This is a genomic window from Mesorhizobium sp. WSM4809, assembly GCF_055811655.1.
The window spans coordinates 285041-398740 of sequence record NZ_JBVVQW010000004.1 but is presented as its reverse complement, the minus strand read 5'-3'; the positions used below and the strand labels follow the sequence as shown (position 1 = coordinate 398740).

At 62.8% G+C, this 113700-nt stretch carries 107 protein-coding genes, 1 tRNA gene, 1 other RNA gene and 2 pseudogenes (2 of these 111 only partly in view); 40 read left to right on the top strand and 71 right to left on the bottom strand.

Going from position 1 to position 113700, the window contains the following annotated elements; translation table 11 throughout:
• On the bottom strand, positions 1 to 145 hold the 5' portion of the coding sequence (locus AC0L24_RS13150; protein WP_127397067.1) for a LysR family transcriptional regulator. 746 nt of this gene lie to the left of the window's left edge; the window shows 145 of its 891 coding nt (coding positions 1-145); it begins with the start codon at positions 143 to 145; the stop codon falls past the left edge of the window.
• Between the two features lie 278 nt (positions 146 to 423).
• Here AC0L24_RS13150 and AC0L24_RS13145 point away from each other — a divergent pair, with 278 nt between their 5' ends.
• The 3 genes from AC0L24_RS13145 to AC0L24_RS13135 are packed head-to-tail and all read left to right on the top strand — an operon-like array spanning position 424 to position 5024.
• On the top strand, positions 424 to 3354 hold the full coding sequence (locus AC0L24_RS13145) for a molybdopterin oxidoreductase family protein (RefSeq protein WP_473563779.1): 2931 nt from the start codon (positions 424 to 426) through the stop codon (positions 3352 to 3354).
• Complete coding sequence (locus AC0L24_RS13140) at positions 3351 to 4085, top strand: 4Fe-4S dicluster domain-containing protein (RefSeq protein WP_127807947.1); 735 nt, start codon at positions 3351 to 3353, stop codon at positions 4083 to 4085. Before AC0L24_RS13145 ends, AC0L24_RS13140 begins: the two co-directional genes overlap by 4 nt.
• A gap of 3 nt (positions 4086 to 4088) precedes the next feature.
• Positions 4089 to 5024, top strand: a complete 936-nt coding sequence (locus tag AC0L24_RS13135; protein ID WP_127807948.1) for a dimethyl sulfoxide reductase anchor subunit family protein — start codon at positions 4089 to 4091, stop codon at positions 5022 to 5024.
• Between the two features lie 6 nt (positions 5025 to 5030).
• Here AC0L24_RS13135 and pdeM read toward each other — a convergent pair whose 3' ends face one another.
• The 5 genes from pdeM to AC0L24_RS13110 form a co-directional block, all read right to left on the bottom strand.
• On the bottom strand, positions 5031 to 5747 hold the full coding sequence (pdeM, locus tag AC0L24_RS13130; RefSeq protein WP_127399107.1) for a ligase-associated DNA damage response endonuclease PdeM: 717 nt from the start codon (positions 5745 to 5747) through the stop codon (positions 5031 to 5033).
• A complete protein-coding gene (locus AC0L24_RS13125) occupies positions 5744 to 8293 on the bottom strand; it encodes a ligase-associated DNA damage response DEXH box helicase (RefSeq protein ID WP_127811262.1) in 2550 nt (849 codons plus the stop codon). The genes pdeM and AC0L24_RS13125 overlap by 4 nt, the downstream gene beginning before the upstream one ends.
• A gap of 201 nt (positions 8294 to 8494) precedes the next feature.
• Complete coding sequence (locus AC0L24_RS13120) at positions 8495 to 9355, bottom strand: C40 family peptidase (RefSeq protein WP_128363977.1); 861 nt, start codon at positions 9353 to 9355, stop codon at positions 8495 to 8497.
• A 30-nt stretch (positions 9356 to 9385) separates the two neighbouring features.
• Entirely contained in the window at positions 9386 to 9736 is a 351-nt protein-coding gene (locus AC0L24_RS13115) for a MarR family winged helix-turn-helix transcriptional regulator (RefSeq protein ID WP_013533675.1), read from the bottom strand.
• Between the two features lie 73 nt (positions 9737 to 9809).
• The gene (locus AC0L24_RS13110) at positions 9810 to 11174 is read right to left on the bottom strand and encodes a leucyl aminopeptidase family protein (protein WP_292693658.1); all 1365 of its coding nucleotides are present in this window, start codon (positions 11172 to 11174) and stop codon (positions 9810 to 9812) included.
• Between the two features lie 116 nt (positions 11175 to 11290).
• Between AC0L24_RS13110 and AC0L24_RS13105 the strand changes: the two genes are divergently transcribed.
• Complete coding sequence (locus tag AC0L24_RS13105; protein ID WP_127327785.1) at positions 11291 to 12112, top strand: tetratricopeptide repeat protein; 822 nt, start codon at positions 11291 to 11293, stop codon at positions 12110 to 12112.
• Between the two features lie 87 nt (positions 12113 to 12199).
• Here the strand turns inward: AC0L24_RS13105 and AC0L24_RS13100 are convergent, their stop codons facing one another.
• From AC0L24_RS13100 to AC0L24_RS13060, 9 genes are all read right to left on the bottom strand, one after another.
• Positions 12200 to 13222, bottom strand: coding sequence for a type II secretion system F family protein (locus tag AC0L24_RS13100; RefSeq protein WP_127807951.1), 1023 nt, complete (start codon positions 13220 to 13222; stop codon positions 12200 to 12202).
• A gap of 9 nt (positions 13223 to 13231) precedes the next feature.
• Positions 13232 to 14245: a type II secretion system F family protein gene (locus AC0L24_RS13095; RefSeq protein WP_127807952.1), complete on the bottom strand. Its 1014-nt coding sequence runs from the start codon at positions 14243 to 14245 to the stop codon at positions 13232 to 13234.
• Between the two features lie 29 nt (positions 14246 to 14274).
• Positions 14275 to 15777 carry a CpaF family protein gene (locus AC0L24_RS13090; protein ID WP_127327689.1) on the bottom strand — a complete coding sequence of 501 codons (1503 nt, stop codon included), beginning with the start codon at positions 15775 to 15777 and terminating at the stop codon, positions 14275 to 14277.
• A 29-nt stretch (positions 15778 to 15806) separates the two neighbouring features.
• Positions 15807 to 17090, bottom strand: a complete 1284-nt coding sequence (locus AC0L24_RS13085; RefSeq protein WP_128287812.1) for a CpaE/TadZ family protein — start codon at positions 17088 to 17090, stop codon at positions 15807 to 15809.
• A 25-nt stretch (positions 17091 to 17115) separates the two neighbouring features.
• On the bottom strand, positions 17116 to 17850 hold the full coding sequence (locus AC0L24_RS13080) for a CpaD family pilus assembly protein (RefSeq protein ID WP_256745944.1): 735 nt from the start codon (positions 17848 to 17850) through the stop codon (positions 17116 to 17118).
• 14 nt (positions 17851 to 17864) lie between these two features.
• A complete protein-coding gene (locus tag AC0L24_RS13075; RefSeq protein ID WP_292336156.1) occupies positions 17865 to 19385 on the bottom strand; it encodes a type II and III secretion system protein family protein in 1521 nt (506 codons plus the stop codon).
• Positions 19382 to 20194 carry a Flp pilus assembly protein CpaB gene (cpaB, locus tag AC0L24_RS13070; protein ID WP_292336155.1) on the bottom strand — a complete coding sequence of 271 codons (813 nt, stop codon included), beginning with the start codon at positions 20192 to 20194 and terminating at the stop codon, positions 19382 to 19384. Before cpaB ends, AC0L24_RS13075 begins: the two co-directional genes overlap by 4 nt.
• A gap of 218 nt (positions 20195 to 20412) precedes the next feature.
• A complete protein-coding gene (locus AC0L24_RS13065; RefSeq protein ID WP_256745943.1) occupies positions 20413 to 20931 on the bottom strand; it encodes an A24 family peptidase in 519 nt (172 codons plus the stop codon).
• A 170-nt stretch (positions 20932 to 21101) separates the two neighbouring features.
• The gene (locus AC0L24_RS13060) at positions 21102 to 21284 is read right to left on the bottom strand and encodes a Flp family type IVb pilin (RefSeq protein WP_063171181.1); all 183 of its coding nucleotides are present in this window, start codon (positions 21282 to 21284) and stop codon (positions 21102 to 21104) included.
• Between the two features lie 332 nt (positions 21285 to 21616).
• Between AC0L24_RS13060 and AC0L24_RS13055 the strand changes: the two genes are divergently transcribed.
• The 3 genes from AC0L24_RS13055 to AC0L24_RS13045 all read left to right on the top strand — a co-directional run bounded on the left by AC0L24_RS13055 (position 21617) and on the right by AC0L24_RS13045 (position 23414).
• Positions 21617 to 22039: a pilus assembly protein N-terminal domain-containing protein gene (locus tag AC0L24_RS13055; RefSeq protein WP_013533687.1), complete on the top strand. Its 423-nt coding sequence runs from the start codon at positions 21617 to 21619 to the stop codon at positions 22037 to 22039.
• Between the two features lie 137 nt (positions 22040 to 22176).
• On the top strand, positions 22177 to 22758 hold the full coding sequence (locus AC0L24_RS13050) for a TadE/TadG family type IV pilus assembly protein (protein WP_127268810.1): 582 nt from the start codon (positions 22177 to 22179) through the stop codon (positions 22756 to 22758).
• Positions 22759 to 22796: 38 nt separating this feature from the next.
• On the top strand, positions 22797 to 23414 hold the full coding sequence (locus AC0L24_RS13045; RefSeq protein WP_128287833.1) for a TadE/TadG family type IV pilus assembly protein: 618 nt from the start codon (positions 22797 to 22799) through the stop codon (positions 23412 to 23414).
• A gap of 37 nt (positions 23415 to 23451) precedes the next feature.
• Here the strand turns inward: AC0L24_RS13045 and AC0L24_RS13040 are convergent, their stop codons facing one another.
• Entirely contained in the window at positions 23452 to 24372 is a 921-nt protein-coding gene (locus AC0L24_RS13040) for a phosphate/phosphite/phosphonate ABC transporter substrate-binding protein (RefSeq protein ID WP_473563847.1), read from the bottom strand.
• A gap of 144 nt (positions 24373 to 24516) precedes the next feature.
• Between AC0L24_RS13040 and AC0L24_RS13035 the strand changes: the two genes are divergently transcribed.
• From AC0L24_RS13035 to AC0L24_RS12995, 9 genes are all read left to right on the top strand, one after another.
• On the top strand, positions 24517 to 25758 hold the full coding sequence (locus tag AC0L24_RS13035; protein ID WP_127397990.1) for a phosphopentomutase: 1242 nt from the start codon (positions 24517 to 24519) through the stop codon (positions 25756 to 25758).
• A complete protein-coding gene (gene mutM, locus AC0L24_RS13030; protein WP_127397988.1) occupies positions 25751 to 26638 on the top strand; it encodes a bifunctional DNA-formamidopyrimidine glycosylase/DNA-(apurinic or apyrimidinic site) lyase in 888 nt (295 codons plus the stop codon). Before AC0L24_RS13035 ends, mutM begins: the two co-directional genes overlap by 8 nt.
• 131 nt (positions 26639 to 26769) lie before the next feature.
• The gene (locus AC0L24_RS13025) at positions 26770 to 27543 is read left to right on the top strand and encodes an enoyl-CoA hydratase (protein ID WP_127807960.1); all 774 of its coding nucleotides are present in this window, start codon (positions 26770 to 26772) and stop codon (positions 27541 to 27543) included.
• A gap of 182 nt (positions 27544 to 27725) precedes the next feature.
• On the top strand, positions 27726 to 27992 hold the full coding sequence (rpsT, locus tag AC0L24_RS13020; protein ID WP_013533694.1) for a 30S ribosomal protein S20: 267 nt from the start codon (positions 27726 to 27728) through the stop codon (positions 27990 to 27992).
• A 919-nt stretch (positions 27993 to 28911) separates the two neighbouring features.
• Positions 28912 to 30387, top strand: coding sequence for a chromosomal replication initiator protein DnaA (gene dnaA / locus AC0L24_RS13015; protein ID WP_236383352.1), 1476 nt, complete (start codon positions 28912 to 28914; stop codon positions 30385 to 30387).
• Between the two features lie 304 nt (positions 30388 to 30691).
• Positions 30692 to 31810, top strand: a complete 1119-nt coding sequence (dnaN, locus tag AC0L24_RS13010) for a DNA polymerase III subunit beta (protein WP_023811387.1) — start codon at positions 30692 to 30694, stop codon at positions 31808 to 31810.
• 205 nt (positions 31811 to 32015) lie between these two features.
• The gene (recF, locus tag AC0L24_RS13005) at positions 32016 to 33155 is read left to right on the top strand and encodes a DNA replication/repair protein RecF (RefSeq protein ID WP_127268057.1); all 1140 of its coding nucleotides are present in this window, start codon (positions 32016 to 32018) and stop codon (positions 33153 to 33155) included.
• A gap of 83 nt (positions 33156 to 33238) precedes the next feature.
• Positions 33239 to 33994, top strand: coding sequence for a molybdopterin-synthase adenylyltransferase MoeB (locus AC0L24_RS13000; RefSeq protein ID WP_127807961.1), 756 nt, complete (start codon positions 33239 to 33241; stop codon positions 33992 to 33994).
• Between the two features lie 4 nt (positions 33995 to 33998).
• Positions 33999 to 34484 (top strand): GNAT family N-acetyltransferase, encoded by a 486-nt coding sequence (locus AC0L24_RS12995; RefSeq protein WP_127396806.1) that lies wholly within the window; start codon positions 33999 to 34001, stop codon positions 34482 to 34484.
• Between the two features lie 36 nt (positions 34485 to 34520).
• Here the strand turns inward: AC0L24_RS12995 and AC0L24_RS12990 are convergent, their stop codons facing one another.
• Entirely contained in the window at positions 34521 to 35522 is a 1002-nt protein-coding gene (locus tag AC0L24_RS12990; protein WP_127396805.1) for a 2-hydroxyacid dehydrogenase, read from the bottom strand.
• A 147-nt stretch (positions 35523 to 35669) separates the two neighbouring features.
• Here AC0L24_RS12990 and AC0L24_RS12985 point away from each other — a divergent pair, with 147 nt between their 5' ends.
• Positions 35670 to 36230, top strand: a complete 561-nt coding sequence (locus AC0L24_RS12985) for an SH3 domain-containing protein (protein WP_127267923.1) — start codon at positions 35670 to 35672, stop codon at positions 36228 to 36230.
• Positions 36231 to 36298: 68 nt separating this feature from the next.
• Here AC0L24_RS12985 and AC0L24_RS12980 read toward each other — a convergent pair whose 3' ends face one another.
• Positions 36299 to 36463 carry a DUF4260 family protein gene (locus AC0L24_RS12980; RefSeq protein ID WP_473563778.1) on the bottom strand — a complete coding sequence of 55 codons (165 nt, stop codon included), beginning with the start codon at positions 36461 to 36463 and terminating at the stop codon, positions 36299 to 36301.
• Between the two features lie 19 nt (positions 36464 to 36482).
• Positions 36483 to 36914, bottom strand: coding sequence for an iron response transcriptional regulator IrrA (gene irrA / locus AC0L24_RS12975; protein WP_024503471.1), 432 nt, complete (start codon positions 36912 to 36914; stop codon positions 36483 to 36485).
• A 243-nt stretch (positions 36915 to 37157) separates the two neighbouring features.
• Between irrA and fabA the strand changes: the two genes are divergently transcribed.
• From fabA to AC0L24_RS12955, 4 genes are all read left to right on the top strand, one after another.
• Complete coding sequence (gene fabA / locus AC0L24_RS12970; RefSeq protein WP_013527885.1) at positions 37158 to 37673, top strand: 3-hydroxyacyl-[acyl-carrier-protein] dehydratase FabA; 516 nt, start codon at positions 37158 to 37160, stop codon at positions 37671 to 37673.
• Positions 37674 to 37723: 50 nt separating this feature from the next.
• Positions 37724 to 38944, top strand: coding sequence for a beta-ketoacyl-ACP synthase I (gene fabB / locus AC0L24_RS12965; RefSeq protein WP_127318969.1), 1221 nt, complete (start codon positions 37724 to 37726; stop codon positions 38942 to 38944).
• Positions 38945 to 38957: 13 nt separating this feature from the next.
• Positions 38958 to 39770, top strand: coding sequence for an enoyl-ACP reductase FabI (gene fabI, locus AC0L24_RS12960; protein ID WP_127398611.1), 813 nt, complete (start codon positions 38958 to 38960; stop codon positions 39768 to 39770).
• A 206-nt stretch (positions 39771 to 39976) separates the two neighbouring features.
• Positions 39977 to 41521, top strand: coding sequence for a putative bifunctional diguanylate cyclase/phosphodiesterase (locus AC0L24_RS12955; RefSeq protein ID WP_127807962.1), 1545 nt, complete (start codon positions 39977 to 39979; stop codon positions 41519 to 41521).
• A 15-nt stretch (positions 41522 to 41536) separates the two neighbouring features.
• Here AC0L24_RS12955 and AC0L24_RS12950 read toward each other — a convergent pair whose 3' ends face one another.
• From AC0L24_RS12950 to rimP, 11 genes and pseudogenes are all read right to left on the bottom strand, one after another.
• Complete coding sequence (locus AC0L24_RS12950) at positions 41537 to 42556, bottom strand: class I SAM-dependent methyltransferase (protein ID WP_127398864.1); 1020 nt, start codon at positions 42554 to 42556, stop codon at positions 41537 to 41539.
• 106 nt (positions 42557 to 42662) lie between these two features.
• Positions 42663 to 44810, bottom strand: a complete 2148-nt coding sequence (gene pnp, locus AC0L24_RS12945; RefSeq protein WP_127318977.1) for a polyribonucleotide nucleotidyltransferase — start codon at positions 44808 to 44810, stop codon at positions 42663 to 42665.
• Between the two features lie 276 nt (positions 44811 to 45086).
• Positions 45087 to 45398, bottom strand: a complete 312-nt coding sequence (gene rpsO / locus AC0L24_RS12940; protein ID WP_269470859.1) for a 30S ribosomal protein S15 — start codon at positions 45396 to 45398, stop codon at positions 45087 to 45089.
• 140 nt (positions 45399 to 45538) lie between these two features.
• Positions 45539 to 46633 (bottom strand): magnesium/cobalt transporter CorA, encoded by a 1095-nt coding sequence (corA, locus tag AC0L24_RS12935; protein ID WP_127270701.1) that lies wholly within the window; start codon positions 46631 to 46633, stop codon positions 45539 to 45541.
• 44 nt (positions 46634 to 46677) lie between these two features.
• Positions 46678 to 46917: pseudogene (truB, locus tag AC0L24_RS12930) on the bottom strand (tRNA pseudouridine(55) synthase TruB); the annotation flags it as partial.
• A 101-nt stretch (positions 46918 to 47018) separates the two neighbouring features.
• Positions 47019 to 47688, bottom strand: a pseudogene (gene truB, locus AC0L24_RS12925) (tRNA pseudouridine(55) synthase TruB); the annotation flags it as partial.
• Positions 47688 to 48128: a 30S ribosome-binding factor RbfA gene (rbfA, locus tag AC0L24_RS12920; protein ID WP_127807964.1), complete on the bottom strand. Its 441-nt coding sequence runs from the start codon at positions 48126 to 48128 to the stop codon at positions 47688 to 47690. The gene rbfA and the pseudogene truB (AC0L24_RS12925), both read right to left, overlap by 1 nt.
• A 125-nt stretch (positions 48129 to 48253) precedes the next feature.
• Positions 48254 to 50824: a translation initiation factor IF-2 gene (infB, locus tag AC0L24_RS12915; protein WP_127294040.1), complete on the bottom strand. Its 2571-nt coding sequence runs from the start codon at positions 50822 to 50824 to the stop codon at positions 48254 to 48256.
• Complete coding sequence (locus AC0L24_RS12910) at positions 50821 to 51471, bottom strand: RNA-binding protein (RefSeq protein ID WP_023811407.1); 651 nt, start codon at positions 51469 to 51471, stop codon at positions 50821 to 50823. Before AC0L24_RS12910 ends, infB begins: the two co-directional genes overlap by 4 nt.
• Positions 51472 to 51509: 38 nt before the next feature.
• Positions 51510 to 53105 carry a transcription termination factor NusA gene (nusA, locus tag AC0L24_RS12905; protein ID WP_013527896.1) on the bottom strand — a complete coding sequence of 532 codons (1596 nt, stop codon included), beginning with the start codon at positions 53103 to 53105 and terminating at the stop codon, positions 51510 to 51512.
• Positions 53106 to 53154: 49 nt separating this feature from the next.
• Positions 53155 to 53799 (bottom strand): ribosome maturation factor RimP, encoded by a 645-nt coding sequence (gene rimP, locus AC0L24_RS12900; RefSeq protein ID WP_127270712.1) that lies wholly within the window; start codon positions 53797 to 53799, stop codon positions 53155 to 53157.
• A 299-nt stretch (positions 53800 to 54098) separates the two neighbouring features.
• On the opposite strand from rimP, the gene AC0L24_RS12895 reads away from it, so the two are divergent.
• Positions 54099 to 54266, top strand: coding sequence for a hypothetical protein (locus AC0L24_RS12895; RefSeq protein ID WP_013527898.1), 168 nt, complete (start codon positions 54099 to 54101; stop codon positions 54264 to 54266).
• A 65-nt stretch (positions 54267 to 54331) separates the two neighbouring features.
• Here the strand turns inward: AC0L24_RS12895 and trmB are convergent, their stop codons facing one another.
• The 18 genes from trmB to AC0L24_RS12805 all read right to left on the bottom strand — a co-directional run bounded on the left by trmB (position 54332) and on the right by AC0L24_RS12805 (position 71527).
• A complete protein-coding gene (gene trmB, locus AC0L24_RS12890; protein ID WP_127399232.1) occupies positions 54332 to 55033 on the bottom strand; it encodes a tRNA (guanine(46)-N(7))-methyltransferase TrmB in 702 nt (233 codons plus the stop codon).
• A gap of 23 nt (positions 55034 to 55056) precedes the next feature.
• Complete coding sequence (gene metK, locus AC0L24_RS12885) at positions 55057 to 56322, bottom strand: methionine adenosyltransferase (protein WP_127266944.1); 1266 nt, start codon at positions 56320 to 56322, stop codon at positions 55057 to 55059.
• Between the two features lie 169 nt (positions 56323 to 56491).
• Complete coding sequence (locus AC0L24_RS12880) at positions 56492 to 56911, bottom strand: helix-turn-helix domain-containing protein (RefSeq protein WP_013527901.1); 420 nt, start codon at positions 56909 to 56911, stop codon at positions 56492 to 56494.
• Positions 56912 to 57051: 140 nt separating this feature from the next.
• The gene (gene lnt / locus AC0L24_RS12875) at positions 57052 to 58644 is read right to left on the bottom strand and encodes an apolipoprotein N-acyltransferase (protein WP_127327720.1); all 1593 of its coding nucleotides are present in this window, start codon (positions 58642 to 58644) and stop codon (positions 57052 to 57054) included.
• Positions 58645 to 58746: 102 nt separating this feature from the next.
• Entirely contained in the window at positions 58747 to 59217 is a 471-nt protein-coding gene (locus AC0L24_RS12870; protein WP_292701104.1) for a VOC family protein, read from the bottom strand.
• A 16-nt stretch (positions 59218 to 59233) separates the two neighbouring features.
• Positions 59234 to 60364: a hemolysin family protein gene (locus AC0L24_RS12865; protein WP_127321192.1), complete on the bottom strand. Its 1131-nt coding sequence runs from the start codon at positions 60362 to 60364 to the stop codon at positions 59234 to 59236.
• A 28-nt stretch (positions 60365 to 60392) separates the two neighbouring features.
• Positions 60393 to 60893, bottom strand: a complete 501-nt coding sequence (ybeY, locus tag AC0L24_RS12860) for an rRNA maturation RNase YbeY (protein WP_127381321.1) — start codon at positions 60891 to 60893, stop codon at positions 60393 to 60395.
• 18 nt (positions 60894 to 60911) lie between these two features.
• Positions 60912 to 61904, bottom strand: coding sequence for a PhoH family protein (locus tag AC0L24_RS12855; protein ID WP_224699087.1), 993 nt, complete (start codon positions 61902 to 61904; stop codon positions 60912 to 60914).
• An 83-nt stretch (positions 61905 to 61987) separates the two neighbouring features.
• Positions 61988 to 63397 carry a tRNA (N6-isopentenyl adenosine(37)-C2)-methylthiotransferase MiaB gene (miaB, locus tag AC0L24_RS12850; protein WP_127395543.1) on the bottom strand — a complete coding sequence of 470 codons (1410 nt, stop codon included), beginning with the start codon at positions 63395 to 63397 and terminating at the stop codon, positions 61988 to 61990.
• Positions 63398 to 63471: 74 nt separating this feature from the next.
• The gene (olsA, locus tag AC0L24_RS12845; RefSeq protein WP_127266949.1) at positions 63472 to 64272 is read right to left on the bottom strand and encodes a lyso-ornithine lipid O-acyltransferase; all 801 of its coding nucleotides are present in this window, start codon (positions 64270 to 64272) and stop codon (positions 63472 to 63474) included.
• A 21-nt stretch (positions 64273 to 64293) separates the two neighbouring features.
• Entirely contained in the window at positions 64294 to 64788 is a 495-nt protein-coding gene (gene rimI, locus AC0L24_RS12840) for a ribosomal protein S18-alanine N-acetyltransferase (protein WP_024503455.1), read from the bottom strand.
• A complete protein-coding gene (tsaB, locus tag AC0L24_RS12835; protein WP_127408641.1) occupies positions 64789 to 65466 on the bottom strand; it encodes a tRNA (adenosine(37)-N6)-threonylcarbamoyltransferase complex dimerization subunit type 1 TsaB in 678 nt (225 codons plus the stop codon).
• Between the two features lie 94 nt (positions 65467 to 65560).
• Positions 65561 to 66667 carry a DUF1513 domain-containing protein gene (locus AC0L24_RS12830; protein WP_473563777.1) on the bottom strand — a complete coding sequence of 369 codons (1107 nt, stop codon included), beginning with the start codon at positions 66665 to 66667 and terminating at the stop codon, positions 65561 to 65563.
• Between the two features lies 1 nt (position 66668).
• Entirely contained in the window at positions 66669 to 67748 is a 1080-nt protein-coding gene (locus AC0L24_RS12825; protein ID WP_292701099.1) for an imelysin family protein, read from the bottom strand.
• The gene (locus AC0L24_RS12820; RefSeq protein ID WP_292680838.1) at positions 67748 to 69349 is read right to left on the bottom strand and encodes a di-heme oxidoreductase family protein; all 1602 of its coding nucleotides are present in this window, start codon (positions 69347 to 69349) and stop codon (positions 67748 to 67750) included. Before AC0L24_RS12820 ends, AC0L24_RS12825 begins: the two co-directional genes overlap by 1 nt.
• Before the next feature lie 12 nt (positions 69350 to 69361).
• Positions 69362 to 69847, bottom strand: a complete 486-nt coding sequence (bfr, locus tag AC0L24_RS12815; protein WP_013527914.1) for a bacterioferritin — start codon at positions 69845 to 69847, stop codon at positions 69362 to 69364.
• Positions 69813 to 70124: a (2Fe-2S)-binding protein gene (locus AC0L24_RS12810; protein WP_023811421.1), complete on the bottom strand. Its 312-nt coding sequence runs from the start codon at positions 70122 to 70124 to the stop codon at positions 69813 to 69815. The genes bfr and AC0L24_RS12810 overlap by 35 nt, the downstream gene beginning before the upstream one ends.
• Before the next feature lie 113 nt (positions 70125 to 70237).
• Complete coding sequence (locus AC0L24_RS12805; protein WP_292701096.1) at positions 70238 to 71527, bottom strand: imelysin family protein; 1290 nt, start codon at positions 71525 to 71527, stop codon at positions 70238 to 70240.
• Between the two features lie 432 nt (positions 71528 to 71959).
• On the opposite strand from AC0L24_RS12805, the gene AC0L24_RS12800 reads away from it, so the two are divergent.
• Positions 71960 to 73213, top strand: a complete 1254-nt coding sequence (locus AC0L24_RS12800) for an NAD(P)/FAD-dependent oxidoreductase (RefSeq protein ID WP_473563776.1) — start codon at positions 71960 to 71962, stop codon at positions 73211 to 73213.
• A 118-nt stretch (positions 73214 to 73331) separates the two neighbouring features.
• On the opposite strand, the gene AC0L24_RS12795 is transcribed toward AC0L24_RS12800, so the two are convergent.
• Positions 73332 to 74609, bottom strand: coding sequence for a 4-aminobutyrate--2-oxoglutarate transaminase (locus AC0L24_RS12795; protein WP_473563775.1), 1278 nt, complete (start codon positions 74607 to 74609; stop codon positions 73332 to 73334).
• Positions 74610 to 74853: 244 nt separating this feature from the next.
• On the opposite strand from AC0L24_RS12795, the gene AC0L24_RS12790 reads away from it, so the two are divergent.
• From AC0L24_RS12790 to AC0L24_RS12780, 3 genes are read left to right on the top strand one after another with little or no spacing between them, the layout of a single operon-like run.
• Positions 74854 to 75993, top strand: coding sequence for an efflux RND transporter periplasmic adaptor subunit (locus tag AC0L24_RS12790; RefSeq protein ID WP_127807973.1), 1140 nt, complete (start codon positions 74854 to 74856; stop codon positions 75991 to 75993).
• The gene (locus AC0L24_RS12785) at positions 75990 to 77069 is read left to right on the top strand and encodes an efflux RND transporter periplasmic adaptor subunit (RefSeq protein WP_127807974.1); all 1080 of its coding nucleotides are present in this window, start codon (positions 75990 to 75992) and stop codon (positions 77067 to 77069) included. Before AC0L24_RS12790 ends, AC0L24_RS12785 begins: the two co-directional genes overlap by 4 nt.
• Positions 77066 to 80161, top strand: coding sequence for an efflux RND transporter permease subunit (locus AC0L24_RS12780; protein ID WP_127807975.1), 3096 nt, complete (start codon positions 77066 to 77068; stop codon positions 80159 to 80161). The genes AC0L24_RS12785 and AC0L24_RS12780 overlap by 4 nt, the downstream gene beginning before the upstream one ends.
• A 12-nt stretch (positions 80162 to 80173) precedes the next feature.
• Here AC0L24_RS12780 and AC0L24_RS12775 read toward each other — a convergent pair whose 3' ends face one another.
• The 13 genes from AC0L24_RS12775 to ffs form a co-directional block, all read right to left on the bottom strand.
• The gene (locus tag AC0L24_RS12775; RefSeq protein WP_127807976.1) at positions 80174 to 80512 is read right to left on the bottom strand and encodes a hypothetical protein; all 339 of its coding nucleotides are present in this window, start codon (positions 80510 to 80512) and stop codon (positions 80174 to 80176) included.
• 45 nt (positions 80513 to 80557) lie between these two features.
• Entirely contained in the window at positions 80558 to 81307 is a 750-nt protein-coding gene (locus AC0L24_RS12770; RefSeq protein ID WP_027161778.1) for an ABC transporter ATP-binding protein, read from the bottom strand.
• The gene (locus AC0L24_RS12765; protein ID WP_127807977.1) at positions 81304 to 82149 is read right to left on the bottom strand and encodes an ABC transporter ATP-binding protein; all 846 of its coding nucleotides are present in this window, start codon (positions 82147 to 82149) and stop codon (positions 81304 to 81306) included. The genes AC0L24_RS12770 and AC0L24_RS12765 overlap by 4 nt, the downstream gene beginning before the upstream one ends.
• Complete coding sequence (nikC, locus tag AC0L24_RS12760; RefSeq protein WP_127326259.1) at positions 82146 to 83072, bottom strand: nickel transporter permease; 927 nt, start codon at positions 83070 to 83072, stop codon at positions 82146 to 82148. Before nikC ends, AC0L24_RS12765 begins: the two co-directional genes overlap by 4 nt.
• A gap of 292 nt (positions 83073 to 83364) precedes the next feature.
• On the bottom strand, positions 83365 to 84432 hold the full coding sequence (locus AC0L24_RS12755; RefSeq protein ID WP_127319783.1) for an ABC transporter permease: 1068 nt from the start codon (positions 84430 to 84432) through the stop codon (positions 83365 to 83367).
• 18 nt (positions 84433 to 84450) lie between these two features.
• Positions 84451 to 86094 carry an ABC transporter substrate-binding protein gene (locus AC0L24_RS12750; RefSeq protein ID WP_127807978.1) on the bottom strand — a complete coding sequence of 548 codons (1644 nt, stop codon included), beginning with the start codon at positions 86092 to 86094 and terminating at the stop codon, positions 84451 to 84453.
• Positions 86095 to 86354: 260 nt separating this feature from the next.
• On the bottom strand, positions 86355 to 87614 hold the full coding sequence (locus AC0L24_RS12745) for a lytic murein transglycosylase (protein ID WP_473563774.1): 1260 nt from the start codon (positions 87612 to 87614) through the stop codon (positions 86355 to 86357).
• Positions 87615 to 87640: 26 nt separating this feature from the next.
• A complete protein-coding gene (recR, locus tag AC0L24_RS12740; RefSeq protein ID WP_027039603.1) occupies positions 87641 to 88246 on the bottom strand; it encodes a recombination mediator RecR in 606 nt (201 codons plus the stop codon).
• A gap of 113 nt (positions 88247 to 88359) precedes the next feature.
• Positions 88360 to 89292 carry a cell wall hydrolase gene (locus tag AC0L24_RS12735; RefSeq protein WP_127319775.1) on the bottom strand — a complete coding sequence of 311 codons (933 nt, stop codon included), beginning with the start codon at positions 89290 to 89292 and terminating at the stop codon, positions 88360 to 88362.
• Positions 89293 to 89428: 136 nt separating this feature from the next.
• A complete protein-coding gene (locus tag AC0L24_RS12730; protein WP_128287557.1) occupies positions 89429 to 89836 on the bottom strand; it encodes a hypothetical protein in 408 nt (135 codons plus the stop codon).
• A gap of 27 nt (positions 89837 to 89863) precedes the next feature.
• Complete coding sequence (locus tag AC0L24_RS12725; protein ID WP_013527931.1) at positions 89864 to 90187, bottom strand: YbaB/EbfC family nucleoid-associated protein; 324 nt, start codon at positions 90185 to 90187, stop codon at positions 89864 to 89866.
• Between the two features lie 30 nt (positions 90188 to 90217).
• Positions 90218 to 92029 carry a DNA polymerase III subunit gamma/tau gene (locus AC0L24_RS12720; RefSeq protein WP_127807980.1) on the bottom strand — a complete coding sequence of 604 codons (1812 nt, stop codon included), beginning with the start codon at positions 92027 to 92029 and terminating at the stop codon, positions 90218 to 90220.
• A 105-nt stretch (positions 92030 to 92134) separates the two neighbouring features.
• Positions 92135 to 92231, bottom strand: an RNA gene (gene ffs, locus AC0L24_RS12715) — signal recognition particle sRNA small type.
• A 169-nt stretch (positions 92232 to 92400) separates the two neighbouring features.
• Between ffs and AC0L24_RS12710 the strand changes: the two genes are divergently transcribed.
• The 3 genes from AC0L24_RS12710 to AC0L24_RS12700 are packed head-to-tail and all read left to right on the top strand — an operon-like array spanning position 92401 to position 94149.
• The gene (locus AC0L24_RS12710; RefSeq protein WP_127807981.1) at positions 92401 to 92820 is read left to right on the top strand and encodes an HIT domain-containing protein; all 420 of its coding nucleotides are present in this window, start codon (positions 92401 to 92403) and stop codon (positions 92818 to 92820) included.
• A 41-nt stretch (positions 92821 to 92861) separates the two neighbouring features.
• Positions 92862 to 93806: an NAD(+) diphosphatase gene (gene nudC, locus AC0L24_RS12705; protein WP_128362713.1), complete on the top strand. Its 945-nt coding sequence runs from the start codon at positions 92862 to 92864 to the stop codon at positions 93804 to 93806.
• A 37-nt stretch (positions 93807 to 93843) separates the two neighbouring features.
• Positions 93844 to 94149 carry a Dabb family protein gene (locus AC0L24_RS12700; RefSeq protein WP_127268465.1) on the top strand — a complete coding sequence of 102 codons (306 nt, stop codon included), beginning with the start codon at positions 93844 to 93846 and terminating at the stop codon, positions 94147 to 94149.
• 76 nt (positions 94150 to 94225) lie between these two features.
• On the opposite strand, the gene AC0L24_RS12695 is transcribed toward AC0L24_RS12700, so the two are convergent.
• Together AC0L24_RS12695 and AC0L24_RS12690 are read right to left on the bottom strand one after the other, a co-directional pair.
• The gene (locus AC0L24_RS12695) at positions 94226 to 95089 is read right to left on the bottom strand and encodes a prephenate dehydratase (protein ID WP_127807983.1); all 864 of its coding nucleotides are present in this window, start codon (positions 95087 to 95089) and stop codon (positions 94226 to 94228) included.
• A gap of 9 nt (positions 95090 to 95098) precedes the next feature.
• Positions 95099 to 95827, bottom strand: a complete 729-nt coding sequence (locus AC0L24_RS12690) for a 3-deoxy-manno-octulosonate cytidylyltransferase (protein WP_127807984.1) — start codon at positions 95825 to 95827, stop codon at positions 95099 to 95101.
• A 193-nt stretch (positions 95828 to 96020) separates the two neighbouring features.
• On the opposite strand from AC0L24_RS12690, the gene AC0L24_RS12685 reads away from it, so the two are divergent.
• From AC0L24_RS12685 to AC0L24_RS12655, 7 genes are all read left to right on the top strand, one after another.
• On the top strand, positions 96021 to 96704 hold the full coding sequence (locus AC0L24_RS12685; protein ID WP_127807985.1) for a c-type cytochrome: 684 nt from the start codon (positions 96021 to 96023) through the stop codon (positions 96702 to 96704).
• Between the two features lie 155 nt (positions 96705 to 96859).
• Positions 96860 to 98737, top strand: coding sequence for an extracellular solute-binding protein (locus AC0L24_RS12680; RefSeq protein ID WP_473563773.1), 1878 nt, complete (start codon positions 96860 to 96862; stop codon positions 98735 to 98737).
• Positions 98737 to 100605, top strand: coding sequence for an extracellular solute-binding protein (locus AC0L24_RS12675; RefSeq protein WP_473563772.1), 1869 nt, complete (start codon positions 98737 to 98739; stop codon positions 100603 to 100605). The genes AC0L24_RS12680 and AC0L24_RS12675 overlap by 1 nt, the downstream gene beginning before the upstream one ends.
• 30 nt (positions 100606 to 100635) lie before the next feature.
• Positions 100636 to 101733 (top strand): microcin C ABC transporter permease YejB, encoded by a 1098-nt coding sequence (locus AC0L24_RS12670; protein WP_127807988.1) that lies wholly within the window; start codon positions 100636 to 100638, stop codon positions 101731 to 101733.
• Positions 101733 to 102878 (top strand): ABC transporter permease, encoded by a 1146-nt coding sequence (locus AC0L24_RS12665; protein ID WP_127807989.1) that lies wholly within the window; start codon positions 101733 to 101735, stop codon positions 102876 to 102878. Before AC0L24_RS12670 ends, AC0L24_RS12665 begins: the two co-directional genes overlap by 1 nt.
• Positions 102875 to 104506, top strand: coding sequence for an ABC transporter ATP-binding protein (locus tag AC0L24_RS12660; protein WP_127807990.1), 1632 nt, complete (start codon positions 102875 to 102877; stop codon positions 104504 to 104506). Before AC0L24_RS12665 ends, AC0L24_RS12660 begins: the two co-directional genes overlap by 4 nt.
• A gap of 29 nt (positions 104507 to 104535) precedes the next feature.
• The gene (locus AC0L24_RS12655) at positions 104536 to 105477 is read left to right on the top strand and encodes a 2-hydroxyacid dehydrogenase (protein WP_127321001.1); all 942 of its coding nucleotides are present in this window, start codon (positions 104536 to 104538) and stop codon (positions 105475 to 105477) included.
• On the opposite strand, the gene AC0L24_RS12650 is transcribed toward AC0L24_RS12655, so the two are convergent.
• The gene (locus AC0L24_RS12650) at positions 105474 to 105836 is read right to left on the bottom strand and encodes a hypothetical protein (protein WP_127271228.1); all 363 of its coding nucleotides are present in this window, start codon (positions 105834 to 105836) and stop codon (positions 105474 to 105476) included. The two genes, AC0L24_RS12655 and AC0L24_RS12650, sit on opposite strands and share 4 nt — an antisense overlap.
• Before the next feature lie 276 nt (positions 105837 to 106112).
• Positions 106113 to 107042, bottom strand: coding sequence for a class I SAM-dependent DNA methyltransferase (locus AC0L24_RS12645; protein WP_473563771.1), 930 nt, complete (start codon positions 107040 to 107042; stop codon positions 106113 to 106115).
• A 106-nt stretch (positions 107043 to 107148) separates the two neighbouring features.
• On the opposite strand from AC0L24_RS12645, the gene AC0L24_RS12640 reads away from it, so the two are divergent.
• Together AC0L24_RS12640 and AC0L24_RS12635 are read left to right on the top strand one after the other, a co-directional pair.
• Positions 107149 to 108159 (top strand): ligase-associated DNA damage response exonuclease, encoded by a 1011-nt coding sequence (locus AC0L24_RS12640; RefSeq protein ID WP_473563770.1) that lies wholly within the window; start codon positions 107149 to 107151, stop codon positions 108157 to 108159.
• A 4-nt stretch (positions 108160 to 108163) separates the two neighbouring features.
• Entirely contained in the window at positions 108164 to 109765 is a 1602-nt protein-coding gene (locus tag AC0L24_RS12635; RefSeq protein ID WP_127807993.1) for a cisplatin damage response ATP-dependent DNA ligase, read from the top strand.
• Positions 109766 to 109779: 14 nt separating this feature from the next.
• Here AC0L24_RS12635 and AC0L24_RS12630 read toward each other — a convergent pair whose 3' ends face one another.
• Entirely contained in the window at positions 109780 to 110919 is a 1140-nt protein-coding gene (locus AC0L24_RS12630) for a hypothetical protein (RefSeq protein ID WP_473563769.1), read from the bottom strand.
• Between the two features lie 331 nt (positions 110920 to 111250).
• On the opposite strand from AC0L24_RS12630, the gene AC0L24_RS12625 reads away from it, so the two are divergent.
• A tRNA-Thr gene (locus AC0L24_RS12625) sits at positions 111251 to 111326 on the top strand.
• Between the two features lie 109 nt (positions 111327 to 111435).
• On the opposite strand, the gene AC0L24_RS12620 is transcribed toward AC0L24_RS12625, so the two are convergent.
• Together AC0L24_RS12620 and AC0L24_RS12615 are read right to left on the bottom strand one after the other, a co-directional pair.
• Positions 111436 to 111702, bottom strand: coding sequence for a pyocin activator PrtN family protein (locus AC0L24_RS12620; protein ID WP_473563768.1), 267 nt, complete (start codon positions 111700 to 111702; stop codon positions 111436 to 111438).
• 123 nt (positions 111703 to 111825) lie between these two features.
• The gene (locus AC0L24_RS12615) at positions 111826 to 112131 is read right to left on the bottom strand and encodes a hypothetical protein (RefSeq protein WP_473563767.1); all 306 of its coding nucleotides are present in this window, start codon (positions 112129 to 112131) and stop codon (positions 111826 to 111828) included.
• A gap of 177 nt (positions 112132 to 112308) precedes the next feature.
• Here AC0L24_RS12615 and AC0L24_RS12610 point away from each other — a divergent pair, with 177 nt between their 5' ends.
• Entirely contained in the window at positions 112309 to 112458 is a 150-nt protein-coding gene (locus tag AC0L24_RS12610; RefSeq protein WP_473563766.1) for a hypothetical protein, read from the top strand.
• Positions 112459 to 112673: 215 nt separating this feature from the next.
• Here AC0L24_RS12610 and AC0L24_RS12605 read toward each other — a convergent pair whose 3' ends face one another.
• Complete coding sequence (locus AC0L24_RS12605) at positions 112674 to 113408, bottom strand: hypothetical protein (protein WP_473563765.1); 735 nt, start codon at positions 113406 to 113408, stop codon at positions 112674 to 112676.
• 137 nt (positions 113409 to 113545) lie between these two features.
• On the bottom strand, positions 113546 to 113700 hold the final stretch of the coding sequence (locus AC0L24_RS12600; RefSeq protein WP_473563764.1) for a GNAT family N-acetyltransferase. 622 nt of this gene lie beyond the right edge of the window; only the last 155 of its 777 coding nucleotides appear in the window; the start codon falls outside the window, past its right edge; its stop codon occupies positions 113546 to 113548.

Below are 113700 nucleotides of genomic sequence, written 5' to 3'. Positions count from 1 at the left end.
TGAACAGGTGGACGCCGTGCTGTTCTTCAAGCGCCCGGATGGCGGCCGATGCGGCCGACTGCGAAATGCCCAGCAATTCAGCCGCCTTGGTCATATGGCCGCGCTCGGCGACGGCGACGAAAATGCGCAACTGGTCCAGGGTCATGTCTGTATTAAGAATCAATATCGATCGAATTTACAAGAACAACTGATTAGACGGATCGATAGCTTTATTCTAAGTTTCCTCGTGAAGTTAGAAAAAATTCGCCGAGAGATCGCAGAGAGCAGAATGATCGGGCGGTTCAGATCCCTGCTTGCGCATTGGACCCGCGGCATAAGACGGCGGCTGGCCGGTGATCGCTACCACCCGGAAGAGCATTACATGCGCGGCCCCGGACCGAAGACGCGGGCCAAATCCATGGGCCGTACAGGCGCCACCGGATCATGATGCAGGGACCGCCGCGCGGCGCGAATTCGGCACCATCGCAACGCCCGCTTGCCGACACGCGGGCGCCTGACGAAGGCGACGGCGTCGACACCTCGCCTGATGTTTCCGACAGCATCGCCAAGACGACCTGCTACATGTGCGCCTGCCGCTGCGGCATCGACGTGCACATCAAGGATGGCAAGGTCCGCTACATCAACGGCAACAAGGACCATCCGGTCAATCGCGGCGTGATCTGCGGCAAAGGCAGCTCCGGCATCATGCAGCACTACAGTCCGGCAAGGCTGAAGAAGCCATTGCTGCGCACCGGCCCTCGCGGCTCCGGCGAATTCCGCGAGATCGAGTGGGAAGAGGCGTTTTCGATCGCCACCGAACGGCTCTCGGCCATCCGCCGGACCGACCCCAGGAAGCTGGCCTTCTTCACCGGCCGCGATCAATCCCAATCCTTGACCGGCTGGTGGGCGAGCCAGTTCGGCACGCCGAACTTTGCCGCCCATGGCGGCTTCTGTTCGGTCAACATGGCGGCCGGTGGTCTCTATACGATCGGCGGTTCGTTCTGGGAGTTCGGTGAGCCCGACTGGGACAACACCCGGTATTTCATGCTGTTCGGCGTCGCCGAGGATCACGATTCCAACCCGATCAAGATCGGCCTCGGCAAACTCAAGGCGCGCGGCGCCAAGGTCGTCTCGATCAACCCGTGCCGCACCGGCTACAATGCCATTGCAGACGACTGGATCAGCATTCGGCCCGGCACCGATGGGCTGTTCGTGTTCGCGCTCATCCACGAATTGCTCAAGGCGGGCCGCGTCGATCTCGATTATCTGCTGCGCTACACCAATGCCCATGTTCTCGTCGTGCAGGAGCCGGGTGCCGCCGATGACGGGCTGTTCGTGCGCGACGCCAACGGAAATCCGCTGGCGTGGGACAGGGTTGCGAAGACGCCTGTCGGCGCCACCGATGCCGGTGCGAAGCCGGCACTGACGGGCAGCTTCACGATCGGCGGGCGCCACAGCGTCCCGGTGTTCCAGCTCATCGCCGACCGCTACCTCGATGAGAGCTATGCGCCGGACGCGGTCGCCGAGCGCTGCGGCATTGCCGCCGATACGATCCGCAGGATCGCCGCCGAACTTGCGCATGTCGCCTTCGAACAGACGATCGAGTTGCCGATCGCGTGGACCGATTGGGCCGGGCGCCGGCACGAGACGATCAAGGGGCGGCCTGTCTCGATGCACGCCATGCGCGGCATCTCGGCCCATTCGAACGGCTTTCACACCTGCCGCGCCATCCATCTCCTCCAGGTGTTGCTGGGCACGGTGGATGTCCCTGGCGGCTTCCGTTTCAAGCCGCCCTACCCCCGCTCCGCTCCGCCCGGTCCCAAGCCAGCCGGCAAGACCGTCAAGCCGATGACGCCGCTTGACGGCATGCCGCTCGGTTTCGTCTGTGGGCCGGACGATCTTTTGGTCGATGAGGCCGGCACGCCGCTTCGCATCGACAAGGCCTATTCCTGGGACGCACCGCTGGCGGCACACGGCCTGATGCACACCGTCATCCGCAATGCCTGGGACGGCGACCCGTACCCGATCGATACACTGATGATGTATATGTCGAACATGGCGTGGAATTCCTCGATGAACACCGTCGAGACAATCGCCATGCTGACCGACCATGACGATGCGGGCAACTACAAGATCCCCTTCATCATCTATTCCGATGCCTATTATTCCGAGACCGTGCCGTTCGCCGACCTCGTGCTGCCCGACACCACCTATCTTGAGCGGCATGACTGCATCAGCCTGCTCGACCGGCCGATCAGCCATGCCGACGGACCCGGCGACGCCATCCGCCATCCCGTCGTCGAACCTGATCGCGACGTCCGGCCGTTCCAGTCGGTGCTGATCGAACTCGGCGCGCGGCTCGGCCTGCCCGGTTTCATCAATGAGGACGGCGCGGCCCAGTACCGCGATTATGCCGACTACATCGTCAACCATGAGCGCACGCCCGGCATCGGCCCGCTCGCCGGCTGGCGCGGCAAGGATGGGACCTCGACCGGCAGGGGCGAGGCCAACCCGGACCAGCTGCAGCGCTACATCGACAATGGCGGCTTCTGGCACCACGATTTCGCCGACGACCAGCGCTACTACAAGATGGCCAACCGCTCTTATCTCGATTTTGCGGTGCAGATGGGCTCTATCCCCAAGGCCGAGCCGATCGTCTTCCAGCTCTATTCCGAGCCGCTGCAGCGTTTCCGTCTGGCCGCGCGTGGGCACGGTCGCGTCTTGCCGCCGGCGGCTGATCGCCAGCGCATCGAGACCTTTATGGACCCGCTGCCGTTCTGGTACATGCCCTTCGAGGAAGCGGTCGTCGACCTTGGAAAATATCCGCTGCATGCGCTGACGCAGCGGCCGATGCATATGTACCATTCCTGGGGATCGCAGAATGCGTGGCTGCGGCAAATCACCAGCCAGAATCGGCTGTTCGTGCATCACCGGACGGCAGCTGGCCTCGGCCTGGTCGATGACGACTGGGTGTGGATCGAGAGCATCAACGGCAAAGTGAAGGGGCAGATCAAGCTGATCGACGGGGTGAACGAAAGCACGGTCTGGACCTGGAACGCCATCGGCAAAAGGCGCGGCAGCTGGGGGCTGAAGGACGATGCGGCGGAATCCAACCGCGGCTTCCTGCTCAACCACATCATCGGCGACCAGACCTCGGCCGACGCTCAGGGCAAACGCTATTCGAATTCCGATCCGGTCACCGGCCAGGCGGCGTGGTTCGATTTACGCGTGCGCATCGTCAAATGCGCAGCGGAAGAAGCCGGCTTCACCGAGCCGCAGTTCGAACGTTTCCAGCAGCCGCCGCATTTCGAACCCTCGCCCGACAGACTGACTTTCGGCGCTGAATTCCGCCGGGCAAGAGAGGCGGCAAAATGACATGTCTGCCAAGTCAAAGCGGCAAGAAGCTCGGCCTCGTCATCGATCTCGATACCTGCGTCGGCTGCCAGGCCTGTGTCACCGCCTGCAAGGAATGGAACACCGGCGGCCACATGGCGCCGCTGACCGACATCGACCCCTATGGCGGCCATGTCGACGGCGTCTGGTTCAACCGCGTGCACGCTTACGAGCACACCACCGAGATGGGCGGACGGACGGTGAACTTCCCGCGCTCCTGCCTGCATTGCGAGACGCCGGCCTGCGTCACCGTCTGCCCGACCGGCGCCTCCTACAAGCGGGCCTCGGACGGCATCGTGCTGATCGACGAGGACAAGTGCATCGGCTGCAAATTGTGCAGCTGGGCCTGTCCTTACGGTGCACGCGAATTCGACACCGATGTCAGGGTGATGAAGAAGTGCACGCTGTGCGTCGACCGCATCTACAATGACAATCTGGCCGAGGAAGACCGCGTGCCGGCCTGCGTCGCCGCTTGCCCGACCAGCGCCCGGCATTTCGGCGACCTAGGCGATCCCCTGTCGGCTGTCTCGCAACTGGTGGCGGAGCGTGGCGGCGTCGACCTGATGCCTGAGCTCGGCTATCGCCCAACCAACAAATATCTGCCGCCGCGCGCCCACAGCAAGCGCGCCGCATCGGTGGCCGCGCCGGCATTGGAACCGGTGCGGGCCGAAGGCGGTTTCCTCGGCTGGGTCGACCGCATGCTTTCGAACTAGCCCATGCATCCGGCCTTCTCCGTCGTGTTCTTCACCACCGCCACCGGTGCGGGCTACGGCCTGCTCGCGCTGCTGGGCGTGCTCGGAGGCTTCCAGTTCATCCCCCCCGATTTCTGGCTGGGCTTCATCGGCATGGGGCTGGCACTCGGCCTGATCGTGGCCGGCCTGTTGTCCTCAACGGGTCATCTCGGCCGCCCCGAACGCGCCTGGCGGGCGTTCTCGCAGTGGCGCAGCTCATGGCTGTCGCGCGAAGGCGTCGCCTCGGTCATCACTTTCATTCCGGCGGGACTGTTCGGCATCGGTTGGATATTCTTCGGCAAGACCGATGGCTGGGCCGGCATCGCCGGATCTCTGGCCGCCATCGGCGCAATCATCACCGTCTGCACCACCGGCATGATCTATGCGTCGCTGAAGCCGATCGCCCAATGGCACAGCCACTTCACCCTGCCCGGCTACCTCATCTTTTCGGCGATGACCGGCAGCGTGCTGCTGAACGCGCTGCTGCAGGGCTTTGCGCTTGGTTCGAAGGTGCAGCTGGCGGCTTGCCTGCTGCTGACCTTGTTCGGCTGGGGCTGGAAGCTGGCGACCTGGCGCCACAACGACCAACTGGAAATCCCGACCACCGCCAACACCGCGACGGGGCTGGTCGGCGGCACGGTGCGGTCGCTGGAATGGCCGCATACCGAGGAGAATTATCTGCTCAAGGAAATGGGCTTTCGCATCGCGCGCAAGCACGGCGCGCGGCTGCGCCAGATCACGCAGCTTCTGGCCTTCGCGTTGCCCTTGGGGGTGCTCGCCATTGCGTTCGCCCTGCCATGGCCGCTGGCAGCGTTGCTGTCGGTACTTGCTGCTGCAATCCAGTTCGCCGGCATGCTGGTCGAACGTTGGCTGTTCTTCGCCGAGGCGAAGCACACGGTTACGCTCTACTATGGCAGGTAAGGCTGTTTAGCCCGGCCGCAGCATCGAGCCGGAAATGGCAAAGATGCGTTGGGCGCCCAGCATATAAGCCATCAGCGTGTCCAGCCGGAACAGCCCGGCATAGGCGCGGTCGAGCACGTTGAGCGAACCGGTATAGGCGCCGAAGGCCGGCATGATCATGCGGCCGCCATCGCCGGCAAAGCAGCGCCGCCTCACCGAGCGTCCCTGCTGGACTATGCGGGCGCAGGGATGCAGATGGCCCGCTATTTCGCCTTCGACACGCTGCTTCGACGGCTCATGCCGGAACAGCAGCGAGCCTATAGCAAGTTCACGCACCGTTTCGCCGGGGAGATCGGCTGGCGCTTCCGGGTCATGGTTGCCGGCGACCCAGAACCAGTCTCGGCCTGATATCAGCGCTTCCAGCCGCTCGCGGAAGCTTGCATGCATACGCTGGGCGCCGCCGCCATCGTGAAAGCTGTCGCCCAGGCTGATGACGATCGACGGCTGGTAGTCTGATATCACGGCCTGAAGCCGCAACAAGGTCGCGCCGGTGTCGTAGGGCGGGATCAGCGTGCCGCGGCGTGCCAGCGACGAACCCTTTTCCAGATGCAGGTCGGACACGGCCAGAAGCCGCAGATCCGGAAAATAAAGCACGCCGCGCGGGTCGCAGACGGCGCGCTCGCCTGATATGCCGACAAGGTCGGCCTCGGCAATCAGCGATGTGCGCGCCAGCGAAAAATTCATTCCTCAGCCATTTCCGGCCCCATGGCCTCCTCGACCAAAGTCGCCGCATCCATCAAAAGCGTTTCATCGGCTTCGCCATGGACCGGCATCTTGCCGATCTCGAGCATGATCGGCACGGCGAGCGGCGATATCTGTTCGAGTGCCTTATGCACGATTCGACCCTGGATGCGCGAGAGCATGTCGGCAAGTCTGCTGACATCGAGCAGGCCGGTGGCCGCATCGGCACGTGTCGCCTGAAGCAGGATGTGGTCCGGTTCATGGCTGCGCAGCACGTCGTAGATCAGGTCGGTCGAGACCGTGACCTGGCGACCACTCTTTTCCTGGCCCGGATGGCGTTTCTCGATCAACCCCGAAATCAGCGCGCAATTGCGGAAGGTGCGTTTGAGAAGCCAGCTGTCGGCCAGCCAGGCTTCGAGGTCATCGCCCAGCATATCCTGGTCGAAAAGGGCGCCAAGCGAGGGCTTCCTTGCTTTGAACATCGCGCCCATGTCGCCCAATGACCATATCGCCAGCGCATAGTCGGTGGCGACAAAGCCGAGCGGCCTGGCTCCTGCCCTGTCGAGACGGCGGGTGAGCAGCATGCCGAGCGTCTGGTGCGCCAGCCTGCCCTCGAACGGATAAGCCACCAGATAATGGCGGTTGCCTCGTGGAAAGGTCTCGATCAGCAGGTCATCGCGTTTGGGCAGCACCGATTTGTCGGCCTGGAATCGCAGCCAGTCGGCGACCTGCTCGGGCAGCTTCTTCCATCGCTGCGGGTCGTCCAGCATGATGCGGACCTGTTCGGCGAGATAGGTCGAAAGCGGGAACTTGCCGCCACCATAGTAAGGCACCTTGGCATCGCTGCCGGGCGCGTTCGAGACGAAGCATTCATTCTCGCGGATGCCTTCGAAGCGGAGAACCTTGCCGGCGAACATGAAGGTGTCGCCATGCGTTAGCGTTTCGAGGAAGGCCTCCTCGATCTTGCCGAGAACCCTGCCGCCGCGCGACGCCGCGCCCTTGCTGCCCGCTTGCACATAGCGCACGTTAAGCGCCGGCACCTCGATGATGGTGCCGACATTCAGCCGGTATTGCTGGGCGATACGAGGATTGGACACCCGCCAGAACCCATCCTTGTTCAGGCGTATGCGGGCGTAGCGCTCGTAATTCTTGAGCGCATAGCCGCCGGTGGCGACGAAATCGATGACGCGGTCGAATGTCGTCCGGTCGAGGCTGACATAGGGCGCAGCCGTACGCACTTCCTCGAACAGGTCATCGGCACGGAATGGCGCGCCGCAGGCGCAGCCGAGCACATGCTGGGCCAGCACATCGAGCCCGCCATCGATCAAGGGAGGCGTGTCCTGCGCGCCGAGATAGTTGGCGTCGAGGGCGGCCCGGCATTCCAGCACCTCGAAGCGATTGGCGGGAATGAGGATCGCCTTGGACGGCTCGTCCATGCGGTGGTTGGCGCGGCCGATGCGCTGCGCCAGCCGGCTCGCCCCCTTCGGCGCACCGACATGCACAACCAGATCGACATCGCCCCAGTCGATGCCGAGGTCGAGCGTCGAGGTGGCGACGATGGCGCGCAGTGCGTTTTCCCCCATCGCCTTTTCGACGCGCCGGCGCTGGGCGACGTCGAGCGAACCGTGGTGCAGCGCGATCGGCAAAGTGTCCTCGTTGACCCGCCACAATTCCTGGAACAGCAACTCCGCCTGGCTGCGCGTGTTCACGAACAGCAGGGTCGTCTTGTGGCGCTTGATCTCGCGATAGATTTCCGGCGTGGCGTAGCGCGCGGAATGTCCCGCCCAAGGCACGCGCTCTTCGGAATCGAGGATGGAAATCTCCGGTTTAGCTCCCCCGGTGACGACGATCAGTTCGGCCATGCTATGGCCGGTCGGACCCTTGGGCGGATTCTGGCTGACCAGCCAGCGCCGCAACTCGTCCGGTTCGGCCACCGTCGCTGACAGGCCGATCGTCTGCAGGCCGGGGACAAAGCTGCGCAGCCGCGCCAGGCCGAGCGCCAGCAGATGCCCGCGTTTCGACGTCACCAGCGAGTGCAACTCGTCGAGCACGACGTAGCGCAGATCCTCGAAGAAGCGTCTTGCATCGCCTGCCGCAATCAGCAGCGCCAGTTGCTCGGGCGTGGTCAGCAGGATGTCGGGCGGCACCAGCTTCTGGCGCTGGCGCTTGTGGGCGGGAGTGTCGCCGGTGCGCGTCTCGATGGTGACGGGAAGGCCGATTTCCTCCACCGGCTTGCCGAGATTGCGCTCAATATCGACGGCAAGCGCCTTCAGCGGCGAGATGTAGAGCGTGTGGATACCGCGACGCGCCTGGCCCGGCTTTCTCTTGGGCCGGTTGGCCAGTTCAGTGAGCGAAGGCAGGAACCCGGCCAGCGTCTTGCCGGCACCGGTCGGCGCAATCAGCAGGACTGATTGCCCGGCCTGGGCTTTCGCCAGAAGTTCGATCTGATGGGCGCGCGGCGACCAGCCTTTCTCGCCAAACCATCTGAGGAATGGTTCGGGCAGGGCCACGGCGGCATTCTGTTCGGCAAGGCGCGGCTGCTCTGTCACCCGCCAGAGGTAGCGCGACGGCACGCGAACGCCAAGGAAAATCGGAACAAAAGGTGATCGAGGTGAGCTTTCCTCGCCCCGTTTACGGGGAGAGGATGCCGGCAGGCAGGTGAGGGGCAGCGCGAACCTTCAAATGCTGGCACTGCCCCTCATCCGCCCTTCGGGCACCTTCTCCCCGTGAACGGGGCGAAGGAAGAAAGGCTACGGCCTCCTGAACCCGGTCGGACCGCCGTAAAGATATCCGATGCGGGCGACGGCGTCCTTCAGTCCTTCGCGCGACACCAGCATGGTGTGGCCGTTGGCGTGGATCATCGTGTCGGCGTCGGTCATGACGGCGACATGGCCCTTCCAGAACACCAGATCGCCGCGTCGCAACCCGGAGAAATCAGGTCCCGGTTCGAGCGGCTCGCCAAGTGTCGCCGCCTGCATGTCGGAATCGCGCAGCACGTCTCTGCCGGCCATGCGCATCGCCAATTGCACCAGACCCGAACAGTCGATGCCGAAACCGGAAGTGCCACCCCAGAGATAGGGCGTGCCGAGAAACGCTTCGGCAACTGCGACATAGTCGGAGGCAGCTTCACTGAGCGGCCGCAGATGACCTGCAATCAGTGTCTCCCCGGAAGGCAGGACCGCATAGTGCGTACCGCGTGTCTCGGCGGCCTCCGTCACCGTCACCGTCGATCCCATCGACAATTGTCCGGCGATTGGAAAGCGCAGATCCGGCCCGGGGTAGAGGAAGGTGCGCGGCACGCAGACGATGTGCGTCGGCGCATGGTCCCGTTTGCCCAGCATCGTGTCGGCGACGTAGCCGACATAGCCGTCGCGTTCGGCCTGGACCCACGCCCAGCCCTCAGCGACATCGAAGACCAGGACATCGTCGCCGAACAGCGCTTGCGTGTTGACGCCGGCGTCCGGCCGCGGCGCCTTGCGCATATCGGCCACTGACGCGGTGACCCGCGCCGGCCGGCCGGCGACGAAGCGCTCGGCGGTGACCTCGCCCTTCAGCCTTGCATCGGCGAGGTCGGAGCGAAAAGCGTGAAGGCGGGCATCCCTGGCAGTCAAATCGAACACTCTGTTGAAAAGGTAATGCGCTCACATCGGCAGTTCGAGCGCCTTGGCGATGATACCATCGCCGAAGCGCTCGACAAAGAGCGCGCCCTCGACCGTGCGCCTGATCAGAACATTGCGCTTGTCGAGTTCGTCGCGATGGCGCGACACAAGTTTCAAAGCGCCCATCGTGTCGAGGGCGCGGGTGATCACCGGCTTGGTGACATTGAGGCGCGCGGCGAGCCCGCGCACGGTGTGTGGCGGCGGATCGAGATAGATGGTGAACAGGATTGCCGTCTGGCGCATGGTCAGATCGGGCGCGTCGTCGCGCACCTGTGACAGCATCACTTGCTGCCACAGTCGCAAGGCCTGGCTCGGGCGCATAGCAATCGACATCGCGCCAGCATGACGGCAAATTGTTTCGGTTCCGTTTCAGTCGAGGCAATTTTGCCGGCTCCGCCTGCAACCGTCAGCCGTAGCGTTTCGCGATGATCCGCTCTAGGGCGCGGATGCCTTGTGCCTCGCCGCCGGCGGGGCCATGCGGACGATCGGCCGGGTTCCAGGCGAAGATGTCGAAATGCGCCCAGCCCTCGGTCTTTTCGACGAAGCGTTTCAGGAACAGCGCCGCCGTGATCGAGCCGGCGAAACCGTCTGATGTGACATTGTTGATGTCGGCAATTTTCGACGACAGTTTTGCATCATAGGGCCGCCACAGCGGCATGCGCCACAGAGGGTCCTCGGCCGCGACGGAAGCCGCCGCAAGATCGGATGCCAGCGCTTCGTCACTTGTGTAGAACGGCGGCAGATCGGGGCCGAGCGCGACGCGGGCAGCCCCGGTCAGCGTCGCCATGTCGACCAGAAGCTGCGGCTCCTCCTCGTCGGCCAGCGCCAGCGCATCGGCCAGCACCAACCGCCCCTCGGCATCCGTATTGCCGATCTCGACAGTGATGCCCTTGCGGCTCGCAAGCACATCTCCGGGCCGGAAGGCGTTGCCGGCAATCGAATTCTCAACCGCGGGAATGAGCACGCGCAGCCGCACATTCAGCCCGGCATCCATGATCATCGAGGCAAGGCCAAGGACATTGGCAGCACCGCCCATGTCCTTTTTCATCAACAGCATGCCGGACGATGGCTTGATGTCGAGACCGCCCGTGTCGAAGCAGACGCCCTTGCCGATCAGGGTCACCTTCGGCGCCCCTTGCTGCCCCCATCGCATATCGATCAGGCGCGGCGCGCCGGCCGACGCACGGCCGACAGCATGGATCATCGGGAAATTCCGTTCGAGGAGATCGTCACCCTTGACCACCGAGACTTCGGCCTTGTGCCTGGCGGCCAGGGCCCGCACCGCCTGCTCCAAATCTTCCGGACCCATATCGCTGGTCGGCGTGTTGACCAGATCGCGTGTCAGGAAGACGCCATCCGCAATGCGGCGAACGCGCCCGGCATCGACGCCTGCCGGCAGGCCGAAGCGCAGCGCCCTGCCTGACTTCTTGCCGTAACGGGTGAAGACATAGCCGCCGAGCAGCAGCGCGGTCGCCGCGAGGTCCGGCTCGGCCGGCGCCGAGGCGAAATGCCAGTCGCCTTCCGGCAAGGCTTTCGACAGCGCGCCAAAGGCGAGCGCGCCTTCGCCATCGCCGATACCAAACAAGGCGCCGCCGAGCGCCCCGTTTTCGCCGGGCACGACCAGCGTCCTGCCTGCCTCGCCGGAAAAGCCGTTGGCCCTGGCCCAGACGACAGCGGCCGGCGCAAGGCCGGCCGCGTCCAGACCGTCCCTGGCGACCAGATGGACCGGCAGCGCGCCCGGCAATGTCTTCCCGACGAGTTCGACAGGCATGCGATGTTCTCCGTGTGAGTCGCCGTTCTTAACCGTCCGTTAGGGTTAACAGAATATTTCTGCGGGAGGGAAGACGGCCACGCAATGGCCGCGCATGAATGGAGGCTTAGGTGGCCATGCCGACCAACCGCAGGATCAACGCCAGGGGAAAACGGCTCATCACCACGGCCCTTGTGCTGGCGCTGGCGGCGGGCGTCGCCGGCTGCGGAACCGACAAGATCTCCACCGGCTCTATCGCACGCACCAGCGGCAAACCGCTGGAAAGCATGTCGGCCGGGGAACTGCACAATGCCACCGGCGCACTCGGCCAATCCTACGCGAAGAACCCCAACGACAAGCGGATCGCGACGAATTATGCGGCGGCATTGCAGATGGATGGCGACGCCGATCAGTCGCTGGCCGTGATGCGCAAGCTCGCCATCGCTTTGCCCAAGGATCGTGACGTTCTTGCCTCCTACGGCAAGGCGCTGGCCGCCAATGGCCAGTTCGAGGCGGCACTCGACGCCGTGCGCCGCGCTCAAACACCGGAATATCCCGACTGGAAGCTGGTGTCGGCCGAAGCGGCCATCCTCGACCAGACCGGCCAGAAGGACGATGCGCGCCAGCTTTACCGCAAGGCGCTCGACCTCAAGCCGAACGAGCCTTCCGTGCTCTCCAATCTTGGCATGTCGTATGTGCTGGAAGGTGACCTGCGCACCGCCGAAACCTATATGCGCTCGGCCGCGCAGCAGCCGAATGCGGACAGCCGCGTCCGCCAGAACCTGGCACTGGTCGTCGGCCTGCAAGGCCGTTTCGACGAGGCCGAGAAGATCGCCTCGCAGGAACTGTCGCCCGAACAGGCGCAGGCAAATGTCGCCTATCTCAGGCAGATGCTGGCCCAGCAGAATGCCTGGAGCCAGCTCAAGGACCAGGACAAGCCGAAATCCGCGACCAACTGAGACCACAATCCCACCAACCTCAAACGAAGAAGCCGCGCTGCATGCGCGGCTTCTTCGTTTGAGGGAATGCAGGAATTTGCCTTACCGCTACTGGGCGTTTGTTGCCGGCGCCGCATGATCGCCGAAGATACCGCGCTGGCTGACCTGAATGCCGGCGGGACCCAGGATGATGGCGAAGAGCACCGGCAGGAAAAACAGGATCATCGGCACTGTGAGCTTTGGCGGCAGGGCGGCCGCCTTCTTCTCGGCCGCATTCATGCGCATGTCGCGGCTTTCGGCGGCAAGCACGCGCAGTGCATGCGCCACCGGCGTGCCGTAACGCTCGGCCTGGACGAGCGCCTGCGACACCGACTTGACCGAATCCAGCCCGGTGCGGCTTGCCAGGTTCTCGTAGGCCTGCTTGCGCTCCGGCAGATAGGAAAGCTCGGCGTTGGTGAGGATGAACTCTTCCGCCAGCGCCACCGATTGCGCGCCGATCTCGTCGGCGACCTTGCGCAGTGCCGCTTCCACCGACATGCCCGATTCGACGCAGATCAGCATCAGATCGAGCCCATCCGGCCATGCCATCTGGATCGACTGCTTGCGCTTGGTGGCGCGGTTGTTGACGTAGATGACTGGCGCGTAGAAGCCGCCGTAAGCAACGAGGACGCAGACGAACAGCCTGATGACCAATGGCTTGTCGGGCAGTCCTCCGAGCGCGAAGATGTAGATTGCGGCCAGCGCGAAACCGACGAAAGGAAGTACGAGACGGAAGAAAAGAAACCGCGTCAGCGGATTCTGTCCACGAAAGCCGGCCACCTTGAGTTTCTGCAAGGTGCCTTCATCGGCGAGCGCGCGTCTCAGATCCAGCCGGTCGACAATGTTGCGCATGCCGACCGACTGTTCCTCGCGCAAGCCCTTGCGACGGCGGTCGGCCTCGACCGCAAGCCGGGCGCGCTGTTGCGCACGCAGTTCGTCGCGTTCCAGCGCAACGGATTTCATGCGTGATTTGAGCTGGTTTCCGCCAAACGCCGGAAGCAAGGTGAAGACGGTCGCAAACACCGCTATCGCGACCAGCATCGCGATCAGGAAGCTCGGATCCGTCAGGGTCTTGATGACTTGCTCGGTCATGCCAGCATCCTAGACTTCGAAGTTCATCATCTTGCGCATCACCAGGATGCCGATCGACATCCAGACCGCAGAGCAACCAAGGATCAGGTTTCCGACGCTGGTGTTGAAGAGCGGCATCAGGTAGGCCGGGCTCGACAGGTAGACGAGAAAGGCGACGATGAAGGGCAGCGCACCAATGATCGCGGCGGACGCCTTCGCTTCCATCGACAGCGCCGCGACCTTGGCTTTCATCTTCTTGCGATCGCGAAGCACGCGCGAAAGATTGCCCAGCGCCTCGGAGAGATTGCCGCCGGCCTGCGACTGTATCTGGATAACGATGCCGAAGAAGCTTGCCTCGGTGCAAGGCATGGTTTCAGGCATGCGCAAGGTCGCGTCGGGGATAGAGAGGCCCATCTGCTGTGAATCGACGATGCGGCGAAACTCGGTCTTCACGGGTTCGGGCGATTCGTTGGCGATCAGGCGCACGGCGTCGTTCAGCGGCAGGCCGGATTTGACCGCGCGCACGATGATGTCGAGCGCGTTTGGAAATTCGTTGAGGAATGCCTTGACCCGGCGGGCGCGACGAAACGTGACGAACCAGCGCGGCAGGCCCAGCCCCCCGGCCAACAGCACGCCCGGCAAGGCGATCAGCGGGGCTCCGGCCACAAAGGCGACAATCGTCAAAACGATGCCGCATACGGCGGAGTATATATAGAAACGCTCGATGGTGGTCTTGAGGCCGGCTTGGCGAAGCTGGGCTTTCAGCGGCGGTTTCTTGACGCGGCTGTCCTTGGTTTTCTGCTTGGCGTCGAGTTCGTTGAGCGAATCCTGAACCGATTTGCGCCGCTTGACGGCTTCCGCCACGCGGTCACGCGAGGCCTTGACGACGGAGCGATCCGTCTCGGCGGTCCTGATCGTTTCGAGCCGCTTGCCGACCTGTTTCTCGTTGCTGATCCGGGTGAACAGAAATGCATAGGCGACGGCGCCGGCGCTGAAGCCGGCGAGCACGACAAACGCCAGTACTGTGCCGTCAATTCCAAACATTGGCCCGAACCCTTACACCCCAGCATGCGTCAGTCAGCGCGTTTCTCCATCGCCTCAAGCGCAATGGCGAGACGCTGCTCCTCGCCGTAATAGCGTGCACGCTCCCAGAAATGCGGACGGCCGATGCCCGTCGATACGTGCTCACCCAACAGCCTGCCGTTGGCGTCCTCACCCTTGATGTTGTAAAGGACGATATCCTGCGTGATGATGACGTCGCCTTCCATCCCGATCACCTCGGTGATGTGGGTGATGCGGCGCGATCCGTCGCGCAGGCGCGCCGCCTGGATGATCACGTCGATGGAACCGACGACGATTTCGCGCACTGTCTTCTGCGGCAGCGAATAGCCGCCCATGGCAATCATGGATTCGATACGGTTCAGGCATTCGCGCGGGCTGTTCGAGTGGATCGTGCCCATCGAGCCGTCATGGCCGGTGTTCATCGCCTGCAGAAGATCGAACACCTCGGGTCCGCGCACTTCGCCGACGATGATGCGCTCTGGCCGCATGCGCAGACAGTTCTTGACCAGGTCGCGCATCGTCACCTCACCCTCGCCCTCCAGATTGGGCGGGCGGGTTTCGAGGCGCACCACATGCGGCTGCTGCAATTGCAGCTCGGCCGAGTCTTCGCAGGTGATGACGCGCTCCTCGCGGTCGATATAGTTGGTCAGGCAATTGAGCAGCGTGGTCTTGCCCGAACCGGTGCCGCCCGAGATCACGATGTTGCAGCGAACACGACTGATGATCTTGAGAACTTCGGCGCCCTGCGGCGAGATGGCGCCGAACTTGACCAGCTGATCGAGCGTCAGCTTGTCCTTCTTGAATTTGCGGATGGTGAGCGTGGCGCCATCGATGGAGAGTGGCGGCGCGATGACGTTGACGCGGGAGCCGTCGGGAAGGCGCGCGTCGCAGATCGGGCTGGATTCGTCGACGCGGCGGCCAACCTGGCTGACGATACGCTGGCAGATGTTGAGGAGCTGCTGATTGTCACGAAAGCGGATACCGGTCTGTTCGACCTTGCCGTTGACTTCGATGTAGACGTTCCTGGAGCCGTTGACCATGATGTCGGCGATGTCGTCACGGGCGAGCAGCGGCTCGAGCGGCCCATAGCCGAGCACGTCGTTGCAGATGTCCTCGAGCAGCTCTTCCTGCTCGGCGATCGTCATTGCGAAGTTCTTGATCGCGATGATGTCGTTGACGATATCGCGGATTTCCTCGCGCGCACTTTCAGGATCAAGCTTGGAAAGCTGCGACAGATCGATGGTGTCGATGAGCGCGGAGAAGACCTGACTCTTGGTATCGTAATAAGTTTCGCTCTTTTCGCGCTGTGCCCGCTTCGGCTCAGGCGCCAATGGCGGTGCCTCGACGGCACGGCGCGCCGGCGGCGCGACAGGCGCGCTTGGCGCCGCCGCGGGCCGGGTCAGAACCGCCGTGTCCATGGAACTTGCAGCCGGCGGCGCAACCGGCGCCGGTGCTGGCTGGCGAAATTCCGGCGTGAACCGGTTGCCGTCGTCGCTGCCTCTTTTACCAAACATGATCGACTACCGGTTCCACTGCTGAAGCGTCACTTCTTGTTGCGCGAGAGCTTGCCGAGCAGGCTGCCGAGCCCGGCCTTCTTCTTGGCCTTGATTTCGCTGCGCCCGGTCAGCACATGCGCCATTTCGTTGATCATCGCGACAACCGGGTTCTTCGCATCCATTTCGCCAAGCATGCGTCCGTTGTTGGCGGCATTGCCGAACAGCAACGGATCAAAAGCAATGACCGACATCGGCGACAGGCCGAGCGGCTCGGCGAAATCGGACGGCGAAATCTCCGGGCGCTTCGGCACGCCGGCCTGGTTGATGATCAGCTTGGGCGGCGGATCATTGGGACGAAGCCGCTTGAGCATATCGACGAGGTTCTTGGTGTTGCGCAGATTGGCGAGTTCCGGTGTCGCGGTGATGACGATCTCGTCGGCCTTGACCAGGGTGTTCTTGGTCCAGCCCGTCCAGGCATGCGGGACGTCGAGCACCAGAAGCGGCACGCTGCGCTGGGCGGTGTCGATGAGCTGCGCGAAGGCCTCGGGATCGAAATCATAGACCCGTTCGAGCGTCGAAGGCGCGGCGAGCAGCGACAGATGCTCGGCGCACTGGGTCAGCAGCCGGTCGAGATAGACTTCATCGATGCGTTCCGGTGAAAACACCGCCTCGGCGATGCCTTGCGCCGGATCCTGGTCGAAATTGATGTTGGCGGTGCCGAAAGCCAGATCGAGATCGGCGACGACCACTTCGGATTTGAACAGGGAGGACATCGCCCAAGCCACATTGTGGGCGATCGTCGAGGAGCCGACACCGCCCTTGGCGCCGACAAAGGCGATCGAGCGGCCGAGCGGCTCGGCTTCCGGATCGATGAAAATCGACGACACCACGCTGACGATGTCGGCCATCGAGACCGGAGCGATCACATATTCGGAAATGCCGTTGCGGATGAGCTCGCGGTAGAGGCCGACATCATTGTAGTGGCCGATCACCACCACCTTCGACGTCGGATCGCAATATTCCGAGAGCTGGGCGAGTTGTTCCAGCAATTGCTTGGGCTCGCTGCGCGATTCCAGCAGGATCAGGTTGGGCGTCGGCGCCGATTGGTAGAATTCGATGGCGGTGGGAACGCCGCCCATATGGACCTTGAGATGCGCCTTCGTCATGCGGCGGTCCTCGCCGGCGCGCTCGACCGGATTGGCAACACCCTCGGTCTCGCAGAATGCCTGGATCGAGATGCGCGGGATCGGGCGCAACGCCTGCATCGCGGCGATGTCCTGCTGCGAGGTATCGCTGCCGTCTACAGGAGTGTCATAGGCCAGATTGTTCATGTTCGTGTACTCCGAACTGCGATCGTTAGTAGCTAACTTCGCCTTCTGCTTCCCAATCAAAGAAGGGTTGATTTCGGTACCCATCGATGACTTTCCCACGCTGCTCGGCGTCGATAGGTGCCTGCTTGCGCGGTCCGAGCAGGTCGGCCGGATTGGCCATCTGGGCGGCGAGGTTGTTCTGATACGAGCAGCCGAAATCGGCGTAGTGCTTGTTTTCCGAGGTCTCCACCAGATCTTCGGGCCAACGCCCGCATTTGTCGGTCTGAGCTTTCACCGAGATATAGGCGACGCGAATCGGGGCCGAGGCTTCGGCGGAAGCGGACTGATAAGAGGTCATGACAATCCGGTTGCGCTTGATGCCGCTGGCAACCGCCAGCCTGACAAAATCGCGGCTGGCAGCGGCCGCCGCGATCTCGTTGGCCGAGCCGACAGGGATAGCGATCGTCACCGCCGGAGCGGCGCTCCTGTCGTAGCCGTCGAGAAAGCCCGAAAGCGTGTCACGCTGAGAGCCCGTCATGCCACGGTCACCGGCGCCCACCGGCAGGTCTATCTTCTGGTTCTTCTCCGCGATCACGATCGGATGGTTGGTGCGATAATCGTCCGGGATGGCGCCGACCGTGATGCTGTCGCGCTGGGCGCAGCCGGTGAGCAGCGCCGCCACCGCAACCGCCAGGACAGGAACGAACCGCCGGCAGACCTGCGAGCGGCCAAAGCGCATCGGTGCGGCGATGGTGCTTGCCTTCAATGCTGACTGAGACATGTCCGCTTCCCCGCTCACTTGTAGATGAAGCCGACGACGCCGTGGTAGCGGCCGTTGGGCTTGTCGGTCTGCATGGTGCCGTAGACGCGATTGACTCGGCCAAGGAACATGGCAGCGCCATCGCTGGCGGCGTTGAAATTGTCGTCCGGCTTGGCAAGGTCGTTGCGCGCCACCGGCTTCACCAGATAGGGCGTGATGATGATGACGAGTTCGGTCTCGTTGCGCACGAAATCTCTGCTGCGGAAGAGCGCGCCGAGCACCGGGATCTTTGTCAGCCCGGGCAACCCGTTGACGGCTTGCCTGACATCGTCGCGAACCAGGCCGGCGATCATCATGGAGCCGCCCGAGGGGAGTTCAACGGTCGTATCGGCAAGACGTTTGCGCAGCGACAGGGCATTCATGCCGGGGCTCGTCACGCCTGAGGAGAGCGATACGGACCCCTCGGTTGTCGGCTCGGAAACCGACGTCCTAACTTTCAGGCTTATGCGACCGGGAGACAACACCACCGGCTGGAATTCCAGGCCGATGCCGTACTCGATCTTTTCGATGGTGTAGGTCTTCAGGCCGGTCTGGTTGTCCTGCGATACGTTTGCTGAGACACCTGAAACCATATTGTATTCACCGCCGACCTTGAAGGTCGCCTTCTCCCCGGATACGGCGGTCAAGGTCGGCTCGGCCAGGGTTTTCATGACCCCGGACTGCTCCATGGCGTTGACATAGGCCTGCAGCGCCGACGAGCCGATCTGAAAGCCTGAATTCGACAGCTGCTTGCCGAGACCGGTGAAATTGTCGCTGAGCGCACCGTAGCTGATGCCGTTGCTGCCGCCGCTGCCGACCATGTTGACGCCGAGCTGCTTCATCACGGAGCGGCTGACTTCGGCGACCGTGACCTTCAGCGTGACCTGGTCGTCGCCAATGATCTGCAGCAGGTTGACGATCTTGCTGGTGCGGCGCTCCTGGTCCGGGTTGTCGATGTCGACACCGCTCTGGGCCGAACCGCCGGCTGCGGTCTGCGAATATTGTCCTGTCGTCGCTTCACCACCCGAAACGAAGATCGTCGCCAGGTCGACCGCGCGCTTTGCGTCCAGCGGCGTGTCGACCGTTCCAGTCAGGACGACGTTGTCATTCAGAAGTTCCACCTTGATGGCCGACGTCGGCAGGAAGCGTCTGATATAATCCTCAAGACCGGCAACGTCGCGTTCGACCGCCAGGTCCAGGCTGACGATCTGCTCGCCATTCGGGCCGAAGACAAAGATGTTCGTCTCGCCGACCGACTTGCCGAACAGATAGATGCGCCTTGCAGTGCGGGTCACCGCATCGGCAACCGCCGGGTTGGCCACGAGAATGTCGTAGGCATCGCTCGGCAGGTCGATGACCACCGACTTGTTGAGGCCGAGTTTGACACGCTGGGTGGCCGTCGATGCCGTGACCTGCGCGTTCTTTGCCTCGACAACGCTGCCTTGCACATTCGTTCCGACGAGCAGCAGGCCGAATGCCGCGGCTACGATTGCCGGCAGTTTGCCACCTAGCTTCATTTCCTTGCTCCCACTTCGGAAACTTCACCCGATTTGATCAGCCTCACCGTTCCTCTGCGGCCATTGCCGGAAACGAGATAGTCCGCCTCACCCAGATTTTTTTCCTGCGTGTCCGCGACCGCCCGCAACGCCAGGGTCAGGCGATCCGCCATCTGCTGGGCGACGGTGATGATCTCCGCCTGCTTGGGCGTCAGTTCCAGCGTGGCGGTCTGGCCTACCCTGGTCTTCTTGCCTTCCTCGTCCTCCTGAATGGTCTGGTCGATGGCCAGGACACGGATGTTCTTGAGGATGGTCTCGGTGTTGAAGCCGGCGGCGCCGCCGGCGGCATCGGCCCTGCGGGTCATGATGACGTCGACGAAATCGTTGGGAAGAATGAAGCCCCCGGCCGACGTATCGGCCGAGATGGCCGTGGCGACCGCCCGCATACCGGAAGGCAGGATCGACGACATGAAGCTCTGGCCCTCGCCGATCAGCTTGGACCGCCGCAGCGGTTCTCCGGCATACATCGCCACACGGGCAACGGAACTCTTCAGCTTGTCCAGTGCCTCGGGCTCGGCGGTGCGGGTGATGAAATTCGCGTTGACGCCGTCGGCGGGCCAGGATTGCCAGGCGATGTTGTTTTGGATCGGGCTGCCCATCGGAACGTCGCCTGAAAGCACAAGCACATCCTGGAGTGCCACCGCCGGGGCCTGGGGGCCGGAATCGACGACGACCTGGGGCGGCGGTGCCACCATGTTCTTCGCGACATATCCAGCGCCACCCGCCGCGGCCACCGCCACGCTCAGAATTATCAATCGCGATGCTGGCATTTGTCCGAACCCTTGCCCTGGCAAACCACGTAGCCAGGCCGGACTTTGCAGCGGCAATCGTCAAAACAAGGTTAATGTAATGCTTACGATCGTGATTAATTTAAGGTTTACATAAATTAGCCGGAATGTGGCCTGACCGGCCAAAATGGCCGGGCCAGCCCTGTTCAGAACGGGGTTTCGGCAATGCTGACAGACAATAAAATAAAATAAGATCGCGCTCAGGCCGCCAGCCTGGCAACCGCCCATGCCATCAAGGGCGAATCCGGATAGGTCAGCAAGCCGCCAAGGCCGAGCGCGACACCGTATGGAACACCTTTTGCCTCGTCGGCGAAATGGCGCAGAAACGGATTTTGGCCGGTAACGGCCGCAAGCAGCGACTTCCGGTAGAGGATGATCGCCAGCGTCAGCAGGCCGCCGATGATTGTCGAGGCAACAAGATACTCCACGAGATTGACATTGAGGCCCATCCACATCGCGGTGGCGGCCAGAAGCTTGGCGTCGCCGCCGCCCATGCCGCCCATCGCAAACAGGCCGAACGTCACGGCCAGGACCAGGGCGCCGGCGGCGAAATGTCCGCCATAGGCCGCCCAGTCCATGCCTGTCAGGGGCGCGACCAGCGCAAAAACGGCGACAAGCAGCACCGGCACGCGATTGGCGATCGTCATCGACAGCATGTCGGAGATCGCGGCAAACAGCATGCAGAACGGAAAAACGACGAAGATCAGGGCTTCAAGCATCGGCGCCACGCCTATTGTCCGATTTCATGGGGCTCAATCTAAGCATGTTCGATTAACGATTGATGAGGCTAGGAACGAAAGACGACCTATATCGCCAGCGGCATAGAAAAAGGGCCGCCACGCGGCGGCCCTTTTCCAGAACGCAATCTAAATGCTCGGCGATAAGCCGATCAGCTGCCGCTCGGCGTGCCGTTCAGGGTGCTGCCGATGTTGGTGAACTTGGCGTTCAGCGCATTGCCGAGCGTGCCGGCGCCAGTGATGATGGCGAGCGCGATGAGAGCGGCGATCAGACCATATTCGATCGCGGTCGCGCCGGATTCGTCCTTCACAAAACGTGCGATGAGATTAGACATTCGAGAGCTCCTACTCCACGTGTTACAGCACTTCCGTCAACTTCTGTGATGGTTGATCGGATGCTGCCAATCTAGGGAGAAGCTCTTTCGATCGGCTTAAGAAACAGCCTTACCGATTCCTTTCCCGGTTCGAACATATTGCGTGGTTAACCTCGGGCTAATGTATCGCTGAGCCTTCCAGACCGGATTTGGTAGGCTTGCGACCCGACCGGACCGCGCGTCGCGGGCGCCCTTGGCGGCCATTGCACGATTGGCAACATCGCATGCTTAACCGTTGGTTCACCAATCTCGTTCATGTTCCGTTGATCAGTCCGCCTGCGTGGAGCGCCTCAATGGCCCAGCCGAGATCGTCAATCCTGATTGCCGCGCTTCTTGCCGTCTCGAGCTTCGTCGCGCCCGCCATGGCCGGCGCCGGCATCGAGGTCACGATGAACCAGGCCAAGATCGTCAAACTGTCGCGTCCCGCAGACACCATCGTGGTCGGCAACCCGGCAATCGCCGACGCTTCGGTGCAGGACGCTTCGACGATCGTGCTCACCGGCAAAGGCTTCGGGGTCACCAATCTGGTCGTGCTCGATACGGACGGCAGCCCCATCGTGGACGAGCAGGTTACCGTGGTGCGGCAAGCCGCCTCGTCCGTGCGCATTTACCGGCGCGCCGAAATCCAGACGATGTCGTGCACACCCTATTGCGAAAGCTCATACAAGAGCGAGGCGGAAAAGTCTTCGGAAGCGGAGATGAGCGTCAGCCGATAGGTGGCGTTGCCGACTGCCGTTCCGGTTATTGTCTGGTTAAGAGGCCTGCGCCGACTTTAACGATCATCCAAACCGGACCTCAATCGGTTTGCGCTAGTGCTCCTTCCGAGACCGCATAGAGATCGGCAGGATCGGACATGAGCAAGGAATTCGGCCGCGCAGGCGACCACAGGGTGAGACGCCCAAGGTTTTTCGCCCGCTTCCTTCGTGACCGGCGCGGCGCCACGGCAATCGAATTCGCGATCCTTTCAGTCCCCTTCGCGCTGCTTGTCTTTGCCATTCTGGAAAGCTGCATCTCGTTTGCCGGCCAGGAGGTGATGGCCAACGTCACCGACGATGTAGCGCGCAAACTGCGCACCGGCCAGTTGAGGGCGGCTGACGTTGCCGGAACCAATTTGCGGGACATGATCTGCACGAAACTGCAGATCATCGTCTCCCAGGATTGTCCCAATCAACTGCTGGTGGATCTTCGCCAATATACATCGTTCGCCGATGCGGCCACGGCAGGCTTCAAGATCCAGAACGGCGATGTCGTACTGACGAAAGGCACCGCAACCCAATCGTTCTCAGTGACAGCGGGTGCGGCGGAGTCGAGGAACATGCTGCGGGTTTTCTACAAGTGGCCGATCATGACCGACCTCATGGCGCAGTCGATGGGCGGCAACAAGACGCTGCATTTCGCATCGGTGACCTGGCAGAACGAGCCGTTCGACAACTGAGCGGAATGCACGAGCAGTATAAGAAAAGGGTAATGGGCATGATGCGTGCGGGGGCACATCTTATGATTACGGGAGTTTGGCGGAAAGCAAGTCGATTCTGGTCCGATCGGCGTGGCATCGCGGCGGTTGAATTCGCGTTGATCATGCCGATTCTGCTGATCATGTACTTCCTCACGATGGAAGCGTCGCAAGCCATCGAGACCAGCAAGAAGGTCAGCCGTATCGGCAGCATGGTGGCCGATCTCGTCACCCAGCAGACGAACGTCGCCAAGGCGGATGTCGACGCCATCATGCAGATCGGCAGCGTCACCCTTCAGCCCTACAACCGCTCAGACCCGACCATTACCATCACGGCAATCCAGGTCTCGGCCGATGCGACGCAGGCACTGGTGGTCTGGTCTCGCAAATTGGTCGCTGGTGTCGCCAGCGCGGGCGCCGCCGCGACCACCGAGACAACGGTCCCAGCGTCGCTCAAGGTCGCCAACACGTTTCTCATTCGCGTCGAAAGCAACCTCGGCTACACGCCGGTCATCGCGTGGAGCGCGAGCAGTCAACAGAAGCTTGGGCTGACCTCGGCTTTCAGCAACATAACCATGGGCGAAACCTATTACCTGCGCCCCCGCAGAAGCATGGCGATCCCTTGCAGCGACTGTTGAACACAGAAGCAGCCAGGCGCTGGGCAGGCCGCTCCAGCTACTGCTGCGGCCCACGGTCCGAAACGAAGCGCACGATAGCAGCGGCCATCTCGTAATCTTTTGGCGCCACGCGAGCGAAGCCGCCGGAATGTCTCGATTCCAGGAGGTCGTAGATATCGGGCGTGGTCGACTTGAGGTTGGTGAGGAACACGGCAAGCCGGCGCTTGGCTTCCGGGTCGAGATCACTGCGGACCGCATGGGGGCCGTATCTCAACAGGCCCGACGTCCATACGATCCGAAGCGCCGTCACTGAGACCCCTGCCGCATCCAACCTGGCCTGCGTGCCCGACGGTTCTCGCAGGCCGTCGGCAGCGGCCGTCACCCAGCCGAACAGGCCATCGGCCTTGCCGTCGACCAGCATCGTCTCGGCCGCCGCGGCCGAATCGGCATGGACCAGAAACGGTGCATCTTCCGCGATCTTGCGGCCCTCCGCGGCCAACGCCGCCAATGGCAGGAGAGAACCGCCGACGCTGTCCGAAGGCGCCATGGCGATACGATGGCGGTCCATCGCCCCCAGGGCAGGCAGCTTGCCGTCTCGCGTCAGCAGAACGGAGCGGATGCCGATCGCGCCGTCTGAATCGACCGGAGCGACAAGCGGCTCGATACATAAGCAGCGCTGCGAAGCCGTCGCATAGGCGGTGGCCGAATAGATTGCATATTCGATGCGGGCATTGGCCTGCGCCTCGATCAGCGCGGCATAGTTGCGGGCAACGACAAACTCGACCTTCATGCCCAAGGCCTTGGTGTAGGCGTCGGTCAACAGTGCCAGCCCCGGAACGGAGTTGCCGGCGCCTGGCTCGGCAACGATGCCGATGCGAAACGTGCCGATATCATCGCGCCAGTCGGCATGCGCCGGATTGGACCAGAGCCCGACCTGCGCCAGCATGAGAGCGGCATAAATCTTCAGCGCAACCCTCATGACAGGAACCACGGGTCTGTTGTCCTCGATCCATGCCCATCCCAGTGCACTGGACTATCACGCCAAGCCGTTGCCGTTTGGTTTCCGAATTGCCAATGAAGTCGCGGAACCCTATGTCTGGTCGGTCAAACTGGCAACAAATCGATGGCGCGCGCTTTCCTCTTCGTTCTGGATTCCTTCGGCATCGGCGGCGCGGCCGACGCTGACCGCTACGGTGACACCGGCGCCAACACATTCGCGCACATCGCAGAGGCCTGTGCGGAGGGCCGTGCGGATCGCGAAGGGCTTCGCAGTGGACCGCTGTTTGTCCCTCACATGGCGTCGCTCGGGCTTGGCAAGGCCGCCGAAACCGCGACGGGGCTGGGGTTTGCCAACAGCGGGGCGGATCTGCTCCCAACTGCCTTTCACGGCGCCGCACAGGAGGTTTCGAGCGGCAAGGATACACCATCGGGCCATTGGGAAATCGCCGGCCTGCCGGTGCGCCTCGACTGGGGCTATTTCCCGGATACGGTTCCGGCCTTTCCGGCCGAACTGACCGAGGCTATCATTCGCGAAGGCAAGGTGCCGGGCATTCTCGGCAATTGCCATGCGCCGGGCACCGAGATCATCGAGCGCTTCGGCGAGGAGCACATCCGGACCGGCAAGCCGATCTGCTACACGTCGGTCGACTCGGTCCTGCAAATCGCCGCGCATGAAGTCCATTTCGGCCTCGACCGGCTTTATGAATTCTGCCAGGTGGTGCGCAGGCTGGTTGACCCGCTGAGGATCGGACGGGTGATCGCGCGGCCATTCGTCGGCCAAACCACCGCCACTTTCGAACGGACATACAACCGTCATGACTACGCCGTGCCCCCGCCGGAACCGACCCTGCTCGACCGGCTGACGGCACGTGGCAGCCGTGTCATCGCCGTCGGCAAGATCGGCGACATCTTCGCCCATCGCGGAATTTCGCAAGTGCGCAAGGCGGCAGGCAACATGGCGATGTTCGACGAGGCGCTGGGTGCGATGGATGATGCCGGCGACGGTGACCTCGTCTTCGCCAATTTCGTCGACTTCGACACCGAATTCGGTCACCGCCGCGATGTCGCAGGCTATGCTGCCGCGCTCGAGGCCTTCGACCTGCGGCTGCCGGAGGCATTTGCGAGGCTCCGGCAGGGCGATCTTCTCATCCTGACGGCCGACCACGGCAACGACCCGACCTGGGGCGGGACCGATCACACTCGCGAGCGCATTCCGGTGATCGGCACTGGACCGGGTCTCAAGGGCGGCGACATCGGACTGAGAACGACATTCGCCGACATTGGGGAGACCGTGGCCGAGCATCTCGGGATGGCGCCCGGACGCTACGGCACGTCTTTCTATACGGCGATCGGCGGTCATGCCTGAATTGCCGGAGGTCGAAACCGTCCGGCGCGGACTGCAGCCGGTTCTGGAAGGCGCCACCATCGCCCGCGTCGAGGCGCGCCGACCGGATCTGCGCTTTCCATTTCCCGAGAAATTCGCGCAGCGGCTGACCGGCAAGACGATCACGGCACTCGGCCGCCGGGCCAAATATCTGACGATGGACCTGGAAGGCGGCCCCGTGCTGATCTGCCATCTCGGCATGTCGGGCTCATTTCGCATCGAGACGGCGGATGGCAGCGAGATGCCCGGCATCTTCCAGCACGACCGTTCGAAGAGCTCCAATCACGACCACGTCGTCTTCCATGTCGTGTCTCCGGCCGGCGCCCGATCCCGCGTGATCTTCAATGATCCACGCCGCTTCGGCTTCATGCTGTTTGCGGATGGGCCGGACGTTCATCCGATGCTGGCTGGACTTGGCGTCGAGCCAACGGGCAACACATTGGACGGTGCGCTGCTCGCCTCATTGATGAAGGGGCGGCGATCACCACTGAAGGCAGCGCTTCTCGACCAGAGGCTGATCGCCGGGCTCGGCAACATCTATGTGTCGGAGGCGTTGTGGCGTGCCGGCCTGTCGCCGCTGCGCGAGGCGGGCACGATCGCCAGGCCCGGAAAGAAAGCCCAGGCCCAAAGCGAACACCTCGCGCAAGCCATTCGTTCGGTGATATCGGATGCGATCGCAGCCGGTGGCTCCTCACTGCGGGACTATATGCAGACCGATGGGTCGCTGGGCTATTTCCAGCACGCCTTCGCCGTCTACGACCGCGAGGGGGAGGCCTGTTCCAAACCCGGCTGCGGCGGCCACATCGAACGTGTCGTGCAGAGCGGCCGATCGACCTTTTATTGCCGGACATGTCAGCGATGAGTCAGAGTAATTCCAGGAAAAGTGGGAACGGTTTTCCGTCGAGAATTGCGTCGAGACAAGGAGATGGAGCGGTTCTGCGTTCCGTGAAACGATGAACCGCTCTAGACGAGCGTGAGCAAGGAGAAGCAGCCATGACCTATGAGACGATCATCACCGAGACGCACGGCAAGGTCGGGCTGATCACGCTGAACAGGCCGCAGGCGCTCAACGCGCTGAATTCGCAGATTCTGACCGAGGTGGTGGCGGCCGTGAACGGGTTCAGCGCCGATCCCGGTGTCGGCGCCATGGTCATCACCGGTTCCGAAAAGGCTTTCGCCGCCGGCGCCGATATCAAGGAGATGCAGTCCATCTCCTACGCGGACGCCTACGCCCAGGACTTCTTCGTCGGCTGGGAGGAACTGACGCGGGCGCGAAAGCCTATTATTGCGGCGGTAGCGGGCTATGCACTCGGCGGCGGCTGCGAGCTGGCCATGATGTGCGATTTCATTATCGCCGCCGACACGGCCAAATTCGGCCAACCCGAGATCACCCTCGGCGTCATTCCAGGCATGGGCGGGTCACAAAGGCTGACCCGCTTCGTCGGCAAGTCGAAAGCGATGGACATGTGCCTGACCGGGCGGATGATGGATGCCGCCGAGGCCGAGCGGTCTGGCCTGGTGTCGCGGGTCGTGCCTGCCGGCGAGCTTGTCGAGGAGGCGCTGAAGGCCGCGGCCAAGATCGCCGCTTTCTCGCTACCATCGGTGATGATGGCGAAGGAGGCTGTCAACCGCGCCTTCGAGACGACGCTTGCCGAGGGATTGCGGTTCGAGCGCCGGCTGTTTCACTCGCTGTTTGCACTGGACGATCAGAAGGAAGGCATGGCGGCCTTTGCCGAGAAGCGGAAGCCGAATTTCACCAACCGCTGACGCCAATCCCTTGGCCGCGAAGAAGATGGCTGCTGGCCGCCAAAAAGAAGGCCGGGCAGCGTTGACGCGCCGGAAAAGCTGAACTATAAGCCGCACCAACCGAGGCGGCCCCGTGGCTGCCCGTTTGTTTTTTGCGCCCTGCGGCATCCCGCATGCGCCGACCAGATCAGAAGAGAGGCATCATGGCCAATACATCCTCGGCCAAAAAGGCAACGCGCAAGATCGTCCGCCGCGCAGCGATCAACAAGAACCGCCGCTCGCGCGTCCGCACCTATATCCGCCAGGTCGAAGAGGCCCTTGCCTCCGGTGACAAGGCTGCCGCACAGGCTGCCTTCAAGATCGCGGAGCCGGAATTGATGCGTGCCGCGACCAAGGGCGTGATCCACAAGAACACGGCGTCCCGCAAGGTGTCGCGACTGGCTCAGCGGGTCAAGGTACTGTCGGCCTGACATTACTTGCCTAGACTGACGTTCTTCGAACCCGGCCGTTTGTGCCGGGTTTTTTCGTTTGCCGGCAAGCACTTAAAAAGAATGTCCGGAAACGGCGTCTTATGCGGCATTTCACAATTAGGAATAGTTTGCCGGCATATGCATGCCTGCTGGTGATCGGCATGCTTGAAACGGCCGACCTAAAGATTCTTAACTGTCAGAAATAGCTTATACCTTTCAGTGACTTACAGATGGTGATCCACAGCTTGTCCACACCGGACCGGCCCGATCGGGGAGAAGTCGCTGTCAAGCGAATTATTTCAGAATATTTCTGTCAGCGCCCGGTTTTTCATATTCGCCGGAAAAGGGTTTGAATCACAATGGCTTTGTTAAAATGTGCCGTCGCGGCACGCCATTCGAACCCGCCTCCACTAACCAGATTCCTTAAAAATCCGTTAGACGTGGCCTTGCCCTATCCACAGCGATTTCGGTAGTGTCGATCTATCGAAAGGGACGGGCTCTGGCTCTTAACCTAAGCCTGAATCGGCCAGCTTAAATTGGCGGGATTTGCAACGCGGATTAAGTCCGCGGACGGCTTTGGTTTGTCGATACGGTAGGGGACTGGCGTAACTAGACATGGCAGGTAGACGGCGCGCCGGCGCTCTTTTCGCCGGGCGGTGTTGTATTGCCCTGACATACCCAACGCGGACTGGCTTCCATGGGCCGGCACCGGTTCCCACGGATAATGGGCGACGTTCATCTGCCGGCGGCGGCAGCGGACATCGTAGCAAAGACTTAGGTCGCCGGAACCGGATGCAGGAGGCGCATCCCCGGTGGAAAACAGGTACGGAAGGACAAGGAAAAGATCATGCAGAGCGGCATTGAAAGGGAACTTACGGGCGACCTCCCATTTCCTGGAACTTTGATCGGAGCAAACGACATGGCGGTGTCCAGCGACGCGGAACAGAAATTCGACCGGGTCAAGACCCAGTTGAAGGCGCGCCTGGGAACCGAAGTCTATTCGAGCTGGTTTGGCCGCATGAAGGTCGCCGAGGCTTCCAAGGGCATCGTCCGCATCTCCGTGCCTACCGCCTTCCTACGTTCATGGATCAACGGCCACTATCTCGACCTCATTTCCGAGCTGTGGAAGCAGGAGGATGCCGATCTCCTCAAGATCGACATCGTCGTGCGCACGGCAACCCGTCAGGGACGCAGCCAGGCCGAGCCAGAGGTAACGCCAGCACGCAGCAAGATGACACGGCAGACGCAGACGGCACTTGCCGCCGGCACAGTCAGCCCCAGCCGGGTGGAGCGCGCACCGGCTCCGCGTCCGGGCACACCGATCGAGAGCGAATTTCGCCACAACGTGCTGGGGTCGCCGCTCGATCCGCGTTACACGTTCGGCTCCTTCATCGAGGGACCGTCGAACCGGGTGGCCTTCGCCGCCGCCAAGGCGGTAGCGGAATCGCAATCGAGCGCAGTGCGCTTCAATCCGCTTTTCCTTCACGCAACCGTCGGGCTCGGCAAGACACATTTGCTGCAGGCCATCGCTGCGGAATCGCTGAAGCAAAACCCCAAGTCGCGCGTCGTCTATCTCACGGCCGAGTATTTCATGTGGCGCTTTGCCACCGCGATCCGCGACAACAACGCGCTGACGCTCAAGGAACAGCTGCGCGACATCGACCTGCTCATCATCGACGACATGCAGTTTCTGCAGGGCAAGTCGATCCAGCATGAATTCTGCCACCTCATCAACATGCTGCTCGACAGCGCCAAGCAGGTCGTCGTCGCCGCCGACCGGCCGCCATCGGAACTGGAATCGCTCGAACCGCGGGTCCGTTCGCGCCTCAATGGCGGTGTCGCGCTTGAAATGTCGGCGCCCGATTTCGCCATGCGCCTCGGCATGCTCAAATTGCGCCTTGCCACGGCCAGGAGCGACGACGCATCGCTCGACATTTCGGAGGAGATCCTCAATCACGTCGCCCGCACCGTGACCGGCAGCGGACGCGAGCTGGAAGGCGCCTTCAATCAGCTTTTGTTCCGTCAATCCTTCGAGCCGCAGATCACCATCGACCGGATCGACGAAATCCTCGGCCACATCTATCGCACCGGCGAGCCGAAGCGTGTCCGTATCGAGGACATCCAGCGCATCGTGGCGCGTCACTACAATGTGTCGAAGACCGAATTGCTGTCCAACCGGCGCACGCGCACCATCGTCAAGCCGCGGCAGGTCGCCATGTACCTGTCGAAGGTGATGACGCCGCGCTCGCTACCCGAGATCGGACGGCGTTTCGGCGGCCGCGATCACACCACGGTGCTGCATGCCGTGCGCAAGATCGAGGACCTTTCCGGCAACGACAACACGCTGGCGCAGGAACTTGAGCTTCTGAGGCGGTTGATCAACGACCAGGCCTGATCCTCCGGGGATGGCCGAGCCGGAACAATACCGGAATTCAATGGCTTGCCAGTGCGGCGCTGGGCCTGGATCGGGCTCGTGGCGCCGCCTGGAAGCGATCTGGATTTCGGTTTTACGACACTGGCTCGCGGACTTCGGGCGCGTTATCCCCAGAAAGCCCGCGTAGCCGGCCTGAACCGGTGGCGCGGGCTTGCGTTTGCTGGTTTTTTCCTGTCAGTTTACGCAGATTCTGAACCTGTTCAGACCTTTCGCGGGACGCCGCTCACTGGTGACCCGTCATTCATTCAAGCGAGCCTGTTTCGTCATGCGTGTTATCCTGGAACGGTCAAATCTCCTGAAGTCGCTCAACCACGTCCATCGTGTGGTCGAGCGGCGAAACACCATACCGATCCTGTCCAACGTGCTGCTCAGCGCCGAAGGCGCCAGCCTTGAAATGAAGGCGACCGATCTCGACCTCGAGGTGACCGAAGCCACGCCCGCCAAGGTGGAGCGCGGCGGGGCGACGACAGTCCCGGCACATCTGCTCTACGACATCGTGCGCAAGCTTGCCGATGGCGCCGAGGTGATGCTGAAGACGGACGAGGACGGCAACGCCATGACGGTGACGTCTGGCCGCTCGAGCTTCCGCCTTCAGTGCCTGCCGCAATCCGACTTCCCGGAGCTCTCGGCCGGATCGTTCTCGCATATCTTCCGTCTCGACTCGGTTGCCCTGAAAGGCCTGATCGAGAAGACCCAATTCGCCATCTCCACCGAGGAGACGCGTTATTACCTGAACGGCATCTATCTGCACACGCATGAGGTCGGCGGCAAGTTGAAGCTGCGCTCGGTAGCGACCGACGGCCACCGCCTGGCGCGCGCCGAGATCGATGCGCCAGCGGGTTCCGAAGGCATGCCGGGCATCATCATTCCGCGCAAGACGGTGAGCGAGTTGCAGAAGCTCGTCGACGATCCGGATGTCGCGGTCACCACCGAACTGTCGGACACCAAGATCCGCTTCACGATCGGCAGCGTGGTTTTGACCTCGAAGCTGATCGACGGCACCTTCCCCGACTATCAGCGGGTCATTCCGACCGGCAACGACAAGAAGCTGATCATCGACCGCCAGAGTTTTGCCGCCGCTGTCGATCGCGTCTCGACCATCTCTTCCGAACGCGGCCGCGCGGTGAAGCTGTCGATCAGCGAGGGTCAGGTGACGCTTGCGGTCAACAATCCCGATTCAGGCAGCGCCACCGAAGAGCTGTCCGCCGACTATTCATCCGATCCGATCGAGATCGGCTTCAACGCCAAGTACCTGCTCGACGTTGCCGCGCAACTGACCGGCACGGAAGCCAAGTTCATGCTGGCCGACGCCGGCTCGCCGACGCTGATCCACGACATGGCCGACGAGACCGCACTCTATGTGCTGATGCCGATGCGGGTGTAGCGGCGCGGTGTCAGCACTTCGGTCCTGTTGTGGACCGGCAAGCGCGATATTTACGGCAACTTCTAGAGCAATTCCAGGAAAAATGTGAAGCGGTTTTCCCGGGAAAGGCGCATAGCGCTTTCCCTTGGGAATTGCGTTAAAACAAAGAGATAGATTGGTTTTGCGTTTCCGTGAAACGATGGAACGCTCTATAGGCGGATAGCGGTTGCCGGCACAGAACCACATAAGTAAGCTTACACTTACCAATTTCCGAAACTACGCGGCGCTGACGATCGATCTGGCGCCAGGTGCCGTGGTTTTTTCCGGCGACAACGGCGCCGGCAAGACCAATCTCCTCGAAGCAATCTCCCTTTTGACACCGGGGCGTGGTTTGCGCCGCGCCCCTTACGTGGATGTCGCACGCGAGGGCGGCGACGGCGGCTTTGCATTGCATGCCCGGCTCGACGGACCTGACGGCCAGGTCGAGATCGGAACAGGCATTTCCGGCGGCGACACCGCCGGCGAAGGCGGCAGGCGGGTGCGCATCAACGGAGCGTCGGCGCGTTCGGCCGAAGACATGCTGGAATGGCTGCGCGTGGTGTGGCTGACGCCAGCCATGGACGCGTTGTTCACCGGACCGGCCGCGGATCGCCGGCGATTTCTCGATCGGCTCGTGCTGGCGATCGATCCCGGGCACGGGCAACGTGCGATCGACTACGAGAAGGCTATGCGCGGTCGTAACCGGCTGCTTACCGAAAACTCCCGGGACGACCGCTGGTTCGACGCTATCGAGACGCAGATGGCCGAAACCGGTGTGGCGATAGCCGCGGCGCGGGCCGAAATGGTGCGGCTGCTCGCCACCATGATCGACAGGCTGCCCGACACGGGACCATTTCCGCGGGCCGATATCGGCCTTTCGGGCGATCTGGAAGCCGAAATCGCCGCCGCGCCGGCGGTCGATGTCGAGGAGCGCTTCCGTCGGACGCTTGCCGGGGGCCGTGAGCGCGATCGCGCCGCCGGGCGCACCCTCGACGGCCCGCACCGTTCGGATCTGGTGGTTCGACACCGCCCCAAGGCGATGCCGGCCGAACTCTGCTCGACCGGCGAGCAGAAGGCACTGCTGGTCGGCATCGTGCTGTCGCACGCAAGGCTGACCGGCGAAATGTCGGGCATGACGCCGATCCTGTTGCTCGACGAGATCGCCGCGCATCTCGACAGCCGGCGGCGCGCGGCGCTGTTCTCCATCCTGGAGGAACTGAACTGCCAGGCGTTCATGACAGGAACCGATGCAGCGCTGTTTTCCAGTCTCCAGGGGCGCGCGCAATTCCTGACTGTCGACCATGGGACGGTTGGGCCAACGATCTAGACCATTGTGCCTCGTGTTCCTGGGCGACATCAACAGGTGCGTTGGCCCCTGACAAGGTTTTTCAGTCCCTGTATGATCAGGCAATGACCACTGCCGCCCTGACCGCAGACGAGATCGAACGCTATGCCCGCCACATCGTGCTGCCGGAGATCGGCGGCGCCGGCCAGCAAAGGCTGAAACAGGCCCGGGTGCTGGTCATCGGCGCTGGCGGACTGGGCGCGCCGGTGCTTGAATATCTTGCCGCCGCCGGCGTCGGCACACTCGGCGTGATCGATGACGACACCGTTTCGCTGTCCAACCTGCAGCGCCAGGTCATTCACGGTACCGACACTGTCGGCCTGCTGAAGACCGATAGCGCCAAGCCGGCAATCGCTCGCATCAATCCCAACACCACAGTCGAACCGCATACGTTCCGGCTGACCACGGACAATGCGCCCGCCCTCGTCGCCCGCTATGACATCGTCGTCGACGGTTCCGACAATTTCGAAACGCGCTATGCCGTGGCCGATGCCTGCGCGAGCGAAGGCAAGCCGCTGGTGCATGCCGCCGTCGGACGCTTCGATGGTTCGGTAACGGTGCTGAAGCCATTCGAAGACGGCAAGGACGGCAAGCCCAACCCAAGCTATCGCGATCTGTTTCCCGAGGCGCCACCGCCGGGCCTGGTGCCGTCCTGTGCCGAAGCCGGCGTGCTTGGCGCGCTGACCGGCGTCGTCGGTACGCTGCAGGCGATGGAGGCGATCAAGCTGATCACCGGCATTGGCGAGCCGCTGGTCGGCCGGCTGCTGCTCTATGATGCGCTGGCGGCGCGCTTCGACACCATCCGCTACAAGAGAAGCTGAATTCTTGGACCGGAACGAAGCTGTCTCCATCACGCGGATCCCGACCGATTTCGACCGTTGGGACGATGTGCTCGCATTGATCATGCGCGCTTTCGCTTCGATGGACGGCGTTGTCGACCCGCCCTCCTCGGCCCACCATCTGACCGCCGACACCCTGAGCGACAAGGCGCGGCTGGAGACCGGCTTCGTGGCGGTGCAGGGCGACAGGATCGTCGGCTGCGTCTTTGCCCTTGAGAGGGCGGCGGACCTTTATGTCGGCAAGTTCGCGGTCGCGCCGGACCGCCAGGGACAAGGCATTGGCCGGCGGCTGATGCAGGCAGTCGAAGACCTTGCCCGTAGCCGCGGCAAGGCCGCCGTCGCGCTTCAGACGCGGATCGAGCTGACCGGGAATCATGAGGCCTTTGCTCGCCTCGGCTTTCGCGAAACTGAACGGACGGCGCATGAGGGCTATGCCAGGCCGACCTCGATCACCATGCGCAAAGCTATCTAGTAAGGTTTATCTTAGGGTTTGTGGGCCGCGACAGCGTCAGGTCCTGAGCGGCAGCACCCGATCCGGCGGGCGGTGGCCGTCGACGAAGGCACGGATATTGATGATGACCTTCTCGCCCATATCGATGCGGCCCTCGAGCGTCGCCGAGCCCATATGCGGCAAAAGCACGACCTTGTTCTTGGCGGCGAGCTTCAGCAGCTTGCTGTTCAAAGCCGGCTCATGCTCGTAGACGTCGAGGCCGGCCCCGGCGATCTTGCCGTCCTGAATCAGCTTGACCAGCGCTTCCTCGTCGATGATGTCGCCGCGCGCGGTGTTGACGACATATGCGGTGGGCTGCAGCAGCGCCAGCCGCCGCGCTGAAAGCAGATGGAAGGTTGCCGGCGTCGAGGGACAGTTGACCGAGATGATATCCATGCGGGCCAGCATCTGGTCGAGGCTTTCCCAATACGTCGCCTCCAGCCCGTCCTCCACGGCCGGCAGCACGCGGTGGCGGTTGTGATAGTGGATCGACAGGCCGAAGGCCTTGGCCCGTCTGGCGACGGCGGTGCCGATTCGCCCCATGCCGACAATGCCGAGCCGCTTGCCCCAGATGCGCCGGCCCAGCATCCAGGTCGGAGACCAGCCGGCCCATTTCTTGTCACCGGTGAGCACATTAGCGCCTTCCGCCAGCCGCCGCGGCACCGCCAGCATCAGCGCCATGGTCATGTCGGCGGTGTCCTCGGTCAGGACATTCGGCGTGTTGGTGACGGTGATGCCCCTCTTGGCCGCGGCCGCGACATCGATCTTGTCGACGCCATTGCCAAAATTCGCGATCAGTTTGAGGTTGTCGCCGGCCTGGGCGATCAGTGCGGCGTCGATATGGTCGGTTACCGTCGGCACCAGCACGTCGGCCTCCTTGACCGCCGCGACCAGTTCCGGCTGCGTCATCGGCCTGTCCTCGACATTCAGCCTGGCGTCGAACAACTCGCGCATGCGGGTCTCGACCGGGTCGGGCAGCTTTCGCGTGATGACCACGAGAGGCTTCTTTTTGCCTGCCATTGTTTCCCTCGTTGAGACCTCTTTAACCAAGACCGGCGAAACTGAAAGCCGGTCGCGGTGCCGATTACTCCCTGTAACAAGCGGTGCCGCCGAAGACAAAGAAAAAGGGGCGCCGAGGCCGATGGGCAAGCGCCGAAAGGAATGAAAGTGTCTGGTTTCGCGTCGCTTCGCCTGACCCTCAGCGCAGCATTTCTCGGCGCTCTGCTTTATTCTCCGCTTGCCGTGGCGCAGAGTGCCGCTGCACCTGCCCAGGGCGTCGTCACGCTTGGTCCGAGTGGCCTGCCGCTGCCGCGCTTCGTCAGCCTGAAATCCGGCCGTGTCAACTCGCGCGTCGGTCCCGGGGCCAACTACTCGGTCGACTGGATGTATATGAAGGCCGGCCTGCCGATGGAGATCATCCAGGAATTCGACACATGGCGCCGCGTGCGCGATGCCGATGGTTCGGAAGGCTGGATCAACCAGTCGCTGCTTTCCGGCCGGCGCACTGCAATCGTTGCCCCGTGGCAGCGCGGCAAGGGTGCCCAGATCAACCTTCTCAACAGCCCCAACAAGGACGCAAGGGTGGTCGCGATGGTCGAGCCGGGCGTCATGGGCACGATCAAATCCTGCGACGGCCAGTGGTGCGAAATGACATTCGATGGCCACACAGGCTGGCTTGCCCAGTCGATCGTCTGGGGCGCCTATCCCGGCGAACGGGTCAAGGACTGATTCTTGACCCAGAATCTTAACCCCGATCCCTCACGGCCCGGTTTGGGTGTGTTGAAATTCAGGTCAGCCTAGCGCCCGATACGGCCGAGATGGGTGTCCTGAAAGCCGGTTGGCAGCTTCAGGCCATGGGCCAGCGCACGGTCGATGGCGATGTGCGCGATCCAGATCAGCGCAACCGCCATCGCGGCCGCATTGCCCCACATGTGCCCGCCGAGCAGCAACAGCACGGGCACGGTAAGGGGGCCTCGCCGGTCATTCTCGGCGTTTGGGGCGCAGCCTCACCACGATATCGACATTGGCGATCTCCATCCCTTCCGGCGGCTCCGGCAGGTTGGCGACCGTCACCGGACCACTGTCGATGTCGAATATGCGGTTTTCGCCTTCGATGTAGAAATGGTGGTGGTCGGAGGTGTTGGTGTCGAAATAGGTTTTCGCGCCCTCGACGGCGAGGATGCGCAAAAGTCCCGCCTGGGTGAACTGGTGAAGGGCATTGTAGACGGTGGCCAGCGACACCGGCACGCCGGCGGCAACCGCCTCCTCGTGCAGTTCCTCGGCCGACAGATGCCGGTCGCCCTTGGCGAAAAGCAGATCGGCCAGCGCAATGCGCTGACGCGTCGGCCTCAGGCCAGCTTCACGGACCCGCTTGTCCACAGCGACATTTTCCTTCCGGCCGTCCAGGTCCATCTTCTCGTCGAACCCCACAGTTCCGCCCCAAGACACGCCCAGAATGGCAAAAAAATGAACGTCTGCCGAAACCGGACCTCTCAGGACATATATTCTGTCGTCCGAATGCGATCAATAGCGCGCATTGACCCAGGCAGACGAGCAGGTTAAGCGCAAACGCCGGTTTCCGGCCTGAAACAGATTGTGTTAGGAAACCAACGACAAGGGCACCCGATAGCCCGGAACGATATGGGGATGAGATTGATGGCGGGTAAATCCAGCTACGAGTACGACGAATTGCTGGCCTGCGCCCGCGGCGAACTGTTCGGACCGGGCAACGCCCAGCTTCCCTATCCGCCGATGCTGATGTTCGACCGCATCACCGAGATCAGCGAGACGGGCGGCGCCTTCGAGAAGGGTTTCATCCGCGCGGAGTTCGACATCAAGCCGGACCTGTGGTTCTTTGCCTGCCATTTCATCGGCAATCCGATCATGCCGGGGTGCCTCGGCCTCGACGCCATGTGGCAATTGACGGGCTTCTATCTTGGCTGGCTGGGCGAACCCGGCAAGGGGATGGCGCTGTCGACCGGTGAAGTGAAATTCAAGGGCATGGTCACGCCCTCGGTGAAGAAGGTCGAATATGGCATCGACTTCAAGCGCGTGATGCGGGGCCGGCTGGTGCTCGGCATCGCCGATGGCTGGCTGAAGGCGGATGGCGAACCCATATACGCGGCAACGGATTTGAAAGTCGGTCTGTCCAAGCAGTCGGCGGTTGGCTGACCGGCATCCCTGGCCAGCTCTCTGGCCAGCACCCCTGGAAGGAGTTGCGAATGAGACGTGTCGTAGTCACAGGCATCGGCATTGTGTCGTCGATCGGCAACAATGCCAACGAGGTGCAGACCTCTCTGCATGACGCCAGATCCGGCATCAGCTTCTCCGATTCCTTCGCCGAACACGGCTTCCGCTGCCAGGTCTGGGGAGCGCCGACGCTCGATCCATCGGCCATGATCGACCGCCGTGCGATGCGCTTCCTGAGCCAGGGGGCTGCCTGGAACCATGTCGCCATGGATCAGGCGATCGCGGATGCGGGCCTCGGCGAGAGCGACATCACCAATGAGCGCACCGGCATCGTCATGGGATCGGGCGGGCCATCCACCCGCACCATCGTCGAAGCTGCCGAAACGACGCTGAAGAACGGCAGTCCCAAGCGCATCGGTCCGTTCGCGGTGCCGAAGGCAATGTCGTCGACTGCATCGGCGACGCTTGCCACCTGGTTCAAGATCCACGGCGTCAACTACTCGATCTCGTCGGCCTGTTCGACCTCGGCGCATTGCATCGGCAATGGCTATGAATTGATCCAGTGGGGCAAGCAGGACATCATCTTTGCCGGCGGCCACGAGGATCTCGACTGGACGATGTCGGACCTGTTCGACGCCATGGGCGCGATGTCGTCGAAATTCAACGACAAGGCATCGACCGCTTCCCGCGCCTATGACGCCAATCGGGACGGCTTCGTCATCGCCGGGGGCGCCGGGGTGCTGGTGCTGGAAGAGCTTGAGCATGCCAAAGCGCGCGGCGCGAAAATCTATGCCGAGATCGTTGGCTATGGCGCGACGTCGGATGGTCACGACATGGTTGCCCCTTCAGGCGAGGGCGCGGTCCGCTGCATGCGCCAGGCGCTGGCCACGGTTTCCACACCGGTCGACTACATCAACACCCATGGTACCTCGACGCCGGTGGGAGATTCCAAGGAAATGGGCGCGATCCGCGAGGTGTTCGGCTCAGAGATGCCGTATATCACCTCGACGAAGTCGCTGACCGGCCATTCGCTGGGCGCGGCTGGCGTGCAGGAATCCATCTATTCGATCCTGATGATGCAGGGCGGCTTCATCGGCGAAAGCGCACATATCGAGACCCTCGACCCCGAATTCGAGGGCATGCCGATCGTGCGAAAGCGCATCGACGACGCCAGGATCGACACTGTCTTGTCCAATTCGTTCGGCTTCGGCGGCACCAACGCCACGCTCGTTTTCCAGCGCTATTCCGCATAAGGATTTGCCGGCCATGGACGGATTGATGAAGGGCAAGCGCGGGCTTGTCATGGGTGTCGCCAACGATCATTCGATCGCCTGGGGCATCGCCCGGAAATTATCCGAACATGGGGCGGAACTCGCCTTCACCTATCAGGGTGATGCCTTCGGACGCCGGGTCAGGCCGCTGGCCGACAAGCTCGGCGCCTCGCTGGTCGTGCCGTGCGACGTCGAGGACAGCGATTCTGTCGCGGCCACGTTCGAGACTCTGGGCAAGGAATGGGGCGGGCTGGATTTCGTCGTCCACGCCATTGGCTTTTCCGACAAGAACGAGCTGAAAGGCCTCTACGCCGACACCAGCCGGGACAATTTCGTCCGCACCATGGTGATCTCCTGCTACTCCTTCACCGAGGTCGCCCGCCATGCGGCCACCTTGATGAAGGACGGCGGATCGATGATCACGCTGACCTATGCGGGGTCGGTCCGCGTCATGCCGAACTACAATGTCATGGGCGTCGCCAAGGCAGGGCTTGAGGCGAGTGTCCGGTATCTTGCGAACGACTACGGTCCGCGCGCCATCAGGGTGAACGGCATATCGGCTGGACCGGTGCGCACGCTTGCCGGCGCCGGCATTTCCGATGCGCGCCACATGTTTTCCTACCAGCAGCGAAACTCGCCGCTGCGCCGCACGGTGACCATCGACGAGGTCGGCGGCTCGGCGCTTTATCTGTTGTCGGATCTGTCTTCCGGGGTTACCGGCGAAATCCACTATGTCGATTCCGGCTATCATATCGTTTCCATGCCGACGCTCGACGAATTGAAGCAGACCGACGGCGGACGAGACTAACGCCTTCCGGCCAAAGGTGCGCGACGGTTTTGAAATGGCGGACATTTGAAGACACGAAGCTTAAAGCGCGCCAACTGAATCGTTTCAGCGCCAGGCGCATTGATCCGCTCAAGAAATACTTTCGGTCCAATAAAATTGGATTCATTCGCGGAAACTCATTTTAAGGAGATATCCGCTAGAAAGCCCCGTACTCAGGGGAACTTTCAATGCTCGCCGTCAGCAACCCGAAGCGAACACCGGTGTTCCGACTGCTCACCATAGCGAGTTCGGGTCTCGGCAGTTTCGTCCTCGGGCTCTGGGGCCTGAAGCTCGGTCTCGGCGATGGTTTTGCCGGCATCTCCGCGGACTTGATGGTCCCGGTGATGGCCGCTCTTTGCGCACTGGCGGCGTCGGTCGCCGCGATGTCCTTCTTCGCCGGCGTCGATGAATCGGCGGATTTCGTCTTCACGGAAACCCATTTCGACAAGCTGACCGGCCTGGTGGCACGCCCGGCGATGGTCGGCAAGATTGCCGAGGCGGCATGCGCGACCAGCCGGACCGGCGAGCCGATGTTCCTCATCGATATCGACATCGACCGCTTCAAGCAGATCAATGACGCCATCGGCTACAGCCAGGGCGACGAGTTGATCCGCGCCTTCACCAAGCGCTTGAAGACGTGCGTGCCACCGCGCGCGCTGATCGGACGCATCGGCGCCGGTGAATTCGCGATCCTGCTGCCCGACAATCAAGTCTCAGGGTCCTTGGAAAGCACCATAGAGAGACTCATCGACGAGATGATGGAGCCCTATGATCTCGGTACGCACCTGCAATCGGTCAGCCTGTCGGTCGGCATCGTGGCGATGCCAAAGGACGGCGTCGATCCGGTCCTCATCCTGCGCCGCTCCAATCTGGCGCTGCAGAACGCGCGCGCCAGCGGCGTCGGCAACTGGTCGGTCTTCCATGCCGAAATGGGCAGGGTCGCCGACCATCGCCAATGGATCGAATCCGAACTGCACATAGCCTTCGAGCGTGGTGACTTCGACCTTCATTACCAGCCGCAGCTCGATCTCCCGACCGGCCGCATCGTCGGGTATGAAGCGCTTATCCGCTGGCGGCATCCGGAACGCGGGATGATCCCGCCGATGGAGTTCATTCCGATCGCCGAGGAAACCGGCATGATCGGCCCGATCGGCGAATGGGTGCTGCGCAAAGCCTGCAGCGACGCCCGGCATCTGCCCGACGATTGCTTCGTCGCCGTCAACATCTCGCCCGTGCAGTTCATGACCAAGGACTTCGTCGGCATCGTGCGCGACGCCATGACGAGCACCGGCATCAAGCCGTCGCGGCTGGAGCTGGAAGTGACCGAGACGGCGATGATGCAGGACCGCGACCGCGCCGCCGCCATCCTGAAGGAGCTTGCGGATATGGGCATCTCGGTCGCCGTCGACGATTTCGGTACCGGCTATTCCAATTTGAGCTACCTGATCGATTTCTCGTTCGGCAAGCTGAAGATCGACCGGTCCTTCGTCAGCCGCCTCGACACCGATTCCAGCTCGGGTGCGGTCGTCTCGACCATCGTCGGGCTGTCGCGCGCGCTCGGCGTCAGCATCATTGCCGAAGGTGTCGAGACCGAAAGCCAGGCGACGCTGCTCAGGGCGGCCGGCTGCGAGGTGGTGCAAGGCTATCTTTACGGCAGGCCGGCCCCCCTCAAGATCAGGGTCGGCGACGTGCATGTCACCGATGAGGTCCGACGCGTCGCCAATCTGCATTGAACGCGGTGCATTGTATCAACGACGAGCGACAAGCACCTTGAACATGCCATCGCGGGCGAGTTCGGCATGGCTCGAAAAGGCGGCCGCCAGGATCGGCTCATAGGGAAGCTGGCGGTTGGCGACCATGAACAGCCGCCCACCCGGCTTCAAGGCCTTGGCCGCCGCGCGGATCATGCCGGCGCCGATCTCCGGCTCGGCCGCCCGACTACGGTGAAAGGGCGGGTTCATGGCAATCGCGTCGTAGCGCTTCTCGACAGGTTCCTTCAGCAGATCGATCCAGAAGAAGTTTCTGGCGATCGACTGGGTGACCCCTGCCAGATTGAGCTTCGCGGCTTCGAGCGAGGCGAAATCGGCCTCATAGAGGTCGAGCGCCGAAATGCCCGGTGAGCGGACGGCGATCTCGGCAGCCAGATACCCCCAGCCGGCGCAGAAATCGGCAATGTTGCCACGCAGATCATTGGGCAGGTTCTCGACCAGCAATTTGGAGCCGGTATCGATCCGGTCGAAGGAAAACATGCCGGGCCCGGTGGGGAACCGGTTTTCAACCAGCAGAGCGGGATTGGCGGCGCGCAGTTCTTCCGCGGCGGCGAGGTCCGCGGGACGGCGTAACCAGAAGGCGATGCCGTGATATTTTGGCAGATGGCCCTCCAGCGGCACAAGTTCGCCGACGCGCTTGCGCAGGCTGGCAATGCCATCATCCTTGCCGCCGCCAACGACGACCAAGCCGCCCGGCGCCACACGCTCAAGCGCCTGCGCGAGGCGCACTTCGTTCAGACCCCGATGTCGCCCGGCCAGCACAAGTGCCATATCGAAGCCATCGCCTTCCACTTGCGCGGTGACGACGCAGCCAGACGCCTGCAGCGCGCTAAAATGCGGCCGAAAGCCCTGCACGAGGTGAAGCGTCGCCTCGAAGCCTTCAGGCAGGCGAAAACCCGGCTCAGCGCCGAGAAACAGCACGCGCTCGCCCTTTCCCGGCAAAGCAACAGCCTCGGCCTCGAAGGGATGGAAAAGCGTCTTCAACGGCTCGGCGGACATTGTTCGATCTCGACTTGTCTGGGCGATTTGAGAGTGAAAACCGGGGCTGAAATGAAAACGGGCGCGACATAAGCCGCGCCCGCTTCAATTCATGAACTCAAGACGTTCAGGCGGCGTTTTCTTCGCCTTCGGTCTTCTTGTCGCGGGCGAGTTCCTTGCCGGTGGCCTGGTCGACGACCTTCATCGACAGGCGGACCTTGCCGCGCTCGTCGAAGCCCATCAGCTTGACCCAGACCTTGTCGCCTTCCTTGACCACGTCCGAGGTCTTGGCGACCCGGTCGTTGGCAAGCTGCGAGATGTGGACGAGGCCGTCACGCGGACCGAAGAAGTTGACGAAAGCGCCGAAGTCGGCGGTCTTGACGACCGTGCCTTCGTAGATCTCGCCGACTTCCGGCTCAGCGACGATGGTGTGGATCCACTTCTTCGCCGCCTCGATCTCCTTGGCGTTGGACGAAGCGATCTTGACCGTGCCGTCGTCCTCGATGTTGATCTTGGCGCCGGTCTTTTCGACGATCTCGCGGATCACCTTGCCGCCCGAGCCGATCACGTCACGGATCTTGTCGGTCGGGATGTGCATCACTTCGATGCGCGGTGCGAACTCACCCAGTTCCGAACGCGCGCCGGTCAGAGCATGCGCCATTTCGCCGAGGATGTGCTGGCGGCCATCCTTGGCCTGGTCCAGCGCGATCTTCATGATCTCCTCGGTGATGCCTTCGATCTTGATATCCATCTGCAGCGAGGTGATGCCGTTCGCGGTGCCGGCGACCTTGAAGTCCATGTCGCCGAGGTGATCCTCATCACCAAGGATGTCGGACAGAACGGCGAAACGCTCGCCTTCCTTGATCAGGCCCATGGCGATACCGGCGACCGGCTTTGCCAGCGGCACGCCGGCATCCATCAGCGCCAGCGAGGTGCCGCAGACGGTGGCCATCGACGACGAACCGTTGGACTCGGTGATCTCCGAGACGACGCGCAGAGTGTAGGGGAACTGGTCGGCACTCGGCAGCATCGGGCGAATGGCGCGCCAGGCGAGCTTGCCATGGCCGATTTCGCGGCGGCCCGGCGAACCCATGCGGCCGGTCTCTCCGACGGAGTAGGGAGGGAAGTTGTAGTGAAGAAGGAACTTCTCCTTGTACATGCCGGTCAGCGAATCGACATACTGCTCGTCCTCGCCGGTGCCGAGCGTGGCAACGACCAGCGCCTGGGTCTCGCCGCGGGTGAACAGCGCCGAACCGTGGGTGCGTGGCAGGACGCCGACTTCAGAGACGATCTTGCGGACTGTCTTCAGGTCACGGCCATCGATGCGCGAACCGGTGTCGAGGATGTTCCAGCGCACGACCTTGGCCTGGAGTTCCTTGAATACCGAACCGATCTGCTCGGAGGTGTACTTGGCATCTTCGCCTTCGGCCGGGGCAAACGCTGCCTTGACCTTCGCCTTGACGGCATCGACGGCGGCGTAACGCTTCTGCTTGTCGACGTTCTTGTAGGCATTGCTGAGTTCGTCACCGACGATCTTCAGCATCTCGGCTTCAAGGGCGGAATAATCCGGCGCGGTGAAGTCGCGCGGCTCCTTGGCGGCGACTTCGGCCAGCTTGATGATGGCGTCGATGACCGGCTGGAAGCCCTTGTGGCCGAACATGACGGCGCCGAGCATCAGCTCTTCGCCCAATTCCTTGGCCTCGGACTCAACCATCAGCACGGCGTCGGTGGTGCCGGCGACGATCAGGTCGAGCTTCGATTCCTGCATCTCGTCGACATGCGGGTTGAGCACGTATTCGCCGTTGATATAGCCTACGCGGGCGCCGCCGATCGGGCCCATGAAGGGCACGCCCGAGAGCGTCAGGGCAGCCGAGGTGGCCACGATCGACAGGATGTCGGGATCGTTCTCGAGGTCATGCTGGACGACGGTGACGACGATCTGCGTGTCGTTCTTGTAGCCGGAGGCGAAGAGCGGGCGGATCGGGCGGTCGATGAGGCGGGAAACCAGCGTTTCCTTCTCGCTCGGACGGCCTTCACGCTTGAAATAGCCACCCGGGATCTTGCCGGCGGCGTAGGTCTTTTCCTGGTAGTTGACGGTCAGCGGGAAGAAATCGAGGCCGGGCTTCGGCTCCTTCATCGAAACGACGGTGGCGAGAACCTTGGTCTCGCCGTAGGTGGCGAGCACCGCGCCGTCAGCCTGGCGTGCGATCTTGCCGGTTTCGAGGATGAGCGGACGGCCGCCCCATTCGATTTCCACTTTGTGGTGATTGAACATGTCTTGTCCTTAATATGAGGAAAGGGCCGCGCCGTTTCACGGTGCGCGGATGCCCTTTCCCTGGCTTCCTTTCTCGGGCAGCCACGGGCAAGACAACGGGAAGCTCGGGTGATTTCGGCGCACTGCGCGCGCGAGCGTCCTGCAATCCTGCCCCATGACCGTCCATGGGCGGTTTCGAGTGCCCTCTGCACGATCGAAACCGGGTCTGGCCAGTCGATACGACTGGCAGAATGCGCGACCGGCGGGCTCTCCTTCGAAAGCCCGCCGGTCAATTCGTCAACGACGCAGACCGAGCTTCTCGATCAGCGTCTGGTAGCGCGCGTCGTCCTTGCGCTTGAGATAATCAAGCAGGCTGCGGCGCTGGGAGACGAGAGCAAGCAGACCACGGCGGGAATGGTTATCCTTCTTGTGGTCCTTGAAATGGTCGGTCAGGTTCTTGATGCGCTCGGAAAGGATGGCCACCTGGACTTCCGGAGACCCGGTATCGCCCTTGGCGGTTGCGAATTCACCCATCAATTCCTGTTTGCGCTCGGCAGTAATCGACATCGTGTTTTTCCTTATCTGTTTGAGGAAACGGGTCGCCCTCAGCCGGGATGTCGTCCAGCAGGGGCCGGTGCAAGCAAAGCGTCACAGCGCTATGCTGCGGCGCATATAGTGCAATTCCCCGGAAAACACCAGCCCAATTCACCAGCCGGCTTTTCAGGCCCAAAATGGCAGGTTTATCCTTGTCAAAGCCATTTCTTCCATTTGAAGAAGGCGATCAGCCCGAACGCGACAAGCGCCATGAACAGCAGCGACAAGGGATAGCCATAATAGGCCTTCAGTTCCGGCATGTTCCAGGGCGAAGACTCCGGGTCGAAATTCATGCCCCAGATGCCGACCAGGAAGGTGAGCGGCATGAAGATGACCGATACGATGGTGAGATAGCTGATGACGTCGTTGGTGCGCGCCTGGCTCAGCGACAGGTGCATTTCGATCAGGCCGGTCAGCATGTCGCGCTGGGTTTCGACCAGTTCGATCAGCCGCAGCGCATGGTCGAGCGTGTCGTTGAGGAAGATCTTGGTCTCGGCCTTCACATAGGGCACATCGTTGCGGATCAGCGTCGCCAGCGCATCGCGCATCGGCCAAAGCACGCCTTTCAGCACGTTGGCGTCGCGCCGCAATTCATGCAGTTGCCGCATCTGATGCTTGTGCGGCGAATGCAGCATCTCGTCCTCGATGCTGTCGACCGTATCGCCGGCGGCCTCGATCGGCGGAAAGTAGCTATCGACGATGGCATCGATCAGCGCATAGGCGAGGTAATCGGCACCGCGGGCGCGCAGCCGGTTGGGCGCCGAACTTTCGATGCGCTTGCGCACCGGATCGAACGGATCGCCTTCCCGCTCCTGGAAGGTGACGACGAAGTTGCTGCCGAAGAAGACGGCGATCTGCTCATAGCGATGCGAGGTGACGTCGTCGATCATCCTGACGACGACGAAGGCATGGTCCTCGAAGAAGTCGACCTTCGGCCGCTGGCCGGTGTTGACGACGTCCTCCAGCGCCAGCGGATGCAGGCTGAAAATGCGGCCGATTTCCTCGATCAGCGGGATGTTGGCGAGGCCGGTGCAGTCGAGCCAGAGGACCGGCCATTTGTCGCAATGGGTGTTGAGGTCGTCGATGCTGGCATTTTCGATGGTCTTGAATTTTTCGGGCGAGATCAGCGTCAGCCTGAGTTCGCTGCGACGCGCCGAGGGGTCGGCGATCAGCGTGCCAGGCGACGCACCGACCGGCGGCCGGCGCGTTTTCACCGGCGCCCGTTTGTTCACCGCTTCGGCCTTTGCCATGTGCCCCTCGAGCGTAGAGTCGAACTGAAGTTAGACGAGAGCCGTCACCCGGCAAAGACCCGCTTGGGCTTGAACATGCCTTGCTCGATGGCACCGATGGCGACCAGCTTGCCGCGCGCCGTGGCGCAGGCTTCCTCGGCTTCCACCGGTGCATCGCGGCCGCGGATGATGACTGGGTTGCCAAGGCGGATCTTGGTCGCCGCATCGTCGCTGATGGCGATCTGCGGCAGGCAATCGAGGGCAGCCGATGTGTCGACCAGGAGCGCATCGATGGCATCGAAGTCGATTGGCACTTCCACCTTGTCGGCAGCCTCTGCCGTGTCGGCGGCTACCGTAGCGTCGGCGATATCAATCGCGTCCGCGTTTCCCTCCACCACGCCGAAACGGGCAGCTTCCAACTCGGCGATGGTAACGAAGTCCTCCGAGGTGAACGGTTCGACCTCGACCCGGCGCAATTCGCTGATATGGCCGAAACAGCCCATGTCGCGGCCCATGTCGCGGGCCAGCGAGCGCACATAGGTGCCCTTGCCGCATTCGACCTCGAAAACAGTGTGGTCGGCGCCATGCTCGACAACGTCCAGACGGCCGATCTCGATCTCTCGCGCGGGTATGTCGACCGTCGCACCGTCGCGGGCCAGATCATAGGCGCGCTCGCCGGCGATCTTGATGGCCGAGAATTGCGGCGGCGTCTGCATGATGACGCCGGTGTATTTCGGCAGCAGGGCGAGCACCTCGGCTTCCGACGGACGCAGATCGGACTCCTTCGTCACCGGACCTTCGAGGTCATCGGTGGAGCGCTCCTGCCCCCATGCGACGGTGAAGCGATAGATCTTGGCGCCGTCCTGCACGTAGGGAACGGTCTTGGTGGCCTCGCCAAGCGCGATCGGCAGCATGCCGGACGCCAGCGGGTCGAGCGTGCCGGCATGGCCGGCCTTTTCGGCCTGGAACAGCCATTTGATCTTGGAGACGGCTTCGGTCGAGCCCATGCCGACCGGCTTGTCCAGGATCAGCCAGCCCGAGATCGGCCGGCCCTTCTTCTTGCCGCGGCGCGCCACTATTCGGTGTCCTTGTTGTCGTCTTTGTCCTGGTGCGCGTTTTGCTGGTCCTCAGGATCCAGATCGCGCGCCACTTCCGGCGATTTCAAGAGGTCGTTTATCTTGGCGAAATTGTCGAAGGAGGTGTCGAGCTTGAAGCGAAACTCCGGCATGAATTTCATCTGCCGCAGCGCGCCGGAGACACGGCCACGGATGAATTTCGCATGCTTGTTCAGCGCCTCGACCACCGCATCGGTATCCTTGGCGCCGAGTGGCGAAACGAAAGCGGTAGCGACCTTCAAATCGGGCGACATGCGCACTTCCGAGACCGACACCACGGTGTTCTCGATCAGCGGATCGATGATCTCGCCGCGCTGCAGGGTTTCGGACAGCGCATGGCGCACCTGTTCGGCGACGCGCAGCATGCGCTGGGATGGGCTGGATGTGGTTGGACGGGGCATTTTTCTCTATCCTGAAGCGTGAGGCGCGGGATGGGACCGTGCCGCATGTCTCATATGGGTCGTTCTCAATAGACCTCGGGCGGCGGCCTTTCGGCCACCGCCCGGTATGGACAAGTCACTCGAACTCAGAGTGTCCGGGTCACCATCTCGACGCGGAAGCACTCGATGACGTCGCCGACGCGCATGTCTTCGTAGTTCTGGAAGGCCATGCCGCACTCCTGGCCGCCGGGGACTTCCGAAACTTCGTCCTTGAAGCGCTTCAGGGTCTTCAGCGTCCCTTCGTGGATGACGACGTTGTCACGGATCAGGCGCACACCCGCGCCACGCTCGACCTTGCCTTCGGTGACACGGCAGCCGGCGATCTTGCCGACCTTGGTGATGTCGAAGATCTCGAGGATCTGCGCGTTGCCGATGAAGGTCTCGCGACGCTCCGGCGACAGCAGGCCCGACAGAGCCGCCTTCACGTCATCCACGAGGTTGTAGATGATCGAGTAGTAGCGGATCTCGATGCCAGCCGCCGCTGCGGCGGCACGCGCCTGGACGTTGGCGCGGACGTTGAAGCCGATGATCGCGGCACCCGAAGTCTCCGCCAGCGACACGTCGCTTTCGGTGATGGCGCCGGCGCCGGCATGGACGATGCGCGCACGCACTTCGTCGGTGCCGAGTTTGTCGAGTGCGGCGTTGATCGCCTCGATCGAGCCCTGCACGTCGCCCTTGATGACCAGCGGAAATTCCTTCAGCCCGCTTGTCTGCAATTGCGACATCATCTGCTCGAGCGAACCGCGCTGGCCGGCATGCTTGGCAACCGCCTTCTCGCGCGCCAGCCGCTGGCGGTATTCGGTGATCTCGCGGGCACGGGCCTCGTTGTTGACCACGGCGAAGCGGTCGCCGGCCTGCGGTGTGCCCTGCAAGCCAAGCACTTCCACCGGCATCGCCGGCGGCGCTTCCTTGATCTGCACACCACGATCGTTGACCAGCGCACGCACCCGGCCCCATTCGTTGCCGGCAACGAGGATGTCGCCCGGCATCAGCGTGCCGGTCTGCACCAGCACGGTGGCGACGGGGCCACGGCCCTTGTCGAGCTGGGCTTCAATGACAACGCCTTCGGCGGTACGATCCGGATTGGCCTTCAGGTCGAGAATTTCGGCCTGCAGCAGGATCGCCTCGAGCAGCTTGTCGAGATTGGTGCCCTTGGTCGCCGACACTTCGACGTCCAGAACTTCACCGCCCATGGATTCGACGAAAACCTCGTGGCGCAGCAGTTCGGAGCGCACTTTCTGCGGATCGGCATCATGCTTGTCGATCTTGTTGATCGCCACGATGATCGGAACGCCGGCCGCCTTGGCATGGCTGATCGATTCGATCGTCTGCGGCATGACGCTGTCGTCGGCGGCAACCACCAGGATGGCAATGTCGGTCGCCTGGGCGCCACGAGCACGCATCGCCGTGAAGGCGGCGTGGCCGGGCGTGTCGATGAAGGTGATCTTGTGACCGTTCTTCTCGACCTGGTAGGCGCCGATATGCTGGGTGATGCCGCCGGCTTCGCCGGAGACGACATTGGCGTTGCGGATCGCGTCGAGCAGCGAGGTCTTGCCATGATCGACGTGACCCATGATCGTCACGACCGGCGGACGCGAAACCAGGTCCTCGGCATTGTCGGCGATGTTGAACAGGCCTTCCTCGATGTCGGACTCGGCGACGCGGCGGACCGTGTGGCCGAATTCGGTAGCAACCAGCTCGGCCGTGTCGGCATCGATGACGTCGCCCGGCTTCAGGATCTGGCCCTGCTTCATGAAGAACTTGACCAGATCGACCGCGCGCTCGGACATGCGTTGCGCCAGTTCCTGGATGGTAATGGTCTCTGGCAGGATCACTTCGCGCATGACTTTCTCGCGCGGCTCATTGTGCATCGCGCGCTTGAATTTTTCCTGGCGGCGACGCATCGACGACAGCGAACGGGCTCGCGCGTCTTCGTCGGACAATGCTGAATTCAGCGTCAGCTTGCCGCGGCGGCGGTCTTCCTCGGCCTTGGTCGGCTTGGCCGGACGCGCCACTTCGGGCGTGACCGGACGGCGCACCGGTGCGCCGGCACCAACACGCTTCGGCTTGGCCACTTCCTCGTCATCGACCGTTGCCAGTTCGGCAGCCAATGGCGCGCGTCGACGGGCCTCTTCCTCAGCCCGACGGCGGGATTCGGCCTCGGTCTGCAACCGCGCCTCTTCCTCGGCCTGGCGGCGTGCGGATTCATCGCGTTCGCGCTTGCGGCGCTCTTCGTCCTCGGCGCGACGCTTGGCATCCTCGGCGGCGCGCTGGCGGTCCTCGACCTCGCGAACCTTCGAGCCCTCGAGCGCCCTGCGGCGTGCTTCCATTTCACTGCGCGACAGCTCGTTCAGCACCATGCCGCTGCGTTCGACCGGGGCCGGTGGCGGTGGTGGCGCCTTCGGTGCTTCCGGCACGACGACGGGTGCGGCCACGACCGCCGGCTTCGGTGTGAAGACCGGGGCGGCAACAGGCTCCGGCTTGTCGCCGGGCATCGAGAACTTGCGCTTCTTGGTTTCGACGACGACCTGCTTGGTGCGGCCGTGCGAGAAGTTCTGGCGCACAGTGCCCTGTTCCATACCGGGGCGCTTCAGCGTCAAGGTCTTCTTCGGCGTCACACTCAGCGTATTGTCGTCACCCGATTTCGTATCGCTCATTCCATATCCTCTGCGGCATCATCTTCGTCAGCAACAGCCGCAAGCATTGCCAGATCGTCCGGGGAACCGCCCCGATACCGGTCGAGCGCAACCATGCGCTTCTGGACCGCCCTGCCCGCGTCTCCCGCGAGAACGGCAGCATGTATCACATTTGTACCCCCCAATGCCAAGCTCAACTCGGCCTCGGAGAAAAGTTTGTAGGCAAGGATGGCGGGCCCGCCGAGATGGACTGTCGCCCGTCGCGCCTGGCTGATCTTGCGCACGCCGTCATCGGACGCCTCGGTCGCGTGGAGCACGAAAAGCGCCAATCCGCCGCGAACAGCACTTTCGACCTTGGTAGCACCAAGCGAAATTGCGCCTGCCTTACGGGCAAGACCAAGCATGCCCAGAGCGTGCCTGGAAAGCAGCCCGTCGATCATGCCGCCAAGATCGGGCGGCACGACCACCTGTGCCTTGAAGGCGCGGGCAAAGAGGTTCTTCGCCGCAGCCTTGTCGATATGTAGGCGGTCGGCGCTCACCCAGCAACCGCGGCCGGGCAGATTTCTCTTGATGTCGGGAACGACGGCCGAATCCGGGCCGACGACGAACCGGATCAGATCATCCGGTTCGGCTTGTTTGCGCGTAACGATGCAGGTGCGATCGTTCATCTCGTCCAGGGGCGGGTTCGGTGCGATGCGGTTTCACCTCACGCACCAACGGCTTCGTCAGCCGAGACTTCTTCGGCTGCAAGCTCGTCTTCGGTGATCCAGCCGGCCTTGAGGCGGGCGGCCAGAACCATCTGTTCGGCGTCTGCGCGGGTCACGCCATGATTGGCCAGCACGCCCGGATAGACCTTTGTCTCGCCGTCCTTGCGTTCCTTCCAGCCGGTCAGGTCGTCGGCGGCATAGCCGGCGAAATCCTCGATCGTCTTCACGCCGTCCTCGCCAAGCGTCACCATCATGGCGGTGGTGACGCCGGGAATTTCGCGCAACTCGTCCGAAACACCGAGCGCCTTGCGCTTGTCATCGTGCTCGGCCTCGATCTTCTCCAGATATTCGCGGGCGCGGGTCTGGATTTCCGAAGCGGTGTCCTCGTCGAAACCGTCGATCGAGGCGATCTCGCCGGAATCGACATACGCGACTTCCTCGACGCTGGTGAAGCCTTCGGAGGCCAGCACCTGGCCGACCATCTCGTCGACGTCGAGGGCTTCCATGAACAGCGACGAACGCTCTACGAATTCCTTCTGGCGACGCTCGGATTCTTCGGCCTCGGTGAGGATGTCGATATCCCAACCGGTCAGCTGCGAAGCCAGACGCACGTTCTGGCCGCGGCGGCCGATGGCCAGCGACAGCTGGTCGTCGGGAACCACGACTTCGATGCGTTCGGCATCCTCGTCGAGCACGACTTTGGCGACTTCCGCCGGCTGCAGCGCGTTGACGATGAAGGACGCCGCCGAAGGCGACCACGGAATGATGTCGATCTTCTCGCCCTGCAATTCGCCGACGACGGCCTGGACGCGGCTGCCGCGCATGCCGACGCAGGCGCCGACCGGATCGATCGAGCTGTCGCGCGAGATGACGGCGATCTTGGCGCGCGAACCTGGGTCGCGGGCGACCGATTTTATCTCGATGATGCCGTCATAGATTTCCGGCACTTCCATGGTGAACAGCTTGGCCATGAACTGCGGGTGGGTACGCGACAGGAATATCTGCGGGCCGCGCTGCTCGCGGCGCACATCGTAGACATAGGCGCGGACGCGGTCGCCATATTTGTAGTTCTCGCGCGGGATCAGCTCATCGCGACGGATGATCGCTTCGCCGCGGCCGAGATCGACGATGACGTTGCCGTATTCGACGCGCTTGACGGTACCGTTGACGATCTCGCCGATGCGGTCCTTGTACTCGTCATACTGGCGGTCGCGTTCGGCCTCGCGGACCTTCTGCACGATGACCTGCTTGGCCGACTGGGCAGCGATGCGGCCGAAATCCATGGGCGGCAGCTGTTCGGCGATGAAGTCGCCGAGCTGGGCGTCGGGATTGCGCTCGCGAGCCGACGAAATGGCGATCTGCGTGGCGTAGTCATCGACCTTCTCGACCACTTCCATCAGCCGCTGCAGCTTCATCTCACCGGTGTTCGGGTTGATGTCGGCGCGGATGTTGGTCTCCTGACCGTAACGCGAGCGCGCCGCCTTCTGGATCGCATCGGCCATGGCGGCGATGACGATCGACTTGTCGATCGACTTTTCACGCGCGACCGCGTCGGCGATCTGCAGCAATTCAAGTCTGTTGGCGCTTACAACCATCGTTTTTCTCCGGAGCTTGTTTGCCGGGCCTTTGCGCCCGGCAGCTCAATCATAGTTCCTGTTCGTGGTCTTCCGTGGCGTCCGCTTCCGCACCCGACTCGTCGTCGTCCGGTTCGCCGCGGCGCTTCTTGGCTTCCTTGCGCGCCCTGTTGTCCTTCGACAGGGCATCGCGGATGAGATCGTCGGTCAGGATCAGGCGCACGTCGGCAATCGCATCGTAGGGGACACGCACCGTCGGCTCCTCGCCATAGGCTGCCTTGTCGCGCTCGATCAGCACATCGTCTTCGCCGGCTTCGGCGATCTTGCCCTTGAAGCGCTTGCGGTCGGCGACGACCATCGATGTTTCCATCTTCACCAGATGACCCGTCCAGGTCGTGAAATCCGATTTACGGACCAGTGGCCGGTCGATGCCGGGCGACGAGACTTCGAGGTGATAGGCCTTTTCGATCGGATCATCGACGTCGAGCGCCGGCGACACAGCGCGGCTGACCTCTTCGCAATCCTCGACGGTCATGGTGCCGTCCTCGCGTTCGGCCATGATCTGCAGCGTCAGCCCGTTCTGGCCCGACAGATGCACCCGCACGAGGCGGAAGCCGATGCCGCGCAGAACCGGCTGGACGATCAGTGCGATGCGCGCATCGATGCCGCTTTCGCGGATGATGCGATCGTCGCCCTCGCTTGCCGTTGCAGTCATTGAAATCCTGTCGTTCTCTACGAAGTTATCGGCAGGTAATAAAAAAGAGCGGGACCGGGTGGACCCACTCTTCGTCATACCGACCAAGAATTTGAGGCTGATATAGACGATCGCGGCCTGTGTTTCAAGCCCGCTGTGCTGGTCGGGCAGCGCCGCCATCGAGGCGGCCCGCGCCAGCGTTGCATGGGACGCATGGCGCCTATGCGGCGATACCCATGGGATTGGCGCCGAAACGCACCTACCTATGTTGCGCTGCACAAATGTGACCGCGCGTCACACGTGCGCGAAAGGACATGATCATGAGCAATCGCAAGATATTTTCTGCAATAGGCGACTTCTTCACCGTATTCGGCAGCGCCGTGGCCGCTTCGCGGGCCGTGGAAGCCGGTCGCAGGCCGCGCGCCGACGACCTGCGCAATCTCGGCGTCGAGCCTGCCGCCTTCGATCGCATCGGCCGCCGCTTCTAGCTTTGACGCAATTCCGGACGGAAAACCGTTTCACACTTTCCAGGAATTTCTCTAAGACCGCGAGCTTATTTCCGAATGAAGGTAAGATAGGCCGGCCGCCGGCCCTCACGAATGGCCTTGGCCTCGTAACGGGTGCCCGGCCAACCTTCATAGGATAGGTGCCAGTCCGCCGCCTCGCAAGCCTGCCATGCGAACGCGCCATGCGCGCGGCAATGCAGCAGGGTCCAATTGACATAGGTGTCGATGTCGGACGCGAAGCGGAATTTTGAACCAGGCTTCAGCACACGCGCGAACCGCTCGAGATTGACCGGGCTGACGAAGCGCCGCTTCCAGTGTTTCTTCTTCGGCCAGGGGTCGGGATAGAGCAGATCGATGCCGTCGAGCGAGGCTTGCGGCAGCCAGTCGAGCAGCCTTGTGGCGTCGTCGTCATAGACCCGCAGATTGGCGAGTGGTTTCTCGCGCACCGCCATCATCATCTTGGCCATGCCGTTGACGAAGGGCTCGACGCCGATAAAGCCGATCGAAGGCGCCTCGATCGCACGATGCAGGAGATGCTCGCCACCGCCGAAGCCAATCTCAAGGCGAACCGCGCGGACATCCGTCTCAAACAGAGCGTGCAGATCAGCCGGCGGTTCAGCCGTCAGATCGAGCCGATATGTGCCAAAGCCGCTTTCCAGTGCGGCCGCCTGCTGCGGACGCATGGTTTTGCCGCGCCGGCGACCGAAAAAGGCTTCGGTCGCGCGGCTTGGTCTGTCCTTCGGATCCATGGTGGGACTTTGCGGCGCCGCTGTCAGGCGGCGACCGCGTCCTTGAGCGCCTTGGCGAGATCGGTCTTTTCCCAGGAGAAAGACCCATCACGGCCGGCCTTGCGGCCGAAATGGCCGTAGGACGACGTCTTGGCGTAGATCGGTTTGTTGAGATCGAGGTGACGGCGGATGCCCGACGGCGACAGATCCATCACCGTGCGCAGCGCGTCCTCGAGCTTTGCCTCGTCGACCTTGCCGGTACCGTGCAAGTCGACATAGACCGACAGCGGCTGAGCAACGCCGATGGCGTAGGAAAGCTGGATGGTGCAGCGGTCGGCGAGTTTCGCCGCCACGACGTTCTTGGCCAGGTAGCGCGCCGCATAGGCCGCCGAACGATCCACCTTGGTGGTGTCCTTGCCGGAGAAGGCACCGCCGCCATGGGGTGCGGCACCGCCATAGGTGTCGACGATGATCTTGCGGCCGGTCAGCCCGGCGTCGCCGTCCGGCCCGCCGATGACGAACTTGCCGGTCGGATTGATGTACCACATGCAGTTGTCGGCGATCTTCAGCTCGCCCAGCGCCTCCCGGATATAGGGTTCGACGACCTTGCGGACCTTCTTCGAATCCCAGCTCGCATCGAGATGCTGCGTGGACAGCACGATCTGCGTCGCCTCGGCGGCCTTGCCGTCGACATAGCGAACGGTGACCTGGCTCTTGGCATCCGGTCCGAGCCTGCCGGCTTCACCGCTGCCCTCGTGGCGGGCGGCTGCCAGCAATTCGAGGATCTTGTGGCTGTAGTAGATCGGCGCCGGCATCAGATCCGGCGTCTCGCGGCAGGCGTAGCCGAACATGATGCCCTGGTCGCCGGCACCCTCTTCGCCCTGACGGTCGGAGGCATTGTCGACGCCCTGGCCGATGTCAGGCGACTGGCCGTGCAGCAGAACCTCGATCTTCGCGGTTTTCCAGTGAAAGCCGGCCTGCTCGTAGCCGATCTCGCGGATCGCCTTGCGGGCGACCGACTTGAACTTGGCCGGATTGACGACCGAATGCCCGGCGGCATCCTTGAGAATATTGCCTGCCTTGTCCCTCTTGAGCAGCGTGTCGGGAACACGCACTTCGCCGGCGATGACGACACGGTTGGTGGTGGCCAGCGTCTCGCAGGCGACACGGACTTTCCACGGGTCCATGCCGGTCTTCTTGGCTTCGCGATACACCAGATCGACGATCTCGTCGGAAATCCGGTCACAGACTTTGTCGGGATGGCCCTCGGCAACGGATTCCGAGGTAAAGAAGTAGTTCTGCCGCGTCACGGGTGTCCCCTCTTGAAAAACGATCGGCAGGCTGCCGATTTTGGCGCGCCACGTGTTAGCGGGGCGAAGCGCCGCTCGTCAAGCGGTGCTTCGGCTCTGGCATGAATGTCGATGCAGTTATCTTGTGCCACCAGCGGCAAGACGCCGCCGGTGCTGGCGTGATTGAGGGTCAGTCGGGATCGTCGGCGGAGAGGGACTTGACCAGGTCTATAATCCTGCGGCGCACCTTGGCATCAGCGATCTTGACAAAGGCCCGGTTGAGCTGAAGGCCTTCAGGGCTGCCGCAGAATTCGACAGCGAAAGCCATCGACGCGTCCTCGGCAAATCCACGGCCCGCCACGGGCTCCTGGCCGGGCGCATCCTCGAAAAAGAAGGCGACCGGCACGCCGAGTATGGACGCTATCGCCTGCAATCGGCTGGCGCCGACGCGGTTGGTGCCTTTTTCATATTTCTGAATCTGTTGAAATGTGATGCCGAGGTTTTCTCCCAGCTTTTCCTGGCTCATTCCCAGCATGTTGCGGCGAAGCCGGATGCGACTGCCAACATGGATGTCGATCGGATTCGGTTTCTTCTTGTTGTCTTCTGTCATTTTTTCCTCGCCGAATTTTTTCGGCTTTCTCTATTTTTTCTTGCCCAAACAAAGCCGGAGGCAACTGCCCCAACAGAACGATCCACCGGCTTCGAGAAATTTTCAGGCACTTACAGTATGAGTTTCTAATGTGTTGGCTGTCAATTCACCCGTAGCCTTTGCCTTACGTTCAACAGCGCTGCCCCAACGGCAAACAGCAACATGATCAGCATTCCGTTAATGCGCCGTTGGCCGGGAGATATGAGCGCCTGTCCGGAAATCGGTATGTGGGCATCGATGGCGCCGCGTGCGTCGATCGCAAGCGCATCGACGATGCGCCCGCGCGGATCGACGACGGCCGAGATGCCGTTGTTGGCAGCACGTACCAATGGCAATCCATTTTCCACCGCGCGGATCTGGGCCTGCCTGAAATGCTGATACGGACCCGGCGTGTCGCCGAACCACGCATCGTTGGTAACGTTCACAATAAGCTGCGCTGACGCAGCGTCAACTGCCACAAGATCGGGAAAGATCACCTCATAACAGATAAATGGCAGCGCACGGATGCCATCGGGCAGCGTGATGGCGTGCCGCTCATTGCCGGCCGCGAAACTCATCGGCCCGGCAACCAGTTGCTCGATGCCGAAACGCTGGAGCAGATCGGCGAAAGGCAGGTATTCGCCGAACGGCACCAGGTGAACCTTGTCGACGGCGTCAGCGATTTCACCCTTGTCGTCGATCGCCACCACGGAGTTGTAGTAACGGCTGTCGGCATTCGCGGCCGAACCGCCTTCCTCGCGAACGACGCCGGCAATCAGCATCTGGCCGGATCCGAGCATGTCTCCCAGCGCCGTCAATGCGTCCGGACGCTCGGTGAAGAGGAAAGGCACCGAGGTTTCGGGCCACAGGATCAGCTGCGGCTTTTGATGGCCTGGGTCCGGCGCCTTGGCCGAGAGCCCCATCAGGACCGCGAAGATGCGGTCGCGCACCGAGGCATCCCATTTTTCCGACAGGTCCACGGCCGGCTGAACGATGCGGACATCCAGGCTGCGTGAAGCTGGCGGTTCGGGAGCGCCAAGCCTGACATAGCCGAAGCCGACATGGGCGGCGGCGAGCATGACAAACAGTGCCGCGCCGAGGCGCAGGTGCCGACGTGCCGCCAGCAGTGCCGGCAGTGCGAAGACGAACACGGCGAGCGCGTTCATGCCGATCATGCCCGTCACCGAGACGCTCTGCATCAGCAGCGGCACGGGCATGGCCGCGTAGCCGACGGCATTCCAGGGAAAACCGGTGAACAGGAAATCGCGCAGCCATTCCGCCAGGCCGAAGCCGAAGGCAAGGGCGGCGATGCGGCCAATGTCGTTGCTCCACAGCAGCCGGGCAACGATTGCCGCAAAGCCGTAGAAAAAGGCGAGCATGAAAGGAATGCCGACCACGGCGAAGGGGAGCGCCCAGGCAAAGCTGTCGGCCTCGACCAGCAGCGCCGAACCGATCCACCAGAGGCCGGCGAGGAAATAGCCGAAACCGAACCACCAACCGACGGCAAAAGCCGGCCGTAGACGCCGGAACAGACTGCCGGAAGCTTCACCGGTGGCGCCGTCGAGCAGCCAGACCAGCAGCGGAAACGAGACGAAACAGGCGGCGAAGAAATCGTAAGGCGCCTGACCAAGCACCGCCAAGGCACCTGCGAGAAACGCCACGAGCGCACGCCGCCAACCCCAAAGCAGAATTATCCGGCCGGTGAGGCGCTCCATGCATACTTCCGAGTCGCGAATCAGGACACAAGATTTAACAGGCTGCGCTCCGCGCTCCAAACGGCGGATGGGCTGGCTGAGATGCACAGCTCCGGCCCTGCCCTACCAGTGCCAACCCTCGATTTGAACGCTCCCCAGCCGCTCGGCCTCCTCGCGCGGAACCGAACGGATGGTCTGCGTGAAGGTCCAGACATGGCCCTCGGGGTCGCGGGCACGATACTGGCGCTCACCGTAGAACTGATCCGCCGGCTCCTGGATTATCCCGGCGTCGGTCGCCCGCGCCTGCTCGCAATGCGCATCCAGGCCGTCCTTCAGCCTGATATAGATCGACTGCGTGTTGCTGCCCGAGACCGAAGCCGGGCTGGCGACATAATCGCTCCATTCGGAATCGACGATGATGTAGCTGTCGCCGAACCGCATCTCTGCATGGATGAGTTTTCCCTCGGCATCGCTGACCACCATGCTGCGCTCGAAGCCGAAGGCGGCTTCCAGCCAATCCAGCGCGGCACGAGGGTCCTTGTAGAAGACACCAGACCCCAGACTTGGATGCTTGAACGGGTCGTCGACAGTCATCGGGCGAGCGTGACGCTCACGCCTGTTCGGTGCGCGCGGTGGCGCGCCGGCGGCGCTCACCCTTCTGGCTCTGCACGATGCGCACGCGCTTGACGCGGCGCGGATCAGCATCGAGGACGTGGAATTCGAAGCCGGGTATGGCCTGCACCACCTCGCCGCGGGCCGGAACACGGCCAAGCGTGTTGAAAATCATGCCGCCGATCGTGTCGACATATTCGCCATGTTCACCGGCGGCGAAATCCCCGCCGATCATCTTGGCCACGTCGTCGATCTCGGCCTTGCCGTCGACGATGAACACGCCGTCGCCGCTCTGGGTGATCATCGGCTCGTCGTCGTCATGCTCGTCCTCGATGTCGCCGACCACCATCTCGACGATGTCTTCCAGCGAGGCAAGACCGTCGGTGCCGCCATATTCATCGATGACCAGCGCCATTTGCGTGCGCGTCGTCTGCATGCGGCCCATCAGGTCGGAGGCAAGCATCGACGGCGGCACGAACAGCACCGGGCGGATCAGATTGAGGTCGCCAATGGTGCGTGCGAGGTCGACCTGGGCAAGATCGAGAACCGTGGCAGCGGGGGTTTTCCTGGTCGTGCGGCCCTTCTTGACGCGCGCGATCTTGGTGATGTGGGCCAGCACGTCACGGATATGGACCATGCCGCGCGGATCATCGAGCGTCTCGGAATAGACCGGCATGCGGGAATGGCCGGATTGTTCGAAAGTGCCCAGGAGATCGCCGAGCGTCGTCGTGATTTCGACCCCCTGAATGTCGGCGCGCGGTACCATGACGTCCTCGACGCGCACTTCGCGCAGCCGCAGGATGTTGTTGAGCATGGCGCGTTCGCCGGGCGAGAAGGCGCCGGCATCGCTCGTCGTCTCGGCAAGCGCGCCGGCAATTTCCTCACGCAGGCTGGTTCCGTTGCGTTGCCGAAACAGGCCCAGAACGCGGTCGAACAGGGAGGGACCGGCAGGCAACGTCTCGCTGGCAGCGCTGCCAGCACCGGCAACAGCAGAGGTACTGCTAGCGCCAGAGGTACTGTTAGCACCAGAGGTAACGGTACTCGGACTTGATCCCTCTTCCGACGTGTCGGAAGCCTTGGTCGCACTGCCGGCGTCGGGGCGGGCGGCAGTTTCTGGTTTGTCGTTCATCGTCGTCCGGTCAATTGATCAGATGTAGTTACGCGTAGGGGTCGGGAATGGCAAGCCTTGCAAGCGCCGCGCGTTCGACGGCTTCCATCGCCTCGGCTTCAGTGTCGGTCTCGTGATCGTAACCCAGCAGATGCAGCAGGCCGTGGATGACGAGATGGGTGATATGGTTCTCGACCGGCTTGTCTTCCAGTGCCGCTTCACGCGCGACCGTCTCGGCGGCGAGCACGATGTCGCCCAGCATCGGCGGCAACGGTCCGCCTTGCACAAACGGAAAAGCCGGGAAAGACAAGACATTGGTCGGCTTGTCCTTGCCGCGCCAGCCGGCGTTGAGAACCCGGACATGGGCGTCGTCGGTAAAAACGAGGCTGAGTTCGGAACGGCCCGCCACGCCGGTTTCGGCAAAAGCCGCCTTGACGGCGCGATCGACCAGCCGCGTCAGGCTTGCCTCGTCGGGCCAGTTGCCCGCCTCAACCGATATGTCGATGTCGACGGGAACATTCCCGTCGCCGGATGTTATGTCCTCAGGCATGAAGCCGCATCGTCAACATCAATTCTCGGCGCCGAGGCCGCGCGCCAGCTTGGCGTCCCGGTCGTAGGCCCTGACGATTTCCGCCACCAGTGGATGGCGGACCACATCGCCGTCGTTGAAGCGCACGGTGACCGCGCCCGCCACGCCGTCCAGCACCCGCAAGGCTTCGACCAGTCCCGATTTGGTGTTCGAAGGAAGGTCGATCTGGGTCGGATCGCCGGTGACGATCATGCGCGAATTTTCGCCCAGACGCGTCAGGAACATCTTCATCTGCATCGGCGTGGTGTTCTGCGCCTCGTCGAGGATGACGGCGGCATGCGCCAGCGTGCGGCCGCGCATGAAGGCGAGCGGCGCGATCTCGATCACTTCGGCGGCAATGGCGCGCTCGACCTTGTCGGCGGGCATCATGTCGTAGAGCGCGTCATAGAGCGGCCGCAGATAGGGATCGACCTTCTCCTTCATGTCGCCGGGCAGGAAGCCCAGCCGTTCGCCGGCCTCGACCGCAGGCCGCGAGAGAATGATGCGCTCGACCATGCCGCGCTCGAGCAGCATCGCCGCATGGGCCACCGCCAGATAGGTCTTGCCGGTGCCGGCCGGGCCGATGCCGAACACCAGTTCCGACCGTTCCAGCGCCCGCATATAGGCGTCCTGGTTGAGTGAACGGGCATAGATCGTCTTCTTGCGGGTGGTGATCTGGGCGGCGGAAACCTTGCCCTTGCGCTCCAGCGTCGGCAGGGTCAGCTGATCGTCGGCGGCGATCGCCATGCGCACGGCGCCGTCGACGTCGGACTGGCCGATATCGACGCCTTTCTGGAGAATGCCGTAGAGGTTGTCCAGGGCGCGGCGCGCCTGCTCGGCGGCCGACGCCGAACCCTTGATGGTCAGCTGGTTGCCGCGTGAGCGGATGTCGACGCCAAGCTTCTGCTCCAGCCTGGCGAGGTTTTCGTCGAACTGACCATAAAGGGCGCTGGCAAGCTTGTTGTTGTCGAAAGTCAGAACGATGTGCGCCATGTCAGAAGCCCCAGATGCCGGTACCGGGGGCAGGTTCTTCAGCTCTGCTGCGCTCAACCGTCTCTCCTCATCTGCCGAGACCCTCAGGCCAATTCGGCGAACAGGCTGTTGTAGCCCGTCTTCGTGATTCGCACCTGGATAATGTCACCGATTTCGCCGGCCTTTTCATCAACAATAACCGGCTGCAGCCAAGGCGAGCGGCCAACCTTCTGGCCGGCCTGACGGCCGGGCTTCTCGATCAGCGTGTCGATGGTGCTTCCGACGAGGCTCAAACCGAAATCCTGCTGCTGCTTCACAAGCAGAGCCTGCAGTCTCTGCAAGCGCTCGTCCTTGACCGTTTCCGGCACGTGATCGGACATTTCGGCGCCCGGCGTGCCGGGGCGCGGCGAATATTTGAACGAAAAGGCCGAGGCGTAATTCACCTGACGCACCAGCTCCATGGTCGCCTCGAAATCCGCCTCGGTCTCGCCGGGAAAGCCGACGATGAAGTCGCCGGAGAGCGCAATGTCAGGCCGCGCGGTACGGATACGGTCGAGCAGCGCCAGATAATCCCTCGCCGTGTGCCGGCGATTCATCGCCTTGAGGATGCGGTCGGAGCCGGATTGCACCGGCAGATGCAGATAGGGCATCAATGCCGGCAGATCGCGATGGGCCGCTATCAGTTCGTCATCCATGTCGCGCGGGTGGCTGGTGGTGTAGCGCAAACGCGCCAGCCCGGGGATTTCGGCCAGCCTGAACAGCAGGCGGCCAAGCCCCCACTCCTGACCGCTCCCGCCCTGGCCATGCCAGGCATTGACGTTCTGGCCGAGCAGCGTCACTTCGCGCACGCCGGCTTCGGCCAGGCGCTCAGCCTCCGCGACAATCTGCGCCACCGGCCGGGAGACCTCGGAGCCCCTTGTATAGGGCACAACGCAGAAGGTGCAGAACTTGTCGCAGCCTTCCTGCACGGTGAGGAAGGCGGTGACGCCGCGCTTGATGACCTCGGCCCGCTTGGGCTGCGGCAGGTGCTCGAACTTGTCTTCGATGGCGTAATCGGTCTCGACGATCTTTTCGCCGCCGCGCACCCGCGCCAGCACGTCCGGGAGCCGGTGATAGGTCTGCGGACCGATGACCAGGTCGACTGCCGGCGAACGGCGGATGATCTCGGCGCCTTCGGCCTGCGCCACGCAGCCGGCGACGCCGACCAGCATCTCACGGCCGGCCAGGGCACGTTCGGCTTTCATATCGCGGATACGGCCGAGCTCGGAATAGACCTTTTCGGCCGCCTTCTCCCTGATATGACAGGTGTTCAGCAGCACCAGGTCGGCCTCGCCAATGGCATCGGTCGCGGAATAGCCGTCGGCAGCCAGCGCATCGGCCATACGCTGTGAATCATAGACATTCATCTGGCAGCCATAGGTCTTGATGAAGACTTTTCTCGCTGCCGCGGGAAGCACCGCCGGCTGTCCAGCCGTAGTGCCGATGTCGTCGCTTTCTATCGTGTTCAAGTCCATAAGGCGGCTTCTAACGCCTTTCCGTGACAAAAAACAGACGATTCTCGGCCCGCGCCAGCAAGAGCGTGCCGGAGCTACCGGCTCGGCCGCGGGTCGGCAAGCGCCGCCTGCATCATCTCACGCACCTGGCTTTCCATCAGTTTCGACGTCTCCTTGCGGTTCGAACCCTTGGAAAAGGCGATTGCCTCGCCGAAATGCACCTCGACGTCGAGCGCGCCCTCCGCCAGCAGAACCTTGAGATGCGGCATCAAATCCTCATCGCCGATCCAGGCGGCAAGCGGGCGATGCCGGCGGCCGAGCGGCACGCCGTGCAGACGCGTATAGGCGATCGCCACCGGCTGGATGAACACCTGTTCCGCCGCGCCTTCGGAAATCGCCATCGAGGCGGCGCCGAACAGCGTGCTCTTGAACGGCAGGACCATATTGCCGTCGCCGGTCGAGCCCTCGGCAAACAGCACCATCGCATCGCCCTTGGCCATGCGGCTGGCAATCTCGCTTGCCTGGTCGCCCGACGAACGCTTGCGCTCGCGCTCGATGAAGACGGTGCGCTGCAGCTTCGACAGCATGCCGATCAGCGGCCAGCCTTCCATATCCGCCCTGGCGATGAACTTTACGTCGGCAAAAGAGCCGAGCACCATGATGTCGGTCCAGGAGATGTGATTGGACGCAACCAGCAGCGGGCGCTTGTCGGACAGCGCTCCCTTGACATGGATGCGCATGCCGAGCGCCCTGACGATCAGCCTGTGCCAGACCTTGAGGATGAAGGTTTCCGGCCACCAGCCAGTCTTCATCGACAGGATCTGTAGCGGCACGAGGACCAACGAACCGGCGACAACGAGGCCCAGCGCCAGGAAAATCCTGATTTTCTTGATCATCGCCCCATCCCGGCCGTCTCGCTAGCGAAGATCGCGGCGCATGACAAGCGCGCCGGTCGGTCCGTGTTCGGCCGATCTGTAGTAATTCGGCCGCTTGCCGACCTCGCGGAAGCCCAGCCGACGATAAAGCGCGATCGCCGCGACATTGGTCTCGTCGACCTCGAGGAACAGCGCTTCGGCGCGCTGCGCGTGCAGTTCGCGCAACACCGCGTCCATCAATTGCCAGCCCAGCCCCTGGCGACGATGCGATCGCGCCACCGCGACGGTCAGGATCTCGCCCTCGCCTGCCGCAAGCCTCGCCAGCACGAAGCCGACGGGCGGCTTGGAGCCCTGTCCGGTTTCGCGCGCGGCATAGCCGAACACGGTGTCCTGTTCGAGCAGGGCGGCGAATTCGCCATCGGTCCAGGGGCGGACAAAGTCCTCGCGATGCAGCAGCGAGACCGCCGGACTGTCGGCGATTCTCAGCGGCTCGAGCGCGTAGTCCCGGCGGCGTGGTTGGAGAAAAGGTATGCGCATTTATCTTTCTTGCCTTGATAGAATAAAGCCAGCCTGCGGCTTGGCGTCGGCGCCGCGCATATAGAGCGGTTTCGGCCGTTCGCCCGCGCCCTTGGCGGCAGCCAGGCGGGCGTAGGTGACAATGTCGGCGGTGGCCGTCCGAGGGCCGACATCAAATTCGCGCCCGGCCGATGCGCTGATGAGCGCTGCCGCGGTGCCGGCAAGCACCGGAGACGTTTCCTTCGCCATAGCCACCACGTCAGCCAGCGTGGCCGCGGCCGGACCGTAAGTCAAGACTAACCTTTCGTCGTAAAAGGCCGCGTGGATCTCTTCACGGCCGGCATCGAGCGCCGCCAGCACGGCGCGACCGGGAAATGCCGCTGCTGCTTCGGCGGCCAGCGCCTCCAGTGTCGTCACCCCTATTGCCGGTATCTTCAGCGCCAGCGCCAGGCCACGCGCGGTCGAGACGCCGACGCGCAGACCGGTGAAAGAACCGGGGCCGACAGAGACGGCGATGGCGCCAAGACCTGCATAGTCGGTTGCGCTTGCCTCCAGCGCTTCGGCGATGACCGCCATCAGTTGCTCGGCATGGCCCTTGCCGAGATCGAGCACCTGATGGCCAAGCTCCTGCTTCGCCGTCGCGTCATAGACGCAAGCGGCGCAGAGATTGGCGGCACAGTCGATGGCAAGCAATTTCATGAGGCAACCGGTTCGAAAACAATTCCCTGTGCCCGCCACGGCCCGCCACCGCAAGGGGATAGTGCATAATTCGTTAAGCGGCTTCGCTTGTAGCCTATGCGGCCTGTTCGATACGCAGCATGTGGTTGTCCCAGACATAGTCCGGTTCGGAGCGTGTCGCGCCGCTGCCCTCGACGATCTCGCCGGCGCCGGTGGTGGCCATGAAGCCGGTTCCATCGGGCGCCACGCCGCAGACCTCGACCAATGCGCTGTTCGCAACGACCCGGCCGCTGGCCGCATCGATCACGACGAGCGAGTTGCCTTCCGGCGAGGAAACGGCGACGGTTCCGGCAGCCCGATTGGCGGCTACCGAGCCTATGTAGTTGCGGAAGCCGGACAAAACGTCCTGCGGCATGTCCAGCAACTGCAGCTCCTTGCCGCGGGCGGCGCGACCGACCAGCAACGGTCGATCGGTGCCCGGCCCCCTGTACTGGCAGCCGAACCAGACGCTTCCGGACCGATCGGTGTCCATGTGGCGGATCGACAGCTGATGCAGTGCGGCCGGCAATTCGTGCTTCTCGATAAGATCGCCGGTGACGCGGTCTATCAGCACATAGGACGGCTTCATGGTTGCAATGTTGAGCTCGGCGCGGCCGTAATCCGGATGGGTCTCGATGCCGCCATTGGCAACCGCGATCGTCCTGCCATCGCCCAGGAGCAGAAGCTCGTGCGGACCCACGCCATAGGTCGGGAATTCGCCGACACGGCTGAATTTGGCCCGCGCATCGTAGACGCCGACGACGCCGGCGGCGTTGTCGAAGTCGTTTTCGGTGGCATAGAGCAGCGCACCGTCGGCCGAGAACACGCCATGGCCGAAGAAATGCCGGCCGGCGATGCTGGCGATGGTCAGCGGCGCGTCACGGCCCGAGTGATCGAAAACCACGGCGAAGGTGCCGGGCTGACGCGCGAAGACCACCGAGCGTTTCGATATGGGATCGAAGGTGACATCGTGGCCGCGATCGGACAGGTCGATCGCATGCAGGACCTTGCCGGCCTCGGACAGGACGGCAGCGCCAAAGCTGCCGTCGCGTTTGACGAAAGCCGTGGCGAAGACGGCGTCGGCCACAAGCGTGGTTGCCCGGGCCGAGGGCGTCATCGTCGCCATGAAGCCAACGCCTGCAGCTCTCAGGAAGTCGCGGCGATCTATCAGAGGGGTTTTCAATTCAGTCCCCATCCAGCGAGGAGAAGCCTGCGGTCAGTCCGAATTCGGAGGTCAACCTCGTGCCGATCAAGGCCGACAGGCTGGAGGTGATCAGCGCGAAATGATCGAGCTTGTCACGAAGCGCCGGATCGGCAAGCGCCTTGTCGATTGGACCGCTGACCGCCTTGGCGGTGGCGACACCGTTGACCAGCTGGATGTGGATCGATTCGGCCATCCAGCGCGCATCGGCCGGCAGAGCATCGCCAAGTTTCGAGGCCTGGAACAGCGTATCGATGCCGGAGAGATTGCCGGCCAGTGACGCGGTGGTGTTCTGCGAGCGCCAATAGATTGCCTGTTTCGGCTTGTCCGCATCCGGCTTGCCGCCGAAAAACCCTTTCAGGCGCACGTCGCGGACCATTTCCAGTTCGTTGATGAAGACGCCGACCAGTTCCGTCACCGCTTCGTTGCCGTCGCGGTAGAGCGGGTTCTGCGCCCCCGGATTGGCCCAAAGCGCGGCAAAGCCGTCCGGCTTGTTCCAGGCGGCGCTGACCTCGCCGGCCATGGTTTCGATGTTGCCGGCAACGGCAGTGCCATAAGCGCAGCGGTAGGGATCATCCTTGCCGGCAAGTGCATCGGCGCCGTCGCCGTAAAGAACGAATTCGAGCGCGCCCAGCCCCTGCATGGCAACGCTCTTGCCGGCCAGTTGTGCCGGATCGGTCGCGGTCGGATCCTTGTCGGACAGCGCCGCCTGTACCTGTTTCAGGCCGATGCTCTTGCGATCCGGCCAGAACAGCATGCGCTCCAGCCGGTTGTTCTCCTTGATCGGTCCGAAGCCGATGATTTCGGCTAACGACCAGGCATAGACGGTGGCGGAGAATTCGGCGCGTGCGGCATCGAGTTTTCCTTGCGAGGGCGTGACGCACAGCTTGCGCATGGATCCGGTCAAGGCTTCCGCATGCTCGTGCAGGCCGGCATAGGCCGGGCGGACGAAGCCATCGATCGCGCGCTGGATGATATCGGAGGCTTTGACCGCCGCAGACGCAGGGGCAACGCCCAGCAATGCCAGCGCAAGAACGAGAAACAATGCAGAACGCTTGAACATCACAGTGACTCCAGGAATTTGAGCAGCGCATTGCGGTCGGCCGCATTGGTTGCGGCAAAGCGGTCGCGCGCTTTCTGCGCCTCGCCGCCATGCCACAGGATCGCCTCGGTCAGGCTGCGCGCGCGCCCGTCATGCAGGAAGAAGGAATTGCCGTTGACCGTCCCGGTCAGGCCGATGCCCCATAGTGGCGGCGTGCGCCATTCATTGCCCGTTGCATCTCCCACGGCTTGGCCATCGGCCAGATCAGGCCCCATGTCGTGCAGCAGGAAGTCGGAATAAGGCCAGATCAACTGGAAGGCCTGCGCCTTGTTGGGCGTATCGCGGCGCGTGACGAATTTCGGCGTGTGGCAGGCAATGCAGCCGATCTCGTAGAATGTTTTTTTGCCCGCGAGCACGTCGGGCCGGTCGAGGTCGCGGCGCGACGGCACGGCCAGGTTCTGCGAATAGAAGGTGACGAGATCCATCACCGGCGGCGGCGCCTCGACCGGGCCAAGACGCTGCTGCACGCCGTTCGGCATGTCGAGGCATTTTGCCTCCGCAGCAGTGCAATCGCCCCAATGCTTCGGCTCTTCGGGCGTCGAGATGCCGATGTCGCCGGCAAAGGCGTCCGCCGCCTGCTGGCGGATCGACGCGGTCTGTGCCTTCCAGCCGAAACGGCCAAGCGTCAGTTTTCCGTTCAGGCTATCGCGCACGATGTTCGGCCTGCCGGAAATGCCGTCGCGGTCCCTGTCGTCTGGATCGGCGTGGGCGAGAATATCAGCCGGCGCGATCTGTTCGATCAGGCCCAAGCCGATCATCGGCGGGGTCAGGCGCGGCGACAGCGTGGTGCGTGGGTCAAGCGGCCCGTAGCCAAGGCCGTCAACCGAATAGCTCGGCTTGCGCAAGGAGATCACAGTGCGGTCCGTCAGCTCTACCTTACGTTCTTGGTAGTCGACATGCATCCTGCCTTCACCGGGCAGGCCGGGTACGGCGAGCTCCTGCAATTGCCTGCCGTAGACCGGGTCGGGGAAGTTGAGCACCTCGTGGTCGGCAAGCGCCGCCTTCTCTTCCGCGCTGCTGGCGTCACGGGCCAGCCGCAGGAACATCGACGTGGTGCCGACGTCGCCTTGCGGCGGGCGGCCGCGGCCATCCTTCAGATGGCAGTTCTGGCAGGCACGTTCGTTGAACAGCGGGCCGAGCCCGTCCGACGCCTGCGTCGAGGATGGCGACGAGACCCAGTTCTTGCGGAAAAGGGCATTGCCGAGCTTGAAGTCGCCCTCTTCCTCGAAGGTGATGTTGGCCGAGGATTGCGAGAAGGAATCGCGGCTGACGTCCTTCCGGGACGTGCCGGCGCCACCTTGCATCAGTTCGAACTGCTCTGGCCTGGAAAAATCCGCGGTCGGCCTCGTGACGGCGATGACGCGCGCCTGGTCCTTCGCATTGAGGTCGGTGCGCGTGGTGGCGAGCCCGGCAGGCTGAAGATCACCGGCCATCGCCGAAGAGGCAAGCGCCAACACGAGCACGACATAGCGCCGACGCGCCAATCCGGCCGGCGTCTTGCGAAGGAGCGGCGAGCCATTGGCCCGCCGCGAGCGGCGCACGAATTCTAGCAGGCGCCGCATTCCCGCATGCCCTTACTCCGCCTCGTCCGCCGATGCGGCGTTGAGCTGGCCGTATTTTTCCTCGCCGATCGAGGCAAGCAGGTCGAGCTGCGTCTCGAGAAAGTCGATGTGACCCTCCTCGTCGGCGAGCAATTCCTCGAACAGCTTCATCGTCACGTAGTCGCCGGCGTCGTTGCAGATTTCGCGCGACCGCTTGTAGGCGGTACGTGCGTCATATTCGCCGGCAAGATCGGATTCGAGCACTTCCTTGACGTTCTGCCCGATGCGCAGTGGCGCCACGGACTGCAGGTTCGGATGGCCTTCGAGGAAGATGATACGGGCGACGAGCTTGTCGGCATGGTGCATCTCCTCGATCGATTCCGCCCGCTCCTTCTTTGCCAGCTTGGCGTATCCCCAGTCCTCAAGCAGACGGAAATGCACCCAGTACTGATTGACGGCCCCAAGCTCCAGAAAAAGAGCCTCGTTAAGCCGCTCGATGATCTGCGGATCGCCTTTCATGAATTCTGCTCCCGTATTGGACGCGCAGGCCTCTGACGCGATCCAGGTGTGAAACGACATCCACGCCGCTCGCCTCCGAGCGGGCGTGGTAATTTTCGGTGACCCGAATGATCGTTTCCACCACATTTGGGAAGCAGCCGCAACAGCGACCGCGCTTTTGCATGGCATGATAGATCTTCGCCGGCACGATCAGCTGCCAGGGATCCTGGTCCAGCAGCCCGACGATCGTCTGCTCGATCTCCTTCTCGGTGATGATATTGCAATGACAAATCAGCATTGGCTTGCTCGGCTGGCTGACGGCGTCTCCCGCGCCGTGTGGCTTGATTTTCTAGCGGAGGCCGTTCCAGAGCCGGTTGTCCGGCTCCGGATCAGTCTCCTGTCTTTCGGCCCTTACTTGAACACCTTGTCCGGCGCGTCGAGGCTGTCGGACCCTTCGAAGGCGATGGTGCTGAGCTTCAGGGAGCCGACGGCGCGCTCAATCGACTTGGTCTGATCGATCAGCGCATCGATCGCCGCCTGCACGGTGGCGTTGCCCTCAACGTTGCCCTCGGCGATCTGCTGGTCATAGGCCTCGCCGGCCAGTGCACGCGCCTTGATCGCCTCCATCTTGGCGACGGTGACATCGAGCTTGTCAGACAGTTCCTTGTCGATCGCCGGATCGGCCGCCTTCACCATATCGGCCACCGAGGGACCCGAAACGACGGTGCCGTCGAGACGCGTGTAGCTCGCACGATAGGCCGCGCGAATGCCGATGGCGTCGTAGAGATGCGAATTGTAGGTGTTGTCGGAGAAGCAATCGTGCTCCTCTTCCGGATCATGCAGCAGCAGGCCGAGCTTCATGCGCTCGCCGGCCAGTTCGCCGTAGGACAGCGAGCCCATGCCGGTGAAGATGGTCGAGATCGCCGGGTTCGGCTCGCCATCGACGAGAGCCTTGCGGGCGGCGCCGTCTTCCTTCCAGTCGCCGACCATCTCCTGAATATCCGAAACCAGAAGGTCGCTGGCCGATTTCAGATACTCGGCGCGGCGATCGCAATTGCCGCCGGTGCAGTTCTTGAGGTCGTAGTCGGTATAGGGGCGCTCGCCGGCACCCGGGCCGGTGCCATGCAGGTCCTGGCCCCAGAGCAGGAATTCGATGGCGTGGTAGCCGGTGGCGACATTGGCCTCGATGCCGCCGGCTCCCTGCAGCGTGCCGGAGAGGAATTCCGGCGAAAGCTTCGATGCATCGACCTTCTTGCCGTTGATCTCGATCTCCTTGTTGGCGATCACATTGGCCGTGTAGAGCGCATTCGCGTCCGATTCGGTGCCGTAGCTCTTGGCGACGTAGTCGATCAAGCCTTCATCCAGCGGCCAGGAATTCACCTTGCCTTCCCAGTCGTCGACGATCTTGTTGCCGAAGCGGTAGACCTCGGTCTGCTGGTAGGGAACGCGCGATGCCTTCCAGGCGTCACGGGCAGCGTTGAGGGTTTCCACCGATGGCGTGGCGAGCAGCGCATCGACCGCCTTGTCGAGCGCCTGCGCGGTGGTCAACGAATCCTCGTATTTGGCGAGCGCGATGTCGGAATAGGTCTTGATGACCGCCTTTGCATCGGTTTCCGCCTTTGCCGGCAACACGAATACCGCCGCCGTCAGCAGGGCAGTGGCGCCGATCGCCGCAAGCCTGCTGCCATATCGTGCTGTCATAATCACTCTCCAGTTTCTCGGAAATTCTGTAAACGGCGCGCGCAACAACCGGCGCCAGGCCATCTGTGGGCCATTGGGCGCAAGAGATGCCGCGCCATCGCGCGGTTCGCGGAAGAAAGACACCAAAATGCCTCCAATCGAAAGGGTTCAAGGCCCAGACATTAAAGGGATGCGCTGACGCGCGAGCCTCCATAAAGCTGCGACATCGTCGGATGTCAATGACAATCCGTAGGAAAAGTCAATTGAAACAACAGTTTAGAATTATTCTAAACTACGACTGTCAACTTATGCATCTTCTGCACCGGTCTTGCCACTGAACTGTACGATTGACAGCTGCCATTCCGGGTGCGACCCGCAAAAGCTCTCTTGCGGCGGCACCAGACAATTGCCACTTGGCGAGACATCCTAGGATAGAAGCGGGATTGGAATGCGATGAAGAACGGTGTGGTCATTGTCGGCGCGGGTCATGCGGGCGTGCAAGCGGCCGCCAGTCTGCGCGAAGACGGCTATGACGGGCCGGTGATCCTCGTCGGGGATGAGGACGAACTTCCCTATCACAAACCGCCGCTGTCGAAGACTTTCATCAAGGATGCCGAGGCCAAGCCGCAACCCTTGCGCGGCGAGGCCTTTTACACCGGCAGCGCCATCGATTACCGGCCTGGCGTCAGGATCGATCGGATCGATGCCGGACGCCGCAGTTTGGATATTGCCGGCGGTGGTGCGCTGGCCTTTGACCACCTGATCCTGGCGACAGGCTCGCGCCCGCGCACGCTGCCGCTGCCCGGTGCCGACCTGTCCGGTGTGCTGTCGCTGCGCTCGCTGGCCGATGCGCGGCTGATCCGCGACCTCAGCGCGCAAAGCGACGAAGTCGTCATCCTCGGCGGCGGTTTCATCGGGCTGGAGATCGCAGCCACGTTGAGGGCCGCCGGTCGCACGGTGACAGTGGTGGAGGCCGTGGACCGGCTACTCGGCCGCGCCGTGGCGCCGGTCGTGGCGAGCCACGTCCGGCAACGGCTGGAAGCAACAGGCGTGCGCATCCTCACCGGCACTTCGATCGCCAGGCTCGATGGCGAAAACGGTCATGTCACGGCCGCCATCACCTCATCAGGCGAAAGGCTGCCGGCGCGCATGGTCATCGTCGGCATTGGTGCCGTGCCGAATGTCGAACTGGCGCAGGCGGCGGACCTCGGCATCGCCAACGGCATTCGCGTCGATCATCAGATGCGCACGTCGATGCCGGAGATTCTCGCCATTGGCGATGCTGCCTCCTACCGTCACTGGTTCACCGGCGGCGACGTGCGGCTGGAATCGGTGCAGAACGCCACCGACCAGGCGCGGCTTGCCGCGCGCACGATATCGGGCCACACCGACCCCTATTCGGCGGTGCCATGGTTCTGGTCGGACATCGGCGACATGAAATTGCAGATGGTCGGCCTGACCGCCGGCGGCGACAGCCATGTCGTGCTGGGCGACCTGCCCGAAAACAAGTTCTCGATCTACCACTATGCCGGCGACCGGCTGCTCGGCATCGAATCGGTCAACCGCCCCGGCGACCACATGCTTGGCCGCAAGATGCTCGGCGCCGGCTTCTCGCCGACGCCGCAGCTGGTTGCTGAGGGACCTGACGGTCTGAAGGCGGCGCTGGCCGCATTTCAGCAGGATGAGCCTGCAAGGGCTGCGGGCTAGCCCCCCGCTTACCCTCCCCCTTGTGGGGAGGGTCGCTGCGAAGCAGCGGGGTGGGGGTGGGCGCCAAGCCCCCACCCGGACCTTCGGCCCGACCTCCCCACAAGGGGGAGGTAGAAGTTCAGGCGGCGCAGACTTCGCGGATCGAGCTTTCCAGGATGTCGAGTGCTTCGTTCATGACTTCGTCCTGGATGGTGATCGGCGCCAGGAAGCGGATGACGTTGCCGTAGACACCGCAGGTCAGCAGGATCAGGCCCTTGTCGAGCGCCTTCAACCGGATCGCATTGGCGATCTCGGCCGACGGCAGGCCCTTCTTGACGTCGTTGAACTCGACCGCATTCATGAAGCCGAGGCCTCTGATGTCAACGATTTCGGGCACGTCGTCGCGGATCGACTGCAGCCGCTGCTTCAGCCTTGCGCCCAGCGTGTTGGCGCGGTCGCACAGGTTTTCGTCCTCGATCACGTCGAGCACGGCGTGCGCGGCGGCAACACCGATCGGGCTGCCGCCATAGGTGCCGCCGAGCCCGCCGGGGCCGGGCGCATCCATGATTTCGGCGCGGCCAGTGACCGCGGCCAGCGGGAAACCGCCGGCCAGGCTCTTGGCCATGGTGGTGATGTCTGCGGCCACCTCATGGTGATCCATCGCAAACATCTTGCCGGTGCGGGCAAAGCCGGTCTGCACTTCGTCGGCGATCAGCAGCATGCCGTGCTGGTCGCAAAGCTTGCGCAGCGCAACCAGGAAGTCACGCGGCGCGTCGTAGAAACCGCCTTCGCCCTGAACCGGCTCGATGATGATGGCTGCGACGCGGGCCGGATCGACATCGGCCTTGAACAGCCGGTCGAGCGCGGCCAGCGAGTCGGCGACCGAGACACCGTGCAGCGGCACCGGGAACGGCGCATGATAGACGTCGCCCGGCATGGCGCCGAAGCCGACCTTGTAGGGCACGACCTTGCCGGTCAGCGCCATGCCCATGAAGGTGCGGCCATGGAAGCCGCCGGCGAAGGCGATGACCGCCTGACGGCCGGTGGCATTGCGGGCGATCTTGATGGCGTTCTCTACCGCCTCGGCCCCGGTGGTGACGAAGATCGTCTTCTTCCCGAACTTGCCGGGCAGCATGCCGTTCAGCCGTTCGGCCAGGCGCACATAGCTCTCATAGGGCACCACCTGGTGGCAGGTGTGGGTGAAGCGGTCGAGCTGTGCCTTGACCGCCTCGATAACCCTGGGATGGCGATGCCCGGTGTTGACGACGGCGATGCCCGACGAGAAATCGATATAACGACGCCCCTCGACGTCCCAGATTTCCGAATTTTCAGCCCGGTCGGCATAAATCTGCGTGGTCATGCCGACACCGCGGGAAATCGATTGGTTCTTGCGTTCGGAAATGGCTGAATTCTTCATCGTATCCCTCACCGGGCCGGCGCCCGTCCTGTTTGATGCCGTTGAGACGTCTTCTGACCTTATTTCACGTTTTCCTCAAGTCGGCACCACCGGCAGGCGATTGGGCCTGCGACGCGCAGATCCCGGCGCTTAACCAGTCAGGCGATACACGTACGAGACCGGTTTCCTTTTCCCGGGGATCGACTATCCTCTGGATGTCCACGAGGCATCGCGATCAGCGGGCGGCCCGCGGCCGGGGGAGCCCATGAGCAGGAACGTGACTTCGCCCGTCTCGCAGCCATCGGTCCCAGCTCCCGGTCTTTTGTCTTTTCCAGCCGCCCCGGCGCTTTTCGCCTGCACGGCTGCGCTGCTTTTGGTCGGCTGCCAGAAGCAGGAAGCGGTGGACAAGAAACTGCAGATCATGGTGCGCACCGAAACGGTGGCGATGGCCGACTATGCGCCAAGGACCTCGCTGACCGGGGTGATCGCGGCGCGTACGCTGAACAATCTGTCGTTCCGGGTCGGCGGTCGCGTCGCCGAACGGTTTGTCGATGTCGGCCAGCATGTCGATCAAGGCACGGTGCTCGCCCGGATCGATCCGCAGGAGCAGGAATCCGATTTGCGCTCGGCGCAGGCCGATCTCGACGCGGCGCAGGCGCAATTGACCCAGTCCGCCGCCGCCTTCGAACGGCAGAAGACGCTGCTCGCCCAAGGTTTTACCACCAGGCGCGATTATGACGCCGCGGACCACGCCCTGAAGGTGGCACAAGGCAGCGTCGATGCCGCGCAGAGCGCTTTCTCCAACGCCCAGCAAAACCTGTCCTTCACCGAGCTCAAGGCCGGCGCCGCCGGCGTGATCACCGCCCGCCAAGTCGAAACCGGCCAAGTGGTGCAAGCCGCGCAAACCGTCTTCACCGTCGCCGAGGACGGTGACCGCGACGCCGTGTTCAACGTGCAGGAGACGCTGATCGCCAAGACACCGGCGTCGCCTGCGGTGACGATCACGCTGTTGTCCGATCCGCAGGTCAGGGCGACGGGCAAGGTCCGCGAAATCTCGCCTGCGGTCGACCCGGCTTCGGGCTCGATCCGGGTCAAAATCGCCATTCCCGACACGCCCGCCGGCATGCCGCTTGGGGCAGCCGTCATCGGCACGGTAAGCGCCAAGCCGGCGAAGGCGATCCTGCTGCCTTGGCAGGCGCTGACGTCCAGCGGCGGCAAGCCGGCGGTCTGGATCGTCGATCCCTCGACCAAGGCAGTGACGATGGCGCTGGTCGAAGTGCTGGCGTTCAATTCGGGCACGGTCGTGATCGCCAAGGGGCTGGACGCGGGTCAGAGCGTCGTCACCGCTGGAGGACAGCTGCTCAGCCCTGGACAGACGATCGAGATATCGGGAGCGGGCCAATGAGCCGGACGCCACGCATCCTGCTCGGCGTGCTCATGCTCGGCGCGCTGGCATCCTGCTCCAAGTCGGAGGAAAAGCCGCCCGAGATCGTCCGACCGGTGCTGTCGATGGTGATCGAGCCGCGCACCACGCAAATCTTCGGTTTTGTCGGATCCGTCGAACCGCAGGTCAGCGCCGACCTGGCCTTCCGCCTGCTTGGCCGGGTCGTCTCGCGCGACGTCCAGGTCGGCGACATCGTCAGCAAGGGCACGACGATAGCGGCACTGGATCCGACCGCACTGGAGTTGGGCCTCCAGGCGGCCAAGGCGGAACTGTCCAATGCCGAGGCGCAGCTCGCCAACGCCGCCGCCAGCGAGGAACGGCAGCGCCAGTTGCTCGCCTCGGCCAACGCCACGCAAGCTGTCTTCGATGCCGCGCAGCAGGCGCGCAAAGCTGCGGAGGCAGGTGTCGAGCGGGCCAAGGCTTCGCTTGCCAAATCGCAGGAACAGCTCGGCTATGCCAGGCTGTTCTCTGATTTCGACGGTGTCGTCACCGCGGTCGGCGCCGAAGTTGGCCAGACGGTCTCGCCCGGCCAGACCGTCGTCACCGTGGCGCGTTCGGACCTGCGCGAGGCGGTGGTCGACATTCCCGATCAATTGACCGGTGATCTTGAGGCCGGCACGCCCTTCCAGGTGATCCTGCAGTCGCTGCCGACGATCCAGACCGGGGCCAAGCTGCGCGAGATCGCACCGCAATCCGAAGGCTCGACCCGCACGCGGCGCGTCAAGCTGACGCTCACGGATCCGCCACAGGCCTTCCGGCTCGGCTCGACGGTGACGGCGACCCGCGTGACCAAGGTGGCACCGACGATAGAACTGCCCATGTCGGCGCTGTTCGAAAAGAATGGTGCCGCGAAAGTGTGGATCGTCGACCCGCAGACATCCAGCGTGAACGCACGCGACATAAAGGTCGCGTCGAAGAATGGCGGCACCTTCACGGTGGCCGAGGGGCTGGAGGCCGGCATGCGTGTTGTCACGGCGGGCGTCCACAGCCTGAGCGAAGGCCAGAAGGTGACAGTGCCCGAGGGAGGGGCCTCATGAAAGGCTTCAATCTCTCCGACTGGGCGCTCAACCACCGCTCCATGGTCTGGTATTTCATGCTTGTCTTCGTCGTGGCTGGCGTGTTCTCCTACCTCAATCTCGGCCGTGAAGAAGACCCCAATTTCACCATCAAGACGATGATCATCCAGGCCAACTGGCCGGGCGCCTCGGTCAGGGAAACCGTGCAGCAGGTGACCGACCGTATCGAGAAGAAACTCGAGGAACTCGACAGCCTCGACTACACCAAGTCCGTCACCACGGCCGGCCAGACCGTCATCTTCGTCAACCTGAAGGACACCACCAAGGCACGCGATGTCGTGCCGAACTGGATTCAGGTGCGCAACATGGTCAACGACATCGCGGCGCAGTTTCCGCAGGGGGTGCAGGGACCCTTCTTCAACGACCGCTTCGGCGACGTCTATGGCAACATCTACGCCTTCACATCGGACGGGCTGACGCCGCGCCAGTTGCGCGACTATGTCGAGGACGCCAGAACAAAAATCCTGACCGTGCCCAACGCCGGCAAGGTCGACCTCGTCGGCGCCCAGGACGAGGCGATCTATCTCGAATTCTCGACCCGCCAGATCGCCGCCCTCGGCCTCAACCAGCAAGCGATCGTGGCGAGCCTGCAGGCGCAGAACGCGATCACGCCGTCCGGCGTCATCCAGTCCGGGCCGGAGCGCATCAGCGTGCGTGTCGGCGGGCAGTTCACCTCCGAAGACAGCCTGCGCGCCATCAATCTGCGGGTCGATGACCGTTTCTTCCGCCTCAGCGACGTGGCGACGATCACGCGCGGCTATGTCGATCCGCCTACGGCGCTATTCCGCTTCAACGGCCAGGACGCGATCGGGCTCGCCATCGGCATGAAACCCAACGCCAACCTGCTCGAATTCGGCGAGGCGCTGCACAAGGAGATGGACAAGGTGCTGGCCGACCTGCCGGTCGGTGTCGGCGTGCATCTGGTGGCCGACCAGCCGGTCATCGTCGAGGAGGCCGTCTCGGGCTTTACGCGCGCGCTGTTCGAGGCGGTCGCCATCGTGCTCGCCGTGTCGTTCATCAGCCTCGGCATGCGCGCCGGCTTCGTCGTGGCGCTGTCGATCCCGCTGGTGCTGGCCATCACCTTCACGGTCATGGCTTATCTCGGCATTTCGCTGCAGCGTATTTCCCTGGGGGCGCTGATCATCTCGCTCGGGCTTCTGGTCGACGACGCGATGATCGCGGTCGAGATGATGGTGGCGCGGCTGGAGGTCGGCGACAATCTGCGCAAGGCGGCGACCTATGTCTACACATCGACCGCCTTTCCGATGCTGACCGGTACGCTGGTGACGGTCGCCGGCTTCATCCCGATCGGCCTCAACAACAGCGCCGCCGGCGAATATACCTTCACCCTGTTCGTGGTCATCGCCGTTTCGCTGCTGGTGTCATGGATCGTTGCGGTGCTGTTTGCGCCACTGCTCGGCGTCACCATCCTGCCGGCGACAATGAAAGCCAAGCATCACGACCAGCCTGGCCGCTTCACCTCGCTTTTCCGGCGCGTGCTTGTCGGCTCGGTGCGCCATCACTGGCTGACCATCATCGTCACCGTGCTTTTGTTTGCCGGCTCGATCGCCGGCTTCGGGCTGGTGCAGCAGCAGTTCTTTCCGCCATCGGACCGGCCGGAGCTGATCGTCGACTGGAACCTGCCGCAGAATGCCTCGATCGCCGATACGCGCGACCAGATGGAGCGGTTCGAGCAGCGGGCGCTGGTCGGCAATCCCGACATCGACCATTTTTCGTCCTATATCGGCCAGGGCGCGGTGCGTTTCGTGCTCGCCTATGACGTGCAGCCGGCCAACCCCTATTTCGGCCAGACCGTCATCGTCACCAAAAGCATCGCGGCCCGCAACCGGGTCAAGCCGGCGCTTGAAAAACTGCTACGCGAGGAGTTCGTCGGCACCGACGCCTTCGTCAAGCCGCTCGAACTCGGACCGCCGGTCGGCCGCCCGGTGCAATATCGCGTCGGCGGTCCCGACATCCAGACGGTGCGCGAACTGGCGCAGCAATTCGCCGGTGTCATCTCCGCCAATCCAAAGCTAGCAGCGCCGACCTTCGACTGGAACGAGCCGCAGCGTGTGCTGAGGGTCGACGTGCTGCAGGACAAGGCACGCCAGCTCGGTATCACCTCCTCCGACATCGCCAGCGCGCTGAACAGTACGGTCGGCGGCGCCACCATCACGCAGGTGCGCGACGCCACCTATCTGATCAATGTCGTGGCGCGCTCGCGTGGGTCCGAACGCGGCTCGATCGAAACCTTGCAGAACATGCAGCTGCCGACCAGTACCGGCGAGGCGATCCCGCTCGCGGCCGTCGCCAACTTCCGCTACGATCTGGAGCAGCCAACGGTGTGGCGACGCGACCGCATCCCGACCATCACCGTGCGCGCCGGACTGGTCGGCGACGTGCTGCCGGCCACCGTCGTCAACGAGTTGAAGCCGTCGGTCGATGCCTTCACCGCCAAGCTGCCGCCGGGCTATTCGATCGCCACCGCCGGCTCGGTCGAGGAGAGTGCCAAAAGCCAGGGACCAATCGCCGCCGTCGTGCCGTTGATGCTGTTCGTCATGGCGACGATCCTGATGGTGCAGTTGCAGAGTTTCCAGCGCCTGTTCCTGGTGGTGGCCGTGGCGCCGCTCGGCCTGATCGGCGTGGTGGCGGCCCTGGTGCCGAGCGGAGCACCGCTCGGCTTCGTCGCCATCCTCGGCGTGCTGGCGCTGATCGGCATCCTGATCCGCAATTCGGTCATCCTGATCGTGCAGATCGAGGATCTCGTCCGGGAAGGCAAGGACCGCTGGGCCGCTGTCATCGAAGCGACGGAACACCGCATGCGGCCGATCGCGCTGACGGCCGCCGCCGCCAGCCTGGCGCTGATCCCGATCGCACGTGAAGTGTTCTGGGGGCCGATGGCCTATGCCATGATGGGCGGCATCATTGCCGGCACGGCGATTACGCTGCTGTTCCTGCCGGCGCTTTATGTGACGTGGTTCAGGATCAAGGAGCCGAAAGCCCAGGAAGAGCCACCCGTGGAGAGCGGCGAACCGGTGCAAGCCCAGACTTAAGGCTTTGGCGGGTCACTCGTTGTCGTTGGAGGGTACGGGGCGTGACTTGGCGCGCCGCCATGGCAACGATTTCGAGGCGCGCCAAGCACGCCAACGTTTCGGCAAATCGGCCAACTCCAGGATGGTTTCATCCAGTTGAACCACCTCTTGCAGGCCTACGAGCATTATCTCGCGTTCATCCCAATCTCGAATGTCGCTACTGTAGAATTGCCAACTGCCACCTTCGTCGTTGTAGCTGTCGTCGTCGTCATCTTCATGCACAACGTATGCGATCCAGTCGCCACGTTTAAATAGGCTCTTGTCCGACAACACCGCGAGATTGGGCGGATCCGCAAATTTCCATTCCTCCACGGGCAGTCCCCAAGATGGTTGTTCGGCGCAAAAGAGAAAACGAATTCAGGCGGTTCTCACAAACCCATCGCTGGCCCGCAAAAGATTGCGCGTATAATCCTTGGTCACGCGGCGTTCGACAAGTTCAGCCGCCGCCAGATTCTCCACCGCCTCGCCGCTTTGCATCACCATCAGCCGCTCGCACATATGGGTGATGATGGCGAGGTCGTGGCTGACCATCAGGAAGGTCAGCTTGCGCCGCTTGCGTACCTCTTCCAACAGGTTGAGCACTTCCGCCTGCACCGAGGCATCGAGCGCCGAGGTCGGCTCGTCGAGCAGCAGGATCGACGGTTCGAGAATGAGTGCACGCGCAATCGCCACGCGCTGGCGCTGGCCGCCGGAGAGCTGGTGCGAATAGCGGAACCGAAAACCGTTGCCGAGGCCGACCTCGTCGAGCGCCCGCTGGATGCGCTTTTCGCCGTCGGCAAACCCATGGATGGCAAGCGGCTCCTGCAGCAGACGGTCGACGGTCTGGCGCGGGTGCAGCGAGCCGTACGGATCCTGGAAGACCATCTGCACTTCGCGGTAGAAGGCCTTGTCGCGGCGTGCGCCGAGCGTCTTGCCGTTGACGGCGATGCCGCCCGAAGCGACCGGTGCAAGGCCGGCGATGGCCCGCAGCAGCGTCGATTTGCCAGAGCCGGATTCACCGACCAGGCCGAAGGATTCGCCCGGCTGCACGTCGAGGCTGACGCCCTTCAGTGCGCGAAAACGGTCGAAGATCACTTCCAGCCTGTCGACGGCAATCGCGGAAGTCATACCGCCCACTCCGGCTTGCGGTCGAGCACCGGCAGCGGGTGGCGGTCGGCGCCGATCTTGGGCATGCAATTGAGCAAGCCGCGCGTGTAGGGATGCTGGGCATGGCCGAGTTCGGACGCCTTGAGCTGCTCTACCACCTTGCCGGCATACATGACGATGACGCGGTCGCAGAAGGACGAGACCAGGCGCAGATCGTGCGAGATGAAGATCAGCCCCATGCCGCGCTCACTGACCAGCCGGTCGAGAATGCCGAGCACATCAAGCTGCACGGTGACGTCGAGCGCCGAGGTCGGCTCGTCGGCGATCATCATTTCCGGACCGGCGATCAGCATCATGGCGATCATGGCGCGCTGGCCCATGCCGCCCGAAACTTCATGCGGATGCAGGTTGAAGACGCGAGAGGGATCACGGATCTGCACCGCCTCCAGCATGGCCAATGCGCGGTCGCGTGCCTCGGCCTTGCCGACCTTTTCATGGGTGCGCAGGGTCTCGACGATCTGGCGGCCGATGCTCATGACAGGGTCGAGCGAATATTTCGGGTCCTGCAGGATCATGGCGATGCGTTTGCCGCGCAGCTTCCGACGTTCGCGCGCCGAGACGCTGAGCAGGTCGATGCCGTCGAAGGCGAGCTTGTTGGCCGATATCCAGGCCTGCGGCGGCGTCAGCCCCATGATGGCGCGGCCGGTTTGCGATTTTCCCGAGCCCGACTCGCCGACGATGCCGAGCCGTTCGCGGCCGAGCGAAAAGGAAACGCCGCGCACCGCCTCGATTAGACCGGTGCGGGTCGGGAAGGTGACGCGCAGGTCGTCGACGTCGAGAAGCGTCTTCGTTTCCCTGCTCATTGGTCACCACTGCGAGGATCGAGCGCGTCGCGCAGGCCGTCGCCGAGCAGGTTGAAGCCGAGGCTGACGATGAGGATGGCGAAGCCCGGCGCACCGGCCACCCACCACTGGTCGAGCACGAAGCGGCGACCCGACGCGATCATCGTGCCCCATTCGGGCAGCGGCGGTTGCGCGCCGAGGCCGAGGAAACCGAGCCCGGCGGCGGTCAGGATGATGCCGGCCATGTCGAGCGTCACCCTGACGATCAGGGACGAAATGCAAAGCGGCATGATATGGCGCAGCACGATGCGGAAGGGCGAGGCGCCCATCAGCTGCACCGCCTTGATGTAATCGGAATTGCGCACCGTCAGCGTCTCTGCCCGCGCGATGCGGGCGTAGGGCGGCCATGAGGTGATGGCGATGGCCAGCACCGCATTCTCGATGCCGGGGCCAAGTGCTGCGACAAAGGCCAGCGCCAGGATCAGCTTGGGAAAGGCGAGGAAGATGTCCGTGATGCGCATCAGGATGGCATCGGTCCAGCCGCCGGCATAGCCGGCCACCGTGCCGACCAGAAGGCCGATCGGTGCCGCGATGATGGCGACCAGGATGACCACATAAAGGGTCCAGCGCGAGCCGTAGAGGATGCGCGACAGGATATCGCGGCCGAGATCATCGGTGCCGAACCAGTGCTCGGCGCTCGGCGCCAGCAGGCGCGCGTTCTTCAGGTCGCCGAACGTCGGAGAATAAGGTGCCAGCACGCCGGCAAGGGCGGCAACGACCAGCAGGGCAACGATGATGAGCAGGCCGAGAAAGGCCAGACGGTTGGCGGAAAAGCGCCGCCACGCCACATAGGCGCGACCGAGCCTTGCCTGCATGCGCGAGGCCGGCCGCTCGCTGAGCAGCCAGTCGCGACGGGAGAGAGGGCGGGCGTCGGAGGCGGTCATGACGATGCCTCTTGGTACTGTCGACCCCCACTCCGGCCCGCTTCGCAGACCACCTCTCCCCCGCTCGACGGGGGAGATGAAAGGCGCCGGGCGTGCGACCGGCTTTTCCTCTCCCCCGGGCAGGGGGAGAGGTGGCCCGAAGGGCCGGAGTGGGGGTGATTGGCCGCAGCAATTCCAGGAAAAGTGTGAAACGGTTTTCCGTCCGGAATTGCGTAAAAATAAGGAGTTAGAGCGGGTCGCCGTTTCCGTGAAACGGTGAACTGCTCTAGGCCCGAAAGTGGAATACCTCTGCTCATTGAACCTTCGTCCTCGGATCGAGCACCCGATACAGCAGGTCGGAGAGGAGATTGATGGCGATGAAAACCGAGCCGATGACGATGGTGCCGCCGAGCACCGCATTCATGTCGGCGTTCTGCAGCGAATTGGTGATGTAAAGGCCGATGCCCGGCCACGAGAACACTGTTTCGGTGAGCACCGAGCCTTCGAGCAGCCCGGCATAGGAGAGCGCGATCACCGTCACCATCGGCACCGCCGCATTGCGCAGCGCGTGGCCCCAGATGATGCGGGTTTCCGACAGGCCCTTGGCGCGTGCCGCGACGATGTATTCCTGGGACAGTTCGTTGAGCATGAACGAGCGCGTCATGCGGCTGATATAGGCGAGCGAGAAGTAGCCGAGCAGCGATGCCGGCAGGATGATGTGGCGGAAGGCGTCGTAAAACACGTCCCACTGCCCCTGCATCGCGGAGTCGAGGAGATAGAAGCCGGTGATCGGCGTAAAAGTGTATTCGTAGACGACGTCGAGCCGCGCCGGGAAGGCAACCCATTGCAGCTTGGCATAGAACAGCACCAGCGCCAGCAGGCCGAGCCAGAAGATCGGCACGGAATAGCCGATCAGGCCGATGATGCGCACGATCTGGTCGATGAGACTGCCGCGCTTGACCGCCGCCAGCACGCCGAGCGGCACGCCGAACAGCGCCCCGATAAGCGTTCCCAGCGTCGCCAGTTCGGTGGTGGCCGGCAGCGCCCGGCGAATGTCGGTCATGACCGGATTGGTGGTCAGCACGGAGATGCCGAAATTACCGTTCAGGGCATTTTTCACATAGATGTAGAACTGCTCGATCAACGGCAGGTCGAGGCCCATCTCCCGGCGCGTGCGCTCGACGACATTGGCCGGCGCCCGGTCGCCGAGCACCGCCAGCACCGGGTCGATCGGAATGACGCGGCCGATGAAGAAGGTGACCGCGAGCAGACCAAGATAGGTCGTGATCGCAATGACCAGGAAACGGCCAAGCGATGACGCAATAGCGACGGCGCGGGCGCTGCCACGCCCCGCCGCCACTTCCTTTTCAACCGTGCTCATGCGGCGTGTCCGCGAGCACTATTCCTTGGACACCGGCCCGACGAAATTGCTGTCGAAGCTCGGGCCGAGCGCAAAGCCCTTGAGGTTCTTGCGCAGGCCGGCGACTTCCAGCTGCTGGTGGATGACGACGAAGGGGCTGGTGTCCAGGATCTTCTTCTGCAGATCCTTGTACATGTCAGCGCGTTTACCGGCGTCCTTCTCGAGCAGTGCTGCTTCCGTTTCCTTGGTCAGGTCCGGAATGTCCCAGGCGTTGCGCCAGGCGAGCGTCTTGGACTTGCCCGCATCCGAATTGTCCGGGTTCGAGGCAAAGGTCTGGGCGTTGGAATTCGGGTCGAAATAGTCCTGGCCCCACTGGCCGATATAGATGTCGTGGTTGCGGGCGCGATATTTGGTCAGCGTCTGCTTGCCGTCGCCCGGGATGATCTCGAGCTTGATGCCGGCCTGGCCAAGCGTCTGCTGGATCGATTCCGCCATGCCGGTCGTCGGCTGGCCGGTGCGTACGTCCATGGTTACGCTGAAGCCGTCGGGCAGACCGGCCTTGGCCAGCAATTCCTTGGCCTTGGCGACATCGAGCTTGAACGGATTCTCATCCAATTCGCCGAGCACGCCCTTGGGCAGGAAGGTCTGGTGGATTTCGCCGATGCCCTTGAGGATCGTCGAGCTCAGCGCATCATAGTCTACCAGGTATTTGAACGCTTGGCGTACCTCCGGCTTGGCAAGGTTGGCATTCTTCTGGTTGAGGCTGATGTAATAGACCGTGCCCTTCGGCGCGCTGGTCGAGGTCAGATCAGCATTCTTGGCGATGGCGTCGAGATCGTTCGGCTCGAGATTGCGGGCAACGTCGATGTCGCCGGCTTCGAGCGCCAGGCGCTGGCCCGAGCTTTCCTTCATGTTGCGGTAGATGACGCGGGCAAGCTTGGCCTTCTCGCCGTAGTAATTGTCGTTGCGCTCGAGAACGACTGCCTCATTGGCACGCCATTCGCGCAGCTTGAAGACGCCGGAGCCGGCATAGCCGGTCTTCAGCCAGGCATTGCCGAAATCATTGTCCCATTTGTAGTCGGCGCTCGGCGTCACCGCAGCGACATGTTCCTTGACCAGCTTGGCGTCGACCACCGACGCGACCGTTGCCGACAGACAGTTCAGCACGAAGCTCGGGGCATAGGCCTTGTCGACGGTGAACTGGAAGGTGGTCTCGTCGACCGCCTTGGCCTTCTCGGCGACGTTGTCGCCGTTGATGCCGAACTGGCCGATGATGAAGGCCGGGCTTTTGTCGAGCTTGACCACACGTTCGAAAGACCAGGCGACGTCGGCGGCGGTGATCGGATTGCCGGAGGCGAATTTCAGGCCGGGCTTGAGCTTGAATGTGTAGGTCAGGCCGTCGTCGGAGACGGTCCAGCTTTCGGCAAGGTCTCCCTTGACCTTGGAGGTGTCGCTGAGGTCGAGACGGACAAGCAGATCATAGGTGTTGCCGGTGACCTCGGCGGTCGACAGCTCGAACGCCTCGCCCGGATCCATGGAGATGATGTCGTCGATCGCGAAACCTTCGACCAGCGTGTCGGCGGGCGTGACCGCACCGGCGGGTGCGCCGGCCAGAAGCAGCGCGGACATGGCTGCACCCGCGAGCAGGAAGCGAGAGCGTAGAGCAAACTTTTCCATCATCATCGTGATCGTTCCCTGTTTTGTTGTTTGTTGACCTGAGTTCCCGGCTCAGGGTTGTGGAATTCTTTTCGGGCCTTGAGACGGCCCCACTGACCTCTTACCGTTGCGGTTTTTGTCCAGTTGGTCAACACCATATCCGGCGGCCTCGTGGCGGGCAACGAGCATTTATACGACGGCTCAATGGGCCAGAAAGGCCGGTGGATGTCGACGCATAAGCCAGCCAATAGAGGCTGCCGATCGGGAAAATCTGGCGAATGTCGCGGCTACTTCAGAGCCGCGACAAGGCCGGCGTCAGGGAAGCAGGTGGCGGCGCGCCCGTTCTTGGCTTGCCAAGTGCCGATCGAACGGCGGGTCTTGAAGCCGGGCAGGCCATCGGCGCTGCCGACATCATAGCCCTGGGCTTCCAGCGCGCGTTGCAGAGCGGCGATGTCCGAACGGTGGAGCCCGCCAACCGCGCCCCAGCTGCCGGCGAAATTGCCATCGCCATGGGCGATGCGGTCGGCGCCGTGGCCGATGAACAGCGCGTAGAGGTCGCTGGTGTTGTATTGCTTCAGCACGTAGAAATTGGGTGTGGCGATAAAGGCCGGGCCGCTGCGCCCTGCCGGCATCAACAGAAAACCCTCGGCCTTCAGCTCACTTGCCGGAAACGGTTTGCCGCCAACGCGCTTGATGCCGATATCAGCCCATTGCGAGATTTTCTTGCCCTGGTCCGGGCCTTCCAACGAACAGGAAACGCTTTCCGGCACCGTCACCTCGAAACCCCAGCCACGGCCCTTTACCCAACCGTAATGGACGAGATAATTGGCGATCGAGGCCAGCACGTCCGGCGTCGAGTTCCAGATGTCGGCGCGGCCGTCGCCGTCGAAATCGACGGCATGTTTCAGGAACGAGGTCGGCATGAATTGCGGCTGGCCGAGCGCTCCGGCCCAGGACGATTTCATCGCGCCGACCGGAGCCAGCCCGCGCTCGACGATCTCGAGTGCAGCAAGCAACTCGGTGCGGAAGAAGTCCTTCCTGGTCGACATGAACGCCTTGGTGCCCAGCACCTCGAAGGCGTCGTAGGGTATTTTTGCCGCGCCGAATCCGGTCTCGCGGCCCCAGATCGCCAGCAGCACTTCGCCCGGCACGCCGTAGCGCTTTTCGATTGATGCAAGTGTCCTGGCATTGGTGGCTTCGCGCGCCCGCCCGCCCGCCGTCACCGCGCGAACGGTCTTCTCGGCGAAATAGGCGCCGGGTGAGCCGAATTCGGCCTGGTGCTGCTTCCGCGGCGTGGTCGCCTTATCGCCCGGCTTGACCAGGTCGGGCAGCTTCAGATTGGGCTTGATGCCGTCGAAGGCGGCATCGAAGGTGGTTTTGGAAATGCCTTGTGACTTGGCCTGCGGCCACAGGTCGTTCTGCAGCCAGGCGCGGAACTGGTCGTCGATCTTTGCGGCGGAGGCGGGGGTGGAAATGAAGAGACTGGCTAGCGCGGCCAGAAGAAGTGCAGAGATGAGATTGCGAAGGTTGCGTTCCGTGGCAGTCATCTCAGCAAGCATCCCCGCCAATTGCGTCAAAACGCCGTCCGCGAGCGTAGCGCCGCGGCCAGCGTGCCCTCGTCGAGATAGTCGAGTTCGCCGCCGACCGGCACGCCATGCGCGAGCCGTGTCACCTTGATGTCGAAGCCGGACAACTGATCGGTGAGGTAATGCGCGGTCGTCTGGCCCTCCACCGTCGCATTGACGGCGAGGATGATCTCCTTGACCTCGCCACCGGCAACGCGGTCGACCAGCGAGCGCATGTTGAGCTGGTCGGGGCCGATGCCGTCGAGCGGCGACAATGTGCCTCCGAGTACGTGGTAGCGCACATTCATCGCCGCCGCGCGTTCCAGCGCCCACAGGTCGGAGACGTCCTCGACGACGATGATGGTGCCGGCATCGCGGCGCGGATCGGTGCAGATCATGCAAGGGTCCGATGTGTCGACATTGCCGCAGGTCGAGCAGATGCGCACTTTGTCGGCCGCCTCGGCCATGGCGGCGGCAAGCGGCGACAAAAGCTGCTCCTTCTTCTTGATCAGATGAAGGGCCGCACGCCTGGCCGACCGGGGACCCAGCCCCGGCACCTTGGCCAGGAGCTGGATCAGACGTTCGATCTCGGGACCGGCGATTCGCTTCGACATCGCTCTGATCTAGGATTTTTCAGAGCGCTTTGGAACATCCGCATATGCATGACCGCCATATTGGCCTTGGCGGACCAAAATGGGCGGGGCCCATGGGGACCATGGAGAGCAGATCAGTTGGTTTCGAGCGGCCGGCCCTGGCTGACGATCATCGCGCCGACAGCGTCGGTGTTCTCAGGCGTCGACTGGAATCCCATAGACGCCTCTTGCGGCGCTTCCTCGACCGAGGAGATGACCCTTGTCCTTGTGTTCAAGGTTCCGCCAAAACGGGCGGCATCCGGTTCCTCCATCGGCTCCTGCATCGCCACCACCGTCGGCTCCGCCGAGACACGCGCGGATTTCGCGGTCGGCGCGGCGGCTGCGGTCATATAGGTCTGCTGGGCAGGGACGGACCGGACGGTGGCCGGCTTGGCCGGACGCACCGGCTCGGCGGACGCGACCATCGTCACCGGCTCCGCTGGCTTCTGCGGCGCCGCCGAGGCAATGGCGACCTGCGGCTCGTCCGGCAGCGGCTGCCAGTTGCGGCCGCGCTTCTCGTAGAAGGCATTGCCGCCGGCAACCATGGTGTAGTGCATGTTCTTGTAGGGGAAGCGTAAGCCGGCGGTGTGGAAGAACATGGTGTTCTTGAGCTTGGCCTTGCGCTCACCCTTGAGCACCGCCTCGGCAGCCTCTTCGACATCGGGCATTGCGCGTGAATTCATCGGCCTTGTCATGACGCCGGGGGCGAACTGCCCGCGCTCGCCCACCACCTGGCAGATGGTGCTGCCGTGCTTGCCGGAGCGCAGCCGGTTCATCACCACCGTGCCGACCGCGATCATGCCGTCGCGGCTCGATCGGTTGGATTCAAAGAACATCGCCCGTTCCAGGCATTCCTTGTCCTTCGGCGTGTGGCTGTAGGCCCGTGAGCTGAGGAAACCCGGCGTGATGGCGTCGGTCAGGCTGGCGACGGACATGCCGTGTGACGTGGTCTGGCTGCAGGCAGCCAAAAACAGGGGTGAAATGACGGCGCAGAGCAACAGCGGCGTCTTCCATCGCGTGGCAATCAACAGGTAACCCTCTCACTTCCATGCCCCGCCCCCAGGCTGCGGCAAGAATGAGACACTTTCGGGCAAAATGATGGCCAAAACGTTATTGATGAGGCTCTGTTGCCAAATTGGTACAGCTGCATGGCCTAAAAGTGAATTAGTGCCCCACTGTAATGGCCGCCGGCTGGCCGGGCTCAAGCTCCTCGACCTTCTCCGAAAACAGGCCGCGCCGGAGGAACAGCGTCCGCGCCTCCCTGGCCGTCGGCGCGATCTTTGCCGGCCAGTCGCTGTCTATGAACTCAGCCTTGGTGAAGTCCGGATTTGTCTCGCTTGCCGCCTCCAGGAATTCGGCGATCTCCAGCACGATCGCGCGCTCGTCCTTTGAAAGCGCCGATGTGCCGGCTTCGATCGACGGGCGATGGACGAAATCCTCGAACAGATAGAAATAACCCTTGATGCCGACGAGATCGACGCCGTCGTCACAATCGGCCAGGATTTCCAGGATCTCGTAGATCCTGTTGCGGATACGCTGCTCGATCAGTCTTTCGGAGGGCTCTTCGGTCATGGCGATCATGGGCGCGCGCGCCGAATGCTAGAAGGGCAGTTTCATTCCCGGCGGGATCGGCAGACCTGCGGTCAGCGCCTTGGTCTTTTCCTGCATGATCTGCTCGACCTTGGTCTTGGCGTCGTTGTGAGCGGCCAGCACCAGGTCTTCCAGGATTTCGACATCGTCTTCCTTGAACAGAGACGGATCGATCTTCAGCGACTTCATCTCGAATTTTCCGGTCAGCGTCACATTGACCAGGCCGCCGCCGGCCTGGCCGGACGCTTCCAGCGTGGCGATCTCGTCCTGCATGGCCTGGAACTTGGCCTGCATTTCCTTCGCCTTGCCCATCAGGCCGAGAAGATCTTTCATGGTCGGGTCCTTTGCGGATTCGTGGCTGGATCAGGTTTCATCGTCGTCAGCCGGCGGCTCTACCGGCACTTCAGCCTCTGTCGTTTCGGCTTCCGGCGCGTCTGGAATGCGCACGTCGATGATCTTGGCACCGGGAAAGCGCGCCAGGATGGCGGCCACGGTGGGATCGCTCTTGGCATCGAGAAATGCCGTCTCGCGTTTGGCCGATTCCATTTCGGCGAGCGTCTGGCCGCCCTCTTCCTTTGACAGCGAGACCAGCCAGCTGCGGCCGGTCCAGGCGCGAAGCTTCGTCGTCAGGTCGTTGAGCAGCATCTTGGGCGCATCGCTGGTCAGGCCGACGTCGATGCGGCCGGGCTCGATACGCACGAACCGGATGCAGCTCTTGACCAGCACCTTGAAGGCGATGTCGCGTTGCGCATCGGCGAGCGCAATGATGTCGGCCAGCGATTTCAGCGGCGCCGATTCCATGGCAGGCTCCGGCGGAGCGACGTAGGCAACGGCAGCAGGCGAGGCTTCGACCAGCCGCATGCTCTGTGCCCCGCCCGATCCGGATGGCATGCGCGTCTGCGCCACCGCGCTGGCACCACCGCCATTGCCGGAACTTGCCGGCGTCCCATTCGGGCGCGGCGCGCCATTCTGCATGGGGGCAGCGCCCTCGAGCGATCTCAGCGCCTCGTCCAGCGTCGGCAGATCGGCGGCATGCGCCAGCCGGATCAGCACCATTTCGGCGGCACTGACCGGCCGGTTGGAGGACTGCACTTCGGGAATGCCCTTGAGCAGCATCTGCCATGTCCGCGACAGCACCCTGACCGACAGCGTCCTGGCGAAATCGGCGCCGCGCTGCCGCTCGTCCTCAGATAGCGAGGCATCCTCGATGGCCGTCGGCACGAAACGCAGCCGGGTGACGAGATGGTTGAATTCGGCAAGATCGGTCAGCACGGCGGCTGGATCGGCGCCGGTGTCATATTGCGCACGGAATTCGCCAAGGGCTGCCGCCACATCGCCCTTCATCACATGTTCGAACAGGTCGACGATGCGGGCGCGGTCGGCGAGCCCGAGCATCGCCCGAACCGCATCGGCGCCGACAGAGCCGGCGCCATGGGCAATCGCCTGGTCGAGGATGGAAAGCGAATCACGGGCCGAGCCTTCGGCGGCGCGCGCGATCATCGCCAGCGCGTCGTCGTCGACAGAAATGCCTTCCTGGGCCGAGATCGAGGACAGATGCGCGACCAGCGCGCCGGCGTCGATGCGCCTCAGGTCGAAGCGCTGGCAGCGCGACAGGACGGTGATCGGGACCTTGCGGATTTCGGTGGTGGCGAAGATGAATTTGACGTGCGGCGGCGGCTCTTCCAGCGTCTTCAGCAGGCCGTTGAAGGCCTGCGTCGACAGCATGTGCACTTCGTCGATGATGTAGACCTTGTAGCGGGCCGAGACCGGCGCATAGCGAACGCGCTCGATGATATCCCTGATGTCGTCGATGCCGGTGTGCGAGGCGGCGTCCATCTCGATGACGTCGACATGGCGGCCTTCCATGATCGCCTGGCAATGTTCGCCGAGGACGGCGAGGTCGACCGAAGGCTGGTCGATATCGGCGGTTTTATAATTCAGGGCCCGCGCGAGTATGCGCGCCGTCGTGGTCTTGCCGACGCCGCGCACGCCGGTCAGCATCCAGGCCTGGGCGATGCGGCCGGTGGCAAAGGCATTGGTGAGGGTGCGCACCATCGGCTCCTGGCCGACCAACTCGGAAAAATTCGAAGGACGGTACTTGCGCGCCAGCACGCGATAGGCGGCGGCCTTGCCTATCTCCAGGCTTTTTGGTCCCGAATTTCCGGCTTCGCTCATACGCCCGTAAAGCTCCAAATGGCCGCGCCCGAAGGCGGCCGATTCCTGCGCATAGTCTCGCCCGCGCTGCAATGCGTCGTCAATGTCGCGAGAGGGGCCGATGAGGTGGGAGGCTGGAACAATGACCCGTTCCGGGCTCGTTAGGGCTGCTTCCTTCCGGACCTGACCCGGTTGGCGAGTGGATCGTCCACCACCAACCTCCCGCTTTCCATATCGGCAATTGCGCGACGAAATGCAAGTCCGCCGAAGAAATCGTTAAATGTCGAATCGGCGCACCAAACCGTGAGGGCGCAATGATTCGCTTGCAGCCCCCTTGCCGCCGCTCTAGCCTTCATGTGTTGAGCAAACCAAGAAAAGCAAGGGAAACGCCGATGTTGCCGGGCCTGGAGGCCGGATTTACGCTGGACGCACGGCTGGAGGCGGACAGCGAACAGTTGATGTGGCTTGGGCTGTGCGAATTGCGGGTGATGAACGACCGCCGCTGGCCATGGCTGCTGCTGGTGCCGCAGCGGCCCGGCGCGGAGGAAATCCATGACATGACGCCGCTCGACCAGGCGATGCTGACCTTCGAGACCAATATGGTGGCGCAGGCGCTGAAGAAGGCGACCGGCTGCGCCAAGATCAACACCGGCGCCCTCGGCAACATCGTGCGCCAGCTGCACATCCATGTCATCGCGCGTTCGGAAGGCGATCCCGGCTGGCCAGGCCCTGTGTGGGGACATGGCCTGCGAGAGCCCTATCAACGTTCCGACTTGCGACGGTTTGCCGAAACGATCAAGGCGGCGCTATAAGCGTTCCCAGTGTCCATCCCTCAACATATTCCAGAGTCCCCATGAGCTTCCGCCTGTTTGACGCGCCTTTGCGCGAGCCGAGCCAGTTCGTCGGCTTCGCCGGCAACACGATCGACCGGCAGTCCGAGAACCGGGCCGACGACTCGGTCGACAAGGCGCTGGCCGATCCGGCGACGCGGCTGCTTCTGATGCATGGCGGCCGGCTCTATCTGAAGCTCGGCGATGGCGGCGCTCTCGATCCCTGGTTCGGCGCCACCGAGAGCGAGCCCTTCAAGGTTTCCCTGGCGCAAGGCATCCTGCTCGGCTTTTCCGAACGAGGACCGGTGCTGGCCGTGCCCGCCGGCGTCGAACCCGAACAGCTTCCGGAAACAGTCAAGGCCATCGACTACCGCTCGGTCTACATGCAAGGGCTGATCGACGAGGCGGCGGCTGGCGCGATGGCGCAAGGGGCGGCCCTGCTTGCCTGGCATGCCAGCCATCGCTTCTGCAGCAAATGCGGTACAGAATCGCAGATGCGGGCGGGCGGCTACAAGCGCCATTGCCCGAATTGCGGCACCGAGCATTTTCCGCGCACCGACCCGGTGGCGATCATGCTGACGGCAACGCGGGAGAAGTGCCTGCTCGGGCGCGGCCGGCATTTCGCGCCGGGCATGTACTCGGCCCTTGCCGGCTTCATCGAGCCGGGCGAGACGATCGAGGCGGCGGTGCGCCGCGAGACGCTGGAAGAGGCCGGCATCCGGCTTGGCCGCGTCGTCTACCACGCCAGCCAGCCCTGGCCGTTTCCCTATTCGCTGATGATCGGCTGCTTCGGCGAGCCGCTCAACGACGACATCCAGGCCGATCTCAACGAGCTTGAGGACTGCCGCTGGTTTTTTCGCGACGAGGTGCGCCTGATGCTGGAAAGGACGCACAAGGACAATCTGGTCACGCCGCCGAAAGGCGCCATTGCGCATCACCTTATCCGCGCCTGGGTCGACTCGGAATGATGGCAGCGAACACCGAAAGACATTGCAGGAGCAGGACATGATCCGTCACACCGTCGTTTTCACGCTGAAGCATCCGCCGCATTCGCTGGAGGAAAAGCGGTTCCTGGTCGACGCCAAGAAAATCCTCACCGCGATCAGGGGCGTCACGCATTTCGAGCAATTGCGGCAGATCAGCCCCAAGAACGACTATCGTTTTGGCTTCTCGATGGAGTTCGCCGACCAGGCTGCCTACAACAGGTACAACGACCATCCCGACCATGTCGCCTTCGTGCGCGACCGCTGGGTGCCGGAGGTCGAGACCTTCATGGAGATCGACTATGTGCCGCTAGGCGCGGTGATTTAGGGCATGGTCCCGAAAAGGGGAAACCGGTTTTCTAGGACAAACGGTTCGTTTGTCCGGAGATCATGCCCAGTAGCGATCAGTCCGCCACCTTCCACTGCTCACGCGACTCACTGGCCGGATAGACGCCCAGAATCCGCACTTCGCGCGAGAAGAAACGAAGCTCGTCCAGCGCCAGCTTGACCAGCGGGTCGTCGGGATGGCCCTCAATGTCGGCGTAAAACAGCGTCGCCGTGAAAGCGCCCAGCTGGTAGCTCTCCAGCTTGGTCATGTTGATGCCGTTGGTGGCGAAGCCGCCCATCGCCTTGTAGAGCGCGGCCGGCACGTTGCGGACACGGAAGATGAAGGTCGTCATCATCTTGACGTCAGGCGACGGGCGCTCGGCCCATAGCTTGTTCTTGGTCAGGACGACAAAGCGGGTGACGTTTGAGTCGGTGTCCTCGACATTTTGCTCGATGATATCGAGCCCGTAGAGGGTCGCTGCCAGGGCCGGCGACAGCGCCGCCATGCTGCGGTCCTTGACCTCGGAGACCATCTTGGCGGCGCCAGCCGTGTCGCCGGCGACGATCGCCTTCCAGCCGTTCTTGCGGATGTATTTGCGGCACTGGCCAAGCGCGTGGATGTGGCTGTGCACCGTCTTGATCTCGTCGCGCTTGACGCCCGGCAGCACCATCAGCTGGAAATGGATGGGCAGGAAATATTCGCCGATGATGTGCAGCTTCGATTCCGGCAGGAGATGATGGATATCGGCGACGCGCCCGGCAATGGTGTTCTCGATCGGGATCATGGCGAGGTCGGCCTTGCCGGTCTCGACCGCGCTGAACGCATCCTCGAAGGTCGGGCAGGGCAACGGCTCCATCGAAGGGAACATGTTGCGGCTGGCGGTGTCGGAATTGGCGCCCGGCTCGCCCTGGAAGGATATTCTGTTGGTCTTTTCAGGCATGCCGATATCTCAGGTTGAAAGGATTGTTCTGGCGCGTTCGAGGTCTTCGGGCGTGTCGACGCCGAGCGGCAGCGACTGGACGATCTCGGCGTCGATGCGCATGCCGGCTTCCAGCGCCCGCAACTGTTCCAGCCGCTCGCGCCGTTCGAGCTGCGACGGCTTCAGCGCGACGAAACGCTCCAATGCGGTGCGGCGGTAAGCGTAGAGGCCGACATGATGGTAGAGCGGCCCCTCGCCCCAAGGCGCCGTGGCGCGGGTGAAATAGAGCGCCCTCAGCCTGCTGCCGGAAAGCGGCGAGCCGACGATCTTGACGACATTGGGATTGGTCTTTTCCTCATCGCGGACGATCTCGACGCCGAGCGTGGCGATATCCACCGCACCGTCCTCGAAAGGCCTGAGCGACGCGGCGATGATCTGGGGATCGATCGTCGGCAGGTCGCCCTGCACATTGACGATGGTTTCGACCTTGCGCCCGGGGTCGAGCGCGATCAGCGCCTCGTGGATGCGGTCGGAGCCGGATTCGTGGTCCATGCGCGTCATCACGGCCTCGAAACCGTGCGCGCGCACCGCCTGCGCCACGCTTTGGGTGTCGGTCGCCACCACCACCCGTCCAAGGCCGGCTTCGGCGGCACGGCGGGCGACATGGACGATCATCGGGGCGCCTGCGATGTCGGCCAGCGGCTTGCCCGGCAGGCGGGTCGAAGCCATGCGGGCCGGGATCAGGATCAGCGTGGACATTTCGGGTGCAAGGCGTCTCGAAAGAGGACAGGGAAAGTGGCAAAAGGTCTCACTGGAAGCGCCCTTATAGGTGTTGCAACGCCGCAGCAAAAGACCTAGTTTCCGCCCGATTTGACCGCCCTGGCAGGACGGGTCACGATACCGACGGACGGAGTGGACGGTTCTGTCCGCCGGAAAAGGGAGCAAGGGGCGTATGGATTCCAACGAAGTCAACAAACTGCTCGCCGGATTGCTCGGAACCGTTTTCGTCGTCTTCTCGGTCGGCATTGTGTCGGACGCGCTGTTTGCCTCGCCGGCGCCGGAAAAGCCCGGTTTCGCCATCGAGGCCGCCGAGCCCGCCGAGGGCGGCCCGGCCGCTCCTGCAGCAGCCGAAAAGCCGATCGCAGATCTTTTGGCCAACGCAAGTGTCGAACAAGGCGCTGCCATCTTCAAGAAGTGCCAGGCCTGCCATTCCGGCGAAAAAGGCGGTCCGAACAAAGTCGGCCCCGACCTGTGGGACATCGTCGACCGTCCGGTCGCCTCTCACGAGGGCTTCGCATATTCGGCGGGGATGAAGGAATATTCCAAGGGCGGCACAGAGAAGTGGACCTACGATAACCTCAACCACTTCATCACGTCGCCCAAGAAGGACGTGAAAGGCACAGCGATGGGCTTTGCCGGCCTGCCGAAGGAAGAAGACCGCGCCAACGTTATCGCCTATCTGCGCACGCTGTCGGACAATCCCAAGCCGCTGCCGGCACCGGGTGCCGCCGCCGATGCAGGCGCGCCCGCCAAGCCTGCCGATGCAGCCGCTCCGGCAAAGCCGGCTGAGGGTGCCGCGCCGGCCGCTCCCGCCGCCCCGGCTCCGGCCGCACCGGCACCGGCGCCTGCCCAATAGCCAGATATCATCTCGACGACCTTGAAAAAGCCGGGTTCAGCCCGGCTTTTTTGTTGGGAAAACCGCATAGGCGGCGACAAAGCCGCGCATGGCGGTTTTCACGAGCGCCAAATCATCTAGATTGCCATGAACGGGCATTGCGAAGAGGATAGTGCATGACGGTTGGCCGAACGCTTCTCAAGTCGTTGCTGGCGGCAGCCCTTCTGGCGGCGGGCTTGCAGGCTGCCCGCGCCGACGAATGGCGCACCACCTCATGGCTGATCGGCGAATCCAAATACGGCGCCAATTTCCAGCACTACGACTACGTCAACCCGAACGCGCCCAAGGGCGGCACGCTGAATTCGGTGGTGCCAGGCACATTCGACAGCTTCAACCCCTACATCGTCCAGGGATCACCGGCCGCGGGCCTGGTCGGGTTCGGCGGCGGCCTGCTCTACGACACGCTCATGGAGCAGGCGACCGACGAAGGCAGCACCAGCCATCCGCTGATCGCCGATGCCTACAAATATCCTGATGATTATTCCTCCGCGACCTACCGGCTCGATCCGCGCGCCAAATGGCATGACGGCCAGCCGATCACCGTCGATGACGTGATCTGGTCGTTTCATGTGCTCAAGGCCAACAGCCCGCAATACAGCCGCTATTTTGAAAATGTCACCGATGCGGTGGCGATTTCGGATCGCGAGGTGGAGTTCCATTTCAACCAGAAGGGCAATCGCGAACTGCCCAAGATCATCGGCGACCTTGCCGTGCTGCCGAAACATTGGTGGGAAGGCACCGATGCCAACGGCAAGAAGCGAGACGTAACCAAGCCGACGCTGGAAATTCCGCTCGGTTCGGCCGCCTACAAGATCGCCAGCTTCAAGCCGGGTTCGGAAATCATCTGGCAGCGTGTGCCGGACTATTGGGCGGCCAAGCTGCCGGTGAAGATCGGCCGTGAGAATTTCGACACCCGACGCTACACCTATATCCTGGACGACAACGCTGCCTGGCTCGCCTTCACCAAGGGTGGGCTGGAAGACATCAACCGCGAATACAGTTCGCGCAAATGGGCGACGGCTTACAATTTCCCGGCATTCCAAGCCGGCGATGTCATCAAGAAGGATTTCCAGACCCAGGCGCCGGAACCGATGCAGGGCTTCGTCCTCAACCAGCGGCGGCCGCTGTTCCAGGACCGGCTGGTGCGTGAAGCGCTGACCATTCCGTTCGATTTCGAGAGCATGAACCGCACACTGTTCTTCGGCTTCAACACCCGCACGTCGAGCTATTTCCAAGGCACCGAACTGGCCTCGAACGGGTTGCCGCAGGGCAAGGAACTGGAAATCCTGGAAAAATACCGAGACAAGCTGCCGCCCGAACTTTTCACCCAGGAATTCAAGCTGCCGGTTTATGATTCACCGCAGGCGGAACGGAAGTACCTGAAACAGGCGGTCGATCTCTTCGCCAAGGCGGGCTGGGTGATCAAGGGCGGCAAGATGGTCAATGCCAAGACCGGCGCGCCGTTCAAGTTTGAAATCCTCGGCTGGAACGACACCGACCAGGTCATCGCCAGCCCCTACATCGCCAATCTGCGCAAGATCGGCGTCGACGCCACTTTGCGCATCATCGACCAGACGCAGTACATCAACCGCGTCAACAATTTCGATTTCGATGTCGTTACCGGGATGCTGCAGCAGTCGGAATCGCCGGGCAACGAGCAGCGCGACTTCTGGAGCTCGAAAGCTGCCGACTCGCCCGGTTCGCGCAATCTGATGGGCATCAAGGACCCGACCGTCGACGCGCTGGTCGATCGCATTATCTTCGCGACCGATCGCGACGATCTCGTCGCCGCCACCCATGCGCTCGACCGCATCCTGCTGTGGAACTTCTACGTGGTTCCCCAATATTACCGGTCGGCGGTGTGGCTGGCCTATTGGGACAAGTTCAAATTCCCCGACAAGCAGCCTGCCTATGCCGGAGCCGACATCGATTCCTGGTGGATCGACCCGGACAAGGAGAAGGCGCTGGCGGCCAAGTACAAGGGTGGCAATTGATGGCGGCCCTTCCCCGCCGCGACTTCCTGACCCTGGGCAGTGCCGCGGCAGCCGCCGCCTTGCTGCCCGGCAAGGCCTTCGCCGACACTGCGACCGGCACCAAGCTGCACGGCCTGTCGGCCTTCGGCGACCTCAAATACAAACCCGATTTCGCGCATTTCGACTACGTCAATCCTGACGCCCGAAAGGGCGGCCAGATGAATTTCGCGCCGCCGAACTCGACCCTCAATCAGAGCTTCCTGACCTTCAACACCCTGAATTTCCTGGTGTTGAAGGGAGAGGCTCCGCCGCGCGCCGAACTCTGTTTCGATTCCCTGATGACAAGCGCGCTCGATGAGCCGGATGCGGCCTACGGCCTGCTCGCCGAAACCGTTACCCTGTCGCCAGACCGCAACGGTTTCCGCTTCGCCCTGCGACCGCAAGCGCGTTTTCATGACGGCTCGCCGCTGACCGCGGACGACGTTGTCTTCGCGCTGAAGCTTTATAAGGACAAGGGCCATCCGAACCTTTCCCAGGCGTTGCGGTACATGACCGACGCGGTTGCGGTCGATCCCGCCACCGTCAACCTCACTTTCAACGGCGAACAGTCAGCGCAAAACATCCTGGCGATCGTGGGGATGCCGATCGTCTCCAAGGCCTTTTACACGGCCAATGATTTCGATGCCTCGACCATGACACCGCCGCTTGGCTCGGGTCCCTACAAGATTGGACGCGTGGCGGCCGGACAGACTGTCGAATATGACCGCGTGGCCGACTATTGGGGCCGCGATCTGCCAGTGAACCGCGGCCTCTACAATTTCGACCGCATCCGCATCGACTTCTATCTTGACCGGCAGGCGGCGTTCGAAGCCTTCAAGAAAGGCGACACGCATTTCCGCGAGGAATTCACCTCGCGGGTATGGGCGACCGGATACGACTTTCCGGCGCTGAAGGACGGCAAGGTCGTCAAACGGGAATTTCCCGGTGAGAAGACGCCGGACATGCAGAGCGTCGCACTGAACCAGCGTCGTCCGCAATTCCGCGATGAGCGGGTGCGGCGGGCGATCGCCAGGTGCTTCGATTTCGAATGGATGAAGCGGGCGCTGTTTTACGGCTCCTACGAGCGTTCTCAATCGAACTTCGAACGGTCGGATTACAAGGCCGAAGGCCTGCCCTCGCCTGAGGAATTGGCCCTGCTGGAGCCGTTCCGGGCCGAATTGCCGCCAGAGGTTTTCGGTGAAGCGGTGACGCAGCCCCTTTCCGACGGTTCGGGCCATGACCGCAAGCTGCTGGGCGAGGCTTCGAGATTGCTTGCGCAGGCCGGCTGGAAGCGCGATGGCAGTTTCGTCGTCAACGACAAGGGTGAGCGGCTGCGGGTCGAAATGCTGGCGGAGGACGACGGCATCGTTCGCATCTACACCCCTTGGTCCGAGAATATGAAGGCGATCGGGATCGACGCATCGATCCGGCAAATCGATTCGGCGCAGTATGAGCAGCGGCACAGCAATTACGACTTCGATCTTGCCTTGCTGCATTGGTCGATCGGGGCGACGCCGACCGACGACAGCCTGCAGATGCTCTATGATTCCCGAATGGCGAAAATCCCGGGGCAGCGCAACTATCCGGGCACGGAAAGCAAGGCCATCGACGCCCTGATCGCCGCAGCCGGCAAGGCGAAAGACCGTATAGAACTCGTCACGGCGCTCAGAGCGCTCGACCGGGTCTTGCGCGCGCGGCTGGACTGGATTCCAACATACTATCTGGCGAATCACCGCGTCGCCTATTGGGACATGTTCGGCTTTGTCGAACAGAAGCCCGATTTCGGCTTTCCGGTCGAGACGCTGTGGTGGTTCGATAAGGGCAAGGCGGCAAAAATTGGCAAAGGCTGAGATGTTCGCTCAAGCGGGGCAAAAGGCCTGATGGGCGCCTATATCCTGCGCCGCATCCTGTTGATGATCCCGACCCTGTTCGGCATCATGGCGATATCCTTCGCCGTTATCCAGTTCGCCCCCGGCGGCCCGGTCGAGCAGGTTATCGCCAGGCTGACCAATCAGGGCGGCAGCGACCGCCTCGGCGGCGGTGGCGGCGACGCGGGTTCTGGGGGCAACCTGGATGTCGCCGGTGACGTCAGTTCGAAATATCGCGGGGCGCAGGGGCTCGATCCGGAATTCATCAAGAAGCTGGAAAAGCAGTTCGGCTTCGACAAGCCGCCGCTCGAGCGCTTCGGCATGATGCTGTGGAACTATGCCCGCTTCGATTTCGGCGACAGCTATTTCCGCGACATTTCGGTGCTCGACCTGATCCTGGAGAAGATGCCGGTGTCGATCTCGATCGGGCTGTGGATCACGCTTTTGTCCTACCTGATCTCGATCCCGCTCGGCATCCGCAAGGCAGTCAAGGACGGCACTCCCTTCGACGTCTGGACCAGCGGCGTCGTCATTGTCGGCTATGCCATTCCGGGCTTCCTGTTCGGCATCATGCTGATGGTGCTGTTTGCCGGCGGGTCGTTCTGGGACTGGTTTCCGTTGCGCGGCCTCACCTCGGACAATTGGGATCAATTGTCCTGGTGGGGAAAGATCGTCGACTATTTCTGGCACATGACCTTGCCGCTGACCGCGCTGGTGCTGTCGGCCTTCGCCACCACGACGCTGCTGACCAAGAACTCGTTCCTCGAAGAAATCCGCAAACAGTATGTGGTGACGGCGCGGGCCAAGGGTCTGTCGGAACGGCAGGTGCTCTACGGCCACGTCTTCCGCAACGCCATGCTGATCGTCATCGCCGGCTTTCCCGGCGCCTTCATCTCGGCCTTCTTCACCGGCTCGCTGCTGATCGAGAACATCTTCTCCCTCGATGGCCTCGGCCTGCTCGGCTTCCGGTCGGTGGTCGAGCGCGACTATCCGGTGGTGTTCGCCAATCTCTATATCTTCTCGCTGCTGGGGCTGTTCGTCGGTCTCTTGTCCGACCTGCTCTACACCTGGGTCGATCCGCGCATCGATTTCGAGCGGAGAGACGTCTGATGTCGGAGGCTACAGTCCCCGTGGACGCGGCACCCGCGCGGATAAAGCGGCCGTTTCTGTCGCCGCTCAACAAGCGGCGCCTGCAGAATTTCAAAGCCAACCGGCGCGGCTACTGGTCGCTGTGGATCTTCCTCGTCCTGTTCGTGCTGTCGCTGTTTTCCGAGTTCATCGCCAACGACAAGCCGATCATCGCCTCCTACAAGGGCGAGATCCTGTTTCCGGTGCTGGTCGCCTACCCCGAGGAAAAATTCGGCGGTTTCTATGCCGTCACCGATTATCGCGACCCGGTCATCCAGGACGAGATCAACGCCAATGGCTGGATGATCTGGCCACCGGTGCGCTACTCCTATCAGACCGTCAACAACGCCATTCCGGAAGCAGCACCGGCCAGGCCGTCCTGGCAGTATGACGCCACGAAGCGCTGCAACCAGTATCCGCAGGGTGCCGCCGACCCGGCCTGCATGGTCGGCAACTGGAATTGGCTCGGCACCGACGACCAGGCGCGCGACGTGCTGGCACGTGTCATCTACGGCTTCCGCATTTCGGTGCTGTTCGGCCTGATCCTGACCGCCGGCTCGGCCTTGATCGGCGTCGCGGCCGGCGCCGTGCAAGGCTATTTCGGCGGCTGGACGGATCTCTTGTTCCAGCGTTTCATCGAAATCTGGTCCGCTATCCCCGTGCTCTACCTCTTGCTCATCGTCGCCGCCATCCTGCCGCCGGGCTTCTTCATCCTGCTCGGCCTGATGCTGCTGTTCTCCTGGGTGGCGCTGGTCGGCGTGGTGCGGGCCGAGTTCCTGCGCGCCCGCAATTTCGAATATGTCAACGCGGCCCGGGCGCTCGGCGTGCCCAACCGCACCATCATGTTCCGGCACCTGCTGCCCAACGCCATGGTGGCGACATTGACCTTCATGCCCTTCCTGCTCTCAGGCTCGATCTCGACGCTGACCTCGCTCGACTACCTCGGCTTTGGCCTGCCGCCCGGCTCCGCCTCGCTCGGCGAACTGCTCAAGCAGGCGCAGCGGAACCTCAATGCGCCGTGGCTCGGCATCTCCGGCTTCGTCGTCATCTCGCTAATGCTGTCGCTGCTGGTCTTCGTCGGCGAGGCGACGCGCGACGCCTTCGATCCGCGCAAGACGTTCAGATGAGCGAAGCCCCCTTGCTCAGCGTACAGGACCTCAGCGTCGCCTTCAGCCAGGGCGGCGGCCAGTCGACGGCGGTCGACCACATCTCGTTCGACATCGCCAAGGGCGAGACGGTGGCGCTGGTCGGCGAATCCGGTTCCGGCAAATCGGTCTCGGCGCTTTCGGTGCTGAAGCTGTTGCCTTATCCAAGCGCCAGCCATCCCTCGGGAAAGATCCTGTTCCAGGGCGCCGACCTGCTGGCGATGAACGAGAAGCAGTTGCGGCAGGTGCGCGGCAACAAGATCACCATGATCTTCCAGGAGCCGATGACTTCGCTCAATCCGCTGCACACGATCGAGCAGCAGATCGTCGAGATCCTGAAGCTGCACCAGGGCATGGCCGACCGCCCGGCCAAGGAGCGCACGCTGGCCTTGCTCAACGAGGTCGGCATCCGCGATCCGCACAAGCGCCTCGATGCCTATCCACACCAGTTGTCCGGCGGCCAGCGCCAGCGCGTGATGATCGCCATGGCGCTGGCCAACGAGCCCGAACTTCTGATCGCCGACGAGCCGACGACGGCGCTCGACGTCACCGTGCAGGCGCAGATCCTCGAACTGCTGGCAGGCTTGAAGAGCCGCAAGGGCATGTCGATGCTGTTCATCACCCATGATCTCGGCATCGTGCGCAAGATCGCCGACCGTGTCTGCGTGATGACCAAGGGCAAGATCGTCGAGACAGGGCCGACCAAGGAGATCTTCGCCAATCCGCAGCATGCCTATACGCGGCATCTGCTGGCGGCCGAGCCGAAGGGCAAGCCGCCGGCCGCCAATGCCGATGCCAAGCCTGTCATGACCGGCAAGGACGTAAAGGTCTGGTTCCCGATCAAGCAGGGCTTCTTCCGCCGCACCGTCGACAATGTGAAGGCGGTCGACGGCATCGATGTCACCGTGCGCGCCGGCCAGACGCTTGGCGTGGTCGGCGAATCCGGCTCCGGCAAGACGACGCTCGGCCTGGCGCTGGCAAGAATGATCTCGTCGACCGGAACGATCCAGTTCAACGGTCGCGACATCAACCAGCTGACTTTCAACGCCATGCGGCCGCTCAGGCGCGAATTGCAGATCGTCTTCCAGGATCCGTTCGGCTCGCTCAGCCCGCGCATGTCGATCGCAGAGATCATCGAAGAAGGCCTCAAGATCCACGAGCCGAAGCTGTCGCCCGACGAGCGCGACGACAAGGTGGCCGCCGTGCTGAAGGAGGTCGGGCTCGATCCGGCGACACGCAACCGCTATCCGCACGAGTTTTCCGGCGGCCAGCGCCAGCGCGTTGCCATCGCACGCGCCATGGTGCTCAACCCGCGCTTCGTCATGCTGGACGAGCCGACATCGGCACTCGACATGAGCGTGCAGGCGCAGGTCGTCGATCTGCTGCGCAGCCTGCAGGCCAAGCACGACCTCGCCTATCTCTTCATCAGCCATGATTTGAAAGTCATCCGGGCGCTCGCCAACGACGTCATCGTCATGCGCAATGGCCGGATCGTCGAAGCCGGTCCTTCCCAGCAGATTTTTGAAAATCCGCAAACCGACTATACTCGGGCGCTGATCTCGGCCGCCTTCAAGATCGAGACGGCACCGGTCGGCATCGTCAGCGAGTGATTTGCGTAGAGAGGGACTAAAAGACCGCAATGGAAAAAGGCCGTATCCTGCTTGCCGTCACCGGCTTTCATCCGCAGCGCTGGCGCGAGCTCCTGTCGGCCGAGCGCGAGGTGGTGCTGGAGCCCGACGGCGCCAGCGACCCGTCGATCACCTATGCCGTGGTGTGGAAGCAGAAGCCGAACCTGTTGTCGTCGCTGCCCAATCTGCGCGCCATCTTTTCGATCGGCGCCGGCGTCGATCATATCTTCGCCGATCCCGGCCTGCCCGATGTGCCGATCGTCAAGGTCGTCGCCGACAACCTCACCCAGTACATGACCGAATATGTCGTCTGGCGGGTTCTCGATCATCACCGCCAGGGCCTGCTCTACCGGTCGCAGCAGCCGAAGAAGATCTGGCACGAGCCGCAGCAGAGGCCTGCCGGTGACATTTCGGTCGGCATCATGGGCCTCGGCAGTCTCGGCCGCGCCGCGGCCTCGGTGCTTTTGTCGCTCGGCTTTGCCGTCAATGGCTGGTCGCGCACCGACAAGGCCATGGAAGGAGTCGCGACCTATTCCGGCGAGGCTGGACTGATCCCCTTCCTCAAGGCCACCGACATCCTGGTGGTGCTTTTGCCGCTGACGCCGGAGACCAAGGGCATTATCAACTACGGCGTGCTGAAGGAATTGCGGAAGCGCAACGGCCTCGGCGGTTCGGTGCTGATCAATGCCGGGCGCGGCCGTCTGCAGAAGGATGCCGACATTTTGCGGGCGCTGGATGACGGCACATTGAAGGAGGCGAGCCTCGACGTGTTCGAGGTCGAACCGCTGCCGAAGACCAGTCCACTGTGGGGGCATCCAAAAGTGTTTGTGACGCCGCACGCGGCAGCGACCTCCGATCCGGTGCATCTGGCGCCGATCATGCTGCGCCAGATGGACGCCTTCGAACGCGGTGAAAAGCTGGACAATCTGGTGGACCGCAAGGCGGGGTACTAGCCAGGCAGAGCGATCTTCTTCTGCTTGTCCGGCTGGCCGCAGTCGCGTCGATCGATCGACCGGTTCATGGCATCGATCTCACCGCTTGCCTTGTCGGTATCGCGCTTGGCCTTGGAGCGCATGTCAGGCGTGAACGGGCCGAAGCCCATCGCCGGGTTGGAGAATGTCGGCTTGGCCTTCGCCGGAAGGTTGTATTGCTGCGCCAAGCCATTGCGCTGCGCCAGCAACTGATCGCACGGCACGGTGTCGTATTGCAGGGAGGACTGGACGTTCGCATCCTGCTGTTCCGACATCGAGGTGCCGCCGACACAGCCGGCGGTCAGCAGGCAAGAGGCCAAGATCATCATGTTCCAGCGCATCGGCTATGCTCCTCCTGATATCCCGCCCTGATGCGAGCAGATCGCAAATATCAGTCGCGCATGCAAATCGGACTTTTTCACAGCAAGAAGCGGCGAGGCTGCCCCTCCGCTGGCGCGTGGCTGACGGAGCATCAAACGAAAAACCCGCCTGCGCGGCGGGTCACTGGCGCAAATCAGCACCATGGGCGAAAATGTACCATAGCTGAGGGCAGGGTGTCAAGAAAAAATTCCTATCGCTGCCGGCAAAAGCTGCCGACACCGCCGAACTGGCTGGCGTCAGGTCCTTTGTCGGGCTGAGTTCGGAGCCCCGGCCACAACGACCAACCCGTTGACGTGTTCCCCACGATCCTGCCGGATGACGGTTGGCTCCAGTGACAGGACCGAAAGCCCGTTGGCGGCCAGGACGTCGCGCATATAGTGTTGCGCATGCGCGTAGCGGCGCGACGGCAGCAGCACGAAATCGCCATCGCCAGCCAGCGTCTCGACGGAAAACGCGAACAGGCCGTCCGTCGCCAGCAAGCGGGCAATCGTCTTCACCACGCCGTCCAGCGCGCCGACATAGATGAAAACATCGGCCACCGTCACCAGATCGGCTTTCGGACCGGCATAGGGAAAATCCCGCAGATCGGCCTTGTCGAGGAAATCGTAGACGCCCTTGGCCCGCGCCTTTCTCAGCATTTTGGCCGAAATGTCATAACCCTCCAGCCGGTCTGCGATCGGCCGCAGCCTCTGCCCCATCAGGCCGGTGCCGCAGCCGAGATCCAGAGCGAGCGGGAAGCGTCCCGGCCTTGCCGCTCGAATGGCCTGGTCGAGCATCCGAGGCAGGCGGTAACCCAGCCTGCCGACCAGGGACTCATCGAAGCTCTCGGCATAGTGGTCGAACAAGGTCTCGACGAAGGCGCTGGGGAGCGCGTCGGGCGCCGGCGCCTTGCCGATCAATTGCAGGTTCAGTGCAGCGCCTTGACGATCCGATGGATCGAGTTGCAGCGACATCGTCCAGGCCTGCGCGGCCAGCTCCGCCGCGCCCGCCGCCTGCTGCATCTCGCCGAGGCGAAACCAGCCCATCGCCCATAGCGGTGTCATTTCCAGGGCGCCGAGCAGCAATTCCGCCGCCGCCGCATGATCGCCATCCGCGTGCAGCATCTCGGCATAATCGGCACGGCGATCGGCGTTCAAGTCGCCGGACGAGGCCTGAAGCGGTTTCATGACGATGGATCCTGCCGGCGGATCGAGCCGGCGGTGCTCTATGCCGGAGTCAGCAGTGACTTACAACAGGCTTCCCGCCGCGGAATTATATCCTATCTTGGAGATCATGCGCGCCAGCGACCTGCTTCATCCCCGGCCTGAAGGCCTCTATTGCCCGCCGGGCGATTTCTTCATCGACCCGGTCCGGCCGGTCAACCGGGCACTGATCACGCATGGCCATTCCGATCACGCGCGTTCCGGCCACCGCTCGGTGCTGGCGACGCGGCAGACGCTCGACATTATGGGCCTGCGCTACGGCGAGGATTTCGCGGGAACAACGCAAGCGGCACAGCTCGGCGAGACGATTGCACTCAATGGCATCAGCGTCAGCTTCCATCCAGCCGGCCATGTGCTGGGCTCGGCGCAGATATTGGTCGAGCATCAGGACACGCGCATCGTCGCTTCCGGTGACTACAAGCGGCAGAGGGACGCGACCTGCGCGCCATTCGAGCCGATCCCGTGCGATGTGTTCATCACCGAAGCGACCTTCGGCCTGCCGGTGTTTCGCCATCCGCCCGACACCGAAGAAATCGCCCGCCTGCTGAAATCGGCGGCGCAGTTCCCCGAGCGCTCGCATCTGGTCGGCGCCTATGCGCTGGGCAAGGCGCAAAGGGTGATGCGGCTGTTGCGCGACGCCGGCTACGACAGGCCGCTCTACATCCATGGCGCGCTGGCCAAACTCAGTGAGTACTACCAGAGCCAAGGCATCGATCTCGGCACCCTCGAACCGGCGACCGTCGAAAGCGGCGGCAAGGATGATTTTACCGGCGCCATCGTCGTCGGCCCGCCATCGGCCTTCGCCGACCGCTGGGCGCGGCGTTTTCCCGATCCGATCTCGTGCTTCGCGTCGGGCTGGATGCGCATTCGCCAGCGCGCCAAGCAAGGCGGCGTCGAGCTGCCGCTGATCATCTCCGATCATGCCGACTGGGATGAGTTGACCGCCACGATCAAGGAGACCGGAGCCGAGGAGATCTGGGTGACCCATGGCCGCGAGGAAGCGCTGGTGCGCTGGTGCGAACTCGAAGGCATCGCCGCCCGGCCGCTGCATCTGGTCGGCTACGAAGACGAGGGCGATTGAAGCCATGAACCGCTTCGCCGAGCTTCTCGACCGCCTGGTGCTGACGCCGTCGCGCAACGGCAAGCTGACCTTGCTGACCGACTATTTCCGCGCCGTGGAGGATCCCGATCGCGGGCTGGCGCTGGCTGCCATCACCGGCGATCTCCACATCGCCGCGGTCAAGCCGGCGATGCTGCGCATGCTGGTCACCGAACGCATGGATCCGGTGCTGTTCGGCTATTCCCACGATTATGTCGGCGATCTCGCCGAAACGGTGTCGCTGATCTGGCCGCAAACGCCTGGGAACATCGCGAACCGCGAGCCGACGCTTGGCGAAGTCGTGGCCAAACTGCAGGCGGCAAGCCGCTCCGACGGACCGAAGGTGCTGGCCGGGCTGCTCGACAGCGCGGGCATCTCGGCGCGCTTCGCGATCATCAAGCTGGTCACCGGCGGCTTGCGCATCGGCATGTCGGCGCGGCTGGCCAAACAGGCGCTGGCCGATTTCGGCAAGGTCGACGTGGCCGAGATCGAGGAACTCTGGCACGGGTTGACGCCGCCTTACACAGCGCTGTTCGCGTGGCTGGAAGGCAAGGCCGAAAAGCCCAGGAACACGGCGTTGGCATTGTTTCGCCCGGTGATGCTGTCGAACCCGGTCGGTGACGGCGATCTCGAAAAGCTCGATCCGGCGGATTATGCCGCCGAATGGAAATGGGACGGCATCCGTGTCCAGGCGGTGGCCGAGGGCGGCATCCGCCGGCTCTATTCGCGCACCGGTGACGATGTTTCCGGCGCCTTTCCGGACCTCGCCGATGCCATGCATTTCTCCGCAACGCTGGACGGCGAACTGCTTGTCGGCGATCCCCGAGAGGCGACGGGAACCTTCTCGGATCTGCAGCAACGGCTGAATCGCAAGACGGTGACACCGAAGATGCAGCAGCAATACCCGGCCTTCATGCGCTGCTACGATCTGCTCCAGGTCGGCGGCGAGGATCTGCGCGCGCTGCCGTTTCGCGAGCGGCGCGGCCGGCTGGAAGCGTTTGTCGGAACGCTCGACCCGAGCCGTTTCGATCTTTCGCCATTCGTCGACTTCACGGATTGGCAAACGCTTGAGGAACTACGCCGGGTGCCGCCGCATCCGATCATCGAAGGCGTCATGCTGAAGCGCTGGGACTCAGCCTATGTCGCCGGCCGGCCGAAAGGTCCATGGTTCAAATGGAAACGCGATCCGCACACGGTGGACGCGGTGCTGATGTATGCCCAGCGCGGCCACGGCAAACGCTCGAGCTTCTATTCCGACTATACGTTCGGCGTCTGGACAGGTGCCGAAGGCGAAGAGGAACTGGTGCCGGTCGGCAAGGCCTATTTCGGCTTCACCGACGAGGAGTTGAAGCAGATCGACAAATATGTCCGCGACAACACGATCGAGCGTTTCGGGCCGGTGCGCTCGGTGCGGGCCGACCGCGACAACGGCCTTGTGCTGGAAGTCGCCTTCGAAGGGCTGAACCGCTCGACCCGGCACAAATCCGGCGTCGCCATGCGCTTTCCCCGCATTTCGCGGCTGCGCTGGGACAAGCCGGCCAACGAGGCCGACCGCATCGAGACGCTGCAGGCGCTGCTCGACCGCTAGACCGTTCAGCGCTCTTACGGCTCGATCGAAACGCGGATTTCGTAGATGTCCGCGGCCTTGCCCTGCTTGTCGAAGTCGGAATTGATGGCAATGGTGCCGGCCGAGCCCGGACGCTTGTCGGGAAACTGCACATCGAACAGATATTCGTTCTGCTGCTGGCCGACCGCATAGCGCTTGCGGCCGCAGTCGCCGAGTTCGCCGAAATTGCAGTCGACCGAAATCTGCGTCTCCTTGCCTTCTTCGGAGCGGGCAATGATGTCGAACACGGCATGTTTGCCGGCCAGTTTCTCCAGCACGCCTTGTCCGACGTCGAAGCTGATCGCCGAACCGGACGCGCCGGAACGGATGCGCAGGAACGAACCGGTATCGTCCTTCATCACCTCGGCCCTGGCGTCAGACGGCGCGCTGACATGGGATGCATCGGCCGGCGAAAACACATTGATCCAGTCGCGCGCCTGGTCCGCGGCGCCGGGTTTTGCCGGACCGCCGTCGGCCGGTGTGAAATCGTCGTCCTTGACGGTCGGCGGCGCTTGCGGCGGGGCGGTGTCGAGTTGCGCGGATGTCTTGAACACGCCGGTCTGCACGGCGAAGAACAGGCCGATGCCAACCGCGGCGAGCAGTGTCACGGTCAGGAAGATGGCGGTCAGCGGCAGGCGACGCCCCCTTATGCGCCGTTCATCGCGGTCGGGCGCCACCTCCGTCGTCGCGCCGGCCGAGGCCGGAACCGACATGTCGATGGCCGGAGCATCGGGAAGCGTGGCGTCCGGCATGATGTCGGGAACGACGGGCAGAACGCGGGAGCGCGGCGCATCGGCAGCGGATTGCACGGGTCCGTCGACGACGACATCGGGGGACGATGCCTGTCGGCCGGTTTCGACCGCGGGCGCCGGGTCCGCTCCGAGTTCGACCGCCGGTGCATCGCCCTGCGGACCGACATCCGGCACCGCCGGCAGGAACTCGGATTCGATTTCGGTGATTTTCGCCTGGATTGCCTTGCGGCGCTTGATGGCGACCTCAACGGTCACACCGGGATTGGCCTTGAGCGCGCGATCGAGCGCGGCAAAAGCCGAGCGATAGACCCTCTCGCGGAACGCGCGGTCCTCGGCATTGCCTTTCTCCAAGGCGTTCCGGATCGCTTTTTCGATCGCGTCCAAGCGGGTCCCTCTGTCTTTGCCAACCTTGCCGTGATCGTTAGCCGCAGGCGACCAATCAATCAACGGGCGAGCGGCGCATTCTGCCTCGCAGAGGTGTGCAAAGTCCATTCCGGCGCTGTTCCGGCAACAAAATCAGCATGTTTCGCCGATTTTCGCGCACAGGGAGCACACGCACCGTGCGCCGCATTCCCTTGGCGACTGACTGGCGGACAAGGCGGCGGCCGGCTTTCGAGGGTGCCACGACGCCGACGCAGGAATTGCCAAGTCGCATCTTGAATTCGCGCCCGGTTGCGTCTATCACCGCCGCATCCTGGAGGCCTTGGCTTCCTGGGCCGCTTTAGCTCAGTTGGTAGAGCACCGCATTCGTAATGCGGGGGTCGCGTGTTCGAGTCACGCAAGCGGCACCATTCTTCACCACAGAAAGCAGTAAAATCAACTCTTTAGGAAATCTCCCAGAGGGTCAGTCCACCCTCTAGGCCACCTTTGCTCTACCGTTGGGACAGTGGAAGCGGCGCGCTATCTGCGCCCCTGCAATTGGTCATTTTCCTTCTTTGCTGCCTCTACGCGCTTGTCAATCCAGGCGGCAAGGTGGTGTAGATACACGCCCTTCGCCGCCTTCTGGCTCGCCTCGATCCTGACCAAAGGCAAATCAATCTCGCCGTCAGTGGTCTTGCGCGCGAGCACCTGCGGCGTGAGGTGCTGGAAATAATCGCGGCACACAGCCTCGATAGGGATGATCGCCGATCCATTGTATTGTGCAAGCAACAGAAATGCAGTGTTCATATAACGCTCCTCGCTCCATATGTTCTTCGCCGCCCAATTGGAGCTATTGCCTTACTTTCCACCCCGCTGGCAAGTGTTGCTGGAAGCGCAACAATACACATCACTGCCGCAACACGGTTGGTCTCACCCTGCAAGTCTGTGTTCGACGTTCAACGCGCCATAGACGTTGTCTTGCCAATAGGTTCCTTCAATCCAGGCGGCAGCTGTGGCCTTGATCCGAGTTTCAGTTACGGTTCGCGCCGGGAGAGACGAGATCGTTTGCGCAATGGCGAAGGCCGGCGCGCTCGCAGCGTCGATCGCCGCGAACTCGTCATCAACCTCAATGTCTTCCGGCAACGCATCAATCTTTGCCCTCGAATACATCATGGCCTGCTGTAGCAAGATGCCCAGGAAGTTCATTTCGCCTTCGAAGATAACGCCATTGTCCATGATCGTGGTCCTTTCGACTTGGTTCGAACCGGTCAGGAGATCGCCGTGTTCACAAACCCAAGATGTAAACGATATCGTTTAATCCGTCAATAAACGATATCGTTTATTTCGGCCGCAATTCGTTGACATGCTATCCGATATCGTTTACCGGAGGCGATGGGAAGGCCACCGCTCAACATGACGCCGACACTCGTCCGGTTTCCCGACGAAATATTGGCGCGCGTCGATAACCTCGTTGGACAAAATCAACGCGCGAAATTCATTCGCGAGGCTGTACAGGCCGAAGTTGAAAGACGCGAAGCTGAGCCTGCTCAGGACGGCGTGTAAGCACTCCCTGCGCGCGAGATCGTCGGACGCAGCAGCTGCATAGTCTGTTGGCTTGAGGTCTGCCCCATCTTCAGGGGACACGCGCCTAGCCGAAGCGTGGGCCCTTCTTGCAGAAGGGCAAATAGCCTGATCAGGATCAGGCGGCGCGGCTACGCTTTTTCAAGTCAAATCGCTTAGGGCGCTCTGCCAGTATGCGGCGTGCCTCGGCGTGCATCTCACGCGTTACGCGCTCGTGAAATTCGATTTCTGAGGTCGACATAACCGTAGCATCCTGCGACTTTTGAGCCTTCGGCCTCTGTGAGGCAGGCATGGTCATATCCCAGTAGCTCCCCCACACGCTTGAGATCTTGCCCATAGAGACGTTCAATGCTTGCGCGAGTGTCATTTCCCAGCCTGATCGTTTGGTCGCCGCCATTGTTAGATGCTATTGCACTCATAGCTATAACGCGGCCACCTTTCCCGAGGATGAACGAGCGGAGGTCCGCGAGGGTTCCGCCCATGGTGACGACATCATCAACTATTACATAATCGGCATCCGTGTCAATTTGCCCATAAAACTCGCAACGATGCGCTAGTCGAGGCCACGCGCCAGAGAAGTCGCGGGAGACGGCCTTCCTCTGAAAGACACGACCCTCGACCGGCCAATCATATTCCTTTGCTAGCCATTCAGCGTAGCCAATCGCGAGAGCATTGCTAGAATCACCACGCTGCGTTGCAGGAGCAATGAGGGTAGGTCGGCCTTTCGCTTCTGCAAACTCAAACAGCGCATACGTGGTTCGCTCATTCGCCAAGTCATCAATTATATCGATTGCTGATTGTACGTCGCGCTGTCCCTTCGCAGCCGGGTACAGCGCGTGCGAGTGGAGAGTATTCTCTTTTTTGTCATAGCTCCGCCATTTGGCGTGAACAAAAACATCGGGGAAATTGGCGTCCCATTCAGTGCGCGACATGGCGATAACTCTCGACTCAGCGAAAACTTGCTTAGCCGGTTTCGCACAAGCTCTTTAACGCAAAATTAACGATTCGTCACGCGGGTCAAACCATTCTATTGCCCGCCATGACTCAACAGGCCACCAAGCTCGATTTCTCACATAAGCAGGGCGCTTATACGGGAGTCGCCCTCAGCTGCGGATCGTCGCAACAGTCTGGCAAATCGTCTTGGTAGCTTTTCGTCGAGTTCGGCAGCGGGCGTGGCATACCACAGGCCATTGGGCATACCGAAGGGCTGCGAGAGGCCTATCC

Excerpts from the sequence above, each read along its gene's own strand:
- AC0L24_RS13145 (WP_473563779.1), top strand. The coding sequence starts at position 424 with ATGATGCAGGGACCGCCGCGCGGCGCGAATTCGGCACCATCGCAACGC.
- AC0L24_RS13140 (WP_127807947.1), top strand. The coding sequence starts at position 3,351 with ATGACATGTCTGCCAAGTCAAAGCGGCAAGAAGCTCGGCCTCGTCATC.
- AC0L24_RS13135 (WP_127807948.1), top strand. The coding sequence starts at position 4,089 with ATGCATCCGGCCTTCTCCGTCGTGTTCTTCACCACCGCCACCGGTGCG.
- pdeM (WP_127399107.1), bottom strand. The coding sequence starts at position 5,747 with ATGAATTTTTCGCTGGCGCGCACATCGCTGATTGCCGAGGCCGACCTT.
- AC0L24_RS13115 (WP_013533675.1), bottom strand. The coding sequence starts at position 9,736 with ATGTCGATTGCTATGCGCCCGAGCCAGGCCTTGCGACTGTGGCAGCAA.
- AC0L24_RS13110 (WP_292693658.1), bottom strand. The coding sequence starts at position 11,174 with ATGCCTGTCGAACTCGTCGGGAAGACATTGCCGGGCGCGCTGCCGGTC.
- AC0L24_RS13105 (WP_127327785.1), top strand. The coding sequence starts at position 11,291 with ATGCCGACCAACCGCAGGATCAACGCCAGGGGAAAACGGCTCATCACC.
- AC0L24_RS13100 (WP_127807951.1), bottom strand. The coding sequence starts at position 13,222 with ATGACCGAGCAAGTCATCAAGACCCTGACGGATCCGAGCTTCCTGATC.
- AC0L24_RS13095 (WP_127807952.1), bottom strand. The coding sequence starts at position 14,245 with ATGTTTGGAATTGACGGCACAGTACTGGCGTTTGTCGTGCTCGCCGGC.
- AC0L24_RS13090 (WP_127327689.1), bottom strand. The coding sequence starts at position 15,777 with ATGTTTGGTAAAAGAGGCAGCGACGACGGCAACCGGTTCACGCCGGAA.
- AC0L24_RS13085 (WP_128287812.1), bottom strand. The coding sequence starts at position 17,090 with ATGAACAATCTGGCCTATGACACTCCTGTAGACGGCAGCGATACCTCG.
- AC0L24_RS13080 (WP_256745944.1), bottom strand. The coding sequence starts at position 17,850 with ATGTCTCAGTCAGCATTGAAGGCAAGCACCATCGCCGCACCGATGCGC.
- AC0L24_RS13075 (WP_292336156.1), bottom strand. The coding sequence starts at position 19,385 with ATGAAGCTAGGTGGCAAACTGCCGGCAATCGTAGCCGCGGCATTCGGC.
- cpaB (WP_292336155.1), bottom strand. The coding sequence starts at position 20,194 with ATGCCAGCATCGCGATTGATAATTCTGAGCGTGGCGGTGGCCGCGGCG.
- AC0L24_RS13065 (WP_256745943.1), bottom strand. The coding sequence starts at position 20,931 with ATGCTTGAAGCCCTGATCTTCGTCGTTTTTCCGTTCTGCATGCTGTTT.
- AC0L24_RS13060 (WP_063171181.1), bottom strand. The coding sequence starts at position 21,284 with ATGTCTAATCTCATCGCACGTTTTGTGAAGGACGAATCCGGCGCGACC.
- AC0L24_RS13055 (WP_013533687.1), top strand. The coding sequence starts at position 21,617 with ATGGCCCAGCCGAGATCGTCAATCCTGATTGCCGCGCTTCTTGCCGTC.
- AC0L24_RS13050 (WP_127268810.1), top strand. The coding sequence starts at position 22,177 with ATGAGCAAGGAATTCGGCCGCGCAGGCGACCACAGGGTGAGACGCCCA.
- AC0L24_RS13045 (WP_128287833.1), top strand. The coding sequence starts at position 22,797 with ATGATGCGTGCGGGGGCACATCTTATGATTACGGGAGTTTGGCGGAAA.
- AC0L24_RS13040 (WP_473563847.1), bottom strand. The coding sequence starts at position 24,372 with ATGAGGGTTGCGCTGAAGATTTATGCCGCTCTCATGCTGGCGCAGGTC.
- AC0L24_RS13035 (WP_127397990.1), top strand. The coding sequence starts at position 24,517 with ATGGCGCGCGCTTTCCTCTTCGTTCTGGATTCCTTCGGCATCGGCGGC.
- mutM (WP_127397988.1), top strand. The coding sequence starts at position 25,751 with ATGCCTGAATTGCCGGAGGTCGAAACCGTCCGGCGCGGACTGCAGCCG.
- AC0L24_RS13025 (WP_127807960.1), top strand. The coding sequence starts at position 26,770 with ATGACCTATGAGACGATCATCACCGAGACGCACGGCAAGGTCGGGCTG.
- rpsT (WP_013533694.1), top strand. The coding sequence starts at position 27,726 with ATGGCCAATACATCCTCGGCCAAAAAGGCAACGCGCAAGATCGTCCGC.
- dnaA (WP_236383352.1), top strand. The coding sequence starts at position 28,912 with ATGGCGGTGTCCAGCGACGCGGAACAGAAATTCGACCGGGTCAAGACC.
- dnaN (WP_023811387.1), top strand. The coding sequence starts at position 30,692 with ATGCGTGTTATCCTGGAACGGTCAAATCTCCTGAAGTCGCTCAACCAC.
- AC0L24_RS13000 (WP_127807961.1), top strand. The coding sequence starts at position 33,239 with ATGACCACTGCCGCCCTGACCGCAGACGAGATCGAACGCTATGCCCGC.
- AC0L24_RS12990 (WP_127396805.1), bottom strand. The coding sequence starts at position 35,522 with ATGGCAGGCAAAAAGAAGCCTCTCGTGGTCATCACGCGAAAGCTGCCC.
- irrA (WP_024503471.1), bottom strand. The coding sequence starts at position 36,914 with ATGGACCTGGACGGCCGGAAGGAAAATGTCGCTGTGGACAAGCGGGTC.
- fabA (WP_013527885.1), top strand. The coding sequence starts at position 37,158 with ATGGCGGGTAAATCCAGCTACGAGTACGACGAATTGCTGGCCTGCGCC.
- fabB (WP_127318969.1), top strand. The coding sequence starts at position 37,724 with ATGAGACGTGTCGTAGTCACAGGCATCGGCATTGTGTCGTCGATCGGC.
- fabI (WP_127398611.1), top strand. The coding sequence starts at position 38,958 with ATGGACGGATTGATGAAGGGCAAGCGCGGGCTTGTCATGGGTGTCGCC.
- AC0L24_RS12955 (WP_127807962.1), top strand. The coding sequence starts at position 39,977 with ATGCTCGCCGTCAGCAACCCGAAGCGAACACCGGTGTTCCGACTGCTC.
- AC0L24_RS12950 (WP_127398864.1), bottom strand. The coding sequence starts at position 42,556 with ATGTCCGCCGAGCCGTTGAAGACGCTTTTCCATCCCTTCGAGGCCGAG.
- pnp (WP_127318977.1), bottom strand. The coding sequence starts at position 44,810 with ATGTTCAATCACCACAAAGTGGAAATCGAATGGGGCGGCCGTCCGCTC.
- corA (WP_127270701.1), bottom strand. The coding sequence starts at position 46,633 with ATGGCAAAGGCCGAAGCGGTGAACAAACGGGCGCCGGTGAAAACGCGC.
- rbfA (WP_127807964.1), bottom strand. The coding sequence starts at position 48,128 with ATGCCCCGTCCAACCACATCCAGCCCATCCCAGCGCATGCTGCGCGTC.
- infB (WP_127294040.1), bottom strand. The coding sequence starts at position 50,824 with ATGAGCGATACGAAATCGGGTGACGACAATACGCTGAGTGTGACGCCG.
- AC0L24_RS12910 (WP_023811407.1), bottom strand. The coding sequence starts at position 51,471 with ATGAACGATCGCACCTGCATCGTTACGCGCAAACAAGCCGAACCGGAT.
- nusA (WP_013527896.1), bottom strand. The coding sequence starts at position 53,105 with ATGGTTGTAAGCGCCAACAGACTTGAATTGCTGCAGATCGCCGACGCG.
- rimP (WP_127270712.1), bottom strand. The coding sequence starts at position 53,799 with ATGACTGCAACGGCAAGCGAGGGCGACGATCGCATCATCCGCGAAAGC.
- AC0L24_RS12895 (WP_013527898.1), top strand. The coding sequence starts at position 54,099 with ATGAGCAATCGCAAGATATTTTCTGCAATAGGCGACTTCTTCACCGTA.
- trmB (WP_127399232.1), bottom strand. The coding sequence starts at position 55,033 with ATGGATCCGAAGGACAGACCAAGCCGCGCGACCGAAGCCTTTTTCGGT.
- AC0L24_RS12880 (WP_013527901.1), bottom strand. The coding sequence starts at position 56,911 with ATGACAGAAGACAACAAGAAGAAACCGAATCCGATCGACATCCATGTT.
- lnt (WP_127327720.1), bottom strand. The coding sequence starts at position 58,644 with ATGGAGCGCCTCACCGGCCGGATAATTCTGCTTTGGGGTTGGCGGCGT.
- AC0L24_RS12870 (WP_292701104.1), bottom strand. The coding sequence starts at position 59,217 with ATGACTGTCGACGACCCGTTCAAGCATCCAAGTCTGGGGTCTGGTGTC.
- AC0L24_RS12865 (WP_127321192.1), bottom strand. The coding sequence starts at position 60,364 with ATGAACGACAAACCAGAAACTGCCGCCCGCCCCGACGCCGGCAGTGCG.
- ybeY (WP_127381321.1), bottom strand. The coding sequence starts at position 60,893 with ATGCCTGAGGACATAACATCCGGCGACGGGAATGTTCCCGTCGACATC.
- AC0L24_RS12855 (WP_224699087.1), bottom strand. The coding sequence starts at position 61,904 with ATGGCGCACATCGTTCTGACTTTCGACAACAACAAGCTTGCCAGCGCC.
- miaB (WP_127395543.1), bottom strand. The coding sequence starts at position 63,397 with ATGGACTTGAACACGATAGAAAGCGACGACATCGGCACTACGGCTGGA.
- olsA (WP_127266949.1), bottom strand. The coding sequence starts at position 64,272 with ATGATCAAGAAAATCAGGATTTTCCTGGCGCTGGGCCTCGTTGTCGCC.
- rimI (WP_024503455.1), bottom strand. The coding sequence starts at position 64,788 with ATGCGCATACCTTTTCTCCAACCACGCCGCCGGGACTACGCGCTCGAG.
- tsaB (WP_127408641.1), bottom strand. The coding sequence starts at position 65,466 with ATGAAATTGCTTGCCATCGACTGTGCCGCCAATCTCTGCGCCGCTTGC.
- AC0L24_RS12825 (WP_292701099.1), bottom strand. The coding sequence starts at position 67,748 with ATGTTCAAGCGTTCTGCATTGTTTCTCGTTCTTGCGCTGGCATTGCTG.
- AC0L24_RS12820 (WP_292680838.1), bottom strand. The coding sequence starts at position 69,349 with ATGCGGCGCCTGCTAGAATTCGTGCGCCGCTCGCGGCGGGCCAATGGC.
- bfr (WP_013527914.1), bottom strand. The coding sequence starts at position 69,847 with ATGAAAGGCGATCCGCAGATCATCGAGCGGCTTAACGAGGCTCTTTTT.
- AC0L24_RS12810 (WP_023811421.1), bottom strand. The coding sequence starts at position 70,124 with ATGCTGATTTGTCATTGCAATATCATCACCGAGAAGGAGATCGAGCAG.
- AC0L24_RS12805 (WP_292701096.1), bottom strand. The coding sequence starts at position 71,527 with ATGACAGCACGATATGGCAGCAGGCTTGCGGCGATCGGCGCCACTGCC.
- AC0L24_RS12800 (WP_473563776.1), top strand. The coding sequence starts at position 71,960 with ATGAAGAACGGTGTGGTCATTGTCGGCGCGGGTCATGCGGGCGTGCAA.
- AC0L24_RS12795 (WP_473563775.1), bottom strand. The coding sequence starts at position 74,609 with ATGAAGAATTCAGCCATTTCCGAACGCAAGAACCAATCGATTTCCCGC.
- AC0L24_RS12790 (WP_127807973.1), top strand. The coding sequence starts at position 74,854 with ATGAGCAGGAACGTGACTTCGCCCGTCTCGCAGCCATCGGTCCCAGCT.
- AC0L24_RS12785 (WP_127807974.1), top strand. The coding sequence starts at position 75,990 with ATGAGCCGGACGCCACGCATCCTGCTCGGCGTGCTCATGCTCGGCGCG.
- AC0L24_RS12780 (WP_127807975.1), top strand. The coding sequence starts at position 77,066 with ATGAAAGGCTTCAATCTCTCCGACTGGGCGCTCAACCACCGCTCCATG.
- AC0L24_RS12770 (WP_027161778.1), bottom strand. The coding sequence starts at position 81,307 with ATGACTTCCGCGATTGCCGTCGACAGGCTGGAAGTGATCTTCGACCGT.
- AC0L24_RS12765 (WP_127807977.1), bottom strand. The coding sequence starts at position 82,149 with ATGAGCAGGGAAACGAAGACGCTTCTCGACGTCGACGACCTGCGCGTC.
- nikC (WP_127326259.1), bottom strand. The coding sequence starts at position 83,072 with ATGACCGCCTCCGACGCCCGCCCTCTCTCCCGTCGCGACTGGCTGCTC.
- AC0L24_RS12755 (WP_127319783.1), bottom strand. The coding sequence starts at position 84,432 with ATGAGCACGGTTGAAAAGGAAGTGGCGGCGGGGCGTGGCAGCGCCCGC.
- AC0L24_RS12750 (WP_127807978.1), bottom strand. The coding sequence starts at position 86,094 with ATGATGATGGAAAAGTTTGCTCTACGCTCTCGCTTCCTGCTCGCGGGT.
- AC0L24_RS12745 (WP_473563774.1), bottom strand. The coding sequence starts at position 87,614 with ATGACTGCCACGGAACGCAACCTTCGCAATCTCATCTCTGCACTTCTT.
- recR (WP_027039603.1), bottom strand. The coding sequence starts at position 88,246 with ATGTCGAAGCGAATCGCCGGTCCCGAGATCGAACGTCTGATCCAGCTC.
- AC0L24_RS12730 (WP_128287557.1), bottom strand. The coding sequence starts at position 89,836 with ATGACCGAAGAGCCCTCCGAAAGACTGATCGAGCAGCGTATCCGCAAC.
- AC0L24_RS12725 (WP_013527931.1), bottom strand. The coding sequence starts at position 90,187 with ATGAAAGATCTTCTCGGCCTGATGGGCAAGGCGAAGGAAATGCAGGCC.
- AC0L24_RS12720 (WP_127807980.1), bottom strand. The coding sequence starts at position 92,029 with ATGAGCGAAGCCGGAAATTCGGGACCAAAAAGCCTGGAGATAGGCAAG.
- AC0L24_RS12710 (WP_127807981.1), top strand. The coding sequence starts at position 92,401 with ATGTTGCCGGGCCTGGAGGCCGGATTTACGCTGGACGCACGGCTGGAG.
- nudC (WP_128362713.1), top strand. The coding sequence starts at position 92,862 with ATGAGCTTCCGCCTGTTTGACGCGCCTTTGCGCGAGCCGAGCCAGTTC.
- AC0L24_RS12700 (WP_127268465.1), top strand. The coding sequence starts at position 93,844 with ATGATCCGTCACACCGTCGTTTTCACGCTGAAGCATCCGCCGCATTCG.
- AC0L24_RS12695 (WP_127807983.1), bottom strand. The coding sequence starts at position 95,089 with ATGCCTGAAAAGACCAACAGAATATCCTTCCAGGGCGAGCCGGGCGCC.
- AC0L24_RS12690 (WP_127807984.1), bottom strand. The coding sequence starts at position 95,827 with ATGTCCACGCTGATCCTGATCCCGGCCCGCATGGCTTCGACCCGCCTG.
- AC0L24_RS12685 (WP_127807985.1), top strand. The coding sequence starts at position 96,021 with ATGGATTCCAACGAAGTCAACAAACTGCTCGCCGGATTGCTCGGAACC.
- AC0L24_RS12680 (WP_473563773.1), top strand. The coding sequence starts at position 96,860 with ATGACGGTTGGCCGAACGCTTCTCAAGTCGTTGCTGGCGGCAGCCCTT.
- AC0L24_RS12675 (WP_473563772.1), top strand. The coding sequence starts at position 98,737 with ATGGCGGCCCTTCCCCGCCGCGACTTCCTGACCCTGGGCAGTGCCGCG.
- AC0L24_RS12670 (WP_127807988.1), top strand. The coding sequence starts at position 100,636 with ATGGGCGCCTATATCCTGCGCCGCATCCTGTTGATGATCCCGACCCTG.
- AC0L24_RS12665 (WP_127807989.1), top strand. The coding sequence starts at position 101,733 with ATGTCGGAGGCTACAGTCCCCGTGGACGCGGCACCCGCGCGGATAAAG.
- AC0L24_RS12660 (WP_127807990.1), top strand. The coding sequence starts at position 102,875 with ATGAGCGAAGCCCCCTTGCTCAGCGTACAGGACCTCAGCGTCGCCTTC.
- AC0L24_RS12655 (WP_127321001.1), top strand. The coding sequence starts at position 104,536 with ATGGAAAAAGGCCGTATCCTGCTTGCCGTCACCGGCTTTCATCCGCAG.
- AC0L24_RS12650 (WP_127271228.1), bottom strand. The coding sequence starts at position 105,836 with ATGCGCTGGAACATGATGATCTTGGCCTCTTGCCTGCTGACCGCCGGC.
- AC0L24_RS12645 (WP_473563771.1), bottom strand. The coding sequence starts at position 107,042 with ATGAAACCGCTTCAGGCCTCGTCCGGCGACTTGAACGCCGATCGCCGT.
- AC0L24_RS12640 (WP_473563770.1), top strand. The coding sequence starts at position 107,149 with ATGCGCGCCAGCGACCTGCTTCATCCCCGGCCTGAAGGCCTCTATTGC.
- AC0L24_RS12635 (WP_127807993.1), top strand. The coding sequence starts at position 108,164 with ATGAACCGCTTCGCCGAGCTTCTCGACCGCCTGGTGCTGACGCCGTCG.
- AC0L24_RS12620 (WP_473563768.1), bottom strand. The coding sequence starts at position 111,702 with ATGAACACTGCATTTCTGTTGCTTGCACAATACAATGGATCGGCGATC.
- AC0L24_RS12615 (WP_473563767.1), bottom strand. The coding sequence starts at position 112,131 with ATGGACAATGGCGTTATCTTCGAAGGCGAAATGAACTTCCTGGGCATC.
- AC0L24_RS12610 (WP_473563766.1), top strand. The coding sequence starts at position 112,309 with ATGACGCCGACACTCGTCCGGTTTCCCGACGAAATATTGGCGCGCGTC.
- AC0L24_RS12605 (WP_473563765.1), bottom strand. The coding sequence starts at position 113,408 with ATGTCGCGCACTGAATGGGACGCCAATTTCCCCGATGTTTTTGTTCAC.